The sequence below is a fragment of the Micromonospora sp. NRRL B-16802 genome (assembly GCF_001279555.1).
GTDB classification, from domain to species: Bacteria; Actinomycetota; Actinomycetes; order Mycobacteriales; family Micromonosporaceae; genus Micromonospora; species Micromonospora profundi.
Map to the genome: position 1 here is coordinate 171,987 of NZ_LGEB01000110.1, position 98,800 is coordinate 270,786.

The window sequence follows — 98,800 nt, forward strand, 5'->3', positions numbered from 1 at the left end:
ACGAACTGGCCAGGTCGCTCGGCACTACCGAATACCACCTGCGCCGGATGTTCTCGTCATTGGCTGGCATGCCGCTGTCGGAGTACGTACGCCGACGCCGCATGACAGTGGCCGCAGCCGACGTCGTACGGGGGGACGGCGATCTGCTGAGCATCGCCGTCCGGCACGGGTACGGCTCGACCGAGGCGTTCGGCCGGGCGTTCCGGGCCGTCCATGGCGCCGGCCCCGGTGACGTCCGCCGCGACGGAGGCCCCCTTCGCACACAACCGCAGCTCAGGTTCCGCCTGACAGTCGAAGGGAGCATCCCCATGGACACTCGTATCGTGGACCGCCCCGCGTTCCGGCTCGCCGGACACGCGACCCGGGTCCCGCTCATCCACGAGGGCGTCAATCCGCACATCCAGCAGCACATCTCCGGCCTGCCGATGGAGGCGCATCTCCGGTTGAAGGCCCTCAGCGACACCGACCCGGCGGGGCTGCTACAGGTGAGCGACAACGTCGAGCCCGACGCCGCCGAGGGCAGCGAACTGACGTACCTGCACGGGGTCGCGGTGTCTCAGGACACGCCGGTCCCCGACGACCTCGACGCCATCGAGGTGCCGGCCGGCAGGTGGGCGGTCTTCCGCAGCGCTGGGCCCTACCCGCAGACGCTCCAGAGCACCTGGGCCGCGACCGCCACCGAGTGGTTCCCGTCCAACCCGTGGCGCCTGCGGCCCGGCCCGTCGATCGTTTCGATAGTGGAGCGTGCGGACGACTTCAGCACCGCGACCTGCGAGCTGTGGCTACCTGTCGAACCGACCTGATCGGATCGGCAGGGCCATCCGGACGGCATCCCGGCCCGTGTGCGTGCTGTCGCAGGCACACGGGCGTCCGGGATCCGGCCGGACGTCACGACTCCGCGGGCGCGACGGGGCCGGCCAGGTCCAGGAACATCACATGCAGCCCCACCAGGCCGTGCTCTGGATGATCGAACGCTTCGGGGACGGTGGCGAGCACCTCGAAGCCCAGCGACCGCCACAGTCGCACGGCCACCTCGTTGGTCTCGACCACAGCGTTGAACTGGATGCTGCGGTATCCGCTGCGCCGCGCCCAGTCGACGACGTGCTCGCCCAGGTGCCGACCGACACCACGGCCCCCGTGCGCCGGATCGACAATGAAACTGGCGGTCGCGACGTGGGCACCACGGCCGGGCCGGTTGGGGCCCATCTTGGCGCTGCCGAGCACTGTCGAACCATCAACCGCGACGACGGTACGCCCCGGCGGAGCTTCCATCCACAGCCCACGAGCCTGGTCCAGAGTGAGATCCTCCGGGTAGGCGTACGAGTGCCCCGCTGCGACGATCTCGATGAAGAAGGGGTAGATCGCAGGCCAGTCGGCGTCCTCGGCGTCACGGATCATCACCGGATGACCGTAGGGCCGCTCGACCGGGCGGGCAACGCGATTCAGCGGCCACCAGTGGAAACGTTGCTCGGCGCCTGCTTACACGGAGTCTCGGGCTTCCATCGTCAGTGGCCAGTTGCCGACGTTCACGATGTCTTGTGCCCCGGTGTGTGCCCCGGACTGGCGGAGCAGACGGTGCCAGGCCCTGGGCGTTCTCGCCTACCCCCTGCCTCCGCAGCCGTTGACCACCGACTTGGCTCGTAGAGCCCTCCTAGCGGCGGGTTGGGGCGTCCAGGGTGGACTCGGCTGACCCGCTCGCGCAGGTGTTTGCAGCGCAGTAGGCGGGGACCCCAGTCAGGCCCTGGGAGGAACCTTAGCAGTTTGGTCCGTTTCGCTACTTCCGCGACCAAAAGATGATGTCGTGGTCAACGCATGATTTCGCACGGTATATACCGTTTTGAGCAGGAAGCGACGCCCGAGACGTCTCCTGCGAGCAGTCCCCACGGGAGGGTGTTCTGTGAAAGTTAAACCCATTCATCGTCTTCGGCGGGCAGCCCTGCCGACGCTCGCGGCTTCCGCGGCTGCCGCCGTGGCCGCCACCTTGCTGCTCCTCAACGGGACCGCCGCCAACGCCTAGGAAGCACAGGTAGGCCTGGGAACGGCCGGCAACTTCTCCGTACTCGCCGGGGCCGAGCCCACCAACACCGGCCCAAGCTTCTTGGCCCAGAACCTCGGGCGATACCCGGGAAACACTGCGTCGGGCTTCGAGACGGCAACCATCGGCGGCGAGATCCACCTCGGCGACGCGGTGGCTCTACAAGCTCAGAGCGACCTGACGACGGCCTTCAATGACGCCGCCGGCCGGACGCCGTTCACCAACCTTCCGGCAGAACTCGGCGGCAACACCCTCAACCCCGGGGTCTACCGGATCGGGGCAGCGCAGCTGACCGGGCCGTTGACGCTCAACGCCCAAGGCGACCCCCAGGCCGTGTTCATCTTCCAGGTCGACTCCGCGCTGACAACGGCGTCAAACAGCAGTGTCGTCCTCATCAATGGCGCTTCGCCCTGCAACGTGTTCTGGAAGATCGGCAGCTCGGCGACGATCGGCACAGAAACCACCTTCGTCGGCACCATCATGGCTCAGGCGTCGATCACGATGGCCACGGGCGCGACTCTCCAAGGCCGCGCGCTGGCTCGAACCGCCGCCGTCACCCTCGACACCAACGTCATCACCGCGCCCTTGTGCGCCGGCCCGACTGGCCCGCCCGGCCCGACTGGCCCACCCGGCCCGACTGGCCCACCCGGTAGTCCCGGTGCGCCAGGAAGTCCCGGCAACAACTCCGGAATCCTGCCAGTAACCGGTAGTAGCCTGGTCCCGGCCATAACGGGCATGGGAAGCGTCATGGTCGCCCTGGGTGGGCTCATGTTCTTCCTCTCCCGGCGTCGTCGAGCACACCAGTCCTGATTGGATGCCCCGAGGGGGCGCGACAGGGGATCGAGCGACGCAACGCGAAGGCAATTGAGGTCGCCGTGGGCACCACGCAATCGGCAACCTGCCATCACTGTCTGCCGTCGGCCCGCCCTCCTGGGGAGTGCCGCCGCCCGGCCCGTCACGTCGAACGGATCTTTACACAGGTTCGGACGCTGGCGGGTCGGGCGGCAGCCTGCTCGGGTCGATGGCAGGCGGGACGAGTCATCGTGCATGTGGACCAGAGGTGGGACTACCGGATCACTGTTCTCGCTTCCGACTTCGCAACCTTCATTCGACAGCTTGTCGATGAATACGATTACGACACGGATAAGAGGACGAGCGCCCCGGACCGATGACGCCTAGCGTCATGCGGTCGGTTCAGGCAGCAGACGTTGGACCGAAATCAGACGTTAAAGCGGAACTCGACCACGTCGCCGTCCTGCATGACGTACTCCTTGCCTTCGATGCGGACCTTGCCCGCCGCCTTGGCCGCCGCCATCGATCCGTGCTCGACCAGGTCGTTGTAGGAGACCACCTCGGCCTTGATGAAGCCGCGCTGGAAGTCGCTGTGGATGACGCCCGCGGCCTCCGGCGCTGTGGCGCCGACCGGGACGGTCCAGGCGCGCGCTTCCTTGGGCCCTGCGGTGAGGTACGTCTGGAGACCGAGGGTACGGAAGCCGACCCGGACGAGCTGGTTGAGGCCGGGCTCGTTCTGCCCGATCGACTCCAGCAGCTCGCGGGCCTCGTCCTCGGGCAGGTCCACCAGCTCGGACTCGATCTTGGCGTCCATGAAGACAGCCTCGGCGGGGGCGACAAGGGCGCGCAGTTCGTCGAGGAACGTCTCGTTTGCCAGTTCGGCCTCGTCGACGTTGAAGACGTACAGGAAGGGCTTGGTGGTGAGCAGGTGCAGCTCGCGCAGGTGCTCCAGCTCGATCTGGGCGGCGGCGGCCCCGGAGTAGAGGGTCGTACCGCCGTCAAGGACCTCGATGGCTGCCTTCGCGGCGGCGACGGCGGCCAGGCGGTCCTTGCGGAGCTTGGCCTCCTTCTCCAACCGCGGCAGCGCCTTGTCGAGGGTCTGGAGGTCGGCGAGGATCAGCTCGGTGTTGATCGTCTCGATGTCGTCGGCCGGGGAGACCTTGCCGTCGACGTGCACCACGTTCGGGTCGGAGAAGGCCCGGACGACCTGGCAGATCGCCGAGGCGTCCCGGATGTTGGCCAGGAAGGCGTTGCCCCGGCCCTGTCCCTTCGACGCGCCGCGCACCAGGCCGGCGATGTCGACGAACGACACCGGGGCGGGCAGCACCTTCTGCGAGGAGAAGATCTCGGCCAGCTTGCCCAGCCGTTCGTCAGGGAGCCCGACCACGCCGACGTTGGGCTCGATGGTGGCGAACGGGTAGTTCGCCGCCAGCACGTCGTTCTTGGTCAGCGCGTTGAAAAGCGTGCTCTTGCCGACGTTGGGCAGGCCGACGATGCCGATGGTGAGACTCACGACGAGCCAGCTTACGCCGGTGCCGACCGGGCGGGTCCAGCCGGCTCCGATTCGGCCGTTAGGACGGCCCAACGATCATGATCGACGGGCTGTCAGCCGATCAGGCGTGGGGCGATGACCGTCTCCTGAACGCTGCCGTCCGTCGAGCGGCTCACCTCGTACGCGGAGACGCCCTCGCGCTCGGCGACCGCCTCAACCAGCTCGGTCCCCCGGTAGACCAGGCCGACGCCGTCATCCGTGCAGTGGCTGGTCGGCAGCGTCCCGTTGCCGACCAGCTCGTGCATCAACGGTCGCCGCTGGGCCTCGCTGTCGTAGTGCACCCCGTTGCCGTACGGGAGCCAGCCCAGCCCGTCGGTGAAGCCGCGCAGCCGCAGCCCGAAGCTGTCGGTGGCGCCGCCCACATGCCAGCAGATCGAGCCGGCGGACACGCCGCCCAGCACCACGCCGGCCTGCCAGCACTCGTGCAGGATCTCGCCGAGGCCGTGCACCCGCCACACCGCCACCAGGTTGGCGACACTGCCACCACCGACCCAGATCACGTCCTGGGCGAGCAGGTGGGCGCGGACGTCGTCGACGTTCGGCATCGGGAACAGCGCGAGGTGCGACGGCCGGAACCGGGTGTCGGCGAACGCGCCGTAGATGGCGGCCAGCGATGTGGGCTGGTCACCGACGGCCTGCCCGAGGTAGCAGATCCGTGGCTGCGGGCCGGCCTCGGCCAGCTCGGCGGCCAACTCGAAGACCGGGCCGGGACGCAGATCCATCGGACCGCGGTCTCCCCGGCTGAAACCCATGCTCGTGGCGAGGATTGTCGGTGCGCTGGCGGGCATGGGCGTCCTTCCGTTGATGCGGTGCCGTGTCCATCCTGCCCCAGCCCGCGACGGGCCGGGCGCGCACCCACACAGCGGCCGGGGCGCACCCGCACAGCGGCCGATCCCGGCACGCGGGCGCGCGATGAGCTGGTGCGGCGTCAGCTCGGCCGCCGCTGGCGGGGCACCACACCCTCGGGCCAGTGCCCCGGCGGCAACTCGTCGAGCGGCCGGTCGGTCGGGGGCAGGTGCGCGGCGGCGGCGCGGGGCAGCGTGAACCGCTCGGGGGCTGCCGGCCCGGCCCACACCGACTCGCGCAGCATCCAGCGCACCTCGTCGGCCGTCCAGCCCAGCCCGGGTCGGGCGGCGATCTCGCGGACCAGCCGCCGGCCGGGCCGGGTGTCGTCGTCGTAGAACCGCATGCACCAGTGGTGCGTCCACATGCCGAGTGCGCGTAGGCCCGCGTCGTCGAGCGACCGCACCAGCCGGCCGCAAGCAGTGTCGGCGAACGCCTGCTCGGGGTCGGCGGCCCGGTCCCGCTCGATGGCGCCGACGGCGGCCGGCGCGACGGCCCGCATCCGGCGGTAGAAGGACTGCACGACGGCCCGGGGCAGCGGCGGGAAAGCGCCAGGTGTCGACGCCGCCGCCCGATCCGCCACGCTCGCCATCGCCGTACCCCTTCTTGAGTTGGTGGCCGGACGTTACCCGCCACGACCGACACTTTCGGACGGACGACTCCGTCGAACGTGGATAGCGGCGAAGAGCTGGGGCGTCTGTAGAGGTGACAACGAAAGGGGGTGGTTGTGGACGAGGACGAACGACTCCGGCTGGCCGAGTTCGTCAGCAGCCGGACTCCGGCGCTGATGCGGGTCGCGTACCTGTTGACCGGGGACCGAACCGCAGCCGAGGACCTCCTGCAGTCGGCGCTCGCGCGAGCCATCCCGAGATGGGGAACCATCCGCCACACCGACCCCGAGGGGTACCTGCGCGTGGTGATGTACCGCCAGCAGATCAGCTGGTGGCGACGTCTGCGTCGGTGGCGGGAGACGCCGCTCAACCCGGCGGACGAGCCGGTCGGCGCCGACCCGAGCGGTGGGTCGGACGTGCGGTTGGCGATGCGCGCCGCGCTGCGGCACCTACCGCCGGCCCAACGGGCGGTGGTGGTGCTGCGCTACTACGAGGACCTGCCCGAGGCCCGGGTCGCCGAACTGCTCGGCTGCTCGGTGGGCACCGTGCGCAGCCGTACCCACCGGGCGGTCACCCGGCTGCGGGAGTTGCTGCCGGAGATCGAACTGCTGGAGGTACGGCGATGACCGATCCCTTCGAGCACCTCATCCGCTCCACCCTCACCGACCTGGCCGAGGAGGCACCGATCGTGCATGACCAGTTGAGCCGAGCGGAACGGCGGGTACGCAGGCAGCGTCGCGCCACTGTGACGATGGGGGCGGTGGGCACCGTGGCCGCCATCCTGATCGCGGCACCCATCGCCCTCGCCGCTACCGGCTCGGAGCAGCCCCGACCCGCCGCGCCCAGCCCGGTCGGCCCGGCTGCCGAGCCGCCCACCGCGCCCGGGCCGCCCGGCGTGCCGGCTCATCCAACCGCGAAACCAACTGACGTTCCCGCCGCGCCCGGCGTACCCAGTTCGGGTCGACCGACCGACGCGCCGGCCCCACCACCGCCCGACAGCCCGGCGGGACCGCCCGACAGCCCGCCCGGCGCGCCGGGCCGCCCGGCGGGACCTCCGCCGCCGGGAGTTCCGACCGCCAGTGCGAACGCGCCCGGGCAGCCAGCCCGCTGAGCTGCTTCCGGCCGGTCAGTCCGAGTACCGCTCGGGCCTGACCGGCCGGACCGCTTCGTCGACGGCGCTGCTCCCCCAGCCCACAGCCAGGTCCGATTCCCGCCAGCCGATGCCCACCCGGGAGGGGCATCATCGGTGGCGTGGAGATGGACTTCGAGCGGTGCTACCGGGCCGTGGACAGCCGTGACCAGCGGTTCGACGGCTGGTTCTATACCGGCGTGACGTCCACCGGCATCTACTGCCGGCCGTCCTGTCCGGCGACCACACCCAAGCGACAGAACGTCCGTTTCTTCCCGTCCGCAGCGGCGGCGCAGGGTGCCGGGCTGCGCGCCTGCCGCCGCTGCCGACCCGACGCCGCGCCCGGCTCCCCCGAGTGGGACGTCCGCGCCGACGTGGTCGGTAGGGCGATGCGGCTGATCGCCGACGGGGTCGTGGATCGCGACGGCGTACCGGGCTTGGCCGTCCGTCTCGGCTACACCGAGCGGCACCTGCACCGGATGCTGCGCGCCGAGATGGGCGCCGGGCCGCTCGCGCTGGCCCGGGCGCAGCGGGCGCAGACCGCCCGGATCCTGATCGAGACGACCGACCTGGGAATGACCGAGGTCGCGTTCGCCGCGGGCTTCGGCAGCGTGCGGCAGTTCAACGACACGATCCGAGAGGTGTACGCGAGCGCACCCTCGGGCCTGCGCACGGCCCGGGGCCGGCCCGAGCTGGCGACCGGGGCGGGAACGATCACACTCCGGCTGGCGTACCGACCGCCGTTGCACGCCCGGGCGCTCCTGGACTTCCTGGCGGTACGGGCGCTGCCTGGGGTCGACGAGGTGCGCGACGGGACGTACCACAGGGGTTTGCGGTTGCCGCACGGCTCCGGCCAGGTGGCGCTGACCCCGGCGGACGGGTACGTGGCGGCGACACTGCGCCTGACCGACATGCGTGACCTGGCGCCGGCGGTCGCCCGCTGCCGCCGGCTGCTCGACCTGGACGCGGACCCGACAGCAGTGGACGCCGCACTGGCGGCGGACCCGGCGCTGGCCCCGGTGGTGGCGGCGGAGCCAGGCATCCGGCTCCCCCGGTCGGTAGACGGCTTCGAGATGGCCGTACGCGCCATCGTCGGCCAACAGGTCTCGGTCACCAGCGCCCGCACCACAGTGACTCGCCTACTCCTAGCCGCCCGCCCTCTCCCTCGGCCCGGTGATCATGAGGTTGACGGGCCGGATGGAGATCGAACCCCCCGCCAACCTCATGATCATCGCGGCGGGGAGGCCGGTGGGGAGTCCGGTGGGGGGTTTCTTGGGGCTGAGGAGATTCTGGAGCTGCCGGACTCGGCATTTGGGATGCCTGTTCGGCGGCGGGAGACGATCCGTGGGCTGGCTCGGGCGGTTGTCGACGGGACGGTGGACCTCGCGCCCGGGGGCGACCGGGAGGAGACGGTCCGGCAGTTGCTCGCGCTTCCCGGCATCGGCCCGTGGACAGCGAACTACCTGGCCATGCGCGCCCTCGGCGACCCGGACGTCCTGCTCGACACGGATCTCGCGGTCCGGCGGGGCGCCGCCGCGCTCGGCCTGCCCGACACCACCCTTGCCGCCCACGCCGAACGCTGGCGGCCCTGGCGGTCCTACGCCACGATCAGACTCTGGAGAGCGGCATGAGCATCGACAGCACCGTACTGAGCACACCGACCGGCCCGTTGAGCATCCTCGCCGGCCCGGACGGCGACGTCCTGGCGGCCGGCTTCACACCGGACCCTGCGGCCCTGCTGCCCCTGATCCACCCGACCCTGCGCGCACCGCTGCGGCAGCGCACCGACCTCGGGCCCGTCACCGCCGCCGTCCGCTCCTACCTCGATGGTGACCTCGCCGCCATCGACGCCGTCCCGGTGCGGCAGCACACGGCAGGCGTGTTCATGGCCCACGCCTGGCAGGTGCTGCGTTCGGTCCCGGCCGGCACCCCGGTCACCTACACCGGGTACGCGGCGCTGGCCGGCCGCCCACCGGCGGTACGGGCCGCCGCGGCTGCCTGCGCCCGCAACGCGGCGGCGCTTTTCGTGCCCTGTCACCGGGTCCTGCGTACCGACGGCACGCTCGGTGGCTACCGCTGGGGGCTTGACGTGAAGAGGTGGCTACTCGGTCACGAGCAGCGATTGACAACAAACTGACAGCAACATCGACAGATATTGACGCTACCGTCGGGTAGTGCCTGTGGAGAGCGACGGCGACCCGGCCGCCCGGGCCGCCTCGGGCACCCACCCCGTGCACAACCTCTGGCGGCTGCGCCGCTACCTGCGCCCGTACGCCGCCGAGTTCGCCTGGCTGCTTGTCGCAGGGCTCGCGGGCACGGCCGCAGGGATCGCCGTACCCCTCGTGGTGCAGCGAGTGGTGGACGGGCCGATAGCCCGCCACGAGCCCGCCGGCCTGCTCCAGCTCGGCGGCCTGGCGCTGCTGCTCGGCGTGGCCGAGGCGGTGCTCATCTTCGTCCGCCGCTGGGTGCAGTCGTCCTCGGCGGTGGGCATGGAGGCGACCCTGCGCGCCGACGTCTACGCCCACCTGCAACGGCTGCCGGCGAGCTTCCACGACCGCTGGCAGTCCGGCCAACTGCTCTCCCGGATCACCAGCGACCTGTCGGTGATCCGCCGGTTCCTCTCGTTCGGTGTGTTCTTCCTGGTGCTGAACCTGGCCACCTACGTGGTGGTGGTGCTGCTGCTGATCCGCCTGCACGCCGCGCTCGGGCTGCTTGTCGCGGCCAGCGCGGTGCCACTGCTGCTGATCGCCCGACGGTTCGGCAGGCACTACCACACCGCGTCCCGCCGGATGCAGGATCAACAGGGCGATGTGGCGACGCTCGTCGAAGAGACCGCGCAGGGTCTGCGCACCATGAAGGCGTACGGCCGGGGGCCCGAACTTGCCGCCCGTTTCACCGCCGGCGCCCGGACCCTGCACGACACGGGCATCGGCAAGGGCCGGCTGCTGGCCAACACCGCGGCGCTGCTCGACCTGGTGCCCAACGTGACGCTCGGCGTGGTGCTGGTGGCCGGGGCGGCCGCCGCCGCGCGGGGTGTGCTCACCATCGGCGAGCTTGTCGCGTTCGCGAGCCTCCAGCTGATGCTCATCTGGCCGGTGCAGTCATTGGGCTGGATCATCGCTAACGGTCAGGAGGCGGCGACCGCCGCCGACCGGATCCAGGAGGTGCTGGACACCCCACCGCAGATCGTGGACGCGCCCGAGGCGCTCACGTTGCCCCGCGACGCGGTACGCGGAAGGCTCCGCTTCGAACGCGTCTCCTTCTGCTATCCGGACGCCGCCGCGCCGGTGCTGAGCGAGATCGACCTGACCATCGAGCCGGGCGAGACGCTGGCCCTGGTGGGCGCCACCGGCTGCGGCAAGAGCACGCTGCTCTCCCTCGTGCCCCGGATGCACGAGGTGACCGGCGGCCGGATCACAGTGGACGGGCACGACCTGCGTGACCTCCGGCTGGCCTCGCTGCGTCGACTGGTCGGCGTGGCGTTCGAGGAACCCACGCTGTTCTCGATGTCGGTGCGGGAGAACCTCACACTGGGCCGCCCGGACGCCGACGACGACGAGATCCGCGCCGCCCTCGCGCTCGCCCAGGCCGACTTCGCGTACGACCTGCCGTGGGGGTTGGCCACGCGCGTGGGTGAGCAGGGACTGTCGCTGTCCGGCGGTCAACGCCAGCGGCTGGCGCTGGCCAGGGCGGTGCTGGGCCGACCGGCGCTGCTGGTGCTCGACGACCCGCTGTCCGCCCTGGACGTGCACACCGAGGCGCTTGTCGAGGCGGCGCTGCGGCAGGTCCTGCGCACCACCACCGCGCTGCTTGTGGTGCACCGGCCGTCGACGATCTCGCTTGCCGACCGCGTCGCGCTGCTCGACGGCGGCCGGATCGTCGCTGTCGGCCGACATTCCCAACTGCTGGCCACAGTGCCCGCGTACCGGGCGCTGCTCGCCGCCGAGCCACCAACGGGCGGAGGCGAGGGGTCCAACTCCCCCACCTCCGACGGGTGGGGTCTGGTGCGCTCGTGACAGTGCCGCAGCAGGCAGGCCCACCGCCGGAGGAGCAGGAGCCTGAGCTGACGCGCTGGCGCGGCACGGCCACCGATCCGGAGGCCGATCGCAGCCAGGCCGAGGAGAGCACCCCTGAGGCGGTGGCACGGCTGCGCCGGCACAGTCGGGCACTCCTGGCCGACCTGCTCCGCCCGCACCGGCGGTGGCTGGCCGCCGCGGTCGGCCTGCTGCTGGCCCAGAACGCCGCCGCGATGGCCGGGCCGTACCTGGTGATGCTCGGCATCGACCGGGGCATCGGGCCGTTGCGGGCCGGGGACGCCGGGCCGCTCGCCGCCGTCGCCGCCGCGTTCGCGGTCGCCGCGGTGACCGAGTACGCGGCCCGCCGCGGGTTCCTGACCCTCTCCGCCCGGATCGGCCAGGCCGTCCTACTGGACCTGCGGCAGCGGGTGTTCGGGCACTTCCTGCGGCTGTCGGTGGGCTTCCACGAGCGCTACACCTCCGGCCGGATGGTCTCCCGGCTCACCAGCGACCTGGACTCGATCGCCGAACTCGTCGACGGCGGCATCGACAGTCTGGTGCTGGCCGCGCTGTCGATCCTGTCGGTGGCCGCCATCCTGCTCTGGATGGACCTGCCGCTGGCGGCGGTGACGCTGTTCGCGTTCCCGTTCCTGTTCGTGCTGTCCCGCTGGTTCGCGCGGGCGTCGGCCGGCGCGTACCGGCGGACCCGGGAGGCGGTCGCGCTTGTCATCGTGCACTTCGTCGAGTCCATGCGGGGCATCCGGGCGGTGCAGACGTTCCGCCGGGAGCCGCGCAACCAGCGGATCTTCGTGGCGCTCGGCGACGACTACAGACGTTCCAGCCTGCACGCGTTCCGGCTGATCGCCACGTACTCCCCGGCGATCAAGCTGATCGGCAACGTGACGATCGCTGTGGTGCTCTGCTACGGCGGCTGGCGGGTGCTCGGCGGGCACACGGAGGTCGGGGTGCTCGCCGCGTTCCTGCTGTACCTGCGCCGCTTCTTCGAGCCGATGCAGGAGCTGAGCCAGTTCTACAACTCGCTCCAGTCGGCCACCGCCGCGTTGGAGAAGCTGGCCGGGGTGCTCGACGAGCGGCCCGCCGTCGCCGAGCCCACCCGGCCGGTTCCGCTGCCGGCCGGCCGCGGCCGAGGGGAGCTGACCTTCCGGGCGGTCTCGTTCGGCTACCTGGCCGGCACCCCGATCCTCGACAGGTTGGACCTGACAGTGCCGGCCGGGCAGACGGTCGCGCTGATCGGGCCCACCGGCGCCGGCAAGTCGACAATCGCCAAGCTGGTCGCCCGGTTCCACGACCCGGACACCGGCACGGTACGCCTCGACGGGGTCGACCTGCGCGACGTGGGCGACGCCGACCTGCGTCGCGCGGTGGTGCTTGTCACCCAGGAGAACCACCTGTTCAGCGGCACCGTCGCGGAGAACATCCGGTTCGGTCGCCCGGACGCCGACGACGCCGAGGTCCAGGCCGCCGCGCAGGCCATCGGCGCGCACGAGTTCATCGCCGCGCTTCCCGACGGGTACGCCACGCAGGTACACAGGCGCGGCGGCCGGCTCTCCGCCGGGCAGCGGCAGCTCGTCGCGTTCGCCCGGGCGTTCCTGGCCGACCCGACAGTGCTGATCCTGGACGAGGCGACGTCCTCGCTGGACGTGCCGACCGAACGGCTCGTGCAGCGGGCACTCGGCACCATCCTGCGGGAACGGACCGCCCTGGTGATCGCGCACCGCCTCTCCACAGTGGAGACCGCCGACCGGGTACTCGTCCTCGACGGCGGACGTCTCGTCGAGGACGGCCCGCCCGCCGTGCTGGCCGAGGCCGGCGGCCGGTACGCGGCCCTGCACCGGCAGTGGCGCGACTCGCTGGTCTGAGCCCGGTGCTGCGCAACTACGTGGCCCGGCACCCTCGCGGTGCCTACGATCGCAGGATGACCGATACGGCGAGGACCGCCCGCGCCGGCGTCCCCGAGCGTCCGACTTTGGACGGGCTCGAGGAGAGCTGGGCGCGCCGCTGGCAGGAGGAGGGCACGTACGCGTTCGACCGCTCGAAGAAGCGCGCCGACGTGTACGCCATCGACACCCCGCCGCCGACCGTATCGGGCGAGCTGCACATGGGGCACGTCTTCTCGTACACGCACACCGACACGGTCGCCCGCTACCAGCGGATGCGCGGCAAGGCGGTCTTCTACCCGATGGGCTGGGACGACAACGGCCTGCCCACCGAGCGTCGCGTGCAGAACGTCTACGGGGTGCGCTGCGATCCGGCGCTGCCGTACGACCCTGTGTGGCGGCCACCGGCGACGCCTGTCGACGACGCGGCACGCCGGGACCCCACTCCCATCTCGCGGCGCAACTTCATCGAGTTGTGCGAGCGGTTGACGGTCGCCGACGAGCAGGTCTTCGAGGCGCTGTGGCGGCGGCTCGGGCTCTCGGTGGACTGGTCGTTGACGTACACGACGATCGGCAGGGTGGCCCGCGCGACAAGTCAGCGGGCGTTCGTGCGCAACCTGCTGCGCGGTGAGGCGTACCAGGCGGAGGCGCCGACGCTGTGGGACGTCGGCTTCGCCACCGCCGTCGCCCAGGCGGAGCTGGAGGACCGGGAGCGCCCCGGCGCCTACCACCGGCTGCGGTTCAGCGGCCCGGCCGGGCGTGAGGTGCTCATCGACACCACCCGACCCGAGTTGCTGCCGGCCTGCGTGGCGCTGGTCTGCCACCCCGACGACGAGCGGTACGCCGACCTGGTCGGCGGCACGGTGCGCAGCCCGCTGTTCGACGTCGAGGTGCCGGTGCACGCCCACCCGCTCGCCGACCCCGCGAAGGGCACCGGCGTCGCCATGGTCTGCACGTTCGGCGACCTGAGCGATGTGACGTGGTGGCGCGAGCTGCGGTTGGACACCCGTGTGGTGATCGGCCGGGACGGTCGTCTGCTTCCCGAGCCGCCGGCCGGTGTGCCGGCGCAGCCGTACGCGGCGCTGGCCGGGCAGACCGTCAACGGCGCCCGCCGGGAGATCGTCGGGATGCTCGCCGACGCGGGTGACCTGATCGGCGAGCCCCGCCCGATCACGCACCCGGTGAAATTCTACGAACGCGGCGACCGGCCGCTGGAGATCGTGTCGACCCGACAGTGGTATCTGCGCAACGGCGGCCGGGATGCTGAGCTGCGGGCGACGCTGCTGGCCCGGGGTGGGGAGCTGCGCTGGGTGCCGGCGCACATGAAGCACCGCTACGACCACTGGGTGGGCGGCCTGACCGGGGACTGGCTGGTCAGCCGCCAGCGTTTCTTCGGTGTGCCGGTGCCTGTGTGGTACCGGCTCGACGACGCTGGCGAGCCGGACTGGTCCCACCCTCTCACGCCGGACGAGTCGGCGCTGCCGGTCGATCCGTCCAGTGATCCGGCACCCGGCTACGACGAGTCACAGCGCGGCCAGCCCGGCGGTTTCGTCGGCGACCCGGACGTGCTGGACACCTGGGCCACCTCGTCGCTGACCCCGCAGATCGTCGGCGGTTGGGAGACCGACCCGGCGCTGTTCGCGCAGGTCTTCCCGATGGACCTCCGTCCGCAGGGGCAGGAGATCATCCGGACCTGGCTCTTCTCCAGCGTGGTCCGCTCGCACTTCGAGCACGGGGTGCTGCCCTGGCGGGACACGGTGCTCTCGGGTTGGATCCTCGACCCGGACCGCAAGAAGATGGCCAAGTCCAAAGGGAACGTGGTCACACCTCTGGCGCTGCTGGAGCAGCACGGCTCGGACGCTGTCCGCTACTGGGCGGCAAGCGGCAAACCCGGCATGGACCTCGCCTTCGACCCCGCGCAGATCAAGGTCGGCCGACGGCTGGCCACCAAGCTGCTCAACGCGTCGAAGTTCGCCCTCGGGCTGGGCGCCGCCGACGCGTTGCGCGCCCCGGCGACCACCGCGCTGGACCGCGCCATGCTCGCCGAACTGGCCACCGTGGTCACCGCCGCGGGCACCGCCTTCGACGCGTACGACCACACTGCCGCGTTGCAGGTGACCGAGGCGTTCTTCTGGCGGTTCTGCGACGACTACATCGAGTTGGTGAAGGAGCGCGCGTACGGCACGGGCGCGGCTGCCGACTCGGCACGGGCGGCTCTGGCCTCGGCGCTGTCGGTGCAACTGCGGCTGTTCGCCCCTGTGCTGCCGTACGTCACCGAGGAGGTCTGGTCGTGGTGGCGGTACGGGTCGGTGCACCGGGCGCCGTGGCCCACCACGTACGAGGTGGCGTCGACGATCGAAGGTGCGGGCGATCCGGCGCTGCTGCGGCTGGCCGGCGACGCGCTGAGCCAGGTGCGACGGGCCAAGTCGGAGCGGAAGCTGTCGATGAAGGCTGAGGTGCCGCTGGCCGAGGCGCTCGGCCCTGCCGACCTGTTGGAACAGCTCACGCTTGTCGCCGACGACCTGCGCGCGGCCGGTCGGATCGGCAAGCTCGACCTGCTGCCCGACCGCACCCCGGAACTCGTCATCGCCTGCGCCTTCTGACCTGCAAGGAAGGGCCCCCTGTTAACGCCTGGTGCATAAAAGGGGGCCCTTCCTAACAGCTCACCAGCCGCGCAGGAAGCGCAACCCGAGCAGGAACGCGATCACCGCCGGCCCCACCAGCAGGGTGATCGCCTGGAGGCGGTACGGCATCCGGTGCCGGGTCAACTCCCCCGCGTTGCCCAGCACGATGGCCCCGGCCAGCATCAGGAACGCTCCCCACCAGCCGGTCTCCAGCCGGATCAGGTCCACCCGGATCAGTTGCAGTGTCACACCGAGCAGCACGGCGGTAAGCGCGAGCAGGGCCACCGCCCGGTGCAGGCCGCGGGCCAGCGGGTCGGCCGCCCGCCACCCGTAGGTGCCGGCGACCGCCAGGCAGGGCAGCACCACAAGCAGGGGCCAGCCCAGCCCCATCACCCCGAACATCAGCAGCGCGCCCACCGCGAACACGAGGCCACCGACGCAGGCGAGCATGTAACCGCCGAAGGCCCGACCTCCGCCCCGGGCCAGCAGCGGCCCACCGCTGGCGGCCATCAACGCGGCCGGGATCAGGATGAACACCGCCCACCAGTGAAACCGGCCGATGCCCTGGGCCGCCGTGGTGACGATGGCACAGGCCAGCCCGGCGGCTGCCAGGCTGGTCAGCCAGGGCCGGCTGCTCCGGGAGTACGGCTCAGTCAACGACGTCCGCTCCGCTTCGACGATCACGTCCACCAGCCTCGCCCGGCGTGGCCCGGCCGGTCCATCCGGCCAGCCCTACCGCCGTGGGGTGGCTGGCCGGAACACCGCCTCGCACCGGCCTCAGCTCGTCTCGCCAGCCACGCTGAACGACCGCAGGCGGTCGATGGCCAGCACCGTGAAGCCGACGCTCACCAACGCGGTCATCACCGACGCCACAGGCACCGACACGCTGGTCTCCAGCAGCCCTGTGGGTGCGAGCCGGTCGGCCAGGGCGATCACGTACTGCTGGATCGAGAGCACCTTCGTTCCGCTGACGAAGTTGCCGAGCAGCCCCTCCCAGATCAGCACGTAGACCAGGCCGAGAAGCACCGGCCGCCGGGTGACCAGGCTGAGCGCGAGGAAGAACGCCGAGTACGCGAGCGCGCCGAGCGCCGCCGCCGCGGCCAGCGCCAGGCCGAGGCGTACCGAATCGGCAAGCACGCCCGCGACGTAGAGCGGCACCGCGACGGTGGCCGCTGTGACGCCGGCGGACACCGCGAGCTTCGGCAGGACGATCTGCCAGCGCGGCAGCGGCTTGGTGAGGATGTGCACCACGGTGCCGTCGTCGATCTCGGCACCGAGCACGCCGGTGCCGATGATCAGCGCGACGACCGGCAGCACGACCGCCAGACCGAGACCGACAAGCACCGGCGGACCCCACTGACCCGGGTCGACGCCCAGCGAACGGCAGAGCACGGCCAGACCGAGCAGCACCAGTGGCAGCGGGAGCAGCAGCAGGAACCGGCGCCGGCCGAACAGCCCGCGTGCGGTGATCCAGGTAATTGTCGACATCTCAGCTTCTTTCGTTCGTGACTGCGGGGCTCACTCGCTGCGCTCGTTCACTCCTCGCACTCACCGGTCAGGCCTCCACGAGATAGGAGAAAACGCTCTCCAGGGACTCATCCGACGGCACCAGTTGGCGCACCCGAATGCCCCGGGTCAGCGCGATCCGGGGCAGCGCCCGGGTGAACGCCCCGTAGTCGCCGGCCCGCACGGTCAGCCCGGTGCGGTCCAGCTCGACACCGTTCACCGACTCCTCGCCGATCAGCGCCACGGCCAACGCCCTGTCGTCGGTGGAGCGCACCGCGAAGACGTGCGGACGGTTGGTCATCAGCCTGCGGATGGTGCGGAAGTCACCGGAGGCGGCGAGCCGACCGGCCACCATCACCTGCACCGTGCCGGAGATCTGCTCGACCTCCTCCAGGATGTGCGAGCTGAACAGGATGGTCCGGCCGGCATCGCCCAGCTTGTGCAGCAACTCCATCATGTGCAGCCGCTGGCGCGGGTCCATGCCGTTGAACGGCTCATCGAGCAGCAGCACCTGCGGGTCGTGCACCATGGCGGCGGCCACCCGGGCCCTCTGCCGCATGCCCTTGGAGTACGTGCCGATCCGCCGGTCCTGCGCCGACTCCAACTCCACAAGGTCGATGGCCCGGCGGGCCGCCGCCGCCGGGTCGGGCAGCCGGTGCAGCTTCGCGCTCGCCAGCACGAACTCGTATGCGCTGAGGAAGCTCTGCACCGCCTCCCGCTCGCTGACCAGCCCCAGCCGGCGGTACACGTCGGGGTTACGCCAGGTCGGCTGGTCGTCGAGGGTCACCGTGCCGCGCGACGGGGAGAGGAACCCGGCCATCATGTGCAGCAGCGTGGTCTTGCCGGCGCCGTTCGGGCCGAGCAGACCGGTCACGCCGGGCCCGAGATCCATGCTGATGTCGTTGACGGCGACCACGTTGCCGTACCACCGGGACACCCCGGTCAGGCTCAGCGTGCTCATCAGGATGCGACCTTCCGGTAGCGGGCCAGCAGGAGGGCGGTCGCACCGGCGACCAGCAGCACCGCGGCCAGGGCGTAGACCGGACCGAAGTCACCGATCATCGCGCCGCCCTGCCCGTTCTCGACAAGCAGGTCGCCGAGCGACCAGATGCCGACGCCCTGCACGAGGGTGGAGGGCGAGGCCAGGCCGGCCAGTTCGTTTGCAGTCGTCGACGGCAGGATGCTCAGCGTGCCCACGATCGGTGTGGTCATCAGGAAGACCGCCACCACGCCTCCGGCCGCGAACGCGCGCTTGCCGGTCAGCGACGCGACAAGGAGCCCGATCGAGGCGAAGACCACCGCCCACAGCCCGGCGTAGAGCAGCCCGGGGAGCAGGTCGAGCAGTTCGTTCCAGACGCCGCTCATGCCCTCCTTGGTGGTGAACGCCGCACCGAGGAACATCACCAGCTGCGGCCCGCCCAGCAGCAGCCACAGCGCTGTGACGAGTGCCAGCAGCTTGGCCAGCGCGTAGTCGTTGCGCGGCAGCGGCCGGGAGAAGTACAGCGGCAGCACCCCGCTGCGCAGGTCCCGCGAGACCAACTCCGGCGCGGCCACCGCCACGAAGAAGATGACGAGCCAGCTCATCGAGTCGGCGAACTGGGCGTACGTGGCGACCGGCTCGCCGATCTGGCTGCGTACCGCCGTCAGGGCCACGGCCACCAGGGTGACGATCCCGACCACGAGCCACGGAAAGATCTTGGCCTTGACGCTGCGTCCGAAGCCGAACGTGGTGCGCAGGCCGTGTACGTAGAGCGCGCCGAAGACGTGCCGACGGCCCAGCCGTGGCCCCGTGTAGCGCTGGTAGCCGATGTCGTGGATGACACCTGTGGGCGTGGACCGCACTGCGGCGGATGACGGCTCAGGCATGGGAGAGCTCCCTCGTGGCGAAGAGTTCGGCCACCCGGTGCCGGCGCTGGTCCAGTCGGTGCAGTGGCAGGTCCAACTCGGCGACCGCACCGAGGATCAGGTCGTAGGTGCTGTCGTCGGCGAGCGGTACGAGCAGCAGCCGCCCGTCCCGGGCCACCGGCAGGTCGAGTGCGGCCAGCCGGGCGGCCAACTCCTCGGTGCCCTCGCTGACCTCGACGGCGAGCACGTCGGTGGCCGAGGTCATCGCGGAGATGCGGTCGGCGCGCAGCAGCCGGCCGCCGTCGATGGCGACAAGCGTGTCGCAGATCCGCTCGACCTCGCCCAGCAGGTGCGAGCACACAAGCACGGAGATGCCGAACTCGGTGCCGATGCGGTGCACAAGCGCCAGCATGGCGTCCCGGCCGGCCGGGTCCAGCCCGTTCGTCGGCTCGTCGAGCAGCAACAGGTCGGGGTCGTGCACAAGCGCCTGGGCCAGCTTGACCCGCTGCTTCATGCCTGTGGAGTAGCCGCCCACCGGACGGTAGCGCTCCTCGTAGAGCCCAACGTGGCGCAGCGCCTCGGAGGCGCGTTCGCGGGCCGTGGTGCGGGGTAGGCCACTCATCCGGCCGAGGTGCGTCACCAGTTCGGCGGCGGACAGGTCCGGCGGGAGACAGTCGTGCTCGGGCATGTAGCCGACGCGGGCGCGGACCGCCGCCGGATCGGCGGTCGGGTCGATGCCGAGCACCGAGACCTGACCGCTGGTCGGGGGAATCAGGCCGAGCAGGATCTTGATCAAGGTGGACTTGCCTGCGCCGTTCGCGCCCACCAGACCGATGATCCCGGGCTCGACGGCAACGGTGAGGTCGGCGAGTGCGGTGACCCGACCTCCGTACGTCTTGGTGAGCGACTGGGTCGCTATCAGTGTCACGACGTCAGCGTATGGAGTCGATGCCCCCGAGGGACACCGGCGCGCCCCCGGTGCTCCCCTGATCCTCGCGACAGTTCGACCCCTAAGGTCCGTCGCGTCAACACGGGACGTTTGCGCCGGTCCGGGCACGCCGTGACACCCCGCCGCGAAAATCGCCGATCCCGGATGGCACGATTCACATTCCGTTCACCGGACGGTGTCCCCGAGGACATTCGGCCGCCGACGCGGGAGGATCGCGATGGTCGAGGCTGGCGCCCCCAAGGTCAGTGTCGTCGTACCTGCCTACAACAGCGGACAGCACATCGAGAAGCTGGTGTCGTCACTGCTGCGGCAGTCGCTGACCGCCGGCGAGTTCGAGGCGGTCTTCGTCGACGACGGATCGACCGACGACACCGCCGAACGGTTGGACCGGCTGGCCGCCACACACGAGCACATCCGGGTGCTGCACATCGAGAACTCGGGCTGGCCGTCGCGTCCCCGCAACGTGGGCATCGAGCACGCCCGCGGCGAGTACGTCTTCTTCGCCGACGACGACGACTGGTTCGCCGACCAGGCGCTGGAGCGGCTCTACGACTGCGCGAAGACGTACGACGCGGACGTGGTGATCGGCAAGATGGCCGGGCACGGACGCGGCGTGCCTCGGGAGTTGTTCCGCAAGAACCGCTTCGACGCCACCCTGTCCAACGCCCCGCTCATCGACAGCCTCACCTGCCACAAGCTGTTCCGCCGTTCGTTTCTGATCGAGCACGGGCTGCGGTTCCCGGAGGGCGGCAAGCGGCGGCTCGAGGACCACTCGTTCGTCGTTCGGGCCTACTTCAAGTCGCGCCGCACCTGCGTGCTGTCCGACTACACCTGCTACCACCACGCCCAGCGAGGTGACAGCCGCAACGTCACTGCGGCGCTGATGGAGCCGTCGAGCTACTTCGCGAGTGTGCGGGACGCGCTGGACGTCGTCGACGCCAACACCGAGCCGGGTCCGCTGCGTGACCGGCTGCACCGGCGGTGGCTGCGCAACGAGATGACCAACCGACTGCGTGGCAAGCGGATGCTGGAGGCTCCGGAGGACTGGGTGGAGCAGGTCGCCCTGGAGGTCCAGAAGATCATCCAGGATCGGTTCGCGCCGGGTGTGGCCGCCGGCCTGCCGCCCCTGCAACGGGCCGTGGCCTACCTGGCCGGGCAGGGTCGGGTCGCTGACCTGCGCCGACTGGCCCGCTGGGAGGCGGGCGTCGCCGGGCACAGCCGGATCGACGACCTCCGGCCCAGCGAGCACGCCGTCGCCGTCACCGTCGCCGCCGAACTGCGCTCCGGAGGCCAGCCCATCGGCTTCCGCAGCGACGACGAGCGGGACGTACTGGTGCTCCCGGTCGACGAGATCGACGCCGAGATCCTCGACGCCACCCAGCAGGTCCGCAAGGCGCGGCTGGACCTGGTCGCCCGCCGCCGGGAGACCGGTGACGAGATCTTCCTCCCGGTGACCTTCGAGACCGAGCGGGTCGGTGACCAGGCCGCCGGGGAGATCATCCACCTCGTGCACCGGGCCACCACGACGATCGACTTCCGTTCCCTCAACGGCGGCCGGACCCGGGGCAGCTGGCTCATCAAGGCACGGATCACCAATGCCGGGTGGACGGAGGACTCGCCGCTGCCGTTGATCTTCGTCTGCCGCGCCGACGGTGCCCGTCCGCGCATCCGCGACGAGAGGAAAGTCTGGAACCGGCTACGGTCTGCGGTGGGTCGCCGGGTCCGCCGCTGACCGACCCGCCCGGCTCGTGGAGTGGCGGCCTCGACCGATCGGCGGTGGGCTGCGAAACTGTGTGCCGATCACCGAGTGGGGGGTGTTGATGAGCAACGGCTGGGTGCTTCCCGACGAGGTGCTCCGGGACGCGCCGGCGTACACGCCGCGTCCCGGTGAGCTCGCGGATCTGGAGCTGCTGCTGACCGGCGCATACGCCCCCCTGACCGGCTTCATGACCCGCGCCGACCTGGTGTCGGTGAGTCGTCGTGGCCGCCTTGCCGACGACACCCCGTGGCAGGTGCCGGTGACCCTCCAGGTGCCGAGCGCGCTCGCGCAGGGCTTCGATCCGCGCGACCCGGCCCGCCGGGCTCTTGTGCTCACCGACGGCGAGGGCGCTCCGGCGGCCGCCCTGGACGTGGTGGACGTCTGGTCGGTCCGCGAGGGCGTGGCCGGAGTCGGCGGTCAGGTGCAACGGCTCGGCGACGGCGGTCACGGCCCGTTCCAGCGGCTGCGCCGCAGCCCGGAGGAGGTCCGTGCGCTGCTGCCCCCGGGCCGGGTGCTGGGTGTCATCGCCGATCGGCCACTGCACCGGCCGCAGTTGGCCCAGATCGCGCATGCCGCCCGTACGCTGGCCGCGCACCTGCTGGTGATGATCCCGGTCGGTGAGGGCGGCGTCGGTGGGCTCGCGCCGGAGGCGCTGGTGCGTGCGATCTTCGCCGCCCGGGACCGGATGCCACCGGCGACCCTTGTGGCGGTGCCCCTCTCGCACCGGCGGGACGAGATCAGCGATGCCCTGCTGCGCGCCCGGGTCTCCGCCGCGTACGGGGTGACCCACCTGCTCTCCACCGGGGAGATGCTCTCCGGCGCCGGGCTGCGGGTGCTGGTGCCCCGCGAGTTGGCGTATGACAACCGGGACGGGCAGTGGCGCTGGCGGGACGACATCCCGCCGCGTAACCGCCGCCTGGCGCTGACCCAGGGCGAGATCGACGACCTGCTCGACAGGGGTTTCCCGCTGCCCGAGTGGCACACCCCTCCCGCGGTGGCGAAGGAACTGGCCCGTGCCCGGCCGCCGCGCCGGCACCGGGGCCTTGTGGTCTTCCTGACCGGGCTGTCCGGCTCCGGCAAGTCCACGATCGCCCGCGGGCTGGCGGACGCGCTGCGGGAGAACGGCGACCGCACTGTGACACTGCTCGACGGGGACGTGGTGCGCCGGGAGCTCTCCGCCGGGCTCGGCTTCAGCAAGGCCGACCGGGATCTCAACGTGCGGCGGATCGGCTGGGTGGCGTCGGAGATCGCCCGGCATCGTGGGGTGGGCATCTGTTGCCCGATCGCCCCGTACGCGGCCGCGCGGGCGACCGCCCGGGAGATGGCACTGGCCGCCGGGGCGGGCTTCATGCTGGTGCACGTCGCCACACCGCTGGAGGTGTGTGAGCGGCGGGACCGCAAGGGCCTGTACGCGCGGGCCCGGGCCGGCCTGCTCACCGGGATGACTGGCATCGACGACCCGTACGAGGTGCCGACCGACGCCGATCTGGTGCTCGACACCACCGATCTGAGCGTGGCGGACGCGGTGGAGGCTGTGCTGCACCATCTCACCGAGACCGGGTGGGTGGAGCTCAAGATCCCGTCCGCCTGAGTCGTCGGCCACCCCTTTCCTCCATCACCTCGGCGTTCGCGCTAGTGTTCGTCTTTGTTGGAACACGTTCGAGCGCGTGAGAGTGCGTGGCGCCGGGGAGGAAACGCGAGATGTTCGCTCAACAGCGGCAGGCGGCCATCCTGGATCGGGTCCGCTCGGCCGGCGGGGTGCGGGTCAGTGACCTGGCCACCGAGTTCGGCGTCTCCGACATGACCATCCGGCGTGACCTGGAGGCGCTCGACGAGCGCGGCCTGCTGGCCAAGGTGCACGGCGGCGCCACCGCGACAGGCCCCAGCTCGACCGACGAGCCGGGTTTCCGCGCCAAGTCGGTGCGTCAACTGGCGGAGAAGGCCGCGATCGCGGACCGGGCGGCGAAGATGGTCCGGCCGGGTGCGGCGATCGCGCTGTCCGCCGGCACCACTACCGCCGAGCTGGCCCGAAGGCTGGTGGACGTTCCCGGCCTGACCGTGGTGACCAATTCGCTGCCGGTGGCCGAGGTCCTGCACGCCGCCGGTCGATCCGACCAGACGGTGGTGCTCACCGGCGGTGTGCGTACGCCCTCGGACGCCCTCGTCGGGCCGCTCGCTGTCGACGCCATCCGGACGCTGCACCTGGACCTGCTGTTCCTCGGGGTGCACGGCATCACCGAGCGGGCCGGCTTCACCACCCCGAACCTCATGGAGGCGGAGACCGACAGGGCGCTGGTGGCTGCGGCCGACCGGCTGGTGGTGCTCGCCGACCACACCAAGTGGGGCACTGTGGGCATCTCCTCGATCGTCGAACTGGCAGCGGCGCACGTACTGGTCAGCGACGACCGGTTGCCCCCGCCCGCACGACGGGCACTCGGCGAACAGGTGGGCGAACTGGTCATGGTGAAGGCAACGGGGGCGGGCCGCGCGACGCGCACGCCGACGAGTGAGGGGGCGGCGCAGTGAAGCGCACCGCGATCGACCTGGCCGACGGCCGGGAGCTGATCTACTTCGACGAGAACGACGACGCCGTCCGCGACCAGCCCGACCGCCGGGACCTGCCGCCACCGCCGCCCGCCTCGCAGCTGCGCTACGACCCGCTGACCGACGAGTGGGTGGCCGTCGCCGTACACCGGCAGACCCGCACCTTCCTCCCGCCCGCCAACGAGTGCCCGCTGGACCCGTCGGTCGGCGACCGGCTCACCGAGATCCCGGCCCCCGACTACGACGTGGTGGTCTTCGAGAACCGGTTCCCGTCGCTGAGTGGCCGGGTCGCCGACGAGCCCGGCGAGATCACCCCGTTCACGCCGGTCCGGCCCGGCCTGGGCAGGTGCGAGGTGGTCTGCTTCACGTCGGATCACAACGCGTCCTTCGCCAGCCTCCCCCCGCGCCGTGTCCGCACCGTCCTGGACGCGCTCGCCGACCGCACCGAGGTGCTCGGCGAGCTGCCCGGCGTGGAGCAGGTGTTCTGCTTCGAGAACCGGGGCGTCGAGATCGGTGTCACCCTGCACCACCCGCACGGGCAGATCTACGCGTACCCCTTCGTGACGCCGCGCACCCGGGCGCTGCTGGCCGCGGCACGGCGGCACGCGGAGCGGACCGGCGGGGGCAACCTGTACGCCGACGTGCTGGCCGCCGAGCGCGCCACAGGTGACCGCGTGGTCGTCGAGAACGACCACTGGACCGCGTTCGTGCCGGCGGCCGCCCGCTGGCCGTTCGAGGTGCACGTCGCGCCGCGCCGGGTGGTGCCGGACATCCCGGCGCTTGACGACGACGAGCGGGAGGCCTTCGGCCCGCTGTATCTGGACCTGTTGCGCCGCTTCGACGGGCTGTTCGACATGCCGATGCCCTACATCGCGGCGTGGCACCAGGCGCCCGTCCGAATCGACCGCGAGTTGGGCCACCTGCACCTTCAGCTGTTCAGCATCCGGCGGGCCGCCGACAAGCTGAAGTATCTGGCCGGCTCCGAGTCGGGGATGGGCGTCTTCATCAACGACATCTCCCCCGAGCGGGCCGCCGACCTGCTGCGCGCCGCCTGAAGGAAGGGCCCCCTGTTAACGCCTCATGCATAGGAAGGGTCCCTTCCTAACGCCTAACGCCTGGGGAACAGGGCGCGGGGGGCCCGGGACAGGGCCCCCCGCAGGGAAGGGACGGCTGGCTGTGCACGCCACAGCCGGGAAGGCTGCCTGATCGGCACACACGCAGCGGGTCGACCGCGGTCAACCTTCCGTGGACGCGACTGGCATCTCGTCCACCCTGGTCAACGAGGCGCGCCGGAGGCGGTGACGCGGGAGGCGTGTCCCCTGCCAGACAAGCCGGAGCCCGCCGGCTCGTGCCGGCGGGCTCCGCTTCTGGTACGGCTGGATCAGCCAGCGATCTTGCGAGCCAGGTTCTCGTCGAGCGCGTTCATGAACTCGTCGGTGGTCAGCCACGGCGCGTCGCGCGAGATGAGCAGCGCGAGGTCCTTGGTCATCTGGCCGCCTTCGACGGTGTCGACGATGACCTGCTCCAGGGTGTTGGCGAACTCGGTCACCGCCGGCGTGCCGTCCAGCTTGCCCCGGTGGGCGAGGCCCCGGGTCCAGGCGTAGATCGACGCGATCGGGTTGGTCGAGGTCTTCTCGCCCTTCTGGTACTGCCGGTAGTGCCGGGTGACAGTGCCGTGCGCGGCCTCGGCCTCGACGGTGCGGCCGTCCGGGGAGAGCAGGACCGAGGTCATCAGACCCAGCGAGCCGAAGCCCTGCGCGACGGTGTCGGACTGCACGTCACCGTCGTAGTTCTTGCAGGCCCAGACGTAGCCGCCCTCCCACTTGAGCGCGGCGGCGACCATGTCGTCGATCAGCCGGTGCTCGTAGGTGATGCCGGCGGCGTCGAACTCGGCCTTGAACTCGTTCTCGAACACCTCGGCGAAGATGTCCTTGAACCGGCCGTCGTACGCCTTGAGGATGGTGTTCTTGGTGGACAGGTAGACCGGGTAGTTGCGGTCCAGGCCGTACCGGAACGAGGCGCGGGCGAAGTCCCGGATCGACTCGTCGTAGTTGTACATGCCCATGGCGATGCCGCCGCCGGGGAAGTTGGCGACCTCCATCTCCATCGGCGCGCCGCCGTCGGCCGGGGTGTAGGTGATGGTCACCGTGCCCGGGCCGGGGACGACGAAGTCGGTGGCCTTGTACTGGTCACCGTGGGCGTGCCGGCCGATGATGATCGGCTTGGTCCAGCCGGGGACCAGCCGCGGCACGTTGGACATGATGATCGGCTCGCGGAAGACGACGCCGCCGAGGATGTTGCGGATGGTGCCGTTGGGCGACCGCCACATCTTCTTCAGGCCGAACTCCTCCACCCGGGCCTCGTCCGGGGTGATGGTCGCGCACTTGACGCCGACGCCGTGCTCCTTGATGGCGTTGGCGGCGTCAACGGTGACCTGGTCGTCGGTCTCGTCGCGGTGCTGGATCGACAGGTCGTAGTAGTGCAGGTCGACGTCGAGGTAGGGCAGGATCAGCTGCTCCCGGATCTGCTTCCAGATAATCCGGGTCATCTCGTCGCCGTCGAGCTCCACGACCGGGTTGTTTACCTTGATCTTCGCCATCGGCCGGCGCTCCTCTCGGGGGACACGTGCTCAAGCAGTACGAGCGTACTGCAAATGGGCCGGCAGCCCCCACCCGGCCTGGACCGACCGGGAAAAACCGGGCTGCACGGCGCAGGAGTTCCCTGGCACCATCACCCGATGCCTCTGAGCCGCACCCTCGGGTCTATCACGGTCACCGCACTCACCGACGGGGAGGGTCCGTTCTTCCAGCCCCGCGCCGAGGCGTTTCCGGAGGCCACTGCGGCGCACTGGCGCGAAGCCGACCGGCGCGACCCCGGCTCGGTGACCGCCGACGGGCGGTGGTGGCTGCCGTTCCGCAGCTTCGCCCTGCGGGTCGGCGACGGGCCGGTCACCCTGGTCGACGCCGGCATCGGGCCGGCGGACTCCCCCGCCGCGAGCTGGGCGCCGGTGCCGGGCCGGCTGCCGGCCGAACTGGCGGCGGCCGGCATCGACCCGGACGACGTGCACGCCGTCGTGCTCACCCATCTGCACACGGACCACGTCGGCTGGGCGGTGACCGGCACCCCGGGGCGGCCGCACTTCCCGAACGCGAGCTACCTGGTGCAGCGGGCCGAACTGGACGCCCTGGAGGTGATCAATCCCGGGCTGCGGGCCAGCCTGGTCGCGCCGTTGCGCGCCGCCGGCCAGCTCCGGGTGGTCGACGGCGAGACCACGCTCACTCCCGGGGTACGACTGTTGCCCACCCCCGGGCACACTCCCGGCCACCAGTCGGTGCTGCTGGAGGCCGCCGACGATCGGATGCTTGTCACCGGCGACCTGCTGGTGCACGCCGTGCAACTGGTCGACCCCGACCTGGCGTACGCCCACGAGGAGGATCCGGACGACGCCCGCCGCTCCCGCACCGGGCTGCTCGGCACCCTCTCCCCGGTCATCCTCGCCACGCCGCATCTGGGTGACCCGTTCACCGGGCACTGACACCTCGGGCCGTATCTGGACGAGCGAAGGGCCCGCCGGGGATGCCGGCGGGCCCTTCGTCAACGGTTGGTGCGGTTGTCACATGCTGGCGACGTCGCCCTGCTTGGCGCGGACGGCCTCGGCGGCCTCCTTGAGGCTGGCCAGCTCGTCGGCGTCCAGGTCGGTCTCGACGACCCGCTTGACGCCCTCGGCGCCGATCTCGGCCTCGACACCCAGGTAGACGCCGGAGATGCCGTACTCGCCGTCGACCCACGCGCAGACCGGCATGACCGCGCCGGAGTCCTCGGCGACGGCCTTGGCCATCCGGGCGGCGGCGGCGGACGGCGCGTAGTACGCCGAACCGGTCTTGAGCAGCGCGACGACCTCGGCGCCACCGTTGCGGGTCTTGACGACCAGCTCCTCGATCTGCGCGGCCGGCATCGCGTCACGCAGCGGCTTGCCGTTGACGGTGCTCTTCGAGGGCACCGGCACCATGGTGTCGCCGTGCGAGCCCAGGGTGAGCGTCCGTACGGACGCCACCGGGACGCTCAGCGCCTCGGCGACGAAGTTGGTGAACCGGGCGCTGTCCAGCATGCCGGCCTGGCCGAGCACCCGGTTCTTCGGGAACTGGGTGGCCAGCTGGGCCAGGGCGGTCATCTCGTCCAGCGGGTTGGAGACCACGATGACCACGGCGTTCGGGGCGTACTTGGCCACGTTCTCGGACACCTGCCGGACGATCTTGGCGTTGGTCTCGAGCAGGTCCATCCGGCTCATGCCGGGCTTGCGCGGCAGGCCGGCGGTGATCACCACGACGTCGGAGCCCTCGATGGCCTCGTAGCCCTCGCCGTTCGGGCCGGTGGTCGCGCCGACGACCTTGGTCTCGAAGCCCTCGATGGCCCGCGACTGGTTGAGGTCCAGGGCGAGTCCCGCGGGCTTGCCCTCCACGATGTCGGTGATCACGACGGTGTCGAAGACGTCGTACTCGGCCAGGCGCTGTGCGGTGGTGGAGCCGTAGAAGCCAGCCCCGACGACAGTGACCTTCTTACCCATGGTCGTCCCACTCCCTGCTACCAGTCGGTTTTCCGGACCGTATCAGTCATCCTGGCACCCATCAGGTCAGGGGCGGCGGACAACGGCGGGATGGGGCGAACGTCACCGCCGCGCGGTTCGACACCGTGCGGACGCACCTGCCCGGCGGCGGTCAACCGCGCTCTGCGCGCTCCACGACGTTGGTGAGCAGCATGGCCCGCGTCATGGGGCCGACACCACCGGGCATGGGAACCAGCCCACCGGCCGTCTCGGCCACCTCGGGATCCACGTCACCGGTGTAGCGACCCTTGCCGTCCTGGCCGATCACCCGGGTGATGCCCACGTCGACGACCACAGCGCCGGGCCGGATCATGTCGGCGGTGAGCAGACCGGGTACGCCCGCCGCGACGATCACGATGTCGGCGGCCCTGGTGTGCGAGGCGAGGTCGAGCGTGCCGGTGTGGCAGAGCGTCACCGTGGCGTTCTCGCTGCGCCTGGTGAGCAGCAGGCCGAGCGGGCGGCCGACGGTGTTGCCCCGGCCGACAACCGCCACTGTCGCGCCGCGCAGCGCCACCTCGTGCCGTCGGAGCAGCTCCACGATGCCGCGCGGGGTGCAGGGCAGCGGCCCGTCGTAGCCGAGCACGAGTCGCCCCAGGTTGACCGGGTGCAGACCGTCGGCGTCCTTGTCCGGGTCGATCAGCTCCAGCACCCGCTGGGTGTCGAGGTGGGCCGGCAGCGGCAGTTGGACGATGTAGCCGTGGCACGCCGGGTCGGCGTTCAGTTCGGCCAGGACGTCGTCGACCTGCTGCTGAGTGGCGTCGGCCGGCAGCTCCCGCCGGATCGAGGCGATGCCGACCTCGGCGCAGTCACGGTGTTTGCCGTTGACGTACGCCTGGCTGCCGGGATCCGCACCGACCAGGACCGTGCCCAACCCGGGGATGATGCCGCGTTCCGCGAGTGCCTTCACGCGTATCCGCAGCTCGTCCTTGATCTCCGCCGCGGTCGCCTTGCCGTCCAGAAGCGTCGCCGTCACGAGCAGATCGTCTCATGTCCGGCACCTGCCCTTCAGACGACCTCGCTGGACGGGCACCGGGACCCGCATTAGTAACGGATAGTGACTCACCTCTCGTCACGTTCGGTGACTTTCTGTGGACCTGGTCACGCGGCGGACCGGTCAGAGTGAGCGGTCGGGCAGAGCCCGGACGACGAACCGAGCATTGGCGAATCCGGGCCACACGAACACAGCAGGTATCTGACCCGACTCGAGTATGTCCAGCTCCGGACCTTGGAGTCCGGTTCGATTCAGCCGGCTGTCGCGTGCGTCACACGGCAAAGTATTCCGAGCGTTATGCACCCGCTACCGGGCCGTTGTCGACGGCCGGTAGCGCGACCTACCGTTACCGCTTGTTGCGCAGCGTAAACCCAGCGTCGGGCCTGACTGCGCAGCGTGAGGAGATGAGGAGGCACAATGCGAGTTCGTAGACTCGCCGCCTGGACCGCCCTCCCGCTCGCGGTGACGCTGGGCCTCGCGGCCTGCGGCAGCGGCGGAGACGGTGGGTCCGGCGGAAGCGGAAGCTCAGCGGTCAGCATCCAGATCAGCGAGCCGAAGCACCTGGTTCCCACAAACACCACCGAGACGTCGGGTGCGCAGGTCCTCGCCGGCCTGTTCAGCCCGCTCGTCGACTACGACGCCCAGAACAAGCCCTACGAGGTCGCGGCAGAGTCGGTGACGTCGTCCGACAACAAGGTCTGGACGATCAAGCTCAAGGACGGCTTCACCTTCCACAACGGTGAGAAGGTGACGTCCGAGGACTACATCAACGCCTGGAACTACGGCGCGTACGCCCCCAACGGCCAGGACAGCAACTACTTCTTCGAGAAGATCGCTGGCTACGCCGACCTGCAGGGCAAGGAGCCGAAGGCCAAGGAGATGTCCGGGCTGAAGAAGGTCGACGACCTCACCTTCACCGTGACGTTGTCCGAGCCGTACATCGACTTCAAGACGACGCTGGGCTACACCGCGTTCTTCCCCCTGCCGGACGCCGCGTTCTCGGCCCCGGGCGTGGTGAAGGACTCGTACGAGCAGGCCCCGATCGGGCAGGGCCCCTTCAAGATGAAGGGCTCCTGGCAGCACGACAGCAAGATCGAGGTCGAGCGGTACGACGCCTACCCGGGCGAGAAGCCCAAGGTCAAGAACGTCGAGTTCCGGATCTACCAGCAGCTCACCGCGGCCTACGCGGACGTCCTCGCAGACAACCTGGACGTGCTGCCCACGATCCCGACCGAGAGCCTGAGCACCGCGCCGAGCGACCTGGGCGACCGCTACCAGTCCAGCCCGATGTCGTCGTTCCAGTTCCTCGCGTTCCCGACGTTCGACAAGGACTACAGCAACCCGGACGTGCGCAAGGCCATCTCGATGGCGATCGACCGTGACGAGATCACCAAGTCGGTCTTCAAGGACTCGCAGGCGCCGGCACGTTCGTTCGTCTCGCCGGTGCTGCCGGGCTACCGGGACAACACGGCGGGTGCGGCCGGGGAGTTCAACCCGACCGAGGCCAAGAAGCTCTACCAGGCCGCCGGCGGCCCGTCGAAGATCGTCATCTCCTACAACGGCGACGGCGGCCACAAGGACTGGGTCGACGCCACAGTCAACCAGCTCAAGGCCAACCTGGGTGTCGACGCCGTCGGCTCGGCCGAGCCGAAGTTCGCCGACCTACTGACCAAGGTCGAGAACAAGCAGCCGGTGGGCGCCTTCCGGATGGGTTGGGTCATGGACTACCCGACCATGGAGGACTACCTCGGCCCGCTGTACAGCACGAACGGCTCGTCGAACTACTACGGCTACAGCAACCCGGAGTTCGACAGGCTCGTCAAGGAGGGTTCCGCCGCCAAGACGCAGGACGAGGCGATCGCCAAGTACCAGCAGGCGGAGGACATCCTGGCCAAGGACATGCCGGTGATCCCGCTCCGCTTCGGCGAGAACGTGTACGGCCACTCGTCCAAGGTCAAGAACGTCGAGATGGACCTGTTCCAGCGGGTCAACCTCATCAAGATCGAAGCGGCCAGCTGAGCTGACCGAGGTGCGGGCCACCCGAGCGACGACGCCCGGGTGGCCCGAACCGCGCGGTACCCGCCGGCCCGCTGACGCGGGCACGACAGCGGCGGTGCGGACCTCCACCGGGGCCGACGGCACATCTCCGATATTTCGGGTACGACCAGAGATGCCGTCCTGCGACCCTTTCGCATATTTCCGGAGAGACTGCTAAGCATGCTCCGCTACATCCTTCGGCGCCTCCTCCAGATGGTCCTGGCGTTCTTCGGGACCACCCTGATCGTCTACGCGCTGATGTTCGCCGGCCAGGGTGACCCCATCCAGGCGCTCGCTGGCGAACGGCCGGTGACGCCGGCCCAGCGGGCCTACCTGACGGAGAAGTACCACCTCGATGCGACAGGCGTCGGCGGCTTCTTCTACCGCTACTTCGACTACGTCAAGAACCTGCTCCAGGGCGACCTCGGCCAGTCCCTGACCGGCCGGCAGATCGGCGACATCCTCCAGGCAGCCTGGCCGGTCACAGTGAAGCTCGCGCTCATCGCGCTCGCCGTGGCGATCATCTTCGGCGTCAGCGCCGGCGTGATCGCCGGCATCCGCCGGGCCAGCATCTTCGACAACTCGACGCTGGTGCTGACACTGCTGGTGCTGGGCATCCCCACAATCGTGCTGGCGCCGCTCGCCCAGTACTTCCTCGGCGTCAAGTGGCAGCTCTTCCCGCCCACCGCCGGCTCCCAACCGACGTTCTACGCCCTGCTGCTACCGGGCATCGTGCTCGGCTCGCTGTCACTGGCCACCGCGCTGCGGCTGACCCGTACCTCGGTGGCCGAGAACCTCCGCGCCGACTACGTACGTACCGCCCGGTCCAAGGGCCTTGTCAAACGTCGCATCGTCACCGTCCACGTCCTGCGCAACTCGCTCATCCCGGTGGTCACCTTCCTCGGCGTGGAGCTGGGCAACCTGATGAGCGGCGCGATCATCACCGAGGGCGTCTTCAACATCCCCGGTGTGGGCTTCAACCTCTTCCGCGGCATCCGCACCGAGGACGGCCCCCTGGTGGTGGGCATCGTCAGCGTGCTCGTCGTGGTCTACCTGGTCTCGAACCTGCTGGTGGACGTCCTGTACGCCGTACTCGATCCGAGGATCCGCTATGAGTGAGCACAGCGAGGTGCCGGCATGAGTGACTTCGAGACGGTGGCCGCCACCGAGAACCAGGCGGCACGTCGCGGCCCCTCCGGTGAGCCCGGCGCACCCAACCAGGTCGACACGCCGCAGAGACCGCGCAGCCTTGCCGGCGACGCGTGGCGCGACCTGCGCCGCAACCCGATCTTCTGGATCTCGCTGACGCTTGTCGTCGTCTTCACCCTGATGGCCCTCGCCCCCGGCCTGTTCACGGCCAACAGCCCGAACGACTGCCTGCTGTCCCGGCAGCACGCCGGGCCGTCCGGCGGAGCCATCTTCGGGTACGACTTCCAGGGCTGCGACACGTACTCCCGGGCGGTCTACGGCACGCGGGCCTCGCTGCTTGTCGGCGCGCTCGCCGCGCTCGGCACCGGGGTGATCGCGCTGACGGTCGGCATGCTCGCCGGGTACTTCGGCCGTTGGATCGACGCGGTGCTCTCCCGGGTGATCGACGTGGTGCTCGGCATCCCGCTGCTGCTGGCGGCGATCGTGCTGCTCAAGCGCGTCTCCAGCGACAGCGAGAACGCCCGGATCGCCGCGGTGATCTTCGTCCTGGCCATCCTCGGCTGGACCACGGCAGCCCGCGTCGTCCGCTCCTCGGTCATCACCGCCAAGGAACAGGACTACGTGGCGGCGGCCCGGATGCTCGGCGCCGGCAATGGCCGGATCATGTGGCGGCACATCCTGCCGAACTCGTTGGCCCCGGCCATCGTGGTGCTGACGATCGCGCTCGGCTCGTTCATCGCCGCCGAGGCCACGCTGTCGTTCCTGGGCATCGGCCTGAAAGCGCCGACCATCTCGTGGGGCCAGGACATCGACACCGGCCGGATCCACATGCGGGAGGCGGCGATGCCGCTGATCGTCCCGTCGGCCTTCCTCGCGCTGACCGTGCTGGCGTTCATCATGCTCGGCGACGCGATCCGTGACGCCTTCGACCCGAAGCTGCGGTGAGATCCTCCGTGCGAGCGCGAGGAGTGAGCGAAGCGAGCCCCGCAGTCGCGAGCGAAAGGCAGACACTGTCATGACCGTCCAACCGACGCCCGCCTCCGCCACACCCGAGGGCGGCCACCTGCTGGAGCTGCGGGACCTGCACGTCGAGTTCCGCACCAACGAGGGCGTGGCCCGGGTGATCAACGGCGTGTCGTACCACCTGGACGCCGGGGAGACCCTCGCGGTGCTCGGCGAATCCGGCTCCGGCAAGTCCGTCACCGCCCAGGCGATCATGGGCATCCTGGACACGCCGCCCGCCTTCGTCCGCTCCGGCCAGATCCTCTACCGGGGTCAGGACCTGCTCACCGGCTCCGAGGAGCAGCGCAGGCAGGTACGCGGCAAGGAGATCGCGATGATCTTCCAGGACGCGCTCTCGGCGCTGAACCCGGTCTTCCCGGTCGGCTGGCAGATCGGCGAGACACTGCGCCAGCGCGCCGGCATGTCCCGGAGCGACGCCCGCCGCCGGGCCATCGAACTCATGGACCTGGTCAAGATCCCCGGGGCCGCCAAGCGGGTCGGCGACTATCCGCACCAGTTCTCCGGCGGCATGCGGCAGCGCGTCATGATCGCCATGGCGCTGGCGCTCGACCCGAAGGTGCTCATCGCCGACGAACCCACCACTGCCCTCGACGTCACAGTGCAGGCCCAGATCATGGACCTGCTGGCCGACCTGCGCCGCGACCTCAACATGGCCATGATCCTGATCACCCACGACCTGGGAGTCGTCGCCGGCGTCGCGGACCGGATCGCCGTCATGTACGCCGGCCGGATCGTCGAGCACGCCGACGTCCGTTCGCTCTACAAGGCGCCCGCCCACCCGTACACGAAGGGGTTGTTGGAATCGATCCCGCGGATGGACGTCCGCGGCCAGGAACTGTCGACGATCAAGGGGTTGCCGCCGAACCTGATGCGCATCCCCTCCGGCTGCCCGTTCCACCCCCGCTGCCCGTACGTCCAGCAGGTCTGCGTGGACGTGGTGCCGCACGACCTGGTCCTCGGCGACGGCCGGACCAGCGCTTGCCACTTCGCGCAGGAGGTCCGTGATGACAGCGCCCGCTAGCCCCACGAAGGTCCGGGGCGAGACCATCCTCTCCGTCGACAACCTCGTGAAGCACTTCCCGATCACCCAGGGCGTGCTGTTCCAGAGGCAGATCGGCGCGGTGAAGGCCGTCGACGGTGTGAGCTTCGAGCTGCGCCGGGGCGAGACGCTCGGCGTGGTCGGCGAGTCCGGCTGCGGCAAGTCCACACTCGCCCGGCTGCTCATGCGGCTGGAGACACCCACCTCCGGGCGGGCCACCCTGGAGGGCAAGGACCTGTTCAAGGCCTCCGGCGGCGAACTGCGTCGACTGCGCCGCAACATGCAGATGGTCATGCAGGACCCGTACACCTCGCTGAACCCGCGGATGACCGTCGGCGACATCATCGGCGAGCCGTTCGAGATCCACCGCGACGCGGCGCCGAAGGGCAGCAAGCAGAAGCGGGTCCAGGAGCTGCTGGACGTCGTCGGGCTCAACCCGGAGCACATCAACAGGTACCCGCACCAGTTCTCCGGCGGTCAGCGCCAGCGCATCGGCATCGCCCGCGCCCTCGCGCTGCGCCCCGAGGTGATCGTCTGCGACGAGCCGGTCTCGGCGCTCGACGTCTCCATCCAGGCCCAGGTGATCAACCTGCTGGAGCAGCTCCAGGACGAGTTCGGGCTCTCCTACATCTTCATCGCGCACGACCTGTCGGTGGTACGGCACATCGCCGACCGGGTAGCGGTCATGTACCTCGGCCGGATCGTCGAGATCGGCACCGAGGACGAGATCTACGAGCGCGCCACCCACCCGTACACCCAGGCGTTGCTCTCGGCCGTGCCGGTGCCGGACCCGGAGGTACGCGACCAGCGCAACATGATCCGCCTGGTCGGCGACGTGCCCAGCCCGGCCGACCCGCCGAGCGGCTGCCACTTCCGCACCCGCTGCTGGAAGGCCCAGGAGATCTGCGCGGTCGAGGACCCGCAAACCGTGCCCCGCGCCGCGGACCCTCACCCGTCCGCCTGCCACTTCGCAGAACTACGCCCCGCAACCCCGTAACCTGTCCGCGCCCCGCATGGCGCGTCGATCATGGAGTTGTGGTGGGCGATTTCTCAGCCGATACCCCTTTTGCGGGGCACCACAACTCCATGATCGACGAGGTGGGGGTGGGGCGGGGCAGGGGGCAGCGCGGTTAGTGGAAGAAGTGGCGGGTTTTGGTTAGGTACATCGTTACGTTGGCCTTCTTGGCCGCCGCGATTACCTCTTCGTCGCGGATCGAGCCGCCGGGCTGGACGATGGCGCGGACGCCGGCGTCGATGAGGATCTGCGCGCCGTCGGCGAACGGGAAGAACGCGTCCGAGGCTGCCACCGAGCCGCGTGCCCGGTCGGCGCCGGCGCGGCTGACCGCGAGCTGCGCCGAGTCGACCCGGTTGACCTGACCCATGCCGACGCCGACTGTGGCGCCGTCCTTGGCGAGCAGGATCGCGTTGCTCTTCACTGCGCGCACCGCCCGCCAGGCGAACGCCAGGTCACGCAGCAGTTCCTCGTCCGCGGCCTCGCCGGTCGCCAACTGCCAGTTGGCCGGGTCGTCACCGAGAGCGTCCACCCGGTCGGCGACCTGGGTCAGCACGCCACCGGTCACCGGCCGCCACTCGACAGTCGCCGGGGTCCACACCGGCGCGCGCAGCAGGCGGATGTTCTTCTTGCCCTGCAACACCTCGACCGCGCCCTCGTCGAAGCCGGGAGCGACGACCACCTCGGTGAAGATCTCGGCCACCTGCTGGGCCAGCTCGACCGAGACCGGGCGGTTGACCGCGATCACGCCGCCGAACGCCGACACCGGGTCGCAGGCGTGCGCCCTGCGGTGCGCCTCGGCCACGTCCGCGCCCACGGCGATGCCACACGGGTTGGCGTGCTTGATGATCGCCACGGCCGGCTGGTCGGCGAAGTCGTTCGCGGCCCGCCAGGCGGCGTCCGCGTCGACGTAGTTGTTGTACGACATCTCCTTGCCGTGCAACTGCTCTGCCTGCGCCAGCCCTGCCGGGGCGTCCGGGTCGGTGTAGAGCGCGGCGGGCTGGTGCGGGTTCTCCCCGTAGCGCAGCACCGTCGACTTCCGCAGCGCCGTCCCCGCGAACGCCGGCCAGGAGTCGTCGGCCGGGGCCAGCTCCCGGGCACACCACTGGGCCACGGCCACGTCGTACTCGGCGATGTCGGCGTACGCGCGGGCGGCCAGCGCGCGGCGCTGGGCCAGTGTGAAGCCGCCCTCGCTGAGCGCGCCGAGCAGCGCCGGGTATCCCGCCGGGTCGGTCAGCACCGCCACCGAGGCGTGGTTCTTGGCGGCGGCCCGCACCATGGCCGGCCCACCGATGTCGATCTGCTCCACGCACTCCTCGACGCCGGCGCCGGAGGCGACCGTCGCCTGGAACGGGTAGAGGTTGGAGACCAGCAGGTCGAACGCCGCCACCCCCAGCTCGTCGAGCTGCGCCACGTGGGCGTCCTTGCGCAGGTCGGCGAGAAGACCAGCGTGCACCTTCGGGTGCAGAGTCTTCACGCGGCCGTCGAGCACCTCGGGAAAACCGGTCACCGTCTCCACCGGCGTCACCGGCACCCCGGCGGCGGCGATGGTGCCCGCCGTGCTGCCGGTGGAGACGATCTCCACACCGGCGGCGTGCAGGGCCTGCGCCAGCTCGACCAGCCCGGTCTTGTCGTAGACGCTGACCAGCGCCCGCCTGATCGGGCGGCGCCCGTCCTGAGTGGAACTCACGGAACCGTGACCTTCCTTCCGGTGATGGTCCAGCCTTCGCGGACCAGGCGGCCGACCTGCTCGACGAGCTGGCGGCGCTCAGCTTCCTTGATGCGCTCGGTGAGCGCGTCCACGTCGTCGTCGTCGAGCACCGGCACCGCGACCTGCGCCACGATCGGCCCGGTGTCCATGCCGGCGTCGACGAAGAAGAGCGTGGCCCCGGTGAGCTTCACGCCGTAGGCGAGGGCGTCCCGTGGGCCGTGGATGCCGGGAAACGCCGGCAGCAGGGTGTTGTGGGTGTTGAGGTAGCGGTCACCGAAGGCGGTAAGGAAATGCTCGCCGACAAGCTTGAGGAAGCCTGCGGAGATGACCAGGTCGGGCTGGTGCTTCGCGACGTGCGCGGTGAGCGCCCGGTCCCAGTCCTCCCGCGTCTCATGGTCGCCGACCCGCTCGACGAAGGTCGGCACACCCGCGGCCTCCGCCCGGTCCAGGCCCGCGATGCCGTCGCGGTCCGCGCCGACCGCCACCACCTGCGCGCCGTACGCGGGGTCGGCGGCGGCGTCCAGCAGTGCCTGCAGGTTGCTTCCGGAGCCGGAGACGAGGACGACGAGGCGGGCGGCGGACGCGGTCACCGGGCCACCCTATCGGGCAGGTCAGGACGCTCTCCGGCTGGGCGGCGCGCCGATCTCTGACAGATTCGACGGGCATCGACCAGGTACGCTGCCGGTCGCCCGGGCTGGACACCGTGCCGGCCCCGCACCACGTCACTGTTCCGGCACGCCAGGCGTGTCGTTGGAATGAGGAGCACCCCCATGCAGCCCGATCACCACCCCCAGCAGCAACCGTCGGTCGACAACAACATGACGATGTCGATTGTCGCTGTCTTCCTCTTCTGGCCGCTGGCCATCCCAGCGATCATCAACGCGTCGAAGGTCAACCCGCTGCTCCAGCAGGGCGACTACGCCGGGGCCCAGGCCGCGGCCGCAGAATCACGCAAGTGGTCCAAGTGGGCACTTATCGTCGGCATTGCGTGGTATGTCATCGTGCTGCTGTGCTGCGCGTTGGGCGGTCTGGGCGCGATCATGAGTGAGAACAGCAGCAGTAACTAACGGAACGATTCCAAGGAGCTTCTCGAATGCAGCCCGGCAACCCCGGTCAGGACCCGTACGGCCAGCAGCCCAACCCGGACCCGACCGCACCCCAGCCGCCGCACGACCCGTACGGTCAGCCGCCGGCCGCCCCCTACGGCCAGCAGCCCACCTCGGGCCAGCCGTACGGTCAGCAGCCGACCTCGGGTCAGCCCTACGGCCAGCAGTCGCCGGACCCGTACGGTCAGCAGTACGGCCAGCAGCCCACCTCGGGCCAGCCCTACGGCCAGCAGCCGCAGGACCCGTACGGTCAGCAGCCGCAGTACGGTGGCGCTCCCGGCTACCCGAACGCCGGGTACCCGCAGCAGCAGGGCCAGAACAACACCCTCGGCCTGGTGTCGATGATCCTCGGCATCGCGTCGATCCCGCTGGTCTGCTGCCTGTACCTGGGCATCCCGGTCGGCATCGCCGCTGTGGTGACCGGTTACCTGGGCCAGCAGAAGGCCGCTCAGGGCCAGGCCAGCAACGGCGGCCAGGCCAAGGCGGGTCTCATCTGCGGCGCCGTCGGTGCCGTCCTGGGCATCCTGCTGATCATCCTGGGCATCTTCGCGAACATCAACCTGCCGAACCAGCCCTGATCGGTCCGGTCCTGACGGGGCGCTCCGGATTCGTCCGGGGCGCCCCGCGCCGTCCCCAGCACCTGCGGGCCGCGCCCAGCGAGCGATGTCGACCGGGACGGCACGGCGGCGGCGCGCTCCGCCAACGCCTGGGCGCCCTCGCCGACCGACAGACGATTCACCGCCCGTTCGTCTAGGGCAGGTCGCGCCGGTCCGGCTCCGGATCGCGCCGGCGTGGCTGGTTACCCCGGGGGCTCCGGGTGAGCGTCCGGGTGGCGGCGGCCCCGAGCAGCGCGCCGGCCGTGATGACACCGGCCGTGACCACCCCGACCTGCCAGGCCACCGGCCCGACCTGCGCCAGACGGCCGGCACCGAGCGGCCCTCCGGAGACCGCGGCGGCCACACCGAGGAGTACGCCTGCCACCGGCCCGGCCAGTGCCGCCGGCGCCAACAGCCCGCCCCAGCGCTGCGGGGCCTGCTCCGGCCCGGCGAGGCGGGCCATCCGGCGGGCGAGCAACCAACCGACCACCATCCCGGCCAGCACCGGCACCGCGAGGAGCAGGGCGCCGATGCCGTCCACGGGGCCACGGGGCAGGCCGGCGAGCAGCGGGATTGCCGGCAGCGCGCCCACCGACACCTCGCTTGTGCGGACGGCGGTGTCGACGCCGACCGCGAAGCCCGGCCCGAGCAGATAGCTCGTCGACCAGATCGCGGCGTTCGGCGCGTACGCCATGCTGACCAGGGTGATCCCGGCCTGCCCGGCCACCCCGGTCTGGTACGCGCCGATCATGTCGGCGGCGTCACCGCCGCCGGTGGCCACGGCCAGGCCTGCCGCGCCTGCGCCCGCCCCGAGTAGCAGGAGCGCGGCCACCAGCCCGGTGCGCACAGCGTCCCGCAGCGCACCCGGCAGCCGGGTGCTCAGCAGTCGGGTCACAGCGGTGGTCCGGGTTGCGCCGACAAGTGCGGCGAGTGTGGCGGCCACCGCGAACGTGGCCGCCGCCCGCACCGGGGACACGTCAGGTCCTCCCGCGCCCACCAGCACCGCGGCAAGCGCGCCGAGCAGCGCGTACGCCAGGCCGACAGTGCCTGCGGCGATAAGCGCTTGTCGCGGTGAATAGCTGTCGCGCGCGCCGATCGCGCGGCTGACGTGCACGCCGGCCCGGGTCAGTCGCCAGAGCGCGAGCGCGGTGAGCGCGAGCGGGGCGAGGCCGAACGGGCCGGCGTCGGTGTGCAGCGGTACGCCGTGCCCCACCAGCCAGCCGGCCAGCGCGGTGCGCAGGGTGCCGCTCAGGGTGGTGGAGTCGGCGCCGAGCTGCACCAGGCCGAGCACGACGGCGACCGGCAGGTACGAGGTGAGGGCCGCCCAGCCCGCGGCCACCCCGGCGGCGACGGGCAGCGGTGCCCGCCTGCGCGGCGACTCGCCGGCGCGGGGCGCGGGCACCCGCCGCCGCGGTGCGGCGCGCTCGACCGACCTGTCGTCGGCGCGCACGCCGCCGGGGCGACTGGGATGGTCAGGGGTGACGGGGGACATCCGCTCTACTCTGGCACGTCATAGGGACGGTGGCAGTCCGTTAACCGGCCTGGACTGCGGCGAGTTGGGCGAACCGGGGTCGAAGCCGCCCGGCCCGGTCTAGCCTCGGCCCAGAGGAGGTGGCCTGTCGCCGCCTTCCGGGTCGGGTCCGCCGGTCACGCCCGGGTCGGCCCGCCGCCCATGATCGCCCGGAGGTAGCCGTGACGACCGCATATCCGCCGCCCCCACCCCCTCCGGCCAGGGGCCGGGACCGCACCACGCTCTGGGGCGTGCTGGGCATCGTGCTGGGTCTGATCTGTTGCGGCATTCTCGGCGTCATCTTCGGCTACCTGTCGATCCGCGACGCCCGACGGTACGGCCAGTCGCCGGTTCTCGGTTACCTCGCCATCGCGTTCGGCGTGATCAATATCATCGGCAGCGCGATCCTCCGGTCGACAGGCAACTACCCGTTCTGGAACAACAACGACTGATCCCGGGCCCGGTGGTACGCAGCAGGGGCCGACCGGTTCGATACCGGCCGACCCCTGCGCTGCTGCCTGACCGGCTCAGTTGCCGGACATGATCTCCCGCATGAGCTTGGCGGTCTCGGTCGGCGTCTTGCCAACCTTGACTCCGACCGCCTCCAGCGCCGCCTGCTTCGCCTCGGCGGTGCCGGCCGAACCGGAGATGATCGCTCCGGCGTGGCCCATGGTCTTGCCGGGGGGCGCGGTGAAGCCGGCGATGTAGCCGACCACCGGCTTGGTGACGTTGGCCTTGATGAACTCGGCGGCCCGCTCCTCGGCGTCGCCGCCGATTTCGCCGATCATCACGATGGCGTCGGTCTCCGGGTCAGCCTCGAACGCCTTCAGGGCGTCGATGTGCGTGGTCCCGATGATCGGGTCGCCACCGATGCCGACGCAGGTGGAGAAGCCGATGTCGCGCAGCTCGTACATCATCTGGTAGGTCAGCGTGCCGCTCTTGCTGACCAGGCCGATGCGGCCGGAGCCGGTGATGTCGGCCGGGATGATGCCGGCGTTGGCGGCACCCGGGGAGGCGATGCCGGGGCAGTTCGGCCCGATGATCCGGGTCCGCTCGCCCTGCGCCAGGTTGTACGCCCAGAACGAAGCGGTGTCGTGCACCGGCACGCCCTCGGTGATCACCACGGCCAGCGGGATCGCGGCGTCGATCGCCTCGACCACGGCGGCCTTGGTGAACTGCGGCGGTACGAAGATGACTGTGACGTCGGCACCGGTCTCGGCCATGGCGTCCGCCACGGACGCGAAGACCGGCAGCTCGGTGCCGTCGAAGTCGACCTTCTGGCCCGCCTTGCGCGGGTTGACGCCGCCGACGACGTTCGTGCCGGCGGCGAGCATCCGCCGGGTGTGCTTGGAGCCCTCGGAGCCGGTCATCCCCTGAACGATGACCTTCGAGTCCTTGGTCAGCCAGATAGCCATGATCAGACCCCCGCAGCTGCCAGCTCGGCGGCCCGCTCGGCCGCACCGTCCATGGTGTCCACCCGCTGCACGAGCGGGTTGTTCGCGCTGTCCAGGATCGCCCGGCCAGCCTCGGCGTTGTTGCCGTCGAGGCGGACGACGAGCGGCTTGGTGACCTGCTCGCCACGCTGCTCCAGCAGGGCCAGCGCCTGGATGATGCCGTTGGCGACCTCGTCGCAGGCGGTGATGCCGCCGAAGACGTTGACGAAGACGCTCTTCACGGCCGGGTCGGAGAGCACGATCTCCAGCCCGTTCGCCATCACCGCGGCACTCGCGCCGCCGCCGATGTCGAGGAAGTTGGCAGGCTTGACGTTGCCGTGCCGCTCACCGGCGTACGCGACGACGTCGAGGGTCGACATGACAAGACCCGCGCCGTTGCCGATGATGCCGACCTCGCCGTCGAGCTTGACGTAGTTGAGGTCCTTGGCCTTGGCGGCCTGCTCCAGCGGATCCACGGCGGCCTGGTCGACAAGCGCCTCGTGGTCGGGGTGCCGGAACGCGGCGTTCTCGTCCAAGGTGATCTTGGCGTCGAGCAGCAGCAGCTGCCCGTCGCCGTTCTTCGCGAGGGGGTTCACCTCGACCAGGGTGGCGTCCTCGGCGACGAACGCCTGCCACAGCCCGACAGCTACCTCGACGACCTGGTCGGCGACCTCGGCCGGGAACCCGGCAGCGGTGACGATCTCGCGGGCCTTCGCCTCGTCGACGCCCTTGACGGCGTCGATGGGGGCCTTGACCACGCGGTCCGGGGTCTCGGCGGCGACCTGCTCGATGTCCATACCGCCGGCAACGCTGGCGATGCAGAGGAAGGTGCGGTTCGCCCGGTCGAGCAGATAAGAGAAGTAGTACTCGTCGGCCACGTCCGCGGTCACGGTGATCATGACCTTGTGGACGGTGTGGCCCTTGATGTCCATGCCGAGGATGTCGGTGGCCCTGGCCACCGCCTCATCCGGGCCCTCGGCGAGCTTGACGCCACCGGCCTTGCCTCGGCCGCCGACCTTTACCTGCGCCTTGACGACCACCCGACCGCCGAGGCGTTCGGCGATCGCGCGGGCCTCCTCCGGGGTAGTGGCGACGCCGCCGGCCAACACGGGCAAGCCGTGCCGCTCGAACAGGTCCCGCCCCTGGTACTCGTACAGGTCCACGATTGCGCGTCCCGTCCCGTCTCCGCGGCGCGCCGTCGCGCCGCCACCAGCGTTCAAAAACAGTTTGACGCCTGTCATCACTTCACACAGGCCATTGGCGGCAGCCTAGCGAGGTGGGCACGGCCGGCAACCGAGCGGGTGCGCGGTGTGCGGTAATGCACAACCGGACACCTGACGTGGGAGTTCCGGTCACGGCATGGCCGGCGTCAATCGTCCGGGCGATGTTGGCACGGGTGCGTAACCCGGCCGTGAGGGCGTCGTTGAGTCAGGTGTCGGAGCGCTGAACAGCGCGATGACGGGAGACGGCCGATGCCCTGTCGGTCGAGGGGTGGCGGCGGGGCATCGTGCATAGAGGGGCCGGACGTGTGAGGGGTGCGTCCGGCCCCTCCCCCGTGCCCGGATCCGGTTCGACACCCCCGGCGCACCGTCTTTCAGGCGACGGGCTGTCCGACGTTCTGCCGGACCCACTCGACGATCGCCTGGGTGGTGGCTCCCGGCGTGAAGATCTTGGCGACGCCCATCTTCTCCAGCTCGGGGATGTCGCCGTTGGGGATGATGCCGCCACCGAACACGACGATGTCGCGGGCGTCCCGCTCCCCAAGCAGTTCGAGCACCCGACGAAACAGCGTCATGTGCGCGCCGGAGAGAATGGAGAGGCCGACCGCGTCGGCGTCCTCCTGGATGGCGGCTTCCACGATCTGCTCCGGGGTCTGGTGCAGGCCGGTGTAGACGACCTCCATCCCCGCGTCCCGCAGGGCACGCGCCACGACCTTGGCGCCCCGGTCATGGCCGTCCAGCCCTGGCTTGGCGACGACGACCCGAATTCGAGAGCTCATCAGCGCACACCTTTCACCGGCTACACGGCCTTCACCTGAACGAACGGTAACCCGTCCGACGGGGGGCGGGAAATCCGGGCCGGAAACCGACTGGCATTCCGGCCGCACCGACCTGGCGTCCACGCCGGAGCGCGTACCTCGGCAGGCTGCGGCGTCAAGTCGGACGACTCCGCCGGTCCGGTCACGCTCGGCGACGAACGGGCACTTACGGGGGCACCGATCGACGTCGTGATGCGTGACAATCGTGGACGCAAACGGACAGATCGACACGCCAATTATTCACTCTGGCTTGTGACTCGCCTGGGGGTTGGCTAACGTGTCCACGGTTGTCATCAGGTCCATGGACGGGTGACGACGCGGTTGGCAGACGTTCATCCGAGCTTCACGGACGTCCACCAGCCGCTTCGGAACCCCGACAACGGAGGGTGTGCGTGCGCCAGCGCCTGTCGTCTGAGCCCGATCGATATCGCGGTCGTCGCCGTGTCCCCACCCCCCCGCGTAGCCGCTACGCGGCCGTCGTCACCACCGCGTTCGTCGGTGCCGGCCTCGTCGCCCTCGGCGCGAGTGCCCTGCCCGACGCCAAGGACGTCAGCCCGTCGGTTCTCGACGAGCTCAAGCAGGCGTCGGTCAGCCAGGACGCCGCAGAGCGTGCGGGCAACGCCGAACGCGCCTCCCGGGACAGCCGTGGCAAGGAAGCGGCCGAGCCCGAGGTCTGGATGCTGCCGCTGCAGGGCTACGACTTCAACTCGCCGTACGGGATGCGTTGGGGCAAGCTGCACACCGGCGTCGACCTGGTCGTCCCCGAGGGCACGCCGTACGTGGCGGTGCACGAAGGGCTGGTCACCAAGGCCGGCTGGTTGGGCGGCTACGGCTACGCGGTGATCGTCCAGCACCCTGACGGCAGCGAGGCCATCTACGGCCACTCCTCCGCGCTCAGCGTCAAGGAGGGGCAGCAGGTCAAGGCCGGCGACCAGCTGGGCCTGGTGGGTCAGACCGGCCACGCCTACGGCACTCACCTGCACCTCGAGCTGCATGTCAAGGGCCAGCCGATCGACCCGGTGCCCTACCTGCAGAAGCGCGGAGTGGACATCAAGCTGCAAGTCGAGGCAATCTACAGCGAGGTAGCCGCGTCCTGACGCTGCGTACCGACCGTTGACCGCCCGGATCTGTCGATCCGGGCGGTTTTTCGTTGCCGGCCGCCGCCCTATGTCTGCCGAATCACAGTGGCGGGTGTGACCGACGGCACCACCCCACATGATCGCTTTTTCGGACAGACCGCTTCTTAGCGCCTCATTTCCGGGCAGCCATCGCTGCGGCCGTTGACCGGCCGCCCGGTCCCGATGCCCCCTCCAGCTCGGTCCGACACCAGTATTTCGAGGTCAAGTGCCCCCTCGACTGTGAAGGTCCGCCGTGCAGGAAGACAGCCCCGTCCAGAACGAGAACACCCCCGACACCATCACCGAACAGCCGCGACGCGCCCGCCAGCGAAACCGCCGCATCGCGCTCGGCGCGGCCGCCCTGGTGGTCCTCGGCCTGGGTGGCGTCGTCGTCGCCACCACCGGCGACGACCGTCCGGCGCCCACCGCCGTCTCGCTCGACGCGCAGTCGCGGGCCGAGGCCGCCAGCCGGGCCGACCGCTCCGACCGCGAGGCGACAGCGCCGGACTCCCCGTCGGCCACGCCCAGCGCGAGCCCGACCGTGAGCCCGTCGGCCACTGCCAGCCCCACGCCGACGAAGAAGGCCACCGCCAAGCCGAAGGCAACGGCGAAGAAGGCTGCGACGAAGACCACGAAGCCCACGGCCGCCTGGGTGAACCCGATGTCGGGTGCCGCGATCACCTCCTGCTACGGGCAACGCTGGGGCACCCTGCACGCCGGTATCGACCTGGCGCTGCCCTCCGGCACGCCCATCCACGCCGCGGCCGCCGGCACCGTCACCAAGGCCGGCGATGCCTACGACGGGTACGGCAACTCCGTCTTCATCGACCACGGCAACGGCTACCTGACCCACTACGCCCACCAGAGCCGGCTCGCGGTCACCGTCGGCCAGAAGGTCAAGGCCGGCCAGGTCATCGGCTACGAGGGCAGCACCGGTGACTCCACAGGCCCCCACCTGCACTTCGAGGTGCACCAGGGCATGTGGAACCAGGTCGACCCCGCGCCGTTCATGCGGGCGCGCGGCGTCGACCTGGGCTGCTGAACGAGCGCACCTCGCAGGTCCGCCTGTTCACGCGACATCATGGAAAGAGTGGCCTCCGGCAGCGCCGAGGCCACTCTTTCCCTGCAATAGCGCGATGCCGGCCGGCCGAGCGGCGGGCAGCCGAGGCCGCCGTGATCAGAGCTTGTCGACAGGGGCGTGCCGCAGCACCAGCCACATGGTCTGGTCACCGAAGTCGATCTGCGCGCGGGCACCCGGGCCGTGCCCCTCGACGGCGAGCACCCGCCCCAGCCCGTAGCGCTGGTGGTTGACCCGGTCACCGGCGGACACCTTCGGCCCCTGCGGCAACTCGCTGGCCGTGGTGAGGCGACTGGCGTCCACGCCGAGCCGCTGGGCCAGTTGCGCCGCCTTCGGCGTACCCCCGGTGAAGGTGCCGCGACCGCCGGGTGCGCGGTCCGCGCGCCCGCCGACGCCGCCGCCACCGCCGGCCCACGAGGTGTACGACCCCTCGGTGCGCTCCCAGCGCACCAGCTCCGGAGGCAACTCCTCCAGGAACCGCGACGGCGGGTTGTAGGACGGCTGGCCCCAGGCCGAGCGGGTCACCGCACGGGAGAGGTAGAGGCGCTGCCGGGCGCGGGTGATGCCGACGTACGCCAGCCGGCGCTCCTCCTCCAGCTCCCGGGTGTCACCGAGCGAGCGCAGGTGCGGAAAGACGCCGTCCTCCAGACCGGTGAGGAACACCACCGGGAACTCCAGGCCCTTGGCGGTGTGCAACGTCATCAGCGTGACCACGCCCTGGTGGTCGGGGTCGTCGGAGGGAATCTGGTCGGCGTCGGCGACCAGCGCCACCTGCTCCAGGAAGCCCGCCACTGTGGCCCGCTCGCCGTCGGCACCGGTCGCTTCGATCCGCTCGGTGTACTCCCGGGCGACGCTCACCAGCTCCTGGAGGTTGTCCACCCGGCCGGCGTCCTGCGGATCAAGGCTCTCCTCCAACTCGGTGAGATAGCCCGAGCGGGTCAGCAGAGCCTCCAGCACCTCTTCCGGGGTGCCGGTCTCGGCCATCTCCCGGGCGCCGTCGAGCAGCGCCACGAAGTCGGCGATGCCGTTGGCCGCCCGGGTGGAGATGCCGGGCGCCTCCCGGGCCCGGCGCAGCGCCGCCCCGAAGGAGATCCGGTCCCGGCTGGACAGCGCCTCGACGCACGCCTCCGCGCGGTCACCGATGCCCCGGCGCGGGGTGTTCAGCACCCGCCGCAGGCTCACCGTGTCGTCGTCGTTCACCACCGACCGCAGGTACGCCAGTGCGTCGCGGACCTCCTTGCGCTCGTAGAAGCGCACACCGCCGACCACCTTGTACGGCAGACCGGCCCGGATGAACACCTCCTCGAAGACGCGGGACTGCGCGTTGGTGCGGTAGAACACGGCGACGTCGCCGGGGCGGGTCTCGTCGGCGTCGACAAGCCGGTCGATCTCCCGGCCCACCCAGTCCGCCTCGGCGTGCTCGGTGTCGGCCACGTAGCCGACGATCCGCTCGCCGTCGCCGGCCTCGCTCCACAGCCGCTTCGGCTTGCGGGAGGTGTTCCTGTCGATCACCGCGTTGGCGGCGTTGAGGATGGTCTGGGTGGAGCGGTAGTTCTGCTCCAGCAGGATCGTCCGCGCGTCGGTGAAGTCCCGCTCGAACTCCAGGATGTTGCGGATCGTCGCGCCCCGGAACGCGTAGATCGACTGGTCGGCGTCACCGACCACGCACAGCTCGGCCGGCGCCAGCCCGTCGGTGCCGGACACCAACTCCTTGATCAGGACGTACTGGGCGTGGTTGGTGTCCTGGTATTCGTCGACAAGCACGTGCCGGAACCGCCGCCGGTAGCTCTCCGCGACGTGCGGGTGGGACTGGAGCAGATGCACCGTCGTCATGATCAGGTCGTCGAAGTCGAGCGCGTGCGCCTCGCGCAGCCGACGCTGGTAGAGCGTGTACGCCTCGGCGAGCGCCCGCTCGTTGGGCCCGCTGGCCCGCGCGGCGAACTGCTCCGGGTCGACCAGCTCGTTCTTGAGGTTGGACACCTGGGCGGCCAGCCCGCGTGCCGGATAGCGCTTCGGGTCGAGGTCGAGCTCGCGGGTGACCAGTTGCATGAGCCGGCGCGAGTCGTCAGCGTCGTAGATCGAGAACGTCGACTTGAGGCCGGCGTGCTCGTGCTCGGCGCGAAGGATGCGGACACACGCGGAGTGGAACGTCGACACCCACATCAGTCGGGCCCGCGGCCCGACAAGGGCGGCGACCCGCTCCTTCATCTCGCCGGCCGCCTTGTTGGTGAAGGTGATGGCGATGATCTCTCCGGGATGCACGTCCCGAGCGGCCAGCAGGTAGGCGATCCGGTGGGTGAGCACCCGGGTCTTACCGGACCCGGCGCCGGCCACGATCAACAGCGGCGAGCCGGCGTGACTGACCGCGTCGCGCTGCGGCCCGTTCAACCCGGCGAGCAGCTCACGCGGGTCGAGGCGGGCTGAGGCCGACCCGGGGCGGTGCGGACGGGCCGGCGCGGACTCCGGCGCGGGCGGGGACGCGGGAATGTCGAAGAGAGGATGCATCGCGCGACAAGTCTATGCCGCCGGCCGGACACTTCCCGACCGCGCCGTCGCCGGGAGCGGGCACCTCTGTCGACGAGCGGTGAGCGCTCCTTTGCCGACGCCTCCGGCTGTGGCAGGGGCCGCCTTTTGCCGCGGAATCCTTGCGCACCCACCGTCGACGTGGGCATACTCGACCGCGTGATCGCTGCGCGTTACTACTTTTACTACGGCACCGGGAGTCCGGCTGCCGTAGGTCGCGCCTGATCGATCAGACCTGCGAAAGCCCCGGGCTCCTGGAGCCCGGGGCTTTTTCGTCCCGGGTTCTGGGCACCGGGCACCACAGCGCGAGAGGTACCCGATGATGACAGACGTGGTGGAGCACAGCAGCGGCCCGACCGTGCCGGAGCCGGACCAGCCCTCGGTCGAGGCCGGCGACACGGCCGGGGCCCGCACCGGCACCGGTACCGGCACCGTGGAGCCGACCGCAGCCGCACGGATCGTGCAGATCAGGGAACGGATCGACGAGATCGACCACGCGTTGATCTCGCTCTGGCAGGAGCGGGCCGCGCTGTCGCAGGAGGTCGGGGTGACCCGGATGGCCTCCGGCGGAACGCGCCTCGTGCTCTCCCGTGAGCGGGAGATCCTGGAGCGCTTCCGAGGTGCGCTCGGCGCGGACGGCACCCAACTGGCACTGCTACTGCTCCGCGCGGGTCGCGGCCCGCTGTGACCACCCCCGGCGTCCCGCCGGGCGCCGGAGGGCACACCGGGTGCCGGTCGGGCGTCTGAGGTCGCACCGGCCCGCTGAGGGGCCACCGGACAGACGAAACCGCCTGCCGGCGTCGTGGTGACGTCGGCAGGCGGTTCCGGTGGCCTGTTACGCCTCGTGGGTGGCGACGATCTCGCGTCGCTCCGCGAAGTGGCAGGCGCTCGGGTGGTCCGAGTCGCGTCGGACCTCCAGCAGCGGGACCTGCTCGGCGCAGACGTCCTGCGCCTTCCAGCAGCGGGTCCGGAACCGGCAGCCCGAGGGCGGGCTGATCGGCGACGGCACGTCACCCGTGAGCCGGATGATCGTCTTGTTGTTCCGCTGCGTCGGGTCCGGCACCGGCACCGCCGAGAGCAGCGCCTGAGTGTACGGATGGGTCGGCCGCTCGTAGATCTCGTCCTCGGTGCCGATCTCGACGATCTTGCCGAGGTACATCACCGCGACCCGGTCCGACAGGTGGCGGACCACCGAGAGGTCGTGCGCGATGAAGACGTACGACAGCCCGAGCTCGCTCTGCAGCTTCTCCAGCAGGTTCATCACCTGGGCCTGGATGGAGACGTCGAGCGCCGAGACCGGCTCGTCGCAGACGATCACCTCGGGGCGCAGCGCGAGCGCGCGGGCGATGCCGATGCGCTGGCGCTGACCGCCGGAGAACTGGTGCGGGTACCTGTTGATGTGCTCCGGGTTGAGGCCCACCAGGTCCAGCAACTCCCGGACCTTCGCCCGGCGGCTGCCCTTCGGTGCCACATCGGAGTGGATCTCGAAGGGCTCGCCGATCAGGTCACCGACGGTCATCCGCGGGTTCAGCGAGGTGTACGGGTCCTGCATGACCAACTGGATCTGCCGACGCAGCCGCCGCAGCGCCCCACCGGAGAGCTTGGAGATGTCCTGGCCCTTGTAGACCACGCTGCCGGCGGTCGGCTTCTCCAGGTTCATCAGCACCCGGGCGAGAGTCGACTTGCCGCAGCCGGACTCGCCGACCACGCCGAGCGTCTCACCAGTACGCAGACCGAACGAGACCCCGTCGACGGCCTTGACCTGACCGACGGTCTTCTTGAACACCACACCCTGGGTGACGGGGTAGTGCTTGACCAGGTCACGGACCTCGAGGATGTTCTCAGACACGGTTCACCAGCTCCTCGGCGAAGTGGCAGGCGCTGGCCCGGGCAGGACCCACCTGCAGCAGCGGGGGGATCTTCTCCCGGCATACCGGCTGAGCCATGGGGCAACGCGGGTTGAACGGGCAGCCCGGCGGAATGTTCATCAGGTTCGGCGGCAGACCCTTGATCGTCCGGAGCTGCTGCCCCTTCTCGTCCATGCGCGGGATCGAGTCGATCAGACCCATCGTGTACGGGTGCGCCGGCTTGGCGTACAGCTCGTACACGTCGGCTTCCTCGACGATCCGACCCGCGTACATGACAGCGATCCGGTCCGCGACGTCGGCGACCACGCCGAGGTCGTGGGTGATCAGGATCATGCCCATCTGCCGCTCACGCTGGAGCTCGGCGAGCAGGTCCATGATCTGGGCCTGCACCGTCACGTCGAGCGCGGTGGTGGGCTCGTCGGCGATCAGCACCTCCGGGTCGAGCGCCAGCGACATCGCGATCATCGCGCGCTGCCGCATACCGCCGGAGAACTGGTGCGGATAGTTGCTGAACCGGCTCTTGGCGTTGGGGATCTTGACCTGGTCGAGCATCTCGATCGCGTGCTTCTTGGCCTCGGCGCGACCCATGCCCCGCCGGACCCGGAACTGCTCGGCGATCTGGAACCCGACGGTGAAGACCGGGTTCAGCGCGGAGAGGGCGTCCTGGAAGATCATCGCGATGCCCTCGCCGCGGATGCGGCGGCGCTCCTCCTGGCCCATGCTGAGCATGTCCTTGCCATGGAAGCGGACCTGCCCACCGGTGACGAAGCCGGGCGGCGTGTCGAGGATGCCCATGATGGTCTGTGCCGTGACGCTCTTACCGGAGCCGGACTCGCCGAGCACGGCAAGGGTCTCCCCCGCGTCGACGTGGTACGTGACCCCGTTGATGACCTTTGCGACGCCGTCCCGGGTACGGAACTCCACCCGCAGGTCGTCGACCTCGAGCAGCCGGCCGGAGGGACGTCCGGATCCGCCGGTTCCCGGCGCGGACTGCTCGGACACGAGAATGTCGGACAACTGGATCTCCCCTAGCGGAGTTTCGGATCGAGGGCCTCGCGGACCGCCTCACCGAGCATCACGAAGCTCAGCACTGCGGTGACGAGGAACGCGGCGGGGAAGAACACCAGACCCGGCGCGACCCGGATGAACTGCTGCCCGTCGCTGATCATGATGCCCCAGGACACCACCGGCGACTTCAGGCCGACGCCCAGGAACGACAGCGTTGCCTCGGCGCCGATGAACGAGCCGACCATGATCGTGCCGTAGACCAGCAGCGGGGCCAGGCAGTTCGGCAGCAGGTGCTTGAGGATGATCCGCCCGGTGCCGGCACCCAGTGCGCGGGCCGCCACGATGTAGTCGGCCTCCTTGGTGGCGAGCACCGAGGAACGCATCAGGCGCATGACGACCGGCCAGCTCAGCACGATCAGGGAGACGGTCACCAGGCCCATGATCTCGGCCTTGCTGTTGCTGGTGCCCGAGCCGTTGAACGTGGTCAGGATGACGATCGCACCAAGCACGAACGGCAGGCCGAAGAAGACGTCGGCGATGCGGCTGAGCAGGCCGTCAACCCAGCCACCGCGGTAGCCGGCGATGATGCCCATGGTGCCACCGACGAGCAGGGTGCCGACCACGGAGAGCACGGCGACCACGATGGAGGCGCGTGCGCCGTAGATGACCCGGGCGTACACGTCGCGGCCCTGCACGTCGTAACCGAACCAGCCGTCGGCGCCCGGCTTGACCAGGCTGCGGGACAGCGCGCCGTTGACCGCGTCGCCCGGGGCGAACAGCGCCGGGAAGGCGGCCATCAGCAGGAAGATCACGATCAGCGTGGACGAGATCCAGAACAGTGGCTTGCGTCGCAGGTCACGCCAGGCGTCTCCGAGCAGGCCACGCGGCTTCTCGTTGCTCTGCGGCGCGCCGGTGGCAGGGGTGCCCGCCTCGGTCGGCTGCGCGGCAGGGGTACTGACGATCGATGCGGTACTCGGGTCACTCATAGCGGATCCTCGGGTCCAGGGCGGCGTAGAGCAGGTCAACCAGCAGGTTCATCACGAGATAGACCAGCACCAGGACAACCACGATCCCTACCACGGTAGCGCTTTCCTTGGTGACGATCGCACGGAAGACCTGGCGCCCGATTCCGTTGATGCCGAAGATGCCCTCGGTGACGATCGCGCCGCCCATCAGGGCGCCGAGGTCGGTGCCGAGCAGGGTGACCACGGGGATGAGCGAGTTACGCAGCAGGTGCACACCCACAACCCGCCGCATCGGAAGGCCCTTGGCGATGGCGGTACGCACGTAGTCGGCACGGCGGTTCTCCGCGATGCTCGTTCGTGCCACCCGCGCGATGTACGCCACTGACGCGCTACCGAGCACGAAGCCCGGCACGATCAGTTCGGAGAGCCGCATCTCGGAGGAGACGGTCGGCTTGATGATGCCCCACTGCACGCCGAGCAGCCACTGGAGCACGAAGCCGATGACGAACACCGGCAACGCGATCAGGAAGAGGGTCGACACCAGAACGAGGTTGTCGAGGAAGCCGTTGCGTCGCAGACCGGTCAGCACGCCGGCGCCGAGGCCGATCACGGCCTCGATGGCGAGCGCCACCAGGGCCAGCTTCAGCGTGTTCGGGTACGACGTGAGGATGATGTCGCTGATCTCGCGCTGCGAGAACGTCTGACCGAAGTCGCCCTGCAGCAGGTTCTTCATGTAGCTGCCGTACTGGACCACGACGTTCTGGTCCAGGTTGTACTTCTCGGTCATGAAGGCGATGTACTGGTCCGGGCAGCGGCGCTCACCGCACTTGCCGGCGAACGGATCGCCCGGAACGGCCCAGACGAGGGCGTAGATCAGGAACGTCGTCCCGATGAAGACGGGCACGAGTTGGAGCAGCCGCCTCAACAGATAACGGCCCATGGGGTGGTCCTCCAGACAGGGGGCGCGTCGGACGGCCGACACGGGGTGACAACGTGCGAGTGCGTGTGGTGACACCCACTCGCGGAACGGCCCCGGGTCGGGCTCACCGGATGTGGCGAGCCCGACCCGGGGTCAGACCGTTCGGATCAGAGCTCGACCGAGGTGATGTCGAGTTCGCCGACGTTGTTCAGCTCGAGCTTCTTGATCTTCTCCGAGTGGCCGGACTGCTGGCCGTAGAAGTAGACCGGGATGCTCGGGACGTCCTTGTCGACCAGCTCGACGGCCTTGGCGAACGCCTCGTGGGAGGCCTCCAGGCTCGGCGCGGCGCTGGCCTGCTTGGCAAGGGCGTCGACCTCCTTGTTGCTGTAGAGGCCGTCGTTCGAGGAACCACCGGTGATGAAGAGCGGGTTGACCCAGTTCTCCACGTCCGGGTAGTCCTGCTGCCAGGCGGCGCGGTACAGGCCGGTCATCTTGTGGGCGTTGATGTTCTGGCGGAAGACCGCGAAGGTCGGCACGCCCTCAGCCCGAGCCTCGATGCCGAGGTTGGTCTTGATCTGCTGGGCAACGGCGTCCATCCAGTCCTTGTGGCTGGAGTCGGCGTTGTAGTAGAGAACCATCTCGCCACTGAAGCCACCGGCCTCGGTGAGCAGCTGCTTCGCCGTGGTCGGGTCGAACTTGCAAGCGGTGCAGTTACCCGGCTTGGCGCCCGGGGTCAGCGGGTTGGCCCAGCTGTCGGCCGGCTTGCGGGTACCGAAGAAGATCTTGTCCGAGATCTCCTGCCGGTTGATCGACAGCGACACGGCACGACGCAGGCGCGCGTCCTGGAAGCGCTTGTCGTAGATCGGGAACGCGATGAACGCGGTCGACGGCGTGACGGTCGACAGGCCCCGGTCACCGAGGTCGGTCTTCCACTTGTCACCGGCGAGCGCCGAGGTGGGGACAACCTCCATGAAGTCGAGGTTGTTCGCCAGCAGGTCGTTGTAGGCCGCCGTCTCGTCCTGGTACAGCTTGACGTCGACGTCCTTGATCTTCATCTTGTCGCGCAGGTTGTAGTCATCGAAGCGCGTGAGCTTGATGAGGACGTTGTCGTCCCACGACACGAACTTCACCGGGCCGTTACCGATCGGCTTCTTGCCGAACTCTTCGGGCTTCATGGTGAAGAAGGCGTCCGGCAGCGGCATGAAGGCGCTGTAGCCGAGCTTGGTCGGGAAGACCGCGGTCGGGGCCGCCAGGGTGACCTCGAAGGTCTGGTCGTCGACGACCTTCAGGCCGGACATCTCCTTGGCCGTCGGCTCCGGGGCCTTCTGCGGGCCGTCCGGGCCGTCCGGGTCCGAGGTGTAGGTCTTGTCGAAGCCGTCGATGTCCGAGAAGAAGGTGCCGTTCTGCGCACCGTTCGGGGAGTAGGCGGCCCAGTTCCAGGCGTCGACGAAGTTCTTCGCCTTCACCTCGGTACCGTCGTGGAACTTGGTACCCTTCTTGATCTTGATCGTGAAGACCTTGGAGTCCTTGGTGTCGATGGACTCGGCCAGCGCGTTGCGCGGGGCCCCACCGTCGTTCGGGTACTCGACCAGGCCGGTCCACAGCCAGTCGATGACCTTGCCACCGCCGGTCTCCGTGGTGTTGGACGGGACCAGCGGGTTCTCCGGCTGGACGCCGTGGATGACGATCGAGCCGTCCTTGCTGGTGGCGGCGTCGCCGTCACCGTCACCGCTCGAGCAACCACTCGCGACAAGCGCGGCAGCCGCGCTGAGCGCGATCGCGCTCGTCGCCCGCTTCGAGACTCTCATTCCGAGGGGCCTCCTCTTTCTAACCTGGTTCCGTCGTGGGTTTCACGCACGTTTTGGGGGTGACACCGCCCGACCACCTCGGGGCGGAGGTCGCCGGGACCACAGGGAAGCTGGGGACACCCCTGATGTTCCGATCCGCCGGGCTCCTCACCCGACGGGGCACGACTCTACGCAGGCATCACGACCACGAATCGCCGGGAAACAGCGGAGGTCGTGGTCGCGAGCCGTGCGGAGTGCCCTACACCGAGGGTGAGGTGCTGCCACTGTGACACCTACCTGCCGGTTCCGTGAAGGTGCCGTTATCAAGACGTTAGTTGCCCGCCACGTTGCCGATACTTGAAAAATGATCATAAAGTCGACCAACCAAACAGCTCTGACCAGGAGAAACGTGGCTAGCCGGACGCCGCCGCGCGACCTGGGATCGGGCGTTCTGTGAGCTTTCCCGCGTCCAGTCGCGGCGCATTCGACGTCAGCGCGCAGCCCTGCTAACTGACCATCCGGACGATGTCGCCGTCGTCTGCACGGGTGCCATCACCGGCTGGGCGGATGAAGACGCCGAGGTCGACTGTCTGATCATCAGCGGCGGCAGCGCCGCCGCCCTCGATCGACGCCCGCAACCGAATTACCTCCACCGGGGCGTCGCCCAGCAGCCGGGGCCATGGCCGTCACGGGCGCAGAAGACATCGACCGGAGCCGTCATCGTCACGAGCGCGGAAGACATCGGCCCCGGCACCGCGAGAGCGGGCCGGGGCCGAAGGTGAAACAGGCAGGACGGATCACACCAACCGACGGTCCGCCGCCCAGCGGGAGAGTTCGTAGCGGTTGGACATCTGGAGCTTGCGCAGCACGTTCGACACGTGCGTCTCCACCGTCTTGATGGAGATGAACAGCTCCTTGGCGATCTCCTTGTACGCATAGCCCCGCGCCAGCAGCCGCAGCACCTCCCGCTCCCGGTTGGTGAGCTGGTCCAGCTCCGGGTCGGCCACCGGCGCGTCCGGTCGGGCCGCGAAGGCGTCCAGCACGAACCCGGCCAGCCGTGGGCTGAACACCGCGTCACCGTCGGCCACCCGGCGGATCGCCGCCGCAAGCTCGTCCGGCGAGATGGTCTTCGTGACGTACCCCCGGGCACCGGCCCGGATCAACCCGATCACGTCCTCCGCGGCGTCGGACACGCTCAGCGCCAGGAACTTGACCTGCGGGTGGCTGCGCCGCATCGCCTCCAGCACCGCGCGGCCACCGCCGTCGGGCATGTGCACGTCGAGGAGCACCACGTCCGGCCCGACGGCGGCGATGCGGGTGACGGCCTCGGCCACGGTGCTCGCCTCGCCCACCACCTCCACGTGGGCGCCCAGCTCCGCGCGTACGCCGGCACGGAACATGGCGTGGTCGTCCACCAGGAACACCCTCAGCCGCTCGGGGCGGGTGTTCGCCGGGTCCAGGTGCTCCGCCGGCTGCTCGGACATGGTCATTTGTTCCTCTCCGCTGCGGACGAGTCCCGGGAGATCGGCAGGATCAACCGGACCTCAGTCCCCTCCCCCGGACCGGACCGTATTTCGGCCCGTCCGCCGTGCCGCTTCATCCGCCCGATGATCGAGCCGCGTACGCCGTGCCGGTGGTCCTCCACGGTATCCGGGTCGAAGCCCGCGCCCCGGTCCCGGACGAAGACGCTTACCTGGTCGGGCTCCACCTCGGCGTAGAGCGACACGGTCTGCACGCCGGCGTGCCGTGCGGCGTTCACCAGTGCCTCCCGCGCGGCGGCGACGAGCGCGCCGACCCGCTCGTCGGTCTCCCGGTCCCCCACCACGACCGTCTCCACGGTGATGGCGAAGGTGTCCTCGACCTCGGCGGCGGCCTGCTCCAGGGCGGCGGCGAAGCGCTCGTTCGGCGACGCGGTGGGCTTGTAGAGCCAGTTACGCAGCGAGCGTTCCTGCCCACGGGCCAGCCGCTGCACCGTCTTGACGTCACTGGCGTTGCGCTGGATCAGGGCCAGCGTGTGCAGCACCTGGTCGTGCACCATCGCCGCCAGCTCGGCCCGTTCCTGCTCGCGGATGCGGCCCTCCCGTTCCGAACGGAGCTGGCTGTACGTGCGCCACAGCACCGGCGCCGCGACCACACCGACCCCGGCCAGACCGACCAGCGCGAAGATCACGCCGTTGATCACCGCGTCGAAGTTCTGCGCCGGCGAGTACACGGCCGCGACGCCGATGATGCCGACCGCGACAAGCACCCCGCCGCCGATGAACCGGAGGACGAAGGCCCGCCGGTCACTCTCCTCGACGACCGCGCCGAGCCAGGGCACCGGCATGGTGTCGCCCCACTGCCGCCGCCGCTCGGGCGCGGACTGGTGCCAGATGACTCCCGCGCCGACCGCGATGATCGCCACCAGCCAGCCGGCGGTACCGGCCGCCCCCACCGAGTCGAAGACCATCACCTGAATCAGCAGGACGCCGAGCCCGATCCCGACGAACGGCAGAAGCTGCCCCACGTCGCGCCGAGGTGGCACGGCGGTGTCACCGGGCCGCAGCGGCACCACCGCCCAGAACGCCGCGTAGAGCAGCAGGCCGAGACCGCTCAGTCCGAGCAGCACCATGAAGGCGACACGCACCCGCAGCACCGAGATGCCGAGGTGGTCGGCGATGCCGGCGGCGACCCCGGCGGCCATCCGATGCTCGGGTGCGCGGTAGAGGCGCGGTGGCGTGGTCACGGTGCTGATCGGAGGCTCCCTGGTCACGGTGTGGTGGGCGGCGAGGTCGGTGCGTCCGATCGTCACACGCTGCGGTGTCCCACGACCACGGGGAGCCCCCCGACATTCCGGCCGCCCGGATCTCAGGGTGGGGTCAGGGTCGGGTCCTGAGGTCGCTCGGGCGCAGCGGGCAGCAGGATCGAGGTATGACCGAGGAAGCTGCCCCGTCGCCCCGCCCCGGGTCGTCACCGCCGGGCGGTTCAGCACCGCCCCCACCAGCCACGACACCCGCCGGCTGGGCCGAGCCCACCACGTTCGGCCCGCCCACCGGCGCCGGCCCGACCGGCGGGCCACCACCGGGCGCCCCGTCCGGCACGTATGAAACCGCCGGCCCTCAGCCAGGCGGCACGGGCCATCAGCCCGCTGGCGGCGGCTACCCGCCGGGCGCGACCGGCCCCGGGCCCGCTGCCGGGTTCGCGGCCGGCACGGGATACGGACCCGGGTACGGAGCGGGCGGAGGCCCCGGCACGCCGCCGCCCGGGCCGGGAGGACCGTCCGTCGGCCCACTGGGGGGCAACGGCTTCACCTCGCGGTACGGCCTGGTCCGGCCCCGCGACGGCCGCTACCTGGCGGGCGTCTGTGCGGCGATCGGACGGGCCACCAACACCGATCCGGTGCTCTGGCGGGTGCTGCTGGCTGTCCTAGGCTTCTTCGGCGGCATCGGCATCCTCGTGTACGTCGCCGCCTGGCTGATCATCCCGAACGAGGGCGACACCGCGTCCCCGGTGGAATCCATGCTGGGCCGCGGCCGTTCCAGCATGTCGCCGGTGACCGTCATCGTGCTGAGCATCCTGGTCGCGGCAAGCTTCGGCTACATCGTCACGGACGCATTCCGCGCGGTCCTGCTCGGCGTGGCCATCCTGATCGGCGGCGCGCTGCTGCTCAACCGAGACGGCCGGGGGCCACAGCCCGGCACTCCGGTTGGTACCCCGCCCGGCCCGTCCGGCGCTCCACCCGGGCCGGTCCCGCCGGTTGCCTGGCCGGCCCCGGCGCACGGTGCGGCACCGCCCGCCGGCCCGCTCGCGACGGCACCGCTGGCCGGCGGCGACCCGGCGTACGCCACCGTGGCGGCACCCGAACCACCGACCCTCCCCGCCTACGCGGCCCAACCCTCGACCGCCGCACAATCCGCGACCGTGCAGCCCACGACCGGCCAACCGACGGCCAAGCAGCCGGCGTACGAGCAACCGGGGTACGAGCAACCGGGGTACGAGCAACCGACCGAGCAGCCGGTGTACGAGCAACCGACGACCGAGCAGCCGGTGACCGGGCAGCCGGTGACCGGGCAGCCGGTGACCGGGGCGCCTGCCGACTCGACGGCTCCTCAGCCGGCGGGCTTGTCGGCTCCCGCGCCGACCTGGCCCAGCACCTCGCCGACCTGGCCCAGCACGGGCACGCCGAGCACCGGCACGTCAAGCGCCAACTGGCCGTCGGCTCCGGTGACCGGCGCACCGACCGGTCACCGGAGCGCGGCGACACCGGGCGGATACCGTCCACCGTTCGCGCCGCACGGCCCGTACGCTTCGGCGACTCCGGCCGCGTCCCCCCCGCCCAAGCCACCGAAGCCGCCGAAGCGGCCCCGGGAGCGTTCGCCGCTCGGCGCGGTGACCTTCTCGCTGATCTTCCTGGCCCTCGGCCTGGTCGGTCTGCTCGACCTGCTGGACGTCTTCACCTTCGGCGCGTCGGCGTACTTCGCGGCGGCGCTGGCAACGGTGGGGCTGGGGCTGTTGGTCGGCACCTGGTTCGGCCGGGCCCGCTGGCTGATCGCACTCGGTCTGGTGACCGCAGCCGCGCTGGGAACGGCGACGATCGCCGAGTCCTACGACCGGATCCGCGGCGTCGACGGCGCGGTCACCTGGGCACCTACCACACATCGTGACCTCGCGAACCGGTACGAGAACAGCTTCGGCGACGCCGTGCTCGACCTGCGGGGGATCGACTTCACGAAGCAGGAGAGCGAGGTGACCGTGCAGGTCAACTTCGGTCACGCGACAGTTGTCGTTCCCCCCAACGTGGACGTGACGACGGTGGCCGACGTCAACGCGGGCGACGCCATCATCTTCGGCAAACGCTCCGGCGGGCTGGACGGCGAGCTACGGGAGTCCACCGACCTCGGTGCGGACGGCGCCGGCGGCGGAGCACTGCGCCTGTACATCCATGTCAACGCCGGCAACCTGGAGGTGACCCGATGAAGGCTCACCGCACGGATCTGGTCTCGTTCGCCTTCGGGCTGCTCTTCCTGGCCCTCTCGGCATGGTGGCTGCTCGCCCAACTGCTCGGTCTCGTGCTGCCGCCGGTGGGCTGGTTCCTGGCCGGCGCGCTGATCCTGATCGGCGTTTTCGGACTGGTCGGCGCGCTGCGCTCCGGCCAGTCGGGGCGCCCGACGCCGGACGACGTCGCGCCGACCACAGCCGGCACCGAGCCCGGGGAGCCGACCTCCGGGGCACCCACCCTGACCTTCGGCTCGACGCCGACCTGGGACATTCCCCCGGCCCGATCGATGCCGGAGGCCCCGGCCTGGGACGCTTCCCCATCTCGGCCGATGCCCGAGACCCCCGCCTGGGACGCTTCGCCGGCTCGACCGATGCCGGAGGTCCCCGCCTGGGACGCTTCCCCGGCTCGACAAGCGGCGGAGTCTCCGACCGCAGAGTCGCGGACGCCGACGTCGACCCTGGAACCGTCGACGGCGGACATGATCCACCCCGCTTGGCTGGCCCACTCGGCGACGGAACCGGAACCACCGACGGCGGCGGCGGAACCGTCGACGGAGGCAGAGCCGCCGACGGAGACGGCAGGTGCGCCGGTCTCCGGTCCGCCCGGTGCTGACGAGCCGACAGGGGTCGACCTCCGGCAGCCCGACGTCGACCCGACAGATGAGCGGGAGGGTCGGCAGCCGAAATCGTGACAGTGGTGTCACCGCCGACCGCACTGCCGCACCACCACGGCAGTGCGGTCGGCGCGCGCAGGCGCATATGCTGGCCGCTGGAGAGATTTCGCCTCCGCCGGCCGGCCCGTCCCGCCGTGACGGCCCCGCCGCGATTCCCGTCTCTACCCCCGTCAGGAGCCCGCCCGACATGACGCAGTCCCCCGCCGTGCGTACCACCGGCCGGTCCGGTCCGGTCCGCATCGGCGAGCGAGCCGCCCGTACGCTCGTGACCGAGCTGGCCCGGATGAACGACCCCAAGGCCGCCCTGCTGGTCGGCGCCAGCCCGGAGTCCGCGGTGCTGGCCGCGGCCATCGAGGCACTGCTCCCCGGTGACCAGCTCACAGTGGTCCCCGCCGAGGCGTCCGACGCCACAGCGCTCCGCGAGCACGTCACCGCCCAGGGCCGGTGGGTCGCCGACCGGGTACGCGTGGTCGACTCGCTGCCCGAAGCGGAGGCCGCCGCGGTGGTCATCGCCGGCGAGGCGTTCACCGGCACCGCCGAGGAGACCCGCAGCGCCATCGACGGGCTGGCCAAGCACCTGACCGACGGCGCGGTGCTCAGCGTCGCCACCCCGGCGACACCGGGCCGGACCACCGGCGCCGCCGCCGAACTGGCCCGGCAGGACGCCCTCTACGGTGTCGGCGCCGACCTCGTGGTGCGCAACGTGCCCCCGGTGCGCGTCTACCGGCTGCGTTTCACCACTGCCGCTCCCGCTGCGGCCGACCGGCTGGCTCCGGCGTACCGGCCGTCGAGTGTGCCGCTGGTCCGAGGCATGCACATCGACTCCAACGGTGTGGCCGCGGCGGGCATCACGCTGGGCCTGGCCGCACTGGCCCGGGTGGCGCGTCCGTCCTCCAAGCTGTGGCTGCTGCCGGCACTGGCCGCAGGGCCGGTCGCCGCGTTCTTCCGCGACCCGGAGCGGGACGTACCGGAGGATTCGAACGCCGTGGTGGCAAGCGCGGACGGCAAGGTCCTGTCGGTGCAGCGACTGTACGACGAGCGGTTCGGCGACGCCGAGTGGCTGCGCGTCGCGGTGTTCCTGTCGGTGCTGGACGTGCACGTCAACAGGTCTCCGGTCGCCGGCAAGGTGGTCGACTACTTCGTGGCCGACGGCGGTTTCGTCAACGCGATGAAGCCGGACGCCGAGCACAACGTCGCCGCGTACACAGTGCTGGACACCAGCCACGGCACGGTGGTCGTCGCGCAGCGGACCGGCCTGATCGCCCGGCGGATCGTGCAGCGCGCGCCGATCGGCGCGCTGCTGGCCAAGGGCGAGCGCTTCGGGCTCATCCGGTTCGGCTCGCGGACGGACGTCTACCTGCCGGCCGACGCCGCCGAGCCGCTGGTCGGGCCCGGCGACAAGGTCGTCGGCGGCTCCACGGTCATCGCCCGCTGGCGCTGACCCACGACGAGCGAAACGGGGCGCCGCTGTCAGCGGCGCCCCGTTTCGTGTGCTCGGATGTTTCGGGTGATCGGGGGGTCAGGCGGTGCGACGCTGGCGCAGCCAGAGCACCGGCCCGCTGACCAGGTAACCCACCACGATCAGGACGAACGTGAGCTGGACGTCGACAAGCGCGCCGACCACCGGGGCCAGCCACAGCCACGGCGGCAGCTTCATCAGGCGGGCGAGCTTGGCGTACGGGAAGCTGGACACCATCGCGAAGGCGAGCAGAGCCACCCCGGCGACCAGCACGGGGCCGGACACCGGCACGCCGATCGCCACTGTCACGGCGAGCACCGCCGCCGCCATCGTGGTGGGGACGCCGGAGAAGAACCGGCCGTCCTTCGGCGAGACGTTGAAGCGGGCCAGCCGGATCGCGGCACAGGCTGCGACCAGTGCGCAGGCCACCGCGGCCGCAGCCGTCGGAGCGGAGCCGGCGAGCGACGCGTAGACCACAACGGGTGCCGCGAGGCCGAACGAGCACATGTCGGCGAGCGAGTCCATCTGGGCGCCGAACGGGCTGGCCACGCCGAGCCGGCGAGCCAGAGCGCCGTCGAGACCGTCGAAGGCGACGCAGGCGATCAGGCAGAGCGCGGCAATCTGCACCTCACCCTGCATGGCCAGGAAGATCGCCAGCATGCCGAGCATCAGGCTGGCCAGCGTGCAGGCGTTGACCAGGGCGAACTTCATCCGGCGGGCGACAGTGCGCTCGCCGGGCAGCAGCGGGATCGTGCCGGACGACGCCTCGTCGGCGTACGCGGTGGGCGGCAGTGCCGGGCTGACCGGCGTCACCGCCTCGATCTCCGCCCGGCTGGCGGCAAACGACTGCCGGTTGAGCCGGTCCAGGCCGTAGCGGCGACGCTGCCGCTCGGCGTACCGGTGCTCGGGCAGCGCGAGGTCGGTGGGTCGCAGGTCGCCGTCGCGGCGGCCCACGCGAACCAGAAGCACCTGGCGGGCGAACGTGCTGCTGCGGCGCAACCGGCCCGCCCAGCGACGCCCAGCGGGGCGCGGACTGTCAGTCGTACGACGCCGGCGCCATGGGGCTCTCGGCACGTTTCCTCCATCACCGGATCGGCTTACCGCCGTGAGGGCGGGTGTCCGGTCATCTAGTGCCGGACCTTGCGTGGGCCCGGCAGCCGTTCTGCGGAGTACACCATCGCATAGGGGAATGTGGCTTGGCGATAGCTGCCGGCGGTACTTGTAGGCTTAAACCGCACGAATCGCTGTCTTATTCCCATCCTGGGCCTCATCGCCCGTTTCCTCCATCATTCCCACCTCTGACTGTACCGGAGGGTCACCATCTCGGCTCGCCGAGCGGAGGGCTATCGACCCAGCTGTCCGATTGCCATCGCCGCAACCCCGGTCAACGACAGGCCGGAGATCTCGGCCCGGGTGAACCAGCCGGCCCTGGCAGTCGAGCCGCCAGCGGATTCCGTCACCACCGCGTCGGTAGGTACGTCCACGAGCACCCGATAGATCACCCGAACGCCGTGCCAGTCCAGTGGACGGCCTTCCGGGCCGAGCGCGGCGGGATTGTGCAGGTTGTCCACCCCGAGCAGTTCCACCACCCGACCCAGCTGACCGCACTCCTCGACCAACTCACGGAGCAGCCCTGTGGTCGGCTGCTCGCCGTGATCGGTGCCGCCACCCGGCAGGTGCCACTTGCCGGCCCCCGGGTAGCCGGGGGCGATCTGGGTGAGCAGGATTCGCCCGGCCGGATCGGTGACAAGCCCGTACGCCCCGAAGCGGAGGCGGCGGTCGGCGTTCGGGGCCGGATCGGGCGGCGGCACCCGGGGAAGACCGGCGGGCAGAGGTGACACCGGCAGCCCGAGCATCTCGGCGGTGAACGGCATCAGCGGTAGGGCCGCCGCCTCATCGGGACTGAACCAACCCAATTCGTCGCTGCCACCGGCGGGCTCGGACCGAAGGTCACCACCCGTCGCCTCGACCTCGAAGACCAGCCGGTCGGTGTGCGTCCTGACATCGGCGTCGGGGAAGCTGGCCACATCGGCGACGGCCGCGCGGATCGCGCCCACCGCGACGGTCAGCCCGGTCCCCACAGCGAACTCGCGCTCGACAGCCCGGGCCGGGTGCTCAGCGTGCTCGACCCCGCCCCCGGGAAACTGCCACACCCCCGGACACGGGGAGTTCTCCGACCCGCGCGCCAGCAACACCCGCCCGCGCTCGTCCCGCAGCACTCCGTACGCCCCGACCTGTCGCCACTCCCGCACCTGCCCGCTCCCCCGCCCACGCGCTTCCCGCCCACCCGCCAATGTCATCGATCATGAGGTTAGCGGGGCCGGGACAGACATATCACCCCGTCAACCTCATGATCAACGGCGCAGGGCGGGGGCAGGGCGGGGGCAGGGCGGGGCGCAGGGCAGGGGCGGGGCGCAGGCGGTCAGGTCAGGCGGGCTGCTTGCACCGCTTCTGCTGTCACCTCGGTGAGGCGGTCGGTGGGGAGGGCACCCAGCTCGTCGCGGCCGAACCAGCGAGCCTCGCAGGTGGAGCCGCCCACGTCGGCGATGGTCAGCGGGTTGGGCTGGTCGACGACCACGCGGTAGAAGGCGCGGACGCCGTGCCAGTCGATCGGGTAGCCCTCCGGGCCGAGCGAGGCGGCGTCGCGGTGGCTGGCCACACCGAGCAACTCGACGAGGCGACCGGTCTGGCCGGTCTCCTCGACCAGCTCACGGATCAGCGCCGCGCCGGGCTGCTCTCCGTAGTCGGTGCCACCGCCGGGCAGGTGCCAGCAGCCGGCGCCCGGGTAGCCGTCGGAAACCCGGGTGAGCAGCACCCGACCGGCCGGGTCGGTGCACACGGCGTACGCGGCGAAGCGCTGCGCCCGGTGCAGCCCGTCGGGGCCGGGAACCGCGTAGAAGGAGGGGAACTCGGGTGCCTCGTCGGGCACCACGTCGGCCGAGGAGGCGGGCAGCCCGAGGGCACGCGCTGTGAACGAGCGCAGCGGCAGCAGACGCGCCTCGTCGAGGGTGTACCAGCGGGCCAGGTCGGTGGGGCGATCGCCAGCCCGGTCGGCGAGCGTCCCGCCGCGCACCGCGACCCGGTAGATCAGCCGGTCGGTGTGGATGGTGATGCCACGCTCAGGCAGTGCCCGCATGTCGGCGAGCACGTCGGCCAGGCCCGCCACGGCGACGGACAGGCCCGTCTCGGCCGCGGTCTCGCGGACCACAGTGTGGTTGGGGTCCTCGCCGTGGTCGACCGCCCCGCCAGGCAGCGACCAGGTGCCGGGGGTGCCGGAGCGCTCCGATGCGCGGACCAGCAACACTCGGCCGTCTGAATCAGCACAAACTGCGTATGCCGCGATCCTGCGAAGCGGCTCCAGCATGGTGGTCACGGAAGCAAATTCTCCCCGGGTCGGGTTACCGGAACGGAAAAGAGTCGGATTCCTGACTTTATGGCCTCGCTCAGGGATCGGTCAGGGTAAGGATCCGGGCGGTCACCGAGGTCGGACAGGGCGCCAGCGCGGACTGTGGAGGCATGACAACCACCGCCACTCCCCGCGCCCCGTACAAGCAGCTCCGGCGACCCACGACCGACCGCATGGTGGCAGGTGTCGCCAGCGGTCTCGGTCGCTACTTCGACGTCGACCCCACACTGGTCCGGGTGATCTTCGCGGTCACCGGTCTGCTCACCGGCGGGCTGGCGCTGTTCGCGTACCCGATCATGTGGTTCCTGATGCCCGAGGAGCCCACAAGCGCGCCCGCGTGGCCGCACCCGGCGGGCACCGCGCCGCAGGGTCCGCCCACCATGGGCGGCCAGCAGGGGTACGCCCCGACGCAGCCCTACCCGCCGACGGCCCCGCCTAGCGCGACGACGACCCTGCCGAGCATGCCGCCGTCGACCCCGCCCAGCATGCCGCCGGCGGCCTGAGCGGCGCTCACTCCCACTCGATGGTGCCCGGCGGCTTGCTGGTGACGTCCAGCACCACCCGGTTGACCTCGGCCACCTCGTTGGTGATCCGGGTCGAGATCCGGGCGACCACCTCGTAGGGGAGGCGCGACCAGTCGGCGGTCATCGCGTCCTCGCTGGAGACCGGGCGCAGCACCACGGGATGCCCGTAGCTGCGCCCGTCACCCTGCACGCCGACGCTGCGGACGTCGGCGAGCAGTACCACCGGGAACTGCCACACGCCCCGGTCGAGCCCTGCCGCGGTCAGCTCCTCACGGGCGATCAGGTCGGCACGGCGCAGCAGGTCGAGCCGCTCCTGGTCGACAGCGCCGATGATGCGGATGGCCAGGCCGGGGCCGGGGAACGGGTGCCGCCAGACCATCGCCTCGGGCAGACCGAGTTGCAGGCCGAGCGCCCGGACCTCGTCCTTGAAGAGCGTGCGCAGCGGCTCGACAAGCGCGAACTTCAGGTCCTCCGGCAGACCGCCGACGTTGTGGTGGCTCTTGATGTTGGCGGTGCCGGTGCCGCCGCCGGACTCGACGACGTCCGGGTAGAGGGTGCCCTGGACCAGGAACTCCACGTCGCCGTGGGAGGCGATCTCGCGGGCGGCGGCCTCGAAGACCCGGATGAACTCCCGCCCGATGATCTTGCGCTTCTGCTCCGGGTCGGTCACCCCGGCCAGCGCGCCCAGGAACCGGTCCGCCGCGTCGACCACCTTGAGCTTGATGCCGGTGGCCGCCACGTAGTCCTTCTCCACCTGCTCGGCCTCGCCCGCGCGCAGCAGGCCGTGGTCGACGAAGACGCAGGTGAGCTGGTCACCGACGGCCTTGTGCACGAGCGCGGCGGCGACAGCCGAATCCACCCCGCCGGACAGGCCGCAGATGACCTCCTTGTCGCCCACCTGGGCGCGGATCCGGGCCACCTGCTCGTCGATGATGTTCTCGGGCGTCCAGGTCGGCTCGATCCCGGCGATCTCGTACAGGAAGCGCTGGAGCATCTCCTGGCCGTGCGCGGTGTGCCCGACCTCCGGGTGGAACTGCACACCGGCCCGGCGACCGGCCAGATCCTCGAACGCCGCCACCGGCGCGCCGGCCGACTCGGCGGTCACCGTGAAGCCCTCCGGGGCCTCGGTGACGCAGTCGCCGTGGCTCATCCACACCGGCAGGTCGGCCGGCAGGTCACGCAGCAGCACGCCCGGCTCGAGGAGGCGGGGGCGCAGCGGCGTGCCGCCGTACTCACGGTTGCCGGTCTTCGCGACGGTGCCGCCCAGCGCCTGGGCCATCGCCTGGAAGCCGTAGCAGATGCCGAAGACCGGAACGTCGGACGTGAACATGCCGGCGTCGATCTGCGGGGCGTCCGGCGCGTAGACGCTGGACGGGCCACCGGAGAGGATGATCGCGGCAGGGTTCTTCGCAAGCATCTCGGCGACCGGCATCGAGTGCGGCACGATCTCGGAGTAGACCCTCGCCTCGCGAACCCGGCGTGCGATGAGCTGGGCGTACTGGGCTCCGAAGTCCACCACGAGGACTGGGCGAGGCAGGCTCATGTGCACAAAGCCTACCCAGGACCACCTCCACCCGTGCCACCGGCACGCCGTCCACCGCGGCCTCCCGCGATCTTGCACTTGCTGCCTCGACAAAATTCGCACATGCCGCGTAAGGGCGACCGAAACTGCAAGATCGACGAGATCAGGAGGTGGGGCGCAGAGCTGCGGGGGCGCTTGGCGGGACTGCCGGGTTGTTCGGGGGTACGGGCGGGAGCCTGCGGTACGGGGTGCCGAGGGGCGGGCGGGGGTCCTCGTCGCCCTTGTTCGGCCAGAAGGACATCGCCCGCTCCGCCTGCGCGGTGATCGTCAGCGAGGGGTTCACACCGAGGTTGGCCGAGACCGCGGCCCCGTCCACCACGTGCAGCCCTGGGTGGCCGTACACCCGGTGCCAGGGGTCGATCACCCCGTCGGCAGGGGTGGCGCCGATCGCCGCCCCGCCCAGGATGTGCGCTGTCACCGGAATGTCGAACGGCTCGGTGACCGAGCCGCCGGGCGTACCGCCGATCTCGTCGGCGAGCAGCCGGGCGGCGGTGTTGCCGGCCGGGATCCAGGTCGGGTTCGGCGCGCCGTGGCCGGGGCCGGTGACCAGCCGGCGGCCGAACACGCCCCGCCGCCGGCGGGTGGTCAGCGAGTTGTCCACCGACTGCATCACCAGGGCGATCACCGTCCGTTCCGACCAGCCGCGCACCGACAGCATCCGGGCGGCCAGCCTCGGCTGGCGCGCGATGCTGCCCAGCCAGCGCCGGACCCGGTGCGGGCCACCGTCGACAAGCAGCGACTGGAGCAGCCCCATGGCGTTGGAGCCGCGCCCGTAGCGGACCGGCTCGATGTGGGTCTGCGGGTCGGGGTGGAACGAGCTGGTGATCGCCACCCCGTCGGTGAAGTCCAGCCCTTCGGACCGGGCCTGCTGGCGGGCCACCGAGGCGCCCAGGATCGCCTCCGAGTTGGTCCGGGTCAGCTCGCCGACGCGGGCCGAGAGCTTCGGCAGCACGCCGTCGTCCCTCATCGCGTGCAGCAGCCGTTGGGTGCCCAGCGCCCCGGCGGCGAACACCACCTCGTCGGCGTGGATCACCTGACGGCGGTGACGCACCCAGGCGCCGGTGCGGACGGTGTGCACGTCGTACCCGCCGCCTGCCGCCGGTTTGACGGCGGTCACGGTAGTCAGTGGGTGCACCGTGACACCCAGCCGCTCGGCGAGCCACAGGTAGTTCTTCACAAGCGTGTTCTTGGCCCCGTGCCGGCAGCCGGTCATGCACCCACCGCAGTGCGAGCAGCCGGTGCGCTCCGGGCCGGCGCCACCGAAGTACGGGTCGGCAACCCGCTCGCCGGGCCTACCGATGTGCACACCCACCGGGGTGGCGTGGAAGGTGTGCCCAACCCCCATCCGCTCGGCCACCGCCCGCATGGCGCGGTCCGCGCCGGTGTCCACCGGGTACGTGGTGACGCCGAGCATTCGTTTCGCCTGGTCGTAGTGTCGGGCCAGCTCGTCGCGCCAGTCGGTGATGTCCCGCCACTGCGGGTCGGTGTAGAAGGCCGGCAGGGGTTCGTAGAGGGTGTTCGCGTAGACGAGCGATCCGCCGCCCACCCCGGCGCCGGAGAGCACCAACACCCCGTTCCCGGAACGCCGGTCGGCGGGGCGGAGCAGGGTGAGCCGCTGGATGCCGTAGCAGCCCAGCTTCGGCGCCCACAGGAACCTGCGGAACCGCCAGGACGTCTGCGGGAACTCGTCGTCGGCGAAGCGCCGGCCGGCCTCCAGCACGCCGACCGTGTAGCCCTTCTCGGCGAGGCGGAGCGCGGTGACGCTGCCACCGAACCCGGATCCGATGACGAGCACGTCATACCGCATACACGCATCATTACTCGCGAGTAGCGCTCGCGCTAGCGGCAGTTTTCGCGCGACCATGCTCCGGCCAACCGACCCGGAGCCGTCCGGCCGCAACCCGGAGCACCCGTCGGAGCGTTGTTCCGATACGGGGAAGGAAGCAGAGATGGTTCTGGGGTCGATGGCACCGCGCCGACGGTGGTTGTTGTTCGGGTTGACCGCCCTGGCGATCGTGGCTCTTGTCGTGGCCGGGACGGTGGTCATCAACCGGCTGGCCGGTGACGACACGCCACAGCGCGCGGCGCCGGCGGCCGGTTCGCCGAGCCCGTCGCCGGTCAGCACGCCCACCCCGAGCCCCACCGGTCCGCCGCCGGGCGCCGACATCACCGGCCCGCTGAACCTGCTGCTGGTCGGGGTCGACACCCGTGTCAGCGTGCCCGGCTGGGAGCCGCACTCCGACGCCGTACTCGTGCTGCACGTACCGAAAGGGCTGGGTAAGGCGTACCTCTTCTCCCTGCCCCGTGACCTGGTGGTGGACATCCCGGCGTTCCCCAAGGCCGGCTATCCGGGCGGCCGGACCAAGCTCACCCACGCCATGAGCTACGGCAGCCGGGTGCCGGGCAAGCCGAAGCAGCCGAACACCGCCCAGGGGTACGAGCTGCTGCGCAGCACCGTCAGCGGCTACACCGGGCTGCGCATCGACGCTGGCGCGGTGCTCACCTTCAACGGGTTCGACCGGCTGGTCGACTCCCTCGGAGGGGTGGACATCTACGTCGACCAGCGGGTCGCCTCGATGCACCGCCGGCCGGACGGCAAGCACCGGCAGAGCGCGCCCGGCGGCTACACCGGGCCGCAGATGGTCTACGAGAAGGGCGAGCGGCACCTCAACGGCTGGCAGGCGCTGGACTACGCGCGGCAGCGCTACATGACGGGCGGGGACTACGCCCGGCAGCGCCACCAGCAGCAGCTGATCCGTGCCCTGACCCGCAAGATTCTCGACGAGGGCCTGGCCCGGCAGCCGGAACGGGTCGACCAGGTGGTCGCCGCGCTGGGCAACACCCTGATCTACGTGGGTGGTCGCCGGATCGTCGACCTGGCGTACGCGCTCAGCAATGTGCCGGAGAACCGGTTCGTACTCGTCGGCCTGCCCGGCTCGGGCGTCGGCAGGGGCAGCGCCTACCGCGGCGAGCAGCTCACCGCGACCGGCCGAGGGTTCCTCACCGAACTCCGCGCAGGCCGAGCCGACGCCTACCTGACAAAACACCCGACCCTGCAGGTAAAAACGTAACCCGGCCTCCCCCGCGATCTTGCACTTGCGGTCCTCGGCTTGTGGCGATTCGCCCCTTCCGCCCCGGCAGAAAGTGCAAGATCGCGGGTTGGAGGGTCAGAGGGGTTTGGGGGCTGGGGGCTTTTTGGTGCCGTAGAGCCAGGCGTCGAAGAGGGGCTTGAGCTTCTTGTCGGAGATGCGCTCCGCCAGGGCCACGAACTCCGCCGTGGTGGCGGTGCCGTTGCGCTTCTCGGCCAGCCAGGTCTTGATGATCTCGAAGAACGCCTTGTCGCCGACGGCCACCCGCAGCGCGTGCACCGTCATCCCGCCGCGCTCGTAGACCGACTCGCTGAACAGCTTCGTCATCCCCGGCCGGCCCGGCGGCGTCCTCCACACCTCGGCAGGCACGCCGGCGTACCGGGCCTGGAACGCCTGCTTGGCTGTGGACTGCCGGGTGTGCTCGGCCCAGAGCCACTCCGCGTACGTCGCGAAGCCCTCGTTGAGCCAGATGTCCTCCCACTTGGCGAGCGCCACACTGTTGCCGAACCACTGGTGGGCCAACTCGTGGGCGACCACATCGGTGTTCTCGCCACGCCTGAAGAAGCCTGCGGAGTAGACCGGCCGGCTCTGGGTCTCCAGCGCGTAGGAGATCCGGCTGTCGGAGACCACCACACCGCCGTACGCGTCGACCGGGTACGGCCCGAAGACGCTCTCCAGGTAGTCGGCCACCTTGACGGTCTGCGCGATCGACGCGTCCGGGGCGCCCTTGGCCACTGTCGAGGTGACCGCGCTGTAGACCGGCCGCCCCTTGTGCTCGCCTGTGGTGATCCGGAACTTGCCGATCACCACAGTGCTCAGGTAGCTGGCCATCGGCGACTTCTCCGACCACTTCCAGGTGGTCCAGCCGTCAGTGGTTGTCGAGCCACCCGGCACACCGTTGCTGATCGCGGTGAGCCCCTTCGGGACGGTGATCTCGATGTCGTAGGCGGCCTTGTCGGACGGGTGGTCGTTGACCGGGAACCAGGTGCTCGCCGACTCGGGCTGGCCCAGCGCGATTGCGCCGTCGGGGGTGTGCAGAAAGCCGCCGCTGCCGAGCGCCTCGTTCTCCAGCGGCTTCGGAACGCCGGAGTACGCGATCTCGGCGACGAACCCGTTGCCGGTGATCAGGCCGGCGGCCGGCTTGATCACCAGCTCGTTCCCGTCCCGGCTGTGGGTGGCCGGTGCCCCGTCCACCGTCACCTCCCTGACGGTCAGGCCGGCCAGGTCGAGGTTGAACGTCGACAGGTCGGCCGTAGCTGTGGCCTGCACTGTGGCGGTGCCGGTAAGCCGGTCCTTCGCCGGGTCGTAGCGCACCTTGATGGTGTACTGCCCGACGTCGTAGCCGCCGTTGCCGTAGGTGGGGAAGTAGCTGTCGCCGACTCCGGCCGCACCGGCGGTGAACACCCGCGACGGCTTCGGGGACGCGCTCGGTGCCGGTGTCGCCGCGTCCGGCGCGGTCGAGTCGCACCCGGACGTCACGAGCGCCCCGGTCACCAGCAGTGCTGCAGCAACCAGCAGCCTGCGCGGCGTTCCCCGCATCACGAACCCTCCCCGTACGGCAGCGCGGAGGCATCGACCGCCCGCGCGCGACCGGTGCCCGTGCCGATCGCAGGCGGCAGCCTATCGACAGGGCATCACGGGCCCGTCACGGCAGGGTGGGCGCTGTGCCGCCGACAAGCCAGGCGTCCAGGAGTGGCCGCAGCTGCCGGTTCGACACCCGCTCGGCCAGCGCCACGAAGTCCCCGGTGGTGGCGTTTCCGCCAGCCCGCTCGGTGGTCCAGGTACGCAGGATGCGGAAGAACGTGTCGTCACCGACGGTCCGGCGTAGCGCGTGCACGGCGAGCGCACCGCGCTTGTAGACGGCGGTGCCGAACATCCGTTCCCGGCCCGGCTCGACCGACGGCTGCGACCAGTCCGTCACCGCGTACTGGAGTTCGAAGTTGCGCTGCGCCGTCCGGCCACCGTCGTGCTCCTCCCACAGCCACTCTGCGTAGCTGGCGAAGCCCTCGTTGAGCCAGATGTCGCCCCACCTGCTGAGGGAGACACTGTCGCCGAACCACTGGTGGGCCAACTCGTGCGCGACAACGCCCGGGTTGAGCCTGTCGTCGGTGAAGAAGGCGGGTCCATAGACCGGCCGGGACTGGGTCTCCAGCGCGTAGGAGATCCGGTCGTCGGCAACGGCGATGCCCCCGTACGAGTCGAACGGGTACGGGCCGAAGCGGCTGGCCAGGAAGTCCGCGATCTCGCCGGTGCGGGCCAGCGAGCCGGCCGCGCCACCTGTCGCCGGCAGGCTCGCCGCGACGGCGGTGACCATCGGTCGTCCGGCGTGCTCGCCGTCGACCACCCGGTAGTTTCCGATCACGAGGGTGCTCAGGTAGCTGGCCATCGGGGTGCGTTCCGACCAGCGCCAGGTGGTCCAGCCGTCGGCGCTGCTCCGCGGGCCGGGCACGCCGTTGCTGAGTGCGGCCAGTCCGTCCGGAACGGTCACGGCGATGTCGTAGCTGGCCTTGTCCGACGGGTGATCGTTGACCGGGAACCAGGTGGCTGCGGAGTCGGGCTGACCGAGTGCGATCGCGCCGTCGTCGGTGTGCAGGAAACCACCGCTGCCCAGCGCACCGTCGGTGCCGGCGCTGGGCACACCCTGGTAGTCGACAACCACTGTGAACTGCCGGCCGCGTGGCAGCCGGTCGCGTGGGGTCACCACCAGTTCGCCGGCGTCGCGGCGGTGCTCGGCCCGCGCCTGGTCGACGGTGACCGCTCCTACGTCCAGGCCGGCGAGGTCCAGGTTGAACCGGGACAGATCCTGGATGGCGGTGGCAGTGATGGCGGCCCGGCCGCTGAGCCGGTCGGTCGTCGGGTCGTAGCGGACGTCCAGGCCGTAGTGCGTGACGTCGTAGCCGCCGTTGCCGCGTCCGGGCACGTACGGGTCACCGGCGTCGGCGGCACCGGGCCGGAACCCGTCGTTGTCAGCGCCCGTACATCCGGCGGCGCCGAGCGCGACGGCGCAGGTGAACGCGGTGACGATGGCCAGCCGGTGGCGGCGCGACGTCCGTCCGGTAAGGACCATGCACGTCTCCTTTCGCCCGGTCGCCCGGGTCACGACGAGCGTAGCCAGCACGGCCGTGCCGGAGGTGTGTATCGACGATCGTCAGTTACTTTCGTTGAAACAAGCAAAAGTTAGCTCACATTGACACTTTCTTTTGGCCACCGCCGACGTTACTGTCTGACCCCAAGATGTAACGCGTTCGGAACATCCCAGTCGATCGCGTCCAGGAGCGGGACTTCGCGTCCCACACCGACACGCCGTGGCGGCGGCGTGCAGTTGTCCCTTCGATGTCACGACACCGCAGGCTTCCGGCCCCGCCGGAGACGCGGACAAGGCGCTCGGCGGCGCCCTGCGACGGACCCTCGTCGCACCCTTGCTGATCGTTATCGACGGCATACGCCGTCGCGAAAGGTGGGACCATGCCAGACCACACCGACGCCACACCGACCAACCGGATCAACCGCCGGTCCCTGCTCGCCGCCTCCGCAGGCGTCGCCGCCGCACTCGGCGCGGCCGGCCTGCCGGTCCTCGCCACCGGCTCCCCAGCCCTCGCCCACCCCAAGGACAAGGGCAAGGACAAGGGCAAGAGCAAGCTGCGGGTCGAACCGCTGATCCCGGAGAAGAACCGCGGGATCATCCTCTACAGCGTCCGGGACCGGATCACCGCAGCGCCCGACGACAGCGGAGTGCCGTACGGCTTCGAGCGCGTCCTCGCCCGACTCGCCGAGATCGGCTACAAGGAGATCGAGTTCGCCGGCTACACCCAGCACACCTCGATCCTCGGCCGGCAGATCACCCCGCGCGAGATCCGCAAGATCCTCGACGACAACGGCCTGGTCGCCAACGGCACCCACGCCTCGATCCAGGCGGCCACCTTCCAGCAGCAGCTGGACATCGCCGAGGAACTCGGCATGAAGAACATCGGCACCGGCAGCGACCCCACGAACAGCGCCTACAAGGCCGACTGGGACGCCGCAGCCGACCTCTGGAACGAGCTGGGCCGGCAGGCCCGCGCCCGGGGCATGCGGCTCTACACCCACAACCACGACGTCGCGTACAGCTTCCTGCTCGACTCCGGCCCGCTGGACGCGCAGGGCCGGCCCACCCGCTCGTCGGGCGTCCGGCGGCTGGAGTACTTCTTCGGCAAGACCGACCCGAAGTACGTCTTCTTCGAGTTCGACATCTACTGGGGCTACGTGGCCCGCTACAAGCACCAGAAGTACGTCGACCCGGCCGGCCGTGAGGTGACCGACCTGTTCGACCCGATCCTCAACGTGGCCGACCGGACCACCCGGTTCCCGCTGTTCCACGCCAAGGACGGCGACCGCGACACCAGCGTGCCCAACGGTCACCAGATGGCACCCCTCGGCGAGGGCGACATCAACTTCCAGCAGTTCTTCCAGACCATCGGCGAGCGGGACTTCCACCACGCCAACTGGGAGATGGACACCGCCCCCGGCGGCACCGCCAACCGGGGACAGTCGCTCGACCTCGCGGCGCTCAGCTACCGCAACATGTCCGACCTGACGATCTACCTCAAGAAGTAACACCCCGCACGGCCGGCGTCCGCTCGACGCCGGCCGTGCCCACACTCCGCCGGCCGTCGAGCCGGCGGCGGTGACGGGCGCGGACAACAGCCGTCCCCGATCACCTTCGCGCTCCCGTACGGCGACGGGACGCGCACGGTCCATCCCCCCACCGCAGTCGCGCGGCCGGCCCCACCGGGCCGGGGATGCCGCGCGCCCGCCGAACACCGGAGGAACGATGATCCGACCGACCGGACGACGATGGTTCGCCGTCGCCGCTGGGCTCATCCTGACCGTCTCCCTCATCTCCGCCGCACCCGCCACTGCGGCACCAGCCGACCCAACCCCGACCGGGGCAGCCGTCGTGGAGAACGGCCCCGCCGCCCTCCGCTCCCCCCAGCGCGCCCCGAAGAGCTACCAGGTCCTGGTGTTCACGAAGACCGCCGGTGAGCGCCGTGCGTCCATCAACGACGGCGTCGACACGATCCGGAAACTGGCCAAGGCCAACAAGTTCACTGTCACTGTCACCCGGGACGCCGCGGTGTTCACCCCCACCGAGCTGGCGAAGTACCGGGCCGTGGTCTTCCTCAACACCACCGGCGACGTCCTCAACGCCAGCCAGGAGGCGGCCTTCGAGGCGTACGTGAAGGCCGGCGGCGGCTACGTCGGCGTACACGCCGCGGCGGAGACCGAGCCGGACTGGACCTTCTACCAGGACCTGGTCGGCGCGAAGGTGGCAAGCGCCTCGACGGTCACCCGTGGCGTGGTCGACGTCGCCGACCGCGCCCACCCGGCGTCGGAGACGCTTCCCCGCACGCTCACCCTCACCGAGGAGTGGTACAACTTCGACCGCAACGTCCGGGGCACCTCGCACGTCCTGGCCACTGTGGACGAGAAGACCTACACCGGTGGCACGATGGGGTACGACCACCCGATCACCTGGTGCAAGGACTACCAGGGCGGGCGCTCCTTCTACACCGGCCTCGGGCACAGCATCGAGACGTACCGCTCGGCGAAGTTCCGTGAGCACCTGCTCGGCGGCATCCAGTGGTCCGCTGGCGTCATCGAGGGCGACTGCGGCGCGACAGTGCTCGGCAACTACGAGAAGGTCACACTCAACGGCGAGCCGGGCGAGCCGATGTCGCTGGCAGTGCTCCCCGACGGCCGGGTGCTGCACAACACCCGTGGCGGCGAGGTACGGCTCTACGACCCCGCCACCGGCGCCAGCCCGGTGATCACCACCGTCGACGTGTACCAGCACGACGAGGACGGCCTCCAGTCGGTGGCGATCGATCCGGACTTCGCGAAGAACAAGTGGGTCTACATCTACTACGCGCCGAAGCTCAACACCCCTGTCGACGACCCGAGCACCCCGGGCGTCAACGAGGGCGACGCGCCCGCCACCTCGAACGACCCGACAGTGTGGGACAAGTTCAAGGGCTACAACCAGCTCTCCCGGGTCAAGCTCGTCGAGACCCCCACCCCGCACCTGGACATGAGCACCGAGCAGCAGATCCTCCGGGTCGACGCCGACCGCGGCATCTGCTGCCACGTGGCCGGCGAGATCAAGTTCGACGCCAAGGGACTGCTCTACCTCGTCACCGGCGACGACACCAACGCGGGCGGCTCCGACGGGTACACCCCGATCAACGAGTCGCCGACCCAGGGCCCCGGGTACGACGCGCAGCGCTCGTCGGGCAACACCAACGACCTGCGCGGCAAGCTGCTGCGGATCAAGGTACGACCGGACGGCACGTACTCCATCCCGAAGGGCAACCTGTTCGACGAGGCCAAGGACCAGGCCGGCAAGACCCGGCCGGAGATCTTCCTTATGGGGCTGCGCAACCCGTTCCGGTACGACGTGGGCGCCGACGGCACCGTCTACGTCGGTGACTACTCGCCGGACTCCCGCGTGCCCAGCGCCACCCGGGGACCGGACGGCACCGGCCGCTGGTTCGCCACCAAGAAGGCCGGCAACTACGGCTGGCCGTACTGCTATTCGCCGAGCCTGCCGTACGTCGACTACGACTTCGTCACCCGGACCTCCGGCGCACCGTTCAACTGCGGCGCCCCGGTCAACGACTCGCCGCGCAACACCGGCCTGCGGGTGCTGCCGAAGGTCGAGCAGCCGCAGTTCTGGTACACGTTCGACGCCCGTACCCCGTGCGCCGGGGCGTACCTGGAGAACCCGCCGGTCGCCTGCGACTTCGCGTGGCCGGTGATCGGCACCGGCGGCGTCGGCCCGATGGGCGGCCCGATCTACTCGTACGACCCGAAGTCGACCTCCGAGGTGAAGTTCCCCGAGTACTACCAGAACGCTGTGGTCTTCGGTGAGTTCACCCGCGACAAGATCTTCATGATGCGTACCGACGGCAAGGGCAAGCTGACCGGCGTGGAGCAGTTCCTGCCGGGCTTCGTCTTCGACAACCCGATGGACATGGAGTTCGGGCCGGACGGCTCGCTCTACCTGCTGGAGTACGGCGACGGCTTCTTCCGGGCCAACCCGGACGCGCAACTGTCGGTGATCCGGTACGTCAAGGGCCAGCGGTCACCGGTGGCGAAGCTCGACGCCACACCCACCTCCGGGACGACACCGCTGACCGTGCAGTTCTCCTCGGCCGGCAGTTACGACCCGGACCCGGGCGAGTCCATCTCGTACGCCTGGGACTTCACGAACGACGGCACCGTCGACTCGGCCGACCCGAACCCGTCGTTCACCTACACGGCGAACGGCACCTACAGCGCCAAGCTGACGGTTACCGACTCCAGCGGCAGGACCGCCGTACTCACCAGGGAGATCGTGGTCGGCAACACCGCGCCCACCGTGACAGTCACCTCCCCGGTGTCCGGAAGCTTCTTCAACTGGGGTGACGCGGTGCCGTTCACCATCACGGTGACCGACCCGGAGGACGGGCCGGTGGACTGCTCGCGGGTGACAGTGACGTTCGTCCTCGGCCACGACAGCCACGGGCACCCGGACAGCTCCACCACCGGCTGCACGGGCATCCTGGCCACCCCGGCCGACGGCGGTGACCACGCCGGTGGCTACCTGTACGGCGGGATCAGCGCCTCGTACACCGACCTCGGCGGCGGCGGGCAGGCCCCGCTCACCACCGTCGGCCAGGCGATCATCCAGACGCCTCGCCAGCAGGCCGAGAACGCCCAGGTGAAGGAGGGCGTCACGGTCGCCAACACCGGTGACACCGGCGGCGGTGAGCACGTCAGCTCGATCGACCCGGGCGACCACATCGCCTTCGACCCGATCAACCTGGGTGGGGTGTCCAGCGTGACGCTGCGGCACTCCGGAGGCTCGGCCGCTACCGCGGGCACTCCCCGCGCGGCGGTGGAGCTGCGGCTCGACTCGCCGACCGGCCCGCTCGTCGCCACGGCGACGCTGAACGCGACCACCGGCAACGCGGCCTTCACCAGCACCTCGGTGCCGGTGAACCAGCCGGCCGGGGCGCACCGGCTCTACCTGGTCTACACCGCCGTACCGGGCGGGCCGACCAGCGGCCTGGGCAACCTGAACTGGGTCGAGTTCACAGTGGGCTGACGCCCCGGGAACGACGGGGGCCGGCCCCGCAACGTGGCGGGGCCGGCCTTCCGGCGTGCAGGAGGTAGGTCAGCGGTCGAGGACCAGGCCCACCTTCTGGAACTCCTTGAGGTCGCGGTAGCCGCACTTGGCCATCGCCCGGCGCAGGCCGCCGAACAGGTTGAGCTGGCCGTCGGCCTCGTCGGCCGGGCCGAACAGCAACTGCTCCATCGACCCGAGCGGGTCGCCGGAGACCTCGAACGCGCCGCGGGGCAGCGACGGGTGGCTCGCCGCCGAGTGCCACCAGGCGCCACCGGCGGGCGCCTCCTCGCAGAGCGACAGCGGCTCGCCGAGCATCACCGCGTCGGCACCGCAGCCGAGCGCCTTGGCGATGTCGCCGGAGGTCTGGATGTCGCCGTCGGCGATCAGGTGCACGTACCGGCCGCCGGTCTCGTCGAGGTAGTCCCGGCGGGCCGCCGCGGCGTCGGCGATCGCGGTGGCCATCGGCACCCGGATGCCCAGCACCGACTCGGTGGTCGACCACTCGTCGCCGCCGATGCCCACGATCACACCGGCCGCGCCGGTACGCATCAGGTGCAGCGCCGTCTTGTAGTCGGTGCAACCGCCGACGATCACCGGCAGGTCGAGGTCGGCGATGAACTCCTTGAGGTTCAGCGGCTCGTCGGTCGTCGACACGTGCTCGGCCGAGACGATGGTGCCCTGGATGACCAGGATGTCCACCCCGGCGTCCAGAATCACCGGTGCCAGCGCCAAGGTGTGCTGCGGGGACACCCGCACCGCCACAGTGCCGCCGCCGGCCCGCAGCTCACGGACCCGCTCGGCGATCAGGTCCGGGCGGATCGGCTCGGCGTACACCTCCTGGAGCCGCTTGGTGGCGCGGGCGTCCTCGTCGAGGCCTGCCAACTCCTCAAGCACCTTCGTCGGGTTCTCGTAGCGGGTCCACAGCCCTTCGACGTTGAGCACGCCGAGACCGCCGAGCTGACCCAGCCGCACCGCCGACGACGGGCTCATCGTGGCGTCGGACGGATGCCCGACGCAGGGAATACCGAACGGGTACGCGTCGAGCTGCCAGGCGGTGGAGACGTCGTCGACGTCCCTGGTCCGGCGGCTCGGCACGATGGCGATGTCGTCCAGGTGGTAGCCGCGCTGCGCGGTCTTGCCCAGCCCGATCTCGACCACGTCACGCATGGGGGACTCCAGGTGGTTGGGGGTGGTGGGTCAGCGGGTGTGGTAGTTGGGCGCCTCGACGGTCATCTGGATGTCGTGCGGGTGGCTCTCCTTGAGCCCTGCCGCGGTGATCCGGATGAGCTGGCCCCGGTGGTGCAGGTCGGGGATGTTCTCCGCACCGGCGTACCCCATCGCCAGTCGCAGCCCACCGACGAGCTGGTGGGCCACCCGCGACAGCGGCCCCCGGTAGGGCACCTGGCCCTCGACGCCCTCGGGCACCAGCTTGTCGTCGCTGAGCACGTCCTGCTGGAAGTAGCGGTCCTTCGAGTACGACTTGGCCTGACCACGGGACTGCATCGCGCCGAGCGAGCCCATCCCCCGGTACGTCTTGAACTGCTTGCCGTTGACGAAGATCAGCTCGCCGGGGCTCTCCTCGCAGCCGGCCAGCAGGCTGCCGAGCATCACCGTGTCGGCGCCGGCCACAATGGCCTTGGCGATGTCACCCGAATACTGGATGCCGCCGTCGCCGATCACCGGCACACCGGCCGGACGGGCGGCGCGGGCCGCCTCCATGATCGCGGTGATCTGCGGCACGCCCACCCCGGCGACGATCCGGGTGGTGCAGATCGCACCCGGACCGACACCCACCTTGACCCCGTCGGCGCCGGCGTCGACAAGCGCCTTCGCACCGGCGTAGGTCGCCACGTTGCCGCCCACGACGTCGACGCTCACGTCCTTCTTGAGCCGACGGACCATGTCCAGCACGGCCCGCTGGTGCCCGTGCGCCGTGTCCACGATCAGCACGTCGACGCCCGCGTCGACAAGTGTGCGCGCCCGCTTGTAGGAGTCCTCGCCGACACCGATCGCGGCGGCCACCCGGAGCCGTCCGGCGGCGTCCTTGGTGCTCTCCGGGTACTGCTCGCTCTTGGTGAAGTCCTTCACGGTGATCAGCCCGCGCAGCCGACCCGCCTCGTCCACGATCGGCAGCTTCTCGACCTTGTGCTGGCGCAGCAGCGCCAACGCGTCGTCCTTGCTCACCCCGACCCGGGCGGTGATCAGCGGGGTACGGGTCATGATCTCGTGAACCGGGGTGCTCGGCTCGGACACGAAACGCATGTCGCGGTTGGTGACGATGCCTACCAACTGGCCGTCACCGTCCACCACCGGCACGCCGGAGATCCGGTACCGACCGCACAGCTCGTCGACCTCGCGCAGCGTGTCGTCCGGGCTGGCCGTCACCGGGTTGGTGATCATGCCGGACTCGGAGCGCTTGACCAGGTCGACCTGGAGCGCCTGGTCGTCAACGGAGAGATTGCGGTGCAGCACGCCGATGCCACCCTGACGGGCCATGGCGATCGCCATCCGCGCCTCGGTGACGGTGTCCATGGCGCTGGACAGCAGCGGAATGGTCAACTCGATGTTGCGGGTGAGCTTCGTACGGGTGTTGACCCGACTGGGCACCACGTCCGACTCGCCCGGCTGCAACAACACGTCGTCGAAGGTGAGCCCGAGCGGAACCACCCGCGCCGAGCCTGCCGGCAACTCGGGCAGGTGGCCGCCCAGGTCGGCGTGTTCGGCGCCGGCCGGAAGATCGGTGCTGGGCGAATTTTCCACGATTGCTCCCCTGAGCTGCTCGGATGGGCTTCAGCGAGGTGGCGCGGGCGGACACTGGGACACGCCGCGGTGCCGGCCGGTCGTCCCATCGTACCCAGTGAGCTGGGCGACCTCCGGCGGCGGCGGCACTCCCGGCGCGGTGCCGGGGGGCGGACGTTCACCCCGCGTTGGGTCTACGGTGAGGGGGTGCACGACGAGCCCATCGACCCGTTCAACGGCGACCCGGCCGACCCGACTGCGGGGCTTGACGATCCGGGCGACGACGCGACGCCGGATCCGCTGACCGACGTCGAGCGGCAGGACGTGCTCGAAGACCTCGCCGACCTGGAGATCTACCAGGCTCTGCTGGCACCGATCGGGGTGCGCGGGCTGGTGATCGAGTGCGAGGACTGCCGGGAGCCGCACTACTTCGACTGGGACCTGCTGCGGGGCAACCTGCGGCACCTGCTCAACTCGGGGCGTCCGCGCGTGCACGAGCCGGCCTACGACCCCGACCCGGACCACTACGTGACCTGGGACTACGCCCGTGGGTACGCCGACGGGGTGCACGACACCCTGACCGAGGGCACCGAGGACGAGCCAGGCACCCCCACGAACGACTGACTGCCGCGGACTGATCGTGCCGTTCAGGCGACGGGGCGAGCCTGCTCCCGCCGTCAGGCGACGAGGTCGGCTTGTTTCCGCCGTCAGGCGACGAGGTCGGCTTGTTTCCGCCGTCAGGCGACGAGGTCGGCTTGTTTCCGCCGTCAGCGACGAGGTCGGCTTGTTTCCGCCGTCAGGGCGACCAGGCCGGCCTGATCGCGCCGTCAGGCGACGAGGCCGGCTCGGAAGCCTGCGGCCACCGCGTGTGCCCGGTCCCGGGCGCCGAGCTTGCGGAACAGCCGCCGGGCGTGGGTCTTGACCGTGTCCTCGGACACGAACAGCTCCCTGCCGATCTCCGCGTTGCTCTTGCCCTCGGCCATGCCGAGCAGGACCTGCAACTCCCGCTCGGTGAGCCCGATCGACGCCCGGGTGGGGCGGGTGTTCGGGGCCGGCCGGGCGGCGTCGTTCTGACCGGTCGCCTGCTCGTCGGTGGCCGGGTCGACCTCGTCCTCGCCCCGCTGCACGGGCACGGACGGCATGCCCGCAGAGCCCTCGCCCGTCGCGGCGGTCCAGCCCGGCTCGGCGGAGCCGCGCAGGGACGGCGCCGAGCGGCCCGATCCGCCAACCGACGCGGTGTCCCGGGCCGGGTCGGTGACCCGCTGCCGGGAGGCCCGGCCGGGCGCGGTGAGCAGCAACAGGGCCTTGGCCACCGCACTTGTCAGGTCATGGTCGACGTTCTGGATCAGGCCCCGGGCGCCGGCGCTGATGGTGGCCGCCGCGGCCTCGGGTTCCTCGGTGCCGAGCAGCAGGACAGCGGCCTGCGGCGCGCGGGCGAGCACCCGGCGAACGAAGCCCGCGCTGTCCGGTCGGGTGAGGGCCGTGTCGGCGAGCACCACGTCGACCGGCCGTTCGGCGAGCCGGAGCATCACCTCGGGATCGGAGACGGCGGTACGGACGATCGCGGACAACCCCAGCCGCGCGGCAGCGGATGTCAGGTGCTGGGCCGCGAGTGGTGTCCGAACGCACACAAGAACAGTACGCACTGTGGTGGTCTCCTCTCCGCACACGAGCAGACCATGACGAGGTCGGCCCCGGAGGGGGTTCCGGGCAATCATCTGAACTTTTCCGACAACTAGGGCAAAAGCCCTAAGTTGTCGAGCGTTTTCGATCACAGGTGTGTGAGTCGGCAACAGCTGGGGTACCGGAGGGGCCAGGCCGGGAACGGTGCGCCTGCGCGGCCCGCCGCCCGGAAGCCGGCCACAAGGATCTCGCGGTGCCGCGCGGGAGGAGGGGTGCTGATGTCGAACGTACGTAGACTGCCCGGACCCATCGTCGACCTCTGGGACTGGCAGCGGCTCGGTGCCTGCCGAGGCCGCGACAGCGCCCAGTTCTTCCACCCCGACGGCGAGCGGGGCTCATCCCGGCTGCGTCGGGAGTCGTCCGCAAAGGCGGTCTGCCGGGCATGCCCCGTCCGCGCCGAGTGCGCGGCGCACGCGCTGTCGGTCCGTGAGCCGTACGGCGTGTGGGGTGGCTTCAGCGAGTCGGAGCGGCTGCGGCTGCTCGCCCTCGGCTGGGAGGACGTCGCGGACCGCCGGCACGCCCGGGTCGACGTCGCACGGCTGGAGGCCCGACTTGGCAGCACGCACAAGTCTGCTTTCCCGGCCCAGCGCAACGTCGCCTGACACCGACACTCTCAAGACAACGCGCGAACCGCGCCCCCGCATCGGAGGGCGCGGTTCGCGCGTTGTCGCGCACAGATCTTGGACAGTTACCGTTCCGCGCGAACGGTAACTGTCCAAGATCTGCGTGAGCGGGTGCTCAGCGGACCAGGACGGGGACCGTGTGCCAGCCGGTGGCGCCGTCCGGGACGACACCCTGCGTACGCTCGGTCTGGGTCTCGCCTGTCGCGTCGGTGGCCCGGACCTGGAGTCGGTGCTCGCCCGGCGTGGCGTCCCAGCGCCAGGACCACTGCACCCAGGTGTCCACCGACACCGTGGGCGCCAACTCCGCCTCCTGCCACTCGCCGTCGTCGACGCGCACCTCGACCCGTCGGATGCCCCGATGCTGCGCCCAGGCCACCCCGGCGACGGTCACCGGCCCGGCGGTCAGCCGGTTGCGCCTGCGGGGCGCGTCGATCCGCGACTGGGTCTTGATCGGCCCCTCGACGGACCAGCCGCGCGGCACCCAGTACGCGTCGAAGTCCGCGAACCGGGTCAGCTCCAACTCGGTCACCCACTTGCACGCCGACACGTAGCCGTAGAGGCCCGGCACCACCATCCGGGCGGGGAAACCGTGGTCGACCGGCAAGGGTTCACCGTTCATGCCGATGGCCAGCAGCGCGTCGCGCCCGTCGCGCAGAGCCGCCGTGGGGGTGCCGCAGGTCCAGCCGTCGACCGACCGACCGACGACCTGGTCGGCGTCGTCGTCCGGGTCGACCTCGTCGAGCAGCTCCCGAAGGGGTACGCCCAGCCAGCGGGCGTTGCCGATCAGGTCGCCGCCCACCTCGTTGGAGACGCAGGCAAGCGTCACGTAGCGCTCGACCAGCGGCCGGGCCAGCAGGTCGGCGTACGTGTAGGTGCGTTCGGTGCCGACCCGCCCGTGGATGCGCAGCCGCCACGTGTCCGGGTCCACCTGCGGCACCACGAGCGCGGTGTCGATGCGGTAGAAGCCGAAGTTCGGGGTGACGTACGGCGCGAGCTGCGCCAGCGACAGGTCCGCGCCCGCCGGCACCGCCGCCGCGGGTACGGCAGGCGCGGGCAGGCGAATCGCGTCCCGGGCGGCCGACACCCCGCGCCGCCCGGCCAGCCAGCGCCCGCCCAGACCGGCCACCGCGGCCGTGCCGAGCAGCACCCCGGTGCCGGTGAGGAACCGCCGTCGCGACTCCGGGTCGACCGCCTCCGGCCGCTCCGACCCGGCCAGGTTCGAAGGCCCACCCGGAGGCGGCGAGGCGGCCGGGGGCGGCGCGGGTGGGGTTGGTGGCGACCAGGGCCAGGGGTCCATCTCGAACGGGCCGGCGATGAACAGCCAGAGCACCAGCGCGCCCAGCCCACCGCCGACGAGCGACGGCAGGGCGTCGGCGAGGTCAGCGCCGGGACGGGTCAGCGCGGCGGCCACCCCGACGGCGCCCAGCGCGGCGATACCGGCCAGCCCGATCGCCAGTCGACGCGCCGCGAGCACTCCGATGAGCGCCGCGAACCCGCCCAGCAGCAGGGCCGTGCCGACCAGCAGGGCGATCTTGTCGGCGGTGCCGAAGACGTCGATGGCGAATTGCTTCAGCGGCTCGGGAACGGCGTCGACGACCACCCCGCCGACCGCTACCAGCGGCGCCGACCGGGGTCCGGTCAGTACGGCCACCGGTTCGGCGACTCCGATGGCGACGGTGGCGGCGGTGACTCCGGCCAGCGCGGCGTACCGCCGCGACGTGGTGCTCATCGACCCAGTGTGCGCGGTCGGCTCGCCGGGCTGCCAACCGTGACGGCGCTCGATGGCGGTTTCGGGAACAAGCCGGGGCACACCGTCGTGGACGGTGTGCCCCGGAAAGGGTGGTGCTAGCGGGTCAGAAGCCCGGGCCGTGCTGGTGACCGTGGCCGTGGCCGTGCCCACCGGCGCCGGCCGGCTCGGCCTGCTCCGGCTTCTCCACCACGAGGCTCTCCGTGGTGAGCAGCAGGCCGGCGATCGAGGCGGCGTTGGTGACCGCGTTGCGGGTCACCTTCACCGGGTCGATGATGCCGGCCTTGACCAGGTCGCCGTACTCGCCGGTGGCGGCGTCGAGGCCGTAGCCCCACTGCATCTCGGCGACCTTCTGGGTCACGACGTAGCCGTCGTGGCCGGCGTTCTGCGCGATCCAGCGCAGCGGCTCGACGAGCGCCTTGCGCACGATCGAGACGCCGACCTTCTCGTCACCGGTGAAGCCCAGGTCGTCGTCGAGCACCGGAAGGATCTGCACCAGGGCGGCGCCGCCGCCGGGCACGGTGCCCTCCTCGACCGCGGCCTTGGTCGCCGCGATGGCGTCCTCGATGCGGTGCTTGCGCTCCTTCATCTCGACCTCGGTCGCCGCGCCAACCTTGATCACGGCGATACCGCCGGAGAGCTTCGCGAGCCGCTCGGCCAGCTTCTCCCGGTCCCAGTCGGAGTCGGAGGCCTCGATCTCCTTGCGGATCTGGGACACCCGGTCCTCGACGTCGGCCTTCTGGCCGCCGCCGTCGACGATCGTGGTGTTCTCCTTGTCGACCACGACGCGCCGAGCGGTGCCCAGCACCTCAAGGCCAACCTGGTCGATCTTGTAGCCCAGCTCCGGGGCGACCAGTTCGGCGCCGGTGGAGATGGCGATGTCCTGGAGCAGCGCCTTGCGCCGGTCACCGAAGCCCGGGGCCTTCACCGCGCAGACCTTGAGGGTCTTGCGCAGCGAGTTGACCACGAGGGTGGAGAGCGCCTGGCCCTCCACGTCCTCGGCGATGATCAGCAGCGGCTTGCTGTTCTGGAGGACCTTCTCCAGCAGCGGCAGCAGCTCCTCGATCGCGGAGATCTTCTGCGTGGTGACCAGGATGTAGGCGTCCTCGAGGACGGACTCCTGGCCCTCCAGGTCGGTGACGAAGTTGGGCGAGATGAAGCCCTTGTCGAACTGGAGACCCTCGGTCACCTCCAGCTCGGTGGTGAGCATCGAGCCCTCTTCGACGGTGATGACGCCGTCGCGGCCGACCCGCTCCATCGCCTCGGCGATCAGCTCGCCGATCGTGGAGTCCTGCGCGGAGATCGTGGCAACGTTCGCGATCGCCTTCTGGTCGGCGACCTCGACGGCCCGACCGAGCAGCGCCTCGGAGATCTTGGTGGCTGCCGCGTCGACGCCCCGCTTGAGGCCAGCCGGGTTGGTGCCGGCGGTCACGTTGCGCAGGCCCTCACGGACCATCGCCTGCGCCAGCACGGTCGCGGTGGTGGTCCCGTCGCCGGCGACGTCGTTGGTCTTGGTCGCCACCTCCTTGACCAGCTGCGCGCCGAGGTTCTCGTAGGGGTTGGTGAGCTCGATCTCCTTGGCGATGGTCACACCATCGTTGGTGATCGTCGGCGCACCGAATTTCTTGTCCAGGACGACGTTGCGCCCGCGCGGGCCGAGGGTGACCTTGACCGCGTCAGCGAGGGCGTTGACACCGTGCTCCAGCAGGTGTCGGGCGTCGTCCGAGAAGCTCAGGATCTTCGCCATAAATGTCCCTTCGAAGCGACGTTGCCCCGGCCCGGCGAGCCGGACCGGGGCAACGACACTGATCGGTTGCTTACTTCTCGATGACCGCGAGGACGTCGCGGGCGGAGAGCACCAGGTACTCTTCGCCGGCGTACTTGACCTCGGTGCCGCCGTACTTCGAGTAGAGGACGGTGTCGCCGACCTGCACGTCAACCGGAACCCGGTTGCCGTTGTCGTCGACGCGCCCCGGGCCCACAGCGAGGACGGTGCCCTCCTGCGGCTTCTCCTTGGCGGTGTCGGGGATCACGATGCCCGACGCCGTGGTGGTCTCAGCCTCGTTCGCCTGGACCACGATGCGGTCCTCGAGCGGCTTGATCGCAACCTTGGTCGCGGTAGTCACGGGCATACCCTCCTGGGGTACTGGTTTCGTTACCGGCCGGCGGGGCCGGCCAGCGTCAATTGCCACATGCCACCGGGCGGGGCCGTCGTCGCGGGTGCCGGTCCGCCTGGCGTTGCGCACCCGGGTCGCGAGACCCGGAAGCTGGCACCCTCGGGGTGAGAGTGCTAATCGCAGGTTATTCCGTGGCTGGCACTCCGTCAAGGAGAGTGCCAACGCACGGCCTGTCGTGTCGCCACAATCTCGGCGCGCCGGCGTCGGTCATCAACCCGGACCGGCCGCCACTGCCGCTGGTCGGGACAATGCTCGGGTGAATCTCGATCAGCTGGCTGCGCTGCGTACCCCCGAGGGGTCGGCCGCACTCGCGGCGGCGGCCGGGCTGGCCGGCGGCGACCCGCTGGCGGCGGCGTCGGCCCTTCGATCGGCCGGGGTGCCACCCACGCTCGCGGCGGCGGCGCTCACCCAGGCGGAGCTGCGCCACCGGGCGGTCGGCAAGTTCGGCCCGGCCGCCGCCGGGATGTTCCTCACCCGCGCCGGCCTGGAGCAGGCCACCCGCCGGGTCGTCGCGGACCGCCGCGCCGAACGGCTGCACGCGGCCGGCGTCCGCACGCTGGCCGACCTGGGTTGCGGCCTCGGCGCCGACGCGCTCGCCGCCGCCCGCGCCGGCATCCGGGTGTACGGGGTGGAGGCCGACCCGGTGACCGCCGAGATGGCAGCCGCCAACGCCGCAGCGGCGGGGCTGGCCGAGCGCTTCACTGTCGAGTGCGGCGACGCCACAGCGTTCGACGTCTCCCGGGTCGACGGCGTCTTCTGCGACCCGGCCCGGCGTCGGGCCGGCACCGGCCGTCGGATCTTCGACCCGCGTGCCTACTCACCACCGTGGGACTTCGTGACCGGGCTTGCCGAACGGGTGCCCCGCACTGTGGTGAAGGTGGCGCCGGGGTTGGATCACGCGCTCATCCCGCCCGGCGCGGAGGCGGAGTGGGTGAGCGTGGACGGCGACCTCGTCGAGGCGGCGCTCTGGTGCGGCGAACTGGCCCGGGAGCCCCGCCGCGCCACCGTCCACCGCCAGGAGGGCGCCGGGTTCCGCCGCCACGAGCTGACCGGCTCGGGTGCCGTCGAGGCCCCGGTCGGGCCACCACGCCGCTACCTGTACGACCCGGACGCGGCGGTGGTACGCGCGCACCTCATCGCCGAGCTGGCCGGTGAGCTGGACGCCACCCTCGGCGACCCGAGCATCGCCTACCTCTACGGCGACCAGCCGACCCGCACCCCGTACGCGCGCTGCCTGGAGGTCACCGACGTGCTGCCGTTCTCGCTCAAGCGCCTGCGGGCGCTGCTGCGGGACCGCAGGGTGGGGCGGGTGGAGATCCTCAAGCGGGGTTCGGCGCTCACCCCGGAACAGCTCCGCAAGGATCTGCGGCTGGCCGGCGACCAGGCGGCGAGCCTGGTGCTGACCCGGGTGGCCGGGTCGCCGACGGTGCTTGTCTGCCGGCCTGTCGACTAGGTTCTCAGGCGTGGCGGGACAGGGCACTCCGGCGACGGCACTGCTGGTCAAGCATGGCGTCGCGCATCGCATCCATCCGTACCAGGTGTCTCCGGACGCGCCGAACTATGGCGCGCTGGTGGCGGCGGCGCTCGGTGTGGCACCGGAGCGGGTGTTCAAGTCGTTGGTGACCGAGGTCGACGGTGCGCTCACGGTGGCAGTCGTTCCGGTCACCGGAGAACTGGACCTCAAGGCTCTCGCCGCCGCTGCCGGAGGCAAGCGGGCGACGCTCGCCGACCGGTCGGTCGCCGAGCGGGCCACGGGCTACGTACGGGGCGGTATCAGCCCGCTCGGGCAGCGTCGGCGGCTGCCCACGGTGCTTGACGAGTCCGCACTGGACCTGCCGACGATCTACGTCTCCGCTGGCCGGCGCGGTCTGCAACTGGAGCTGGCGGCGGCTGATCTGGTGGCCCTGACCGAGGCCCGCACCGCGGCGTTGCAAGCCCACTGAGGGCTTTCATGACGGTCGACGTCTGGCGGATGAGCGATGAGTAACAACCACGTTGCTGAATTGTTATCGCTATCAACAAACTCTGCACCTACGCGGTCTTGTGGACTCGGCGCGCAGCGCAATACGTTGCCGGGCACAACAAACTACACCTCCTCCACCTTCCGAAAGGACCCTGCACATGCGTAAGGGGATCCTCACCATCGCCGCCGTGGGCCTGCTCGCGACCGGCGGCTTGACCGCCTGTGGCGACGACGACTCCGGCGGCCAGGCCAGCTCCGCCAAGACTCCCAAGATCGGCGTGATCCTCCCGGACAGCAAGTCGTCCGTCCGCTGGGAGACCGCGGACCGCAAGTTCCTCAAGGAAGCGTTCGAGGCCGCCGGCGTCCAGTACGACATCCAGAACGCCCAGAACGACAAGACCGCCTTCCAGACCATCGCCGACCAGATGATCACCGGCGGCGTCACCGTTCTGATGATCGTCAACCTGGACTCCGGCACCGGCAAGGCCGTCCTCGACAAGGCCAAGTCGCAGGGCGTCGCGACCATCGACTACGACCGGCTCACCCTGGGCGGCTCGGCCCAGTACTACGTCAGCTTCGACAACGAGACCGTCGGCAAGCTCCAGGGCGAGGGCCTGGCGAAGTGCCTGACCGCGCAGGGCGCCAAGAACCCCGTCGTGTCGTACCTGAACGGCTCCCCCACCGACAACAACGCCACCCTGTTCAAGAACGGCTACGACTCGGTGCTCAAGCCGAAGTTCGACGCCAAGGAGTACGTCAAGGGCCCCGAGGACGCCGTACCGGCCTGGGACAACGCACAGGCCACGACGATCTTCGAGCAGCAGCTCACCAAGGCCAACGGCAAGATCGACGGTGTGCTGGCCGCCAACGACGGCCTCGGCAACGCGGCCATCTCGGTGCTCAAGAAGAACAAGCTCAACGGCAAGGTCCCGGTCACCGGGCAGGACGCCAGCACCGAGGGCCTGCAGAACATCCTCGCCGGCGACCAGTGCATGACCGTCTACAAGGCGGTCCGGGAAGAGGCCAACGCTGCCTCCGACCTGGCCATCGCGCTGGCCAAGGGCGAGAAGAAGGACACCGGCCAGACGGTGAAGGACCCCGAAGGCGGCCGCGACGTCCCCTCGGTGCTGCTCACCCCGAAGGCCATCTACAAGGAGAACGTCAAGGACGTCATCGCCGACGGCTACGTGACAAAGGAAGAGGTCTGCGCCGGGACGTACGCCAAGCTCTGCGCCGACGCCGGCATCAGCTGACCGACGACGCAGTACCCGCCGGGACGACACCCGCCGCCCGGCACGGGAGCCACCCTCCCGTGCCGGGCGGCGCCCGCCGGCCAGGCCCCGACCCTCCTAAGGAGACCCCCGTGTCCGCGACCCCCCTGCTGGAACTACGCGGGATCGACAAGAGCTTCGGTCCCGTCCAGGTGCTCCGCGATGTCGCCTTCACCGCCCACCCGGGCGAGGTGACGGCCCTCGTCGGCGACAACGGCGCCGGCAAGTCGACCCTGGTCAAGTGCATCAGCGGCATCTACCCCACCGACGCCGGCGAGTTCCTGTTCAACGGCGAACAGGTGAGCATCAGCAGCCCGCGGGACGCCGCCGACCTCGGCATCGAGGTCGTCTACCAGGACCTCGCCCTCTGCGACAACCTCGACATCGTGCAGAACATGTTCCTCGGCCGGGAGAAGCGCCGCGGCATCGTCCTGGACGAGCCCACGATGGAACAGCTCGCCGCCGAGACACTCGCCGGGCTGTCCGTGCGCACCGTCACCTCGCTGCGCCAGCACGTCTCCAGCCTCTCCGGCGGCCAGCGCCAGACCGTGGCCATCGCCAAGGCGGTGCTGTGGAACAGCAGACTGGTAATCCTGGACGAGCCCACCGCCGCCCTCGGCGTCGCGCAGACCGCACAGGTGCTCGAACTGGTCCGCAGGCTCGCCGACAACGGCCTCGCCGTGGTGCTCATCTCGCACAACATGAACGACGTCTTCGCCGTCTCCGACCGCATCGCCGCGCTGTACCTCGGCCAGATGGTCGCCCAGGTGAAGACCACCGACATCACCCATTCCCAGGTGGTCGAGCTGATCACCGCAGGGCGCTCGGGCGGGCTCGGCCTCGCCACCGACCCGGGTACGGGCGGCAACGGCAACGGCAACCAGCTGGCCGACTCGACCTCAGGAGGCGACCGATGACCACCACCGCCGTGCGGAAGGACGGCCCCGCCGCCGTCACACCGCCGCCGACAATCGAGGGCCACGTCCGCACCTACGTGAGCCGGGTACGCGGCGGCGACGTCGGCGCGCTCCCTGCCGTTCTCGGCCTTCTCGTGCTCTGCACCGTCTTCGCGATCATGCAGCCGTCGTCGTTCCTGTCCGCCGGCAACTTCGCCAACCTCTTCACACAGGGTGCGGCGGTCACGCTCATCGCGATGGGGCTCGTCTTCGTCCTGCTGCTCGGCGAGATCGACCTCTCCGCAGGCTTCGCCAGCGGCGTCTGCGCAGCCGTACTCGCCAACGTGGTCACAGTTCTCGGCTACCCCTGGTGGGTCGCCGTGCTCGCCGCCGTCGCCACCGGCGTCGTCATCGGCACCACTCTCGGCCTGCTCGTCGCGAAGATCGGCATTCCGTCCTTCGTGGTCACCCTCGCCGGGTTCCTCGCCTTCCAGGGCATCGTGCTGATGCTCATGAAGGAGGGCACGAACATCTCCGTACGCGACGACGTGCTTGTCGCCATCGCCAACCGCAACCTCAGCCCCGCCCTGGGCTGGGTCCTGGCCATCCTCGCCGTCGCCGGCTACGCCGCTGTGCAACTGCTGCGCCACCGCAACCGGGTGGCCCGCGGCCTCATCACCGACCCGCTGGCAGTGGTGGCCGTCCGGATCGGCGGCCTCGCCGTCATCCTCGGCGCGGCGGTCTACATCCTCAACCTGGAGCGCAGCCGCAACGTCCTCATCAGCTCCCTCAAGGGCGTGCCGATCGTCGTACCGGTCATCGCCGTTCTGCTCATCATCTGGACCTTCGTGCTCCAGCGCACCAGCTACGGGCGCCACATCTACGCTGTGGGCGGCAACAGGGAAGCTGCCCGACGCGCCGGCATCGAGGTGGACCGCATCCGGATCTCGGTATTCGTCATCTGCTCCTCGATGGCTGCCGTCGGCGGCATCGTGGCGGCCAGCCGAGCCAACTCGGTCGACCCCAACACCGGGGGCAGTAACGTACTGCTCTACGCCGTCGGCGCGGCGGTGATCGGCGGCACCAGCCTCTTCGGCGGCAAGGGCCGGGTCTTCGACGCCGTCCTCGGTGGAGCGGTGGTCGCGGTCATCGACAACGGAATGGGCCTCATGGGTTACAGCGCGGGAGTCAAGTACGTGGTCACCGGCGTCGTACTCATGCTCGCCGCCAGCGTCGACGCCTTCTCCCGCCGCCGGGCAGCCGCCACCGGCACCCGCTGATCACGCGGGGGGAGGTGACACCACATGCGCCCGGCACCAAGCCAGGACGAGGTCCGGCGGCAGAACCTGGGGGCTCTGCTGCGACACGTACACGTCCACGGGGCGACCACACGGGCCGAACTGACCACCACCCTGAGGCTGAACCGCAGCACCATCGGGGCCCTCACCGCCGACCTGACCGCAGTGGGTCTGGTCAGCGAGGGCACACCGAAGGAGACCGGCCGGGCCGGACGTCCGTCACTGGTCGTCCGGCCCGAATCCAACCGGGTGTACGCGTACGCGTACTCCGTCGAGGTTGACCGGCTGCGCGCCGCCCGCGTCGGGCTCGGCGGCGCGGTGCTGGACCGCCGCGACCTGGACCGACCGCGCGGCCTGTTGGCCGCCGAGGCCGCGCCGCTGCTGGCCGGCGCGGTCAAGGAGATGCAGCAGACGGTGCCCGCCGACGCGATCTGCGTCGGCGCGGGCGTGGCCGTCTGCGGCATGGTCCGCCGCGACGACGGCCTGGTCCGGCTCGGTCCCACCACCGGCTGGGTGGACGAGCCGATCGGCGCGGCGCTCGGCGCCGAACTCGGCATCGACGTACCGATCACCGTGGGCAACGTGGCCGACGTGGCGGCGTTCGCCGAGCACACCCGGGGCGTCGCGGCCGGCTGCGACAACGTCATCTACCTGTACGGCGATGTCGGGGTCGGCGCCGGCATCATCGCCGGTGGACGAAGGCTCACCGGGCACGGCGGATACGGCGGCGAGGTCGGCCACATGAAGGTGGTCCGCGACGGCCTGCCCTGCGAGTGCGGGGCCCGGGGCTGCTGGGAAACCGAGATCGGCGAGCACGGCCTGCTGCGGGCCGCCGGGCGCTCCGACGCCCGGGGCCGCGAGGCGCTGCTGGCCGTCTTCGACGCCGCCGACCGGGGTGACGCACGAGCCCAGACGGCGGTACGCCAGGCCGGCGACTGGCTCGGCTTCGGAATCGCCAACCTGGTGAACGTCTTCAACCCCGAGATGCTCATATTCGGCGGCACCATGCGCGACCTCTACCTCGCCTCGGCAGCCCAGATCCGCAGCCGCCTCAACTCCAACGCGCTTGGCGCGTGCCTGGAGCACGTCCGGCTGCGCACCCCCCAACTGGGCGAGGACGCACCCCTGATCGGTGCCGCCGAGCTGGCCTTCGAGCGGCTCCTCGCGGACCCCCTCGACGTGGGCTGACGCGCGTACCCTGTCCGGCGTGGATGTCGAGCTGCGCGCCTCCGACGACGACCGCCATCGGGTGGTCGCCGAGCTGCACCGGCACACCACAGCGGGCCGGCTGACGCTCGACGAGTTCTCCGAACGGGTAGGTGCTGTATGGACGGCCCGTACCCTCGGTGACCTCGCCGTGCTGACCCGTGACCTGCCAGCCCTGCCTGGCGCCGGCGCCAGCACCCCGGCCGGCGCCGAGCACCTGGGGCACGGCCGCCGGGAGCTGCTGGTGCTCTTCGCCGTCGCCGCTGTGACCCTGCTGCTGCTCGGTGGTTTCCTCGCCATCACCCGCTGATCCGCGCCCGCGCCGATGAACTGATCGAGCGGAAAGTCCGTACCAGTGGGCGGACGGGCAGCCGGTAGGCAACGGCTGCCCTGTCCAGACGCGCGTTTCGGTCCGGACCGAGGAGGCACCCCAGACATGGCACCGCTCAGATCCGCCCGTCGCCAGCCGGGCAACCGGACCCACCGGGCGGCGCTGCTGCTCATCGCGATCGTCGCGGGGATCGGTGTGCTGCCCGGCGTGGCCGTCGCCGCTCCCGCCGGTGGGCAACAGCTCAACGCCGCAGACATGACGTTGCTCAACGGGGTGCGGCTGGCCGGGCTGTGGGAGATGCCCGCCGGCCAGATGGCCGCCGAGAAGGGGCAGTCGGCAAAGGTCCGGGAGATCGGTGCGGGCATCGCCAACGAGCACCAGAAGCTCGACCAGCTCGTCGTGGATGCCGCAAACAAGCTCGGCGCGACCATCCCCAGCGAACCGACCGCCGAGCAGAAGGGCTGGCTGGCCGAGATGCAGAAGGCATCCGGCGCCCGGTTCGACCAGATCTTCGTCACCCGGCTCCGGGTGGCCCACGGCAAGATCTTCCCGGTGATCGGTGCGGTGCGGGCCAGCACCCGTGACGCGACGGTCCGCAAGCTCTGCGACGACGCCAACGGCTTCGTCATGCACCACATGCAGATGTTGGAGAGCACCGGCCTGGTCCGTTGGCCGGAACTGCCGCCGGCCGCCCTGCCCGCTCCGGGCTCAGACGGGCTGCTGGCCGCAGCCGCAGCCAACACCGGCCCACAGGTCGGTGTCAGCAGCACTGTCGTCTGGCTGGTCTTCCTCGCCGCACTGGGCACCGGCGGGATCGCCACCTACCGCATGTTGCGCCGCAACTGACAGTCGTTGGTGGCCCCGTTCAGCGGTCGACCTGGGTGAAATCCCAGGAGTGCGGGGCGCGGGCCACCAGCAGGGCGGGCGGATCGGGCAGCGGGCGCGGGTTGCTGCGCCACTTGGAGATCACCACCACCCGGTGGTCGGTGGAGGAGAAGACCTCACTGGACACGTGCAACGGGTCGTGCTCCAACTCGGGCAGGGCGGTGTCGCACACCCACGTGATCAGGTCCGCGACACCGTACGCCTCGGCCCGCGCCTCCCACATCCGCACGATCATCTCCGGTGCCCCCGTCACACGCTGACCGTTGTCAGCGGCAGCGCCGAGTCGGCCGGCAGGTCCAGCCGGCTCGGCGCGACCCCGGCGGCGACCAGGTGCGAACCGAGCGCCGCCACCATCGCCCCGTTGTCGGTGCACAGTTTCGGCCGGGGCACCCGGACCCGGATGCCGTACTTCTCGGCCCGCTGCTCGGCAAGCGCCCGCAGTCGGGAGTTCGCCGCCACTCCCCCGCCGATCACCAGCGTGTCGATGCCGTTCGCCCGGCAGGCGGCGAGCGCCTTGCTGGTCAGCACGTCGCACACCGCTTCCTGGAAGGACGCGGCCACGTCGGCCACCGGCACCGGCTCACCAGCGCGCTGCCGCGCCTCGACCCAGCGGGCGACGGCGGTCTTGAGCCCGGAGAACGAGAAGTCGTACCGGTGGGCGGCAAGGTCCTTGGCTGCGGTGAGGCCGCGCGGGAAGGCGATCGAGGCGGCGTCACCGGCCCGTGCCTCCCGGTCGATGGGCGGGCCACCCGGGAACGGCAACCCGAGCAGCCGGGCAACCTTGTCGAACGCCTCACCGGCCGCGTCGTCGATTGTCGCGCCGAGCGGGGTCACGCCCCGGGCCAGGTCGTCGACGAGCAGCAGGGACGAGTGCCCGCCGGAGACGAGCAACGCGATGGCGGGTTCCGGCAGCGGCCCGTGCTCCAACGTGTCCACCGCGACGTGTGCGGCGAGGTGGTTCACGCCGTACACCGGCTTCTCGGCGGCCAACGCGTACCCCTTGGCGGCGGCGACGCCGACCAGCAGGGCACCGGCGAGACCGGGCCCGGAGGTGACCGCGATGGCGTCGATGTCGGCCAGGGTGACGCCGGCTTCGGTCAGGGCCCGCTGCATGGTCGGCACGATGGCTTCCAGGTGGGCGCGGCTGGCCACCTCGGGTACCACGCCACCGAAGCGGGCGTGCTCCTCGACGCTCGACGCGAGCGCGTCGGCAAGCAGGGTGTGCCCCCGCACGATGCCGACACCGGTCTCGTCGCAGGAGGTTTCGATGCCCAGGATCAGCGGTTCGTCAGCCATTGTCGTGTGGTCCGTTCCCGGTCGGCTCGGCGACGCGTTGCATGACCAGCGCGTCGGTGTTGCTCGGTTGGTAGTAGCCGCGCCGCACCCCGATCGGCTCGAAGCCGTACATCGCGTAGAGCCGCTGCGCGGCGACGTTGTCCGCGGCGACCTCAAGCAGGGTGTTGCGGGCACCGCGCCGGGCTGCCTCGGCGAGCAGGTCCTCCAGCAGGGCACGTCCCACGCCGCGTCGCTGGGCGTCCCGGCGGACTGCGATGTTCTGCACCCACACCTCGTCCGGCGGGGCTCCGGCGAGCCCGGCGTAGCCGAGAATGGTGCCGTCGGCGTCGACCGCGACACGGTAGTAATGCCCGTTGGCCAGTTCGTTCCAGAACATCGCCGGCGACCATTGTTCGGCACCGAAGAGGTCCGCCTCGATCGGCAGCACGTCGTTGACGTGCCACCAACGGAACGGTTCCAGCCGGACGGTCGTGCTCACGGGAGGACCGGTTTGCGGGCGGTCGCCGCCACCGCGTCCGGTCGGCGCAGGTAGAGCGGGGTGAGTCGTTCACCGGGCGCGCCGGCCCGGATCCGCTCGCCGGCGAGCAGCGCCAGCACTGTGGCATCCGGGTAGCGGGGCTCGACCCGGACCGGCATCTCCAGGACCTCGGCGTACCGGTGTGCCCCGTCGCCCACCGCGACAGTCGCCCCCAGCTCCCGGGCGCGTGCGGCGGCCACCGCCGGCGTGGACACCTCTGGACCGACGATCCGCTGGCCGGCGCCGTCGTAGACGGCCCAGTACAGTTCCCGCCGACGGGCGTCGCTGGCCGCCAGCACCGGCTCACCGACGGCGGCCGGGTGGCCGATCCCGTCGAGGGAGCAGACGCCGTACGTGGGGATGTCGAGCACCTGACCCATCGTGGCGGCGGTGACCAGCCCGACCCGCAGCCCCGTGAACGGCCCCGGACCGAGCCCCGCGACGATGGCGGCCAGGTCACCCGGACGCGCGCCGACGTCGGCAAGGACCGCCTCGATCTGGGGCGCGAGCAGTTCACCGTGCGCGCGGGCGTCGACCGTGCACCGGTGCGCACGGGACGTCACGCCGGCAGCCGAGACCTCCACCAGCGCTGCGGTCACCGCGGGGGTTGAGCTGTCCACCACGAGTACGAGCACGGTAAGCCAGCCTAGCCGCCCCACCGCCACCGCCCGGTCACGCCCCCACCCCCCCCCCC

84 protein-coding genes and 1 pseudogene (1 of these 85 running past the window's edge) are annotated in these 98,800 nt (G+C 70.6%); 42 read left to right on the top strand and 43 right to left on the bottom strand.

Features of this window, described 5'->3' with window-relative positions; translation table 11 throughout:
- A protein-coding gene (locus tag ADK66_RS27740) for an AraC family transcriptional regulator (RefSeq protein ID WP_053660445.1) crosses the window boundary here: on the top strand, nucleotides 1-803 show its 3' portion. The gene continues 67 nt to the left of window position 1, outside the view; 803 of the gene's 870 nt are visible here — the last part of the coding sequence; its start codon lies off the left edge, out of view; its stop codon occupies nucleotides 801-803.
- Between the two features lie 85 nt (nucleotides 804-888).
- On the opposite strand, the gene ADK66_RS27745 is transcribed toward ADK66_RS27740, so the two are convergent.
- Entirely contained in the window at nucleotides 889-1,398 is a 510-nt protein-coding gene (locus ADK66_RS27745; protein WP_053660447.1) for a GNAT family N-acetyltransferase, read from the bottom strand.
- Between the two features lie 634 nt (nucleotides 1,399-2,032).
- Between ADK66_RS27745 and ADK66_RS27750 the strand changes: the two genes are divergently transcribed.
- Complete coding sequence (locus ADK66_RS27750) at nucleotides 2,033-2,845, top strand: ice-binding family protein (RefSeq protein WP_255353060.1); 813 nt, start codon at nucleotides 2,033-2,035, stop codon at nucleotides 2,843-2,845.
- A gap of 409 nt (nucleotides 2,846-3,254) precedes the next feature.
- Here ADK66_RS27750 and ychF read toward each other — a convergent pair whose 3' ends face one another.
- The 3 genes from ychF to ADK66_RS27765 all read right to left on the bottom strand — a co-directional run bounded on the left by ychF (nucleotide 3,255) and on the right by ADK66_RS27765 (nucleotide 5,814).
- A complete protein-coding gene (ychF, locus tag ADK66_RS27755; protein ID WP_053660625.1) occupies nucleotides 3,255-4,340 on the bottom strand; it encodes a redox-regulated ATPase YchF in 1,086 nt (361 codons plus the stop codon).
- 92 nt (nucleotides 4,341-4,432) lie between these two features.
- Nucleotides 4,433-5,167 (bottom strand): peptidase E, encoded by a 735-nt coding sequence (locus tag ADK66_RS27760; RefSeq protein ID WP_053660449.1) that lies wholly within the window; start codon nucleotides 5,165-5,167, stop codon nucleotides 4,433-4,435.
- A 140-nt stretch (nucleotides 5,168-5,307) separates the two neighbouring features.
- Nucleotides 5,308-5,814: a hypothetical protein gene (locus ADK66_RS27765; RefSeq protein WP_053660451.1), complete on the bottom strand. Its 507-nt coding sequence runs from the start codon at nucleotides 5,812-5,814 to the stop codon at nucleotides 5,308-5,310.
- Nucleotides 5,815-5,949: 135 nt separating this feature from the next.
- On the opposite strand from ADK66_RS27765, the gene ADK66_RS27770 reads away from it, so the two are divergent.
- The 7 genes from ADK66_RS27770 to valS all read left to right on the top strand — a co-directional run bounded on the left by ADK66_RS27770 (nucleotide 5,950) and on the right by valS (nucleotide 15,479).
- The gene (locus ADK66_RS27770; RefSeq protein ID WP_053660454.1) at nucleotides 5,950-6,459 is read left to right on the top strand and encodes a SigE family RNA polymerase sigma factor; all 510 of its coding nucleotides are present in this window, start codon (nucleotides 5,950-5,952) and stop codon (nucleotides 6,457-6,459) included.
- The gene (locus tag ADK66_RS31105; RefSeq protein ID WP_082377704.1) at nucleotides 6,456-6,944 is read left to right on the top strand and encodes a hypothetical protein; all 489 of its coding nucleotides are present in this window, start codon (nucleotides 6,456-6,458) and stop codon (nucleotides 6,942-6,944) included. Before ADK66_RS27770 ends, ADK66_RS31105 begins: the two co-directional genes overlap by 4 nt.
- Nucleotides 6,945-7,084: 140 nt before the next feature.
- A complete protein-coding gene (locus ADK66_RS27775) occupies nucleotides 7,085-8,593 on the top strand; it encodes a DNA-3-methyladenine glycosylase 2 family protein (protein WP_053660456.1) in 1,509 nt (502 codons plus the stop codon).
- On the top strand, nucleotides 8,590-9,099 hold the full coding sequence (locus ADK66_RS27780) for a methylated-DNA--[protein]-cysteine S-methyltransferase (protein ID WP_053660458.1): 510 nt from the start codon (nucleotides 8,590-8,592) through the stop codon (nucleotides 9,097-9,099). Before ADK66_RS27775 ends, ADK66_RS27780 begins: the two co-directional genes overlap by 4 nt.
- A 37-nt stretch (nucleotides 9,100-9,136) precedes the next feature.
- Nucleotides 9,137-10,978 (top strand): ABC transporter ATP-binding protein, encoded by a 1,842-nt coding sequence (locus tag ADK66_RS27785; RefSeq protein ID WP_053660460.1) that lies wholly within the window; start codon nucleotides 9,137-9,139, stop codon nucleotides 10,976-10,978.
- On the top strand, nucleotides 10,975-12,858 hold the full coding sequence (locus ADK66_RS27790; RefSeq protein ID WP_053660462.1) for an ABC transporter ATP-binding protein: 1,884 nt from the start codon (nucleotides 10,975-10,977) through the stop codon (nucleotides 12,856-12,858). The genes ADK66_RS27785 and ADK66_RS27790 overlap by 4 nt, the downstream gene beginning before the upstream one ends.
- Nucleotides 12,859-12,914: 56 nt before the next feature.
- Complete coding sequence (valS, locus tag ADK66_RS27795; protein ID WP_053660627.1) at nucleotides 12,915-15,479, top strand: valine--tRNA ligase; 2,565 nt, start codon at nucleotides 12,915-12,917, stop codon at nucleotides 15,477-15,479.
- A 60-nt stretch (nucleotides 15,480-15,539) separates the two neighbouring features.
- On the opposite strand, the gene ADK66_RS27800 is transcribed toward valS, so the two are convergent.
- From ADK66_RS27800 to ADK66_RS27820, 5 genes are all read right to left on the bottom strand, one after another.
- Nucleotides 15,540-16,184, bottom strand: a complete 645-nt coding sequence (locus ADK66_RS27800) for a hypothetical protein (RefSeq protein WP_053660629.1) — start codon at nucleotides 16,182-16,184, stop codon at nucleotides 15,540-15,542.
- A gap of 93 nt (nucleotides 16,185-16,277) precedes the next feature.
- A complete protein-coding gene (locus ADK66_RS27805) occupies nucleotides 16,278-16,988 on the bottom strand; it encodes an ABC transporter permease subunit (protein ID WP_053660464.1) in 711 nt (236 codons plus the stop codon).
- A 67-nt stretch (nucleotides 16,989-17,055) separates the two neighbouring features.
- Complete coding sequence (locus ADK66_RS27810; protein ID WP_053660467.1) at nucleotides 17,056-17,967, bottom strand: ABC transporter ATP-binding protein; 912 nt, start codon at nucleotides 17,965-17,967, stop codon at nucleotides 17,056-17,058.
- Nucleotides 17,967-18,872 carry an ABC transporter permease gene (locus ADK66_RS27815; RefSeq protein WP_053660468.1) on the bottom strand — a complete coding sequence of 302 codons (906 nt, stop codon included), beginning with the start codon at nucleotides 18,870-18,872 and terminating at the stop codon, nucleotides 17,967-17,969. The genes ADK66_RS27810 and ADK66_RS27815 overlap by 1 nt, the downstream gene beginning before the upstream one ends.
- Nucleotides 18,865-19,779: an ABC transporter ATP-binding protein gene (locus ADK66_RS27820; RefSeq protein WP_053660471.1), complete on the bottom strand. Its 915-nt coding sequence runs from the start codon at nucleotides 19,777-19,779 to the stop codon at nucleotides 18,865-18,867. The genes ADK66_RS27815 and ADK66_RS27820 overlap by 8 nt, the downstream gene beginning before the upstream one ends.
- Before the next feature lie 238 nt (nucleotides 19,780-20,017).
- Between ADK66_RS27820 and ADK66_RS27825 the strand changes: the two genes are divergently transcribed.
- The 4 genes from ADK66_RS27825 to galT all read left to right on the top strand — a co-directional run bounded on the left by ADK66_RS27825 (nucleotide 20,018) and on the right by galT (nucleotide 25,158).
- Complete coding sequence (locus tag ADK66_RS27825) at nucleotides 20,018-21,532, top strand: glycosyltransferase (RefSeq protein WP_053660473.1); 1,515 nt, start codon at nucleotides 20,018-20,020, stop codon at nucleotides 21,530-21,532.
- 88 nt (nucleotides 21,533-21,620) lie between these two features.
- Complete coding sequence (gene cysC, locus ADK66_RS27830) at nucleotides 21,621-23,150, top strand: adenylyl-sulfate kinase (protein ID WP_053660631.1); 1,530 nt, start codon at nucleotides 21,621-21,623, stop codon at nucleotides 23,148-23,150.
- 110 nt (nucleotides 23,151-23,260) lie between these two features.
- Nucleotides 23,261-24,085 (top strand): DeoR/GlpR family DNA-binding transcription regulator, encoded by an 825-nt coding sequence (locus ADK66_RS27835; RefSeq protein ID WP_053660475.1) that lies wholly within the window; start codon nucleotides 23,261-23,263, stop codon nucleotides 24,083-24,085.
- Nucleotides 24,082-25,158, top strand: a complete 1,077-nt coding sequence (galT, locus tag ADK66_RS27840; RefSeq protein ID WP_053660477.1) for a galactose-1-phosphate uridylyltransferase — start codon at nucleotides 24,082-24,084, stop codon at nucleotides 25,156-25,158. The genes ADK66_RS27835 and galT overlap by 4 nt, the downstream gene beginning before the upstream one ends.
- A 326-nt stretch (nucleotides 25,159-25,484) precedes the next feature.
- On the opposite strand, the gene ADK66_RS27845 is transcribed toward galT, so the two are convergent.
- Nucleotides 25,485-26,702 (bottom strand): NADP-dependent isocitrate dehydrogenase, encoded by a 1,218-nt coding sequence (locus ADK66_RS27845; RefSeq protein ID WP_053660478.1) that lies wholly within the window; start codon nucleotides 26,700-26,702, stop codon nucleotides 25,485-25,487.
- Between the two features lie 138 nt (nucleotides 26,703-26,840).
- Here ADK66_RS27845 and ADK66_RS27850 point away from each other — a divergent pair, with 138 nt between their 5' ends.
- Nucleotides 26,841-27,638: an MBL fold metallo-hydrolase gene (locus ADK66_RS27850; protein ID WP_053660481.1), complete on the top strand. Its 798-nt coding sequence runs from the start codon at nucleotides 26,841-26,843 to the stop codon at nucleotides 27,636-27,638.
- A gap of 78 nt (nucleotides 27,639-27,716) precedes the next feature.
- On the opposite strand, the gene ADK66_RS27855 is transcribed toward ADK66_RS27850, so the two are convergent.
- Nucleotides 27,717-28,667, bottom strand: coding sequence for a malate dehydrogenase (locus tag ADK66_RS27855; protein ID WP_053660483.1), 951 nt, complete (start codon nucleotides 28,665-28,667; stop codon nucleotides 27,717-27,719).
- Nucleotides 28,668-28,818: 151 nt separating this feature from the next.
- Nucleotides 28,819-29,679, bottom strand: coding sequence for a bifunctional methylenetetrahydrofolate dehydrogenase/methenyltetrahydrofolate cyclohydrolase (locus ADK66_RS27860; RefSeq protein ID WP_053660485.1), 861 nt, complete (start codon nucleotides 29,677-29,679; stop codon nucleotides 28,819-28,821).
- A 435-nt stretch (nucleotides 29,680-30,114) separates the two neighbouring features.
- On the opposite strand from ADK66_RS27860, the gene ADK66_RS27865 reads away from it, so the two are divergent.
- The 5 genes from ADK66_RS27865 to ADK66_RS27885 all read left to right on the top strand — a co-directional run bounded on the left by ADK66_RS27865 (nucleotide 30,115) and on the right by ADK66_RS27885 (nucleotide 35,942).
- Nucleotides 30,115-31,716 (top strand): ABC transporter substrate-binding protein, encoded by a 1,602-nt coding sequence (locus ADK66_RS27865; RefSeq protein ID WP_053660487.1) that lies wholly within the window; start codon nucleotides 30,115-30,117, stop codon nucleotides 31,714-31,716.
- 198 nt (nucleotides 31,717-31,914) lie between these two features.
- The gene (locus ADK66_RS27870; RefSeq protein ID WP_053660488.1) at nucleotides 31,915-32,853 is read left to right on the top strand and encodes an ABC transporter permease; all 939 of its coding nucleotides are present in this window, start codon (nucleotides 31,915-31,917) and stop codon (nucleotides 32,851-32,853) included.
- A gap of 18 nt (nucleotides 32,854-32,871) precedes the next feature.
- Nucleotides 32,872-33,828: an ABC transporter permease gene (locus ADK66_RS27875; RefSeq protein ID WP_053660490.1), complete on the top strand. Its 957-nt coding sequence runs from the start codon at nucleotides 32,872-32,874 to the stop codon at nucleotides 33,826-33,828.
- 70 nt (nucleotides 33,829-33,898) lie between these two features.
- Nucleotides 33,899-34,927, top strand: a complete 1,029-nt coding sequence (locus ADK66_RS27880; RefSeq protein WP_053660492.1) for an ABC transporter ATP-binding protein — start codon at nucleotides 33,899-33,901, stop codon at nucleotides 34,925-34,927.
- Nucleotides 34,911-35,942: an ABC transporter ATP-binding protein gene (locus tag ADK66_RS27885; protein WP_053660494.1), complete on the top strand. Its 1,032-nt coding sequence runs from the start codon at nucleotides 34,911-34,913 to the stop codon at nucleotides 35,940-35,942. Before ADK66_RS27880 ends, ADK66_RS27885 begins: the two co-directional genes overlap by 17 nt.
- Before the next feature lie 133 nt (nucleotides 35,943-36,075).
- Here the strand turns inward: ADK66_RS27885 and purH are convergent, their stop codons facing one another.
- Nucleotides 36,076-37,647: a bifunctional phosphoribosylaminoimidazolecarboxamide formyltransferase/IMP cyclohydrolase gene (purH, locus tag ADK66_RS27890; RefSeq protein ID WP_053660496.1), complete on the bottom strand. Its 1,572-nt coding sequence runs from the start codon at nucleotides 37,645-37,647 to the stop codon at nucleotides 36,076-36,078.
- On the bottom strand, nucleotides 37,644-38,258 hold the full coding sequence (purN, locus tag ADK66_RS27895) for a phosphoribosylglycinamide formyltransferase (protein ID WP_053660498.1): 615 nt from the start codon (nucleotides 38,256-38,258) through the stop codon (nucleotides 37,644-37,646). The genes purH and purN overlap by 4 nt, the downstream gene beginning before the upstream one ends.
- A gap of 180 nt (nucleotides 38,259-38,438) precedes the next feature.
- On the opposite strand from purN, the gene ADK66_RS27900 reads away from it, so the two are divergent.
- Together ADK66_RS27900 and ADK66_RS27905 are read left to right on the top strand one after the other, a co-directional pair.
- On the top strand, nucleotides 38,439-38,735 hold the full coding sequence (locus tag ADK66_RS27900; protein WP_053660500.1) for a CD225/dispanin family protein: 297 nt from the start codon (nucleotides 38,439-38,441) through the stop codon (nucleotides 38,733-38,735).
- A 26-nt stretch (nucleotides 38,736-38,761) separates the two neighbouring features.
- The gene (locus ADK66_RS27905) at nucleotides 38,762-39,352 is read left to right on the top strand and encodes a DUF4190 domain-containing protein (RefSeq protein WP_053660502.1); all 591 of its coding nucleotides are present in this window, start codon (nucleotides 38,762-38,764) and stop codon (nucleotides 39,350-39,352) included.
- A gap of 172 nt (nucleotides 39,353-39,524) precedes the next feature.
- Here the strand turns inward: ADK66_RS27905 and ADK66_RS27910 are convergent, their stop codons facing one another.
- Complete coding sequence (locus ADK66_RS27910) at nucleotides 39,525-40,862, bottom strand: DUF6350 family protein (protein ID WP_053660504.1); 1,338 nt, start codon at nucleotides 40,860-40,862, stop codon at nucleotides 39,525-39,527.
- A gap of 200 nt (nucleotides 40,863-41,062) precedes the next feature.
- Between ADK66_RS27910 and ADK66_RS27915 the strand changes: the two genes are divergently transcribed.
- Entirely contained in the window at nucleotides 41,063-41,332 is a 270-nt protein-coding gene (locus ADK66_RS27915; protein WP_053660506.1) for a hypothetical protein, read from the top strand.
- Nucleotides 41,333-41,407: 75 nt separating this feature from the next.
- Here ADK66_RS27915 and sucD read toward each other — a convergent pair whose 3' ends face one another.
- From sucD to ADK66_RS27930, 3 genes are all read right to left on the bottom strand, one after another.
- Complete coding sequence (gene sucD, locus ADK66_RS27920; protein ID WP_053660508.1) at nucleotides 41,408-42,295, bottom strand: succinate--CoA ligase subunit alpha; 888 nt, start codon at nucleotides 42,293-42,295, stop codon at nucleotides 41,408-41,410.
- Nucleotides 42,296-42,297: 2 nt separating this feature from the next.
- Nucleotides 42,298-43,476: an ADP-forming succinate--CoA ligase subunit beta gene (sucC, locus tag ADK66_RS27925; protein ID WP_053660510.1), complete on the bottom strand. Its 1,179-nt coding sequence runs from the start codon at nucleotides 43,474-43,476 to the stop codon at nucleotides 42,298-42,300.
- Between the two features lie 431 nt (nucleotides 43,477-43,907).
- Nucleotides 43,908-44,312 (bottom strand): cobalamin B12-binding domain-containing protein, encoded by a 405-nt coding sequence (locus tag ADK66_RS27930; RefSeq protein WP_053660512.1) that lies wholly within the window; start codon nucleotides 44,310-44,312, stop codon nucleotides 43,908-43,910.
- Between the two features lie 431 nt (nucleotides 44,313-44,743).
- On the opposite strand from ADK66_RS27930, the gene ADK66_RS27935 reads away from it, so the two are divergent.
- Nucleotides 44,744-45,448, top strand: coding sequence for a M23 family metallopeptidase (locus ADK66_RS27935; protein WP_053660633.1), 705 nt, complete (start codon nucleotides 44,744-44,746; stop codon nucleotides 45,446-45,448).
- 274 nt (nucleotides 45,449-45,722) lie between these two features.
- On the top strand, nucleotides 45,723-46,511 hold the full coding sequence (locus ADK66_RS27940; RefSeq protein ID WP_053660514.1) for a M23 family metallopeptidase: 789 nt from the start codon (nucleotides 45,723-45,725) through the stop codon (nucleotides 46,509-46,511).
- Nucleotides 46,512-46,646: 135 nt separating this feature from the next.
- Here ADK66_RS27940 and pcrA read toward each other — a convergent pair whose 3' ends face one another.
- Nucleotides 46,647-49,052, bottom strand: coding sequence for a DNA helicase PcrA (pcrA, locus tag ADK66_RS27945; protein ID WP_053660516.1), 2,406 nt, complete (start codon nucleotides 49,050-49,052; stop codon nucleotides 46,647-46,649).
- Nucleotides 49,053-49,389: 337 nt separating this feature from the next.
- Between pcrA and ADK66_RS27950 the strand changes: the two genes are divergently transcribed.
- Nucleotides 49,390-49,758, top strand: a complete 369-nt coding sequence (locus ADK66_RS27950) for a chorismate mutase (RefSeq protein WP_053660518.1) — start codon at nucleotides 49,390-49,392, stop codon at nucleotides 49,756-49,758.
- A 147-nt stretch (nucleotides 49,759-49,905) separates the two neighbouring features.
- On the opposite strand, the gene ADK66_RS27955 is transcribed toward ADK66_RS27950, so the two are convergent.
- From ADK66_RS27955 to ADK66_RS27985, 7 genes are all read right to left on the bottom strand, one after another.
- The gene (locus ADK66_RS27955) at nucleotides 49,906-50,919 is read right to left on the bottom strand and encodes an ABC transporter ATP-binding protein (protein ID WP_053660520.1); all 1,014 of its coding nucleotides are present in this window, start codon (nucleotides 50,917-50,919) and stop codon (nucleotides 49,906-49,908) included.
- A complete protein-coding gene (locus tag ADK66_RS27960; protein ID WP_053660522.1) occupies nucleotides 50,912-51,940 on the bottom strand; it encodes an ABC transporter ATP-binding protein in 1,029 nt (342 codons plus the stop codon). The genes ADK66_RS27955 and ADK66_RS27960 overlap by 8 nt, the downstream gene beginning before the upstream one ends.
- Before the next feature lie 26 nt (nucleotides 51,941-51,966).
- Nucleotides 51,967-52,932, bottom strand: a complete 966-nt coding sequence (locus ADK66_RS27965) for an ABC transporter permease (protein WP_053660524.1) — start codon at nucleotides 52,930-52,932, stop codon at nucleotides 51,967-51,969.
- Nucleotides 52,925-53,851 carry an ABC transporter permease gene (locus ADK66_RS27970; RefSeq protein ID WP_053660526.1) on the bottom strand — a complete coding sequence of 309 codons (927 nt, stop codon included), beginning with the start codon at nucleotides 53,849-53,851 and terminating at the stop codon, nucleotides 52,925-52,927. The genes ADK66_RS27965 and ADK66_RS27970 overlap by 8 nt, the downstream gene beginning before the upstream one ends.
- Nucleotides 53,852-53,997: 146 nt before the next feature.
- On the bottom strand, nucleotides 53,998-55,638 hold the full coding sequence (locus ADK66_RS27975; RefSeq protein WP_053660528.1) for an ABC transporter substrate-binding protein: 1,641 nt from the start codon (nucleotides 55,636-55,638) through the stop codon (nucleotides 53,998-54,000).
- 776 nt (nucleotides 55,639-56,414) lie between these two features.
- A complete protein-coding gene (locus ADK66_RS27980) occupies nucleotides 56,415-57,101 on the bottom strand; it encodes a response regulator transcription factor (RefSeq protein ID WP_053660530.1) in 687 nt (228 codons plus the stop codon).
- Between the two features lie 2 nt (nucleotides 57,102-57,103).
- On the bottom strand, nucleotides 57,104-58,369 hold the full coding sequence (locus ADK66_RS27985; RefSeq protein WP_053660636.1) for an ATP-binding protein: 1,266 nt from the start codon (nucleotides 58,367-58,369) through the stop codon (nucleotides 57,104-57,106).
- Nucleotides 58,370-58,527: 158 nt separating this feature from the next.
- Here ADK66_RS27985 and ADK66_RS27990 point away from each other — a divergent pair, with 158 nt between their 5' ends.
- From ADK66_RS27990 to ADK66_RS28000, 3 genes and pseudogenes are all read left to right on the top strand, one after another.
- Nucleotides 58,528-60,573 carry a PspC domain-containing protein gene (locus ADK66_RS27990; RefSeq protein WP_053660533.1) on the top strand — a complete coding sequence of 682 codons (2,046 nt, stop codon included), beginning with the start codon at nucleotides 58,528-58,530 and terminating at the stop codon, nucleotides 60,571-60,573.
- Nucleotides 60,570-60,824 (top strand): annotated as a pseudogene (locus ADK66_RS27995) (hypothetical protein); the annotation flags it as partial. The gene ADK66_RS27990 and the pseudogene ADK66_RS27995, both read left to right, overlap by 4 nt.
- A gap of 631 nt (nucleotides 60,825-61,455) precedes the next feature.
- The gene (locus ADK66_RS28000) at nucleotides 61,456-62,709 is read left to right on the top strand and encodes a phosphatidylserine decarboxylase (protein ID WP_053660535.1); all 1,254 of its coding nucleotides are present in this window, start codon (nucleotides 61,456-61,458) and stop codon (nucleotides 62,707-62,709) included.
- 78 nt (nucleotides 62,710-62,787) lie between these two features.
- On the opposite strand, the gene ADK66_RS28005 is transcribed toward ADK66_RS28000, so the two are convergent.
- The 3 genes from ADK66_RS28005 to ADK66_RS28015 form a co-directional block, all read right to left on the bottom strand.
- Nucleotides 62,788-63,726 (bottom strand): phosphatidylcholine/phosphatidylserine synthase, encoded by a 939-nt coding sequence (locus tag ADK66_RS28005; RefSeq protein WP_053660537.1) that lies wholly within the window; start codon nucleotides 63,724-63,726, stop codon nucleotides 62,788-62,790.
- 344 nt (nucleotides 63,727-64,070) lie between these two features.
- The gene (locus tag ADK66_RS28010) at nucleotides 64,071-65,027 is read right to left on the bottom strand and encodes an NUDIX hydrolase (RefSeq protein WP_369814843.1); all 957 of its coding nucleotides are present in this window, start codon (nucleotides 65,025-65,027) and stop codon (nucleotides 64,071-64,073) included.
- 122 nt (nucleotides 65,028-65,149) lie between these two features.
- Complete coding sequence (locus ADK66_RS28015) at nucleotides 65,150-66,100, bottom strand: NUDIX hydrolase (protein WP_053660541.1); 951 nt, start codon at nucleotides 66,098-66,100, stop codon at nucleotides 65,150-65,152.
- A 143-nt stretch (nucleotides 66,101-66,243) separates the two neighbouring features.
- Here ADK66_RS28015 and ADK66_RS28020 point away from each other — a divergent pair, with 143 nt between their 5' ends.
- Nucleotides 66,244-66,636: a PspC domain-containing protein gene (locus tag ADK66_RS28020; RefSeq protein ID WP_082377705.1), complete on the top strand. Its 393-nt coding sequence runs from the start codon at nucleotides 66,244-66,246 to the stop codon at nucleotides 66,634-66,636.
- Between the two features lie 7 nt (nucleotides 66,637-66,643).
- Here ADK66_RS28020 and guaA read toward each other — a convergent pair whose 3' ends face one another.
- Together guaA and ADK66_RS28030 are read right to left on the bottom strand one after the other, a co-directional pair.
- Nucleotides 66,644-68,200 carry a glutamine-hydrolyzing GMP synthase gene (guaA, locus tag ADK66_RS28025; protein ID WP_053660544.1) on the bottom strand — a complete coding sequence of 519 codons (1,557 nt, stop codon included), beginning with the start codon at nucleotides 68,198-68,200 and terminating at the stop codon, nucleotides 66,644-66,646.
- Between the two features lie 142 nt (nucleotides 68,201-68,342).
- A complete protein-coding gene (locus ADK66_RS28030; RefSeq protein WP_053660546.1) occupies nucleotides 68,343-70,046 on the bottom strand; it encodes an FAD-dependent oxidoreductase in 1,704 nt (567 codons plus the stop codon).
- A gap of 142 nt (nucleotides 70,047-70,188) precedes the next feature.
- On the opposite strand from ADK66_RS28030, the gene ADK66_RS28035 reads away from it, so the two are divergent.
- Nucleotides 70,189-71,310: an LCP family protein gene (locus ADK66_RS28035; RefSeq protein WP_053660548.1), complete on the top strand. Its 1,122-nt coding sequence runs from the start codon at nucleotides 70,189-70,191 to the stop codon at nucleotides 71,308-71,310.
- Nucleotides 71,311-71,406: 96 nt separating this feature from the next.
- On the opposite strand, the gene ADK66_RS28040 is transcribed toward ADK66_RS28035, so the two are convergent.
- A complete protein-coding gene (locus tag ADK66_RS28040) occupies nucleotides 71,407-72,867 on the bottom strand; it encodes a M1 family metallopeptidase (RefSeq protein WP_053660550.1) in 1,461 nt (486 codons plus the stop codon).
- A gap of 106 nt (nucleotides 72,868-72,973) precedes the next feature.
- Complete coding sequence (locus tag ADK66_RS28045) at nucleotides 72,974-74,395, bottom strand: M1 family metallopeptidase (protein ID WP_053660639.1); 1,422 nt, start codon at nucleotides 74,393-74,395, stop codon at nucleotides 72,974-72,976.
- A 398-nt stretch (nucleotides 74,396-74,793) separates the two neighbouring features.
- Between ADK66_RS28045 and ADK66_RS28050 the strand changes: the two genes are divergently transcribed.
- Nucleotides 74,794-75,921 (top strand): sugar phosphate isomerase/epimerase, encoded by a 1,128-nt coding sequence (locus ADK66_RS28050; protein ID WP_231640221.1) that lies wholly within the window; start codon nucleotides 74,794-74,796, stop codon nucleotides 75,919-75,921.
- A gap of 217 nt (nucleotides 75,922-76,138) precedes the next feature.
- Nucleotides 76,139-79,453, top strand: coding sequence for a ThuA domain-containing protein (locus ADK66_RS28055; protein WP_053660552.1), 3,315 nt, complete (start codon nucleotides 76,139-76,141; stop codon nucleotides 79,451-79,453).
- A 69-nt stretch (nucleotides 79,454-79,522) separates the two neighbouring features.
- On the opposite strand, the gene ADK66_RS28060 is transcribed toward ADK66_RS28055, so the two are convergent.
- Together ADK66_RS28060 and guaB are read right to left on the bottom strand one after the other, a co-directional pair.
- A complete protein-coding gene (locus tag ADK66_RS28060) occupies nucleotides 79,523-80,641 on the bottom strand; it encodes a GuaB3 family IMP dehydrogenase-related protein (RefSeq protein ID WP_053660554.1) in 1,119 nt (372 codons plus the stop codon).
- A 30-nt stretch (nucleotides 80,642-80,671) separates the two neighbouring features.
- The gene (gene guaB, locus ADK66_RS28065) at nucleotides 80,672-82,234 is read right to left on the bottom strand and encodes an IMP dehydrogenase (RefSeq protein ID WP_053660556.1); all 1,563 of its coding nucleotides are present in this window, start codon (nucleotides 82,232-82,234) and stop codon (nucleotides 80,672-80,674) included.
- Between the two features lie 186 nt (nucleotides 82,235-82,420).
- Here guaB and ADK66_RS28070 point away from each other — a divergent pair, with 186 nt between their 5' ends.
- A complete protein-coding gene (locus ADK66_RS28070; RefSeq protein WP_053660643.1) occupies nucleotides 82,421-82,837 on the top strand; it encodes a DUF5319 domain-containing protein in 417 nt (138 codons plus the stop codon).
- A 203-nt stretch (nucleotides 82,838-83,040) separates the two neighbouring features.
- Here the strand turns inward: ADK66_RS28070 and ADK66_RS28075 are convergent, their stop codons facing one another.
- Nucleotides 83,041-83,859, bottom strand: a complete 819-nt coding sequence (locus tag ADK66_RS28075; protein WP_053660645.1) for a response regulator transcription factor — start codon at nucleotides 83,857-83,859, stop codon at nucleotides 83,041-83,043.
- A 255-nt stretch (nucleotides 83,860-84,114) separates the two neighbouring features.
- On the opposite strand from ADK66_RS28075, the gene ADK66_RS28080 reads away from it, so the two are divergent.
- On the top strand, nucleotides 84,115-84,498 hold the full coding sequence (locus ADK66_RS28080; protein WP_053660647.1) for a WhiB family transcriptional regulator: 384 nt from the start codon (nucleotides 84,115-84,117) through the stop codon (nucleotides 84,496-84,498).
- Between the two features lie 136 nt (nucleotides 84,499-84,634).
- On the opposite strand, the gene ADK66_RS28085 is transcribed toward ADK66_RS28080, so the two are convergent.
- From ADK66_RS28085 to groES, 3 genes are all read right to left on the bottom strand, one after another.
- Entirely contained in the window at nucleotides 84,635-86,248 is a 1,614-nt protein-coding gene (locus tag ADK66_RS28085; RefSeq protein ID WP_053660558.1) for a molybdopterin-dependent oxidoreductase, read from the bottom strand.
- A 124-nt stretch (nucleotides 86,249-86,372) separates the two neighbouring features.
- Nucleotides 86,373-88,013, bottom strand: coding sequence for a chaperonin GroEL (gene groL, locus ADK66_RS28090; protein ID WP_053660559.1), 1,641 nt, complete (start codon nucleotides 88,011-88,013; stop codon nucleotides 86,373-86,375).
- Between the two features lie 70 nt (nucleotides 88,014-88,083).
- Complete coding sequence (gene groES, locus ADK66_RS28095) at nucleotides 88,084-88,398, bottom strand: co-chaperone GroES (protein WP_030330046.1); 315 nt, start codon at nucleotides 88,396-88,398, stop codon at nucleotides 88,084-88,086.
- A 301-nt stretch (nucleotides 88,399-88,699) separates the two neighbouring features.
- Here groES and ADK66_RS28100 point away from each other — a divergent pair, with 301 nt between their 5' ends.
- From ADK66_RS28100 to ADK66_RS28135, 8 genes are all read left to right on the top strand, one after another.
- Nucleotides 88,700-89,896, top strand: a complete 1,197-nt coding sequence (locus ADK66_RS28100) for a methyltransferase domain-containing protein (protein ID WP_053660561.1) — start codon at nucleotides 88,700-88,702, stop codon at nucleotides 89,894-89,896.
- Between the two features lie 10 nt (nucleotides 89,897-89,906).
- Nucleotides 89,907-90,386 carry a Cys-tRNA(Pro) deacylase gene (gene ybaK / locus ADK66_RS28105; RefSeq protein WP_053660562.1) on the top strand — a complete coding sequence of 160 codons (480 nt, stop codon included), beginning with the start codon at nucleotides 89,907-89,909 and terminating at the stop codon, nucleotides 90,384-90,386.
- A 178-nt stretch (nucleotides 90,387-90,564) separates the two neighbouring features.
- Nucleotides 90,565-91,659 (top strand): sugar ABC transporter substrate-binding protein, encoded by a 1,095-nt coding sequence (locus tag ADK66_RS28110; protein ID WP_053660564.1) that lies wholly within the window; start codon nucleotides 90,565-90,567, stop codon nucleotides 91,657-91,659.
- 110 nt (nucleotides 91,660-91,769) lie between these two features.
- A complete protein-coding gene (locus ADK66_RS28115; protein ID WP_053660566.1) occupies nucleotides 91,770-92,594 on the top strand; it encodes an ATP-binding cassette domain-containing protein in 825 nt (274 codons plus the stop codon).
- The gene (locus ADK66_RS28120; RefSeq protein ID WP_053660568.1) at nucleotides 92,591-93,853 is read left to right on the top strand and encodes a sugar ABC transporter permease; all 1,263 of its coding nucleotides are present in this window, start codon (nucleotides 92,591-92,593) and stop codon (nucleotides 93,851-93,853) included. The genes ADK66_RS28115 and ADK66_RS28120 overlap by 4 nt, the downstream gene beginning before the upstream one ends.
- Before the next feature lie 24 nt (nucleotides 93,854-93,877).
- A complete protein-coding gene (locus tag ADK66_RS28125) occupies nucleotides 93,878-95,059 on the top strand; it encodes an ROK family protein (RefSeq protein WP_053660570.1) in 1,182 nt (393 codons plus the stop codon).
- A 19-nt stretch (nucleotides 95,060-95,078) separates the two neighbouring features.
- Nucleotides 95,079-95,387, top strand: coding sequence for a DUF1707 domain-containing protein (locus ADK66_RS28130; protein ID WP_053660572.1), 309 nt, complete (start codon nucleotides 95,079-95,081; stop codon nucleotides 95,385-95,387).
- A 126-nt stretch (nucleotides 95,388-95,513) separates the two neighbouring features.
- A complete protein-coding gene (locus ADK66_RS28135; RefSeq protein ID WP_053660574.1) occupies nucleotides 95,514-96,254 on the top strand; it encodes a DUF4142 domain-containing protein in 741 nt (246 codons plus the stop codon).
- Nucleotides 96,255-96,273: 19 nt separating this feature from the next.
- Here the strand turns inward: ADK66_RS28135 and ADK66_RS28140 are convergent, their stop codons facing one another.
- Genes ADK66_RS28140 through tsaB form a run of 4 tightly spaced genes read right to left on the bottom strand, consistent with a single transcriptional unit; the run spans nucleotide 96,274 to nucleotide 98,741 of the window.
- The gene (locus ADK66_RS28140; RefSeq protein ID WP_053660576.1) at nucleotides 96,274-96,528 is read right to left on the bottom strand and encodes a hypothetical protein; all 255 of its coding nucleotides are present in this window, start codon (nucleotides 96,526-96,528) and stop codon (nucleotides 96,274-96,276) included.
- Between the two features lie 14 nt (nucleotides 96,529-96,542).
- Nucleotides 96,543-97,589, bottom strand: a complete 1,047-nt coding sequence (gene tsaD / locus ADK66_RS28145) for a tRNA (adenosine(37)-N6)-threonylcarbamoyltransferase complex transferase subunit TsaD (protein ID WP_053660578.1) — start codon at nucleotides 97,587-97,589, stop codon at nucleotides 96,543-96,545.
- Entirely contained in the window at nucleotides 97,582-98,067 is a 486-nt protein-coding gene (gene rimI, locus ADK66_RS28150; RefSeq protein ID WP_082377706.1) for a ribosomal protein S18-alanine N-acetyltransferase, read from the bottom strand. Before rimI ends, tsaD begins: the two co-directional genes overlap by 8 nt.
- The gene (tsaB, locus tag ADK66_RS28155; RefSeq protein ID WP_053660651.1) at nucleotides 98,064-98,741 is read right to left on the bottom strand and encodes a tRNA (adenosine(37)-N6)-threonylcarbamoyltransferase complex dimerization subunit type 1 TsaB; all 678 of its coding nucleotides are present in this window, start codon (nucleotides 98,739-98,741) and stop codon (nucleotides 98,064-98,066) included. The genes rimI and tsaB overlap by 4 nt, the downstream gene beginning before the upstream one ends.
- Nucleotides 98,742-98,800 lie beyond the last annotated feature (59 nt).

What these genes read in the sequence shown, in the direction of transcription:
- ADK66_RS27745 (WP_053660447.1), bottom strand. Translation starts at nt 1,398, where the DNA reads ATGATCCGTGACGCCGAGGACGCCGACTGGCCTGCGATCTACCCCTTC.
- ADK66_RS27760 (WP_053660449.1), bottom strand. Translation starts at nt 5,167, where the DNA reads ATGCCCGCCAGCGCACCGACAATCCTCGCCACGAGCATGGGTTTCAGC.
- ADK66_RS27765 (WP_053660451.1), bottom strand. Translation starts at nt 5,814, where the DNA reads ATGGCGAGCGTGGCGGATCGGGCGGCGGCGTCGACACCTGGCGCTTTC.
- ADK66_RS31105 (WP_082377704.1), top strand. Translation starts at nt 6,456, where the DNA reads ATGACCGATCCCTTCGAGCACCTCATCCGCTCCACCCTCACCGACCTG.
- ADK66_RS27780 (WP_053660458.1), top strand. Translation starts at nt 8,590, where the DNA reads ATGAGCATCGACAGCACCGTACTGAGCACACCGACCGGCCCGTTGAGC.
- valS (WP_053660627.1), top strand. Translation starts at nt 12,915, where the DNA reads ATGACCGATACGGCGAGGACCGCCCGCGCCGGCGTCCCCGAGCGTCCG.
- ADK66_RS27805 (WP_053660464.1), bottom strand. Translation starts at nt 16,988, where the DNA reads ATGTCGACAATTACCTGGATCACCGCACGCGGGCTGTTCGGCCGGCGC.
- ADK66_RS27810 (WP_053660467.1), bottom strand. Translation starts at nt 17,967, where the DNA reads ATGAGCACGCTGAGCCTGACCGGGGTGTCCCGGTGGTACGGCAACGTG.
- ADK66_RS27815 (WP_053660468.1), bottom strand. Translation starts at nt 18,872, where the DNA reads ATGCCTGAGCCGTCATCCGCCGCAGTGCGGTCCACGCCCACAGGTGTC.
- ADK66_RS27825 (WP_053660473.1), top strand. Translation starts at nt 20,018, where the DNA reads ATGGTCGAGGCTGGCGCCCCCAAGGTCAGTGTCGTCGTACCTGCCTAC.
- cysC (WP_053660631.1), top strand. Translation starts at nt 21,621, where the DNA reads ATGAGCAACGGCTGGGTGCTTCCCGACGAGGTGCTCCGGGACGCGCCG.
- ADK66_RS27835 (WP_053660475.1), top strand. Translation starts at nt 23,261, where the DNA reads ATGTTCGCTCAACAGCGGCAGGCGGCCATCCTGGATCGGGTCCGCTCG.
- ADK66_RS27845 (WP_053660478.1), bottom strand. Translation starts at nt 26,702, where the DNA reads ATGGCGAAGATCAAGGTAAACAACCCGGTCGTGGAGCTCGACGGCGAC.
- ADK66_RS27850 (WP_053660481.1), top strand. Translation starts at nt 26,841, where the DNA reads ATGCCTCTGAGCCGCACCCTCGGGTCTATCACGGTCACCGCACTCACC.
- ADK66_RS27855 (WP_053660483.1), bottom strand. Translation starts at nt 28,667, where the DNA reads ATGGGTAAGAAGGTCACTGTCGTCGGGGCTGGCTTCTACGGCTCCACC.
- ADK66_RS27865 (WP_053660487.1), top strand. Translation starts at nt 30,115, where the DNA reads ATGCGAGTTCGTAGACTCGCCGCCTGGACCGCCCTCCCGCTCGCGGTG.
- ADK66_RS27870 (WP_053660488.1), top strand. Translation starts at nt 31,915, where the DNA reads ATGCTCCGCTACATCCTTCGGCGCCTCCTCCAGATGGTCCTGGCGTTC.
- ADK66_RS27875 (WP_053660490.1), top strand. Translation starts at nt 32,872, where the DNA reads ATGAGTGACTTCGAGACGGTGGCCGCCACCGAGAACCAGGCGGCACGT.
- ADK66_RS27880 (WP_053660492.1), top strand. Translation starts at nt 33,899, where the DNA reads ATGACCGTCCAACCGACGCCCGCCTCCGCCACACCCGAGGGCGGCCAC.
- ADK66_RS27885 (WP_053660494.1), top strand. Translation starts at nt 34,911, where the DNA reads ATGACAGCGCCCGCTAGCCCCACGAAGGTCCGGGGCGAGACCATCCTC.
- ADK66_RS27900 (WP_053660500.1), top strand. Translation starts at nt 38,439, where the DNA reads ATGCAGCCCGATCACCACCCCCAGCAGCAACCGTCGGTCGACAACAAC.
- ADK66_RS27905 (WP_053660502.1), top strand. Translation starts at nt 38,762, where the DNA reads ATGCAGCCCGGCAACCCCGGTCAGGACCCGTACGGCCAGCAGCCCAAC.
- ADK66_RS27910 (WP_053660504.1), bottom strand. Translation starts at nt 40,862, where the DNA reads ATGTCCCCCGTCACCCCTGACCATCCCAGTCGCCCCGGCGGCGTGCGC.
- sucD (WP_053660508.1), bottom strand. Translation starts at nt 42,295, where the DNA reads ATGGCTATCTGGCTGACCAAGGACTCGAAGGTCATCGTTCAGGGGATG.
- ADK66_RS27930 (WP_053660512.1), bottom strand. Translation starts at nt 44,312, where the DNA reads ATGAGCTCTCGAATTCGGGTCGTCGTCGCCAAGCCAGGGCTGGACGGC.
- pcrA (WP_053660516.1), bottom strand. Translation starts at nt 49,052, where the DNA reads ATGCATCCTCTCTTCGACATTCCCGCGTCCCCGCCCGCGCCGGAGTCC.
- ADK66_RS27950 (WP_053660518.1), top strand. Translation starts at nt 49,390, where the DNA reads ATGATGACAGACGTGGTGGAGCACAGCAGCGGCCCGACCGTGCCGGAG.
- ADK66_RS27965 (WP_053660524.1), bottom strand. Translation starts at nt 52,932, where the DNA reads ATGAGTGACCCGAGTACCGCATCGATCGTCAGTACCCCTGCCGCGCAG.
- ADK66_RS27970 (WP_053660526.1), bottom strand. Translation starts at nt 53,851, where the DNA reads ATGGGCCGTTATCTGTTGAGGCGGCTGCTCCAACTCGTGCCCGTCTTC.
- ADK66_RS27975 (WP_053660528.1), bottom strand. Translation starts at nt 55,638, where the DNA reads ATGAGAGTCTCGAAGCGGGCGACGAGCGCGATCGCGCTCAGCGCGGCT.
- ADK66_RS27980 (WP_053660530.1), bottom strand. Translation starts at nt 57,101, where the DNA reads ATGTCCGAGCAGCCGGCGGAGCACCTGGACCCGGCGAACACCCGCCCC.
- ADK66_RS27990 (WP_053660533.1), top strand. Translation starts at nt 58,528, where the DNA reads ATGACCGAGGAAGCTGCCCCGTCGCCCCGCCCCGGGTCGTCACCGCCG.
- ADK66_RS28000 (WP_053660535.1), top strand. Translation starts at nt 61,456, where the DNA reads ATGACGCAGTCCCCCGCCGTGCGTACCACCGGCCGGTCCGGTCCGGTC.
- ADK66_RS28010 (WP_369814843.1), bottom strand. Translation starts at nt 65,027, where the DNA reads ATGACATTGGCGGGTGGGCGGGAAGCGCGTGGGCGGGGGAGCGGGCAG.
- ADK66_RS28020 (WP_082377705.1), top strand. Translation starts at nt 66,244, where the DNA reads ATGACAACCACCGCCACTCCCCGCGCCCCGTACAAGCAGCTCCGGCGA.
- guaA (WP_053660544.1), bottom strand. Translation starts at nt 68,200, where the DNA reads ATGAGCCTGCCTCGCCCAGTCCTCGTGGTGGACTTCGGAGCCCAGTAC.
- ADK66_RS28030 (WP_053660546.1), bottom strand. Translation starts at nt 70,046, where the DNA reads ATGCGGTATGACGTGCTCGTCATCGGATCCGGGTTCGGTGGCAGCGTC.
- ADK66_RS28035 (WP_053660548.1), top strand. Translation starts at nt 70,189, where the DNA reads ATGGTTCTGGGGTCGATGGCACCGCGCCGACGGTGGTTGTTGTTCGGG.
- ADK66_RS28040 (WP_053660550.1), bottom strand. Translation starts at nt 72,867, where the DNA reads ATGCGGGGAACGCCGCGCAGGCTGCTGGTTGCTGCAGCACTGCTGGTG.
- ADK66_RS28045 (WP_053660639.1), bottom strand. Translation starts at nt 74,395, where the DNA reads ATGGTCCTTACCGGACGGACGTCGCGCCGCCACCGGCTGGCCATCGTC.
- ADK66_RS28050 (WP_231640221.1), top strand. Translation starts at nt 74,794, where the DNA reads ATGCCAGACCACACCGACGCCACACCGACCAACCGGATCAACCGCCGG.
- ADK66_RS28055 (WP_053660552.1), top strand. Translation starts at nt 76,139, where the DNA reads ATGATCCGACCGACCGGACGACGATGGTTCGCCGTCGCCGCTGGGCTC.
- ADK66_RS28060 (WP_053660554.1), bottom strand. Translation starts at nt 80,641, where the DNA reads ATGCGTGACGTGGTCGAGATCGGGCTGGGCAAGACCGCGCAGCGCGGC.
- ADK66_RS28080 (WP_053660647.1), top strand. Translation starts at nt 84,115, where the DNA reads ATGTCGAACGTACGTAGACTGCCCGGACCCATCGTCGACCTCTGGGAC.
- ADK66_RS28085 (WP_053660558.1), bottom strand. Translation starts at nt 86,248, where the DNA reads ATGAGCACCACGTCGCGGCGGTACGCCGCGCTGGCCGGAGTCACCGCC.
- groL (WP_053660559.1), bottom strand. Translation starts at nt 88,013, where the DNA reads ATGGCGAAGATCCTGAGCTTCTCGGACGACGCCCGACACCTGCTGGAG.
- groES (WP_030330046.1), bottom strand. Translation starts at nt 88,398, where the DNA reads ATGCCCGTGACTACCGCGACCAAGGTTGCGATCAAGCCGCTCGAGGAC.
- ADK66_RS28110 (WP_053660564.1), top strand. Translation starts at nt 90,565, where the DNA reads ATGCGTAAGGGGATCCTCACCATCGCCGCCGTGGGCCTGCTCGCGACC.
- ADK66_RS28120 (WP_053660568.1), top strand. Translation starts at nt 92,591, where the DNA reads ATGACCACCACCGCCGTGCGGAAGGACGGCCCCGCCGCCGTCACACCG.
- ADK66_RS28125 (WP_053660570.1), top strand. Translation starts at nt 93,878, where the DNA reads ATGCGCCCGGCACCAAGCCAGGACGAGGTCCGGCGGCAGAACCTGGGG.
- ADK66_RS28135 (WP_053660574.1), top strand. Translation starts at nt 95,514, where the DNA reads ATGGCACCGCTCAGATCCGCCCGTCGCCAGCCGGGCAACCGGACCCAC.
- ADK66_RS28140 (WP_053660576.1), bottom strand. Translation starts at nt 96,528, where the DNA reads ATGATCGTGCGGATGTGGGAGGCGCGGGCCGAGGCGTACGGTGTCGCG.
- tsaD (WP_053660578.1), bottom strand. Translation starts at nt 97,589, where the DNA reads ATGGCTGACGAACCGCTGATCCTGGGCATCGAAACCTCCTGCGACGAG.